Consider the following 115343-nt stretch of genomic DNA (forward strand, 5'->3'; position numbering starts at 1 on the left):
CGGGCACGGCGATCATGCCCATGAGCCTCATGAATCGCCTTCCACGATGACGATACCGCTGATCATTTTGGCTGTACTTGCTGTGGTTGCGGGGTTTGTGAATACGCCGTTCAACGAATGGCTGGGCCATTGGTTAACGGGTCAAGAACATGACGAGAAGGCCAATTGGATCGTTATTATTTTATCCACACTCGCCGGGTTGCTTGGTATTGGTCTAGGGTACCTAATCTACCTGAAACGCACGATTCCGCGGGATGTCGTATCCGGTAAGTTGCCTTGGTTGTACACACTGTTCAACCGTAAATATTTCGTGGATGAAATCTATGACAGTCTTATCGTCAAGCCACTGCGAGGTTTAGGATGGATTCTTGAACTGATTGATGTGTACATCATTGATGGTATCGTGCGTTTGGTCGCCTTTACTGTCGTCAGTCTTGGGCGTTTGGGCTCCCGTCTTCAGAATGGCCAGATGCAGACCTACGGCGTCATCATGATTCTAGGGATGCTGATCTTGGCGCTCGCCATCGCAGGAAGGAGGTTCATCCATGCCGGCTAATCTACCTATACTCAGTCTAATCGCTTTCTCACCTTTGCTCGGTGTGCTGGTCCTGCTCTTCATTCGAAGTGATCGCGGCCGTTTAATTAAAACGATCGGTATTGTCACGACATTGATTCCGCTTATTTTGGCGGCATGGTTGTATTCTGATTACAATTTTCAAGGTGATCCGATTCAATACAAAGAACAACTCGACTGGATCAAAGTTCCGCTGAACCATGAGGGGATTCAACAAATCACATCGTATTTCTTTGAATTCAAATACAGCGTTGCCGTTGATGGAATATCATTGCCGCTTGTATTTTTAACCGCTCTTGTGTCGTCCATGGCTGCTTTAGCCTCGGTGTACATCAAGAAACGGTGGAAAACTTACTTTATTTTATTCCTGCTGCTGGAAACCGGTATGTTTGGCGTCTTTATGGCTCAGGACCTGTTCTTGTTCTTCCTGTTCTTCGAAATCACGCTGGTGCCGATGTTCTTCCTGATCGGAATATGGGGCTATATGAAGAGAGAGCAGGCGGCAAACCGCTTTCTTCTCTACAACGGGCTTGGTTCAGCGATTATGCTGATCGCGTTCCTAATCCTTGTCAGCACGGCAGGCTTCAACCAAGATCCGTCGCAGACAGAGGCTATCATTTACTACAGCGGAGATATTCATACCATTGCGCATAATTTGCTGCAAGATCCCGCCGCTTATGTGAATCAAGAGGGAGCGCCGTTCTTCCTAAGCCCAGCCATGAAATGGACCGTGTTCATTATGCTGCTGGTCGCCTTCGGCATCAAACTGCCGATCTTCCCGTTCCATACGTGGATGCTAAAAGTACATACAGAGGCTCCGCCTGCTGTTGTTATGATTCACTCCGGTATTTTGCTCAAAATGGGGGCTTACGGCCTTATCCGCTTCGGCATTCTGTTCTTTCCGGCGGAGGCGAAGCAGTGGGCCTGGATGCTGGCCCTCCTAGGCGTAATCAATATCGTGTACGGCGCCATTCTCGCGATGGTGCAAAAAGACTTCAAACTCGTATTGGCTTACTCAAGTATCAGCCATATGGGCATCGTCCTGCTCGGACTCGCCGCATTTAACGTGTCGGGCCTCCAGGGAGCCGTGTTCCAACTGATCTCACACGGTCTGATCTCGGCCCTGATGTTCCTGCTCGTCGGCAGCATCTACGAGCGGACGAACACGACCGAGCTCGATCGCTTAGGCGGTCTCGCCTCGTCGGTTCCCTTCATCAGCGGGATTCTGCTGATTGCGGGGATGGCCTCGCTCGGATTGCCGGGCTTATCCGGCTTCATCAGTGAGTTCCTCGCGTTCCTCGGACTCTTCGAGACACACCGGGTGTACGCGATTATCGGTACACTGGGGATCATTCTCGCAGCGGTGTACGTGCTGCGCGGGGTGTTGAACATCACGTTTGGCCCTAAGCAGCCAAACCTGGTCCTGCAAGGGATACGCGACGCACGATTAATCGAGGCGGTGCCGATGATTACCTTGGTGGCGTTCATCCTCTTGCTCGGGGTGTACCCAAGCGTGCTGAGCCAGCCGCTTCAGCAAACGATAGGCAGCTTGGATCAATTGATCCAAAGCGTAGCCGGGAAGATAGGAGGTTAGTCCGGTGGAACAGCTTCGACTCCAAGTCGCCGATTTAGCGCATCTGCTCCCTGAACTTTCGCTGGTTGCCACCGCGATCATCCTATCTCTCTTGGATTTGATCCTGCCAAGCAGGTTAAGTCGTTCCGTTATTGGATGGTTGACTTTGGTCGGCCTTGTGATTTCCGGCGTGTTTGTCTTGCTTCAGTTGAATCCGGATGAGGCGATTCAACTGCTCAATCAAAGCTATAGAGTGGATGATTTCTCTAATCTGCTGAAATTGTTCACCCTGCTAGGAACAGGTCTCGTCGTTCTGATGAGTCTAAGTTATGTGAAGGAAGATACAATCCCGCATGTAGGTGAGTACTACTACTTCTATCTGCCTGCAGCGCTCGGCGCAATGATTATGTCATCCTCGGGTGATTTAATTACGCTGTACGTAGGGCTGGAACTGCTTAGTATTACCTCGTACTTGCTTGTGGCGATGAAAAAGAAAGATAGCAAGTCCAATGAAGGAGCCTTTAAATACTTAGTGATGGGCGGTGTATCCTCTGCCATCATCTTGTATGGCATGTCCTTCCTTTATGGGATGGTCGGATCGAGCAATCTTGCACAGATTGGCGCTGCGCTCCCATCGCTCATTGGTTCCTACGAGCCACTGCTCTACGTTTCATTTTTTATGCTGCTTGCCGGATTCGGTTTCAAAATAGCCGCCGCCCCTTTCCACAGCTGGGCGCCGGATGTCTACGAAGGCGCTCCGACGCCTGTGACGGCTTTCTTGGCTGTCGTGTCCAAAGGTGCTGGTTTCGCCATCCTTTTCCGAGTATTCTACGTCTTGTTTGGGTTTAGTTCTTTCGAGGAATCGAAATTCCAATCCGATGTGTTCCTGGCTATTTCCGTTATGGCTGCGATCGCCATGGTGGTCGGTAATTTCATCGCCCTGAAGCAAACCAACATGAAAAGGCTCTTGGCTTACTCGGGAATTGCCAATGCAGGATACTTGCTTGTTCCAATTGCGACGTACTTCTCTGGTGTCCACTACGCGAATTTCTCTGAATTCATTTTCTATCTGATCGCGTACTTGTTCATGAACATCGGTGCTTTCGCGGTACTGATGATTATTGAGCAAGCAGAGGGGCATACCGAGGCCAAGGGTTTCGGAGGCCTGTATTACCGTGCTCCTTTTACGGCTGCTGCCATGGTGCTGATTGTGTTGTCCTTAACAGGAATCCCGATATCCGGAGGATTCTTCGGTAAGTTGTACATCATATTCGGTACGATGCAAACCCATCAATACTGGCTCGGTTCCCTAATGATCGCGACGAGCGTCGTATCTTTCTACTACTACTTTGGTGTCGTTCGCCAAATGTTTATGCGCAGCGATTATGAGTCGGCTGAGGTCAAGGTACCTATTGCTTTGGGCATAACAGTCTGGTTATGTGCTATTATCAGCGTTGCGCTAGGTTTGGTGCCGCATCTTGTGCTCAAATGGATTGAATCTATCTTCATGCTTACGAAGGATTTTATCTTGATGTAAATATGATATAGTTTGAAAAGCCTTTCCCTACATAAGTGGGGAAAGGCTTTTTTTATTTAATTATGTAAGTGATTTTTGGGATTTTAAAATTTAATTAAAAGTTAGCGGTGGTGACATTGAATATATTAGTTGTAATAATTAACCAAAAATTTATCAAATTGTAACATTGTTTAAATATTAGGCTATAATTAAATGGTATAATATGTAAGAAATTATAAAATATATGGAGGTTGTTTAATGAAAAAGTATTATACTGCTTTATTTTCGTTTGCATTATTTGCGAGTCTAGTTCTACCAGCAAATGCAGAATCGTCACAAGGGTTATTAACGGAGTTGCAACTAAATCCGGAAATAACAATTGAAGTGCTTGACAAGAATGAAGCCCATGTAAATAGCGCGGATGTATTAATCTTTTCACTAACGGAGGATAATAACAAAGTGGTCTTTAATGGTAAAACCGATAAAGACGGGAAATATATACTTAAATCAACATTATCGGATGAAGAAAAAGCAAAGCAAAAAAGTCCGATTGCAGTAGCAGCTTATGAAGTTTATGCTCTTTCTCCAGAAGGCGAAATGTCACACCAAGTTTTTTCTGTTCCGCATCTTAAAAATAGTAGTCAATTAACAAGGGATGATCGAATAGCATTAGAAAGAGATAGAGTTAAAACAATATCAACTAAATTTAAAGGACAAAAACCACAGCTTAAAAAAAATGGAGTTGAAGTATCAACACTAGCTGTTGGTGATTGCGTTCCTTTTGGCGGAGGGAATGGATATACAGTTTGTACAACTTATCAAAATGATGCTCAACAACCAACCAAAATAATATCTGTAAATTTGGGTAGTAATGAATCTGCATCAGTAAGTATGGCATCCTCTGCTTCTGTGAAGATAGATTCTGGATTCAAGCAGGGGTCAGGTTCATGGACTGTTAGTGGTAATACAACATTATCAACTGACACAGGCACTGCAATTGATTACACTGTAAACGGACAGTGTATTTATAACAATGGAACTTACTGTGATGCTGGTGTGGATTTGTATGCTAACTACATGTACAGATCTATAAAAAGAGATATAAAATATTTCGGATCTTATCAATGGTCGGATTACTCATCTACAGCGTTGTATTTAATTGGGCCTTCATCTACATATAATTGGTATACTTCATCTTTGAATGGAATTTCACCTTCCTCAGTTACTGGAGGCTCCTACGGGGCGTACTTTTCAATTTATAATGACGGTAGTGTAAGTGCGACGGCAACAAAATCATACTCAGCAGAAAGGACTCTTGGAGGTGCATTTTCAGTACCAACGCCGGGGGGGACTTTTACAGGTGGGGTGACAACTAGTTATAAAAATTCACATTCAATTAAGTGGTCTGTACCTAATGTGATTCCTGGTTTAAAATATTACCATTATGATAATAACTTTACAGGTACAAACTGGTATGTAACACATTAAGCATTAGAATTTAAAACCCTAGTCAGGATTATCTGCACGAGGGTTTTTTAATATTTCACTTAAAAGTGCATAAAGGAGTTGAATTTAGTGGCTATTAAAAAAACGATAATTATTCTGTCATTCATTATATGTATTGCAATATCAGGATGTACAAAAAAAACGGTAGAAACTCCGATTAAATATCATCATTTTCAATCAAAAATTTTTAGTTCAGTCAATCAGAAGGGGAAGAATGCAGAAGGAATAAAAATGATGTATACCGTCTCTTTAACTGAATTCCATCCCACAGGAGAAGAATTTGAGAGGTTCAACGCCAATAATTCCAACCCAGGTACGAATGGATTCATTGTTATTGATAACAAAACAAAGATCTTTAAAGTTGAAGCCGATACTAAAACAGAAATTGACCCTCAAACACTAAAAAAAGGCGATATTATTGACTTTTGGGTTTATATTTATAATTATGATAGTGGTGTCATGTTGGTTGCTGATGAGATTAGTTTAATAAACTAAAAGTTTGCCATTACCCATATTTTAACTTTATTTTTGACAAAATCCACAAGTAACAATCCTTACACCTCATGGTATAATTTATGGGTGAGGATTGTTTTTTTGTTTCTTTAATCATGACTTCTTCTTAAATATTGGACTATAAGAGCCACTCTGTGGTGTTCATCTCAAATTTTTTCAAAAGTTCTGAACTTTTTGCGAAGAAAAACCGTTATATGTATCGAGAAGACGGGTAATGTGGTATAGATAGAGAAGGCATAAGACCATTACGAGATAAAGGAACTGTGATTTCATGAAATTCATTCGACACTTAGGGTTCATCGTCCTGATGATACTTGTTGTGGAACTTACAGTGATGGTTACAAAAACAGAAGCAGCTTATCCCGTTTCGACGGATCCCATGAGGGTGAAACAGACCTATCTGGATATGATCCACATCAATGAAGCGTGGGCTGCGGCTGGAGATTCGCGTGCATCCATTGTAGTTGCTGTGGTTGACACCGGCGTTGATCTTACACATCCTGACTTGGTAGGTAATTTGGTAGAAGGCGTGAATTTGCTTCAGCCCTCAAAAAAGCCAATTGATGATAATGGACATGGAACGAACGTAGCTGGCATCATTGCGGCTTCGATTAATAACGATAAAGGCATTGCAGGCATAGCTCCAATCGCTAAAATCATGCCGATTAAAGCATTAGAGTCAGATGGAACTGGCGGCGAAGCGAAGCTTGGCGAAGGCATCAAATATGCTGTGGACCATGGAGCGAAGATCGTCGTGCTCTCCCTGGGACTGAATAAGTACTCCGATTACATGGCAGGCGTAGTAAAGTATGCAGAAGATCACAATGTCCTGCTTGTGGCAGCTGTTGGCAATGAAAGCATGAGTGTGAAATACCCTGCGGCGTATCCAACGGTTCTAGCTGTAGGAGGCGTGACGGCTGATAAGCAGGCAGACCCTCGTTCAAATTTCGGACCTGAGCTGGATTTGGTTGCACCCTGGGATGTGTATACCACAGCTCTAGGCGGCGGCTATCAGTATCAAGACGGCAGCTCGATGTCCGCACCACAGGTTGCTGGGGCAGCGGCACTAGTGTGGAGCAAATTTCCAACGATGAGCGCGTATGAAGTGAGATCCCAACTGGAGCAGACGGCGGATGATCTGGGGGAAACCGGGTGGGATGCCAAAACAGGATATGGACTGTTGCGTGTGGATATGGCGCTGACTAAGCCTTATAAAGAGGATCGATTCGAGCCAAATGATCGACAGAGTCAAGCAGCTAAGCTGCCTATACATACCTCTGTGAAAGCAGCGCTATCCTCCGCGCTGGATGAGGATTGGTACGCGATTGATGCGGCCTATGACGGATATATTGAGCTATGGTTGCAGAACAACGATAGTGCGGGTATTCGTGTACGTTTTGATTCCGGGGAAACCTTTATTTCCAATAGTTCTTCAGATGGGACTCAGCCTTTTAAAGTGAAAGTGACAAAAGGGCGCACATATGTGCAGCTTCAAACCGTAGATCGCGAACGGAAAACAGGGATTAGTTACAGTTTGCAAACGGATTTTATCATCTACACGGATCCTTTTGAAGATAATGATAAGCAGTACAAAGCATTTGCGCTTCCTGAACGCAGCCAAACGATTCGTGGAACCTTTCACCAGAAAGGGGATGTCGATTGGTTTGTCTTACCTCTGGAGCATTCGGGCTCAATAAGATTGAAGCTCTCCGTCGATACGGGTCGTATAGATCCGATGATTCTCTTCCAGAAGGAAGGAGAAAAGTCGATCACAATAGATCAAGGTGGAGATGGCGGAATTGAAATCAGTTCACTCATAGATGTATTTCGGGGGCAATACTATATTCGAGTCAGTAATACGAAGGATTATACGGAGCCGATCACAGGTGAATATACGCTGGAAATTGAATATACACCGAAGTTAATTGATCCAAATGAACCTAATGATAAGTCGTATCAGGCGACTTTTGCAGCGATGAATTCGGTGTACGAAGGTTTATTTAATAACAATGATGATGTGGATTGGTTCGAATTCCGAATGGGCCAAAACGGTCTGGCGCAAATACGGTTGACCAACATCCCTACTTCGAGGACGATGTACGCAACGCTTTATGACAGTACATTGAAGGAACAAGGTTTTTATAGAAATGAGTACGGTTCTGATCAACTTTTTGTTGAGAAAACGTTGAATGCAGGCACCTATTATATTAAGCTGCAAGCCAATCAATGGTTCATGAGTCAAATGTACAGGTTGAAAATTAGCAGTTACACGCTGGTAAGCGGATTTGCCGATATTGAAGGGCATTGGGCTCAAGATGCGATAAGCAAGCTTACGGAGCAAGGCGTGATCAGCGGTTATGGGAATTATCGTTTTGCTCCGAATCAGTCGATTACCCGAGCAGAAGCAGCGACGGTTTTGACTCGAGCTTTGAAGCTGACGAAGCGTAAAGAGCTGAAGTTCTCCGATATGCCCTCTTCACACTGGGCCTATGATTATGTCGCCAAAGCGCTGCAAGCAGATATTGTTGCCGGTTACCCTGACGGAAGCTTTGGACCTGATCGTACGCTTACGCGAATGGAAATGACACAAATGCTTGCCCGCAGCATGAATATGACAGGGAAGAAGCGGGGGAACTCACCTTTTAACGATGTAGATGAGTCTTATTGGGGTTTGGGTATTTTGAAACAAATGTGGGCTGACGGCTGGATCACCGGCTATTCTGATGGCTCTTTCCATCCTGATGAGCAAGCCACACGCGCTGAATTCGTCTCTATGCTGGTGAAAGTAATGAATCGGTAGAACCGAGAAGGGGTGACCTATGGGAGAAGCGGATAAATGGAATGAAGCCGCGAAGTATGCTTCGGTAATGAACATGGTCGATATCGTGGTTTATATCTTGTGTATCGGCCTCGCGTGGTGGGCGCTGCAAGCATTTCGCTTTGATGTGCTGCTTAAGAATCCTAAGGGCGCGCAAGCCATTATGCTACAAATTCTACTTTCTATTGGGCTCGGTCACTTAGTCGCCAGTTTTTTCATCCAATATTTAGGGTTCTCCATGGGCTTCGGAAAGATGTTTTAATTCTCTTTTTCGAATAATGATTTAAATTGTTGTCAACAATGGATAGTAGAACGGATCGAAAATGGAGATCCTATTCGAACTCTATGTAGGTGTTTCAGAATACCAAAAGAACACAGTTGTAACTATGTGGCTTGTGATGATAAACTTAGGAAATGTGCAAAACCTTGTAATTAAAATAAGTGCGCGGAGGGACCATGATGAGCAAAATTATCGTCCGCGGTGGCCGAAAGTTAGCTGGCAATGTGAAAATCAACGGAGCGAAAAATGCGGTACTGCCGATTATTGCAGCTTCCATTCTGGGGTCGGAAGGTGAAAGCGTCATCCACGATGCGCCTCCCCTTGACGATGTACTAGTCATTAATAAAGTATTGCAAAGCTTAGGTATTGAAGTCGCCTATGACCGACAGGTTATTCGTGTTCGTGCGGAACGTATTGACACATGCGAAGCATCCTATGATCTAGTCCGTAAAATGAGAGCCTCTTTCCTTGTTATGGGGCCATTGTTAGCAAGACGGGGGCAAGCAAGAATTTCACTCCCAGGCGGTTGTGCGATTGGCACGCGGCCAATTGATCAGCATCTCAAAGGCTTTGAAGCGATGGGTGCCGATATTGAATTGGGCCAAGGGTATATTGAAGCCAGAGTGAAGGGGCGCCTGAAGGGTGCTAAAATTTATTTGGATGTTGCCAGCGTTGGCGCAACCGAAAACATTATGATGGCGGCTACGCTTGCGGAAGGCACAACCATCATTGAGAATGCAGCCAAAGAGCCGGAAATTGTCGATTTGGCGAACTACCTGAATGCGATGGGTGCAATTATCCGCGGCGCAGGAACGGGCGTTATTCGCATAGAAGGCGTAGAAAAACTTTGTGGGGCCGTACATACGGTTATACCGGATCGCGTAGAAGCGGGCACATATATGATTGCTGCTGCTATTACCGGCAGTGAACTGTACATGGAAAATGCTATCGGGGATCACCTGCGTCCTGTCATTTCTAAAATGCAGGAGATGGGCGTTGTCATCGAAGAAGACGAAAACGGTATTCGCGTTCGTGCCACGGGACCGCTGCGTGCGGTTGACGTGAAGACACTGCCGTATCCGGGCTTCCCTACCGATATGCAGTCGCAAATGATGGCGCTGCTGATGGTAGCGGATGGCACAAGTCTTGTGACCGAGACGGTGTTCGAGAATCGGTTCATGCACGTGGAAGAATTCGCGAACATGAATGCTCATATTAAAGTCGATGGCCGCACGGCTATCGTCAGCGGGAATGCGAAGCTGCGCGGTGCAAAAGTATGTGCGACCGACTTGCGTGCCGGCGCAGCGCTGATTTTGGCAGCGTTGGCAGCGGAAGGTGAGACCGAGATTACAGGCGTTCACCATATTGATCGCGGATATGTCGATATTACCGACGTATTGCGCGGGCTTGGCGCCGATATTTATCGGTCGGTGCCGCAACAAGTGGAGCAAGAAGCGGCGGAGCTGGGTTTTTTCAATATCCAGCCAACGTTAGCGTAGGATAGTAAGAACCGTCGGAGGGAGCTCCGGCGGTTTTTTTATGGCCATAGGCATCTGTAATGGGAACTGGAGTCCGCTATTTTTCTGAAAAAGCGGCATTTTATGTGGAAGCGGTCAGACCCCCTAATTCCGGAGAATTGTTAGCGAAAGTAACGTTGCTCTTAGAAATCCTTTGTTTCTTTCTTCTTTCCGTTCGTTTTCTTCTTTTAGACGGCTCGAATGTAGTCGGCTAACTGATCCGGGTGGGCACTTGCCCACTGCATGAATGCAGCTGGGGATCGTTTACCAAGGTTTTGGTGCATGCGTCGATTGTTATAGAAATTAACGTACGTTTCAACGGCGTCGTATGCTTCCTGGAATGTACCAAAAACCTCTTTCGTGAGTAAATCTCGCTCCAGTGTTGCGTGAAAAGATTCAATGTAGGCATTCATATTTGGCGTCTTTGGCGGTATACGCTCGTGCGTAATCTTCTCGTCCTCGCAGAGCTCGCCGAATGCTTTGCTAACGAATTGCGGACCGTTGTCCGTGCGTATGATGGGCATTTCCTCAACATCTGTTAAACGTAAACGTAGGGCAGTTCTTACTGCTTGACAGACCTGCTTTGCGTCGCAGCTAGAGCCTAGATGGTAACCTACGATACTGCGGTCAAACACATCAATGATGCCCGCCATGTAAAAGAACTGGTCATAACCTGCCACATAGCCGTACTTAATGTCGAGCTGCCAGAGTTGGTTTGAACGTTTGATCGTGTGGTTACGAGCCAGTTTCCGTGGATAATGAATCTTCTTTCGCCGCTGCGGATGAAGGATGCCAAGCTTCTTGCATAGGCGGTACGTTTTCTTCTTGTTGATGACCAGATTGTGTTGGATACGCAAGCATTCATTCAGCATCAAGTAGCCATAGCTATGCTCTTCACCGGAAACGAGTTCCATCAGCCATTCTTCGATCTGCTCATCACTGACGGCTTCACCTGAGCGCGTAAAAGAGTAATTTGTCACGGGTCTACCACGAAGTACTGCGATTGTTTTCTTCGTCGTGGTTCGTTGCTCGGACTTTCTCCTGTCGTAGTACGTCGAAGAAGCGACTCCAGTAAGTTCTAGTATTGTAACTACCGCGTTTCCCTGCCCAATAAACGTTTGTGCAACGTGGAGTCGATCACTGAGGCAGGGCTCGTCTTTTTTACGAGCTCACGCAGAACTTCATTCTCAAGTTCCTTTTCCCCCAATGCCTTTAAAGCTCGATTGTATTTTTCTTCAAGCTCAGCCAATCGTTTGGAGTCGTTAATGCGTTCGTCGATCGTAGGTAGGGCGTCTGCACCAAATTCATCTTGAAACTCTTTTACCCAGTTTCGAATGGTCTTCGGTGAGACCTCATACTTCCTTGCAAGAACACCAACTTTAATCCCGGCTAAAGCTTCATGCGCCACTTTGTTACGAACATCTTTGAATGCATTGTTTCGTTGTCTCATTCCGTTCAGCCCCCTTTATTTAATAGTACCTCATTTCCCTAGGTACTCTCCAATACAATTAGGGGGCTAAACAGGAAGAGGAACTACGATCCGCTATTTTGTCGATTTCATTAGAAAAACGCGCCATTGTGGACAATTAAGACCCTGTAGTTCCGCTCACTGCAGCAATAGCTCAATTTTCACGAATATAGAGGACTCTAGTTCCTCTAATTGAACCTTTGCTGGATTCAAAGTAGATAAATAAGATTTCCTAGGGGGATTTGTGCCAGATGATATTCGGCCAAATTCCCCTTTTTGCCTACAAATAGCTGGGTTATTTGTCCTCTATGCCTTAATGCGAGCCTCCAATACTTTATACAAATATTGTAAAAGTTTACTATTGCTTTAATCTCGTAAGATAGTATTATTAATTATGTATCTAATTCCATATTTTTACACTAATAGAAAGAAGGGTAAGTTTAGCTAGGCTATTTGGAATCTATGATTCCGACTGAGGGCCAATCAGGTAACCAATTTATCAAGTGAAGGAGAGAATATTAATGTTGATGAGAAGAAAAGGATTTATTTCAATGCTTACTTTCATGTTACTCGCCATGATGATCGTGCCTGCATCGGCGCAGGGAAATCCAACGATTCCACCTCAATTGAAGACGGTCCTTGCAACAGGATGGGGTCATTCGTTATTTTTGAAAACAGATGCTACTTTATGGGCTTGGGGCGATGGGAATTTAGGACAATTAGGTAACGGTTTAGGTACGAGCAGCTCATCTGCCGTTCAAAGTTCACTTCTTCAAGACATTGTCGATGTTGCGGCAGGAGATGAAAACCACAGTTTGGCATTACGCAACGACGGAATCGTATTCGCGTGGGGAACTAATTCTGTTGGCCAACTGGGAGATGGCACGACTGTCATAAACCGCAACAGCCCGGTTCAAGTGCATAATTTAACAGATGTAACTGATGTAGAAGCTGGTTTCTACCATAGTTTAGCGTTAAAGTCCGATGGAACGGTATGGGCATGGGGGAGTAATGTTTTCGGTGAGTTGGGGGATGGAACAACGACAAATCGGCCAACTCCCGTACAGGTTTCTGGATTGACCAATATCGTAGCCATCTCATCGAAAAACTATCATAGCCTTGCCATAAAGTCGGATGGAACCGTGTGGGCTTGGGGTTATAATACGGATGGTCAACTGGGAGACGGAACAACGACGACTCGGCTAACTCCGGTACAGGTGTCCGGTCTCAGTAATGTATCCTACGTGTCAGCCGGTTCCACCCACAGTCTTGCTATAAAGTCGGATGGAACAGTATGGGCATGGGGCCAATAATTCAACTGGCCAATTCGGAGATGGTACGACTACGAGTCAAACGATTCCGGTTCAAATTTCAGGTTTGAGCCATGTAAAAGTAGTAGAAGCGGATTGGTACCATAGCGTGGCGATTAAAAATGACGGGACGCTATGGGCTTGGGGTTATAACTCAACTGGTCAACTGGGAGATGGTACGGTTGGTTCGACCTATCTAAGCCCAGTTCAGGTAGCGGGTCTAAGCGGGGTGACGGCTGTGTCTACGAGTGCAACTTTCACGGTGGCACAAAAGTCAGACGGAACGGTATGGGCATGGGGCCATAACTATTTTTACCAACTTGGAGACGGCACAAGAACTGACCATTATACGCCGGCTCAAGTTACAGGTCTGTAAATCTCAAATTGCAACATGTTCTAATCTATCAGCGCCTCTCATAAGCTAAGTCATACCAAAATACCTGCTAGTAAACGCGCTTATGGAGGCTGCTGAGACGATGTTGAAGAAAAAACGTGTTCCTGGCCGCGGGGCCATCCTATGGATGGCTGTTTGTTTGTCTTCTATGCTCTGCGTCATCCTTCTTGTTCCTGGATTGCTAGTCAAGAAGATTCCGGGGGGCGAAGAACCGCCCCCTGTACAGCTAGCGATTGATGGCTCTCATCAGGAGACGGTGACCGCTCAAGGGTTGATGATCCCTGTCTATTTGACCAAAAAAGATGAAATCGAAACGGTGCCCCTGGAGCAGTATGTGAAGGGTGTGCTCGCTGCAGAAATGCCAGTAGAGTTCGAGCTGGAAGCGCTCAAAGCGCAAGCAATGGCAGCTAGAACATACGTCATACGCAGGGTGCTAGAGAAGGATTATAGTAATGTGCCAGTAAATGATGCGCTTGTAACAGACACGACGGCACATCAAGCCTATCTGACCGATCAAGAGTTAAGAGAGAAGTGGACCAAAGGGACTTATGAAACGAATATGGCCAAAATCGATAGAGCTGTGAATGAAACGAAAGATTTGATTTTGACTTACGAGCACAAGCCTATCAATGCTACTTTTTTCTCAACGAGCAATGGGTATACGGAAAACTCAGAAGATTACTGGCCGTTTATGAGTCCCTATTTACGCAGCGTGCCCAGCCCATGGGATGTGAAGCTGTCTTCTCGCTACCAAGAAACCGTAGATATTACGTACAAGAGTATGCTGCAGAAACTGGGCGTCACGAGTATAGCCACCACCGGCACCGGAACAAAGAGTATGAAAGTGCTAGAATGGTCCATGGGACATCGAATCAAGAAGATGACGATCGGAGGGAAAACTTTCTCTGGTCGAGAAGTAAGAGAGAAGCTAGGATTAGCATCCTCCCAATTCGCATGGAAATGGTCCGGTTCCAAAATTACGTTTACGACTTACGGATACGGTCATGGTGTTGGCTTAAGCCAATATGGCGCTAATGGAATGGCCAAGGAAGGCAAGACTGCAGCGCAGATTGTAACCTACTATTACACAGGCATCTCTATTGAAAAAGCGACCCCTTTTATCCAGAAATCTTAGTTTATAACGTTTCTATAAAAATATCTTTCTTCAAGTATAAAACCTTTAAATGTGTCAAGAATGGTTGATGAGGTGATTAACCATGAGTGATCAAAACAAAGGTTTTCAAAAAGAAGAAGCTCCTAAAACTGTTCAAGGGGCACAAGGAAGTCCATCCGCATGGAAGAGGTTGCTTGCTAAGAAATGGGTATTCCCAGCAACGTATGTAGCAGCAGCGGCAATTATCTTAACCTTAATGTGGGTGTACCAGGACACAGGTACGAAAACAGTCAGCCAAGACGATCTGGGCATTAAGGTAAGCAGCGACGATCAAGCACCTGACAATTCCAAAGATGGAGCGGTTGCCGTCAACGCACCAGCAGAAGCTATGCAATGGCCTGTGAAAGACAGAGCGGCTCTAGATGTATCCATTCCGTTCTATGACACCAATGCAACCAATGAAGTTAAACAGGCGGCAATGATTCAGTATAACGATCAATTGACGCCGCATACTGCAATCGATTTGAAAGCCAAAGATGGCGCAGCATTTGATGTATTGGCCGCTATGAGCGGTAAGGTTACGGCAGTTGAGCAAAATCCGGTTGTCGGCAATCTTGTCGAAATTACACACAGCAATGGCTTGATCAGCGTGTACCAAAGCTTAGCTGAGGTCAAAGTAACCAAAGGCGCTGAAGTGAAAAAAGGCGACGTCATCGCCAAAGCGGGACGTAATGATTTCGAGAAGGAAGACGGCGTGCACCTGCACTTTGAAGTGCGTCAAGTTAGCGATAATGCCGCTCTGAATCCGGAAACGATTCTAAACGCTAAACAGTAATCGGTTATAATGAAAAGGCAAGCAGGTGGCTTCGTCACCAACCAGCCTACATAGAATGAGGGCAGCGGGTATATCCTGCTGCTTTTTTGCTTTGAAACCTAGGGGGATTCACTCCACGGCTTGCCCTCCATCAGGCGCACAACAGACTTGTCCTTGCCAAAAAAGACCGCATAAGCCCTTATTTCCTGATTTTTTTGAAAATAAATATGGGAAATGGGCTTGTCAGGCTTGGTTACGTAGAATATCTAGTCATGCCCCTCATATACTTTACCAAACTATCTCGAGTAGGGAGGCGAGGGGAGTGCACGATTACATCAAAGAGCGAACCATTAAGATTGGTACCTGTATCGTCGAGACCAAGAATACGGTTCGCACCATTGCGAAGGAATTCGGTGTTTCCAAGAGCACGGTGCATAAGGATTTGACGGAAAGACTGCCGGAAATCAACCCGGACCTGGCCAACCAGGTGAAGCACATTTTGGAGTATCATAAGTCCATTAGACATCTAAGGGGAGGAGAAGCGACGAAAATCAAGTATCGAAAGACACGAAACCCGAAGCACTCCGAGAACTTAGTCACGGTCAAATCCTAAAAATACCTTCATCCCGACGGTTTCCTGGAACTGGACATGTCGAAATTTCACGGAAAAAGAGGAATTAATGCATTTACAGCGAATTTAGCTTATAATTAGAACTATCTATAAGAGCGCCGATTCTTCACGGGATGGACGGTAGATTTAGGGAGGATTAACTTGAAATGTTAAGCAAGGATATTGGAATAGATCTCGGCACGGCAAATGTGCTCATTCATGTGAAAGGACGCGGCGTTGTGCTCGATGAGCCATCTGTAGTAGCGATTGAAAGCGATACGAAACGCGTGCTTGCTGTTGGAGAAGAAGCTTTCCGCATGGTGGGTAGAACTCCAGGCAATATTATCGCGATTCGTCCATTGAAAGATGGGGTTATTGCGGACTTCGATATTACGGAAATGATGTTAAAGCATTTTATTGCAAAAGTAGGGGGCAAGAACTGGTATTCGCATCCGCGCATCTTGATCTGCGCCCCTACCAACATCACCTCGGTTGAGCAGAAGGCGATCCGCGAAGCGGCTGAGCGCAGCGGTGCCCGAGAGGTATTCATGGAAGAAGAACCGAAAGCAGCGGCAATTGGCGCCGGTATGGACATTTTCCAACCTAGCGGCAACATGGTTGTAGATATTGGCGGAGGGACGACGGATGTGGCCGTGTTATCCATGGGCGACATCGTCACCTCCTCCTCCATCAAAATCGCTGGCGACAAGTTCGATATTGCCATCACGAAGTATATCAAAAATAAGTACAAGCTGCTGATTGGTGAGCGGACGAGCGAAGATATTAAGTTGAAAATCGGAACGGTATATCCACACGGCAGAGATCAAGAGATGGATATTCGCGGTAGAGATATGGTATCCGGATTGCCACTTACGATTACGATTCACTCCAGTGAGGTCCAGGAAGCCCTATGGGATCCGGTTTCATCGATCGTAACGGCTGCGAAAAGCGTTTTGGAGCGTACGCCACCTGAACTTTCCGCAGACATTATTGACCGTGGCGTTATCCTGACAGGCGGCGGAGCTTTGCTGCACGGCCTGGATCAGTTGTTAGCAGACGAGCTGAAGGTTCCGGTATTAATTGCGGAAGATCCAATGTCTTGCGTAGTTAAAGGAACTGGGATCATGCTCGATAATCTAGATAAAGTTTCCAAGCGTAAATTTAACTAGACAAGTTTATCCAAGAGGTGAAGAGATGCTAAGAGGACTGTATACCGCGGCGGCAGGAATGATCTCCGAGCAGCGCAGACACGATACCATTACGAACAATATTGCTAATATTAATTCCCCGGGTTTTAAACAAGGCAATGCCTTGTCGCGTTCGTTCCCGGAGATGCTTATTTCTACAATTCGCGGTGGACAAGGCGCCTCTACGGCACCGCTTGGGAAAATGAGTCTTGGTGTGTTTTCAGAGGAGAATATCTCCGTCCACGCACAAGGCGATCTGCAGGAAACGCAAAATCCATTTGATTTTGCCCTCGTGTCGAACATCCAAGTGCCTGGCATGGCTTTTGACGCTTCGGGGAAATACGTGAATGCGGACGGGGAGCGCACGTTCCAGCCACAGGCACTATTCACCGTGATGAATGCGAATGGAGAACTTCGGTATTCCTTGAATGGTAAGTTCACTGTCGATCCGACAGGACAGCTTGTGAACGCCAATGGCAATCAGGTGTTGGGCCGCGATGGACAACCTTTACTGCTTGTTGATGGAGCGGGTCAGCCCATTCGGTCCTTTAAGGTAACTGACAAAGGGGAGTTCCTTGACGGGAACGGCCAACCACTGTTGAATCAAGCTGGACAACCTGTAGGATTAATGCTTTCGCGTGCAGAGGATCCCAATCTGCTGTTGCGCGAAGGAAACGGTTTGCTGCGGATCAATCCAGGCGACGAAGCAACGGTCACACAGGTTGCCGTTGGGGATCAAGTCGAAGTTCGTCAAGGTTTTATCGAGCGCTCCAACGTGGATTCTGCGCAGTCGATGGTCGATATGATGTCGGCACTCCGCGCCTATGAAGCCAATCAGAAAGTCATTCAATCTTATGATAAAAGTATGGACAAGGCAGCGAACGAAGTCGGACGCGTCTAATCTAGCTTGCGAAGGAGCCACACATGAACAATTCCATGATTAACTCATCGGTATCCATGCACAGCTTACAGCAGAAGCTGGATATCTTGTCCAATAACATAGCGAACCTCAATACGACCGGTTTTAAGAAAAAGGATGCCTCCTTTGAGGATGTTCTGACCAATGTGAAGTCGCAGCCGGAGGGATTCCGTCAGCAGGGCAGATTCTCTCCTCTTGGTTTTAACCAAGGATGGGGATCCAAGTTGGTGCAAATTCAAACGAACCTGGCCCAAGGACCTATTCAGTCTACAGGTGGTATTACGGATTTTGCGATTCAGGGAGACGGGTTGTTTGAAGTGTCCGTCAGCAAGGTGGATGAGAACGGAAACCAAGTGTTTCAACCTGCATGGACGCGTAATGGGTCTTTCAATTTGACACCTGATGCTAATGGCGATACGGTTCTTACCACTAAAGAGGGCCATTTTGTTACAGGAACAGACGGTAACCCCATTCGTATACCTGCTGGCTTCAGACCTGTTGTTCAACCAAACGGAATTATCAATGGATACAGTGAGCAGGACCCGACTGCTGAGCCGCTTAATCTGGGTCAGATCAAGCTGGTTCGCGTTGTGCGCCCACAGCTGCTCCAAGATGTTGGAGATAACCTGTACGCACTTCCTACGGGAATTACGGAGGCCGAGAAGGCGAACATTTTGCAAAATGTGGATCCGGGGCTGGATACAACCAATAATCGGGTTACGTTAATGCAGGGGTTTTTGGAGCAATCCAATGTGACGCTTTCCGACGAAATGACGGATCTTGTGATGGTGCAAAGAGCGCTTCAACTCAATTCCCGGGCGATTACATCTGCCGATCAGATGATGAATATCGCGAATAATTTGCGCGCCTGATCGTAGAAAGGGAGGGATAGGGCTCGATGTCTGACAAGCCTAACAAGCCTACTCCAAAGAAGAAAAAGGCACCTAGGCCGAAATGGCTAAACATCATATGGCTTATTTTCAAAATCATACGTATTCCCGTTCTTTGCGTGCTAGCCGTTTATATCGGGCTATGGGTCGGATACTCCAAGCTGGGCCATCAGCCATCAGCGGAAATCTTCCATATGAGCACTTGGCGGCATTTATACGATTTGGTATTTGCGAATTAATTCAAACTCCCTTATTGGGAGTTTTATTTTTGTGTTGGCAAATGTATAATGAATGAAGGCTAATCGTCAGAGACCAGATAAAAGGCGCAGGAGGGGTACTTTGAATATTCCGAACATGCTCACCATCAGCAGGTTTGTTCTTATCCCTGTGTACCTCATCATTTTTTTCAGCGGCCATATCCAGATAGCCTTTCTGATCTTGCTGGCAGCAGGGCTTACAGATATCTTAGACGGTTATATTGCCAGAACTCGAGGTTTGGTGACGCCTGTTGGTGTTATGCTGGACCCCCTTGCGGATAAGTGCATGATGATTGCGGTCATTCTCTCTCTACTCCTTACAGGGATGATACCATGGCAGGCGGCGGCAGCAATTTTTATTCGTGATCTGGGCATGATCATGGGCTCTGCTTTCGTCCACTTCAGGGGAAAATTAACCGTTCCCGCCAATGTGATGGGGAAATTAACGACAGTACTTTACTATCTCGCCATTCTCTTCATTGTATTTCATTTAGATTTCGCCATTACCTATTTGTGGTTCGTGATCGGGATCTCCTTCTTAACTTCCTTCATTTATATTTTTCAATTCTTGCTTTTAAACCGGAGGGCCAAAGCGAAATAGACCATAACGTAAAAAGAGCCTATGTGAGGGCTGTGCACACACCTCTTTACATAAGCTCCCCCTATATGAACCTTCACTTCTGCAGTTAATGAAGGGACACCAGTATTGTAAGTGATTACCTTGTATTTTATACAAGAAATTGAAAGGAGCATTTCCCGTTATGCTAGATATTAACCAGATTCAAGAAATTATTCCACATCGCCCCCCTTTTCTGCTTGTTGACCGCATTTTGGAAGTAGAGCAAGGCGTGAAAGCGGTAGGGATTAAGAATGTTACCATCAATGAACCTTTCTTTGCAGGTCATTTCCCAGGGTATCCGGTTATGCCGGGTGTGCTGATTATTGAAGCTTTGGCACAAGTAGGCGCTGTAGCTGTCCTTTCCATGCCTGAGTATAAAGGTAAAATTGGTTTATTCGCTGGTGCAGATGGTATTCGCTGGCGTCAACAAGTGGTGCCAGGTGATACACTGACATTAGAAATGACGATTACACGAGTTAAAGGAACTATTGTTAAAGGCCAAGCTGTGGCGAAAGTAGGCGAGAAAGTGGTAGTCGAAGGTGAACTTATGTTCGCCCTTGCTAATAAATAACCCCATAGATAAAAAGGAGATGAACCTGACTACTATGACGCGCGTACAAACAGAGTATCAATTATGGCTGAACGATCCAGCAGTGGATGCAGAAACGAAAAAGGAACTGCTTGCAATTCGGGAAGACGAGAAAGAAATTGAGGATCGCTTTTACAAAGATCTTGAATTCGGTACAGGTGGGCTTCGTGGCGTCATTGGCGCCGGAACGAACCGCATCAATGTCTACACCGTTGGTCGTGCAAGCCAAGGTCTTGCACAATATGTGAATAGCACAGGCGTACAAAGCCCTTCTATTGTACTGGCTTACGATTCACGTCATATGTCGCCGGAGTTCGCTCTAGAGGCTGCCCTGGTTTTTGCAGGAAACGGCGTTAAGGCCTATCTATTCAAAACATTACATGCTACACCACAGCTGTCTTTTGCCGTGAGATACTTAGGTGCGACAGCAGGCGTTGTCGTGACAGCAAGCCATAATCCACCTGAATATAATGGATATAAAGTATATGGCGCAGACGGTGGACAACTCGTTCCTCAGTTTGCGGAGCAAGTGATCGCCGAAGTTCAGAGCATTGACTCTTTTGATAAAGTGAAGAAGCTTAGTCAAGAGGAAGCAGAAGCACAAGGACTTCTTACGTGGCTTGGCGAGGATGTCGATCAAGCATACATAAAGGCAGTAACTGCGATTAGCCAGAATCCGGATGTGATCAAGGAAATTAGCGATGATTTCCGTGTCATCTTCACACCGCTGCATGGTGCGGGGAATGTGCCAGTCAGAGCTGTATTACAAACCCTTGGTTTTGGACAAGTTCGTGTTGTTGCTGAGCAAAAGCTGCCGGATGCACAGTTCTCAACGGTGAAGTCTCCGAATCCGGAAGAACGTGAAGCTTTTACACTCGCTATCGCCCAAGCTAAAGAATGGGATGCGGATATCATCATCGGGACCGACCCGGATGCAGACCGTATGGGCGCAGTAGTAAAGGATCAGAACGGGGAGTATTTTGTTCTTACAGGCAACCAGTCGGGAGCCATTATTGTTAATTACTTATTATCGAGCTTGAAAGAGCGTGGAACACTTCCTGCCAACGGCGTAGTTGTCAAAACGATCGTAACGAGCGAGATGGGCGCAGTCATAGCGGATCATTATGGAATTCCAACGTTAAATACGTTAACCGGTTTTAAATATATCGGGGAAAAAATGACCCAGTTCGAGCAAACGGGCGAGCATACTTTCCTTTTTGGTTACGAAGAGAGCTATGGTTATTTGGCTGGCGACTACGCGCGTGATAAAGATGCTGTTATCGCAGCTATGCTTATCGCAGAAGCGGCAGCTTATTATAAGAAACAAGGCAAGACATTATATGAAGTCCTGCAAGAGCTGTACGAATCCTTTGGTTACTTTTTGGAAAAACTGGAATCAAGGACGCTCAAAGGGAAAGACGGCGTAGAACAAATTGGACGTATGGTAGAAGCGTGGAGAACGAACCCTCCAACAGAGATTGCCGGTACGCCAGTTACCGCTATGGAAGATTACGCCAAAGGTGTAAATGGACTTCCGCTTGAGAACGTGCTGAAATTCAAACTGGAGGACGGTTCCTGGTTCTGTTTGCGTCCGTCGGGTACTGAACCCAAAATTAAATTCTATTTTGCGGTAAAAGGATCTTCAGGCGCAGAAGCGGCAGAACAGTTAGATCGCATCATTCAAAATGTACTTAGCCGTGTAGACGGATAATGAAATAGGATCAATTGAACCTCTTCAGAACCTAAGTCAGGGGTAGGTCGTCTAATGAATAGATGGAATAAATCCGTATTCATTGGGCCTATTTCCTCGAGTTTAGGAGCTGAAGGGGTTTTCGAATGTATATGGGACTAGAAAGTAAATGCTCTAAGGAGTGGACAATTGGTGAATTGGTATAAAACTTGGAATAACCCGCTCAAAAATGTATTATGGTGGCTTGTCATTATCGGCATGTTAGGCTCGCTTCCGCTAGCTTACACGCGTCACCTGACGGAAACTTCGACGAAGAACGTCGAGTTCGTTTTTGACTATCGTGACTTATTGGATATTTCGGATTTGCAAACAAACCCGCAGAGCTTCATCGCGCAGCAGCTGAAAAATATGAAGGCCGCTGGCATTGGATCAATGGCCGTGTATGAAAGCACGCTAGGCGAGTTCAAAGAAAGCCGTCACATTGAGATGTATAACTCGAGGGATGCCGCCGCGCTTACGCAAACTTTTGGTGATCCTAATGAGAACTTCACTTATGTGTTGTTCAAGGACAGTGCGACCCAGCAAAAGCTGGAGCCATTAATTCAGAAAACATTTGCTGACCTAAACGTTGGCATTAAACCATGGAGCTTCAAAAACCGTAACGGGCTCATCATTCAAATGAGCATGGACGATGCTTCAATTAAGGGAATGGATCCTGACCCGATTACGCTGCAAATGCTGAAGGATCAAGGTTTCCACATTGTAGTACGCCTATCTAATCGCCGACCTTTCGTCACGAATGAGATGGATAAGTTCCTGAAGCAGCTGCATGATATGGGCGTGAAAAGAATCATTGTCGATGGCAATGAAGTTCCAGGTTATACGGAAGAAGATACAGAAGTTAGCCTTAATAAAATGGCGGATCTGTTGAACAAGAATGGCATCGGTTTAGCCGCAATCGAATTACTGAAAGAGCCTCAGAAGGGTTTCAATACGTTAGCGAAAGAGACGAACTATAATGTCGTCCGGCTGCATTCGTTCACGGAGAAAGATGGAGAGAAACTCATGGAGCCGCTGAAAAAGGCGGAGCTGGAAGACCGCATTCAAGGCGTTGCGGATCGCTTCGTGCTTGCGGTGAAAGATCGCAACATCCGGATGGTTTTCTTAAATGCCAAACCGCTTAAGAGTTTGGATAAAGGCAAATTAGTAGACCCTCTATCCGCCTTGTACGAGAGCTTGCAGGGCAAGGACGGGGCGATTCCGCGCATTGAGAAAGCCGGCTTTACGCTTGGTTCAGCGCAGACATTCGAAATGCATACAACAGGATGGCAAAAAATCGCCAGCGTCTTTATGTTGATTGGCGGTTTAAGCATCATCGTGCTCATGATTTCTTTCTTCATTCCAGAAGCTACACTTGTGCTTTTTGTGCTTGGACTGCTCGGTTTGGTTGGTTTGCATACCTTATCGGCTAATTTATATGCACAAGGGCTTGCCTTGGGAGCAGCGATTTCCGCTCCAAGCATTGCGATTATGCTGGCGATTCGAACGGTTCGATCGGGAGCTGCAGCGAAGTGGAAATCAGGTCTTGCGTTTGCAATATGGACGCTCATCAAGACATCGGCGATCTCACTTCTTGGTGTCGTCTACGAGGTTGCGCTTCTGAATCACATTACGTATTCGCTTGTTCTGCAGCAATTCCGTGGTGTAGGTGCGCTGCATCTACTGCCAATAGCAATCGCAGGCGTGTACTTGCTGTTCTTTAGTGAGAGCAATACCTATAGCGATAAAATCATGCATGTTCGTCGTATCCTTACATCTTTCATTAGCGTATTGTGGATCGTTGTTGCGGGAATTGCCCTGGCTGCTGTTTTCTATTACTTGTCTCGCACGGGTAATGAAGGACAAGCTTCAACGGTGGAAAAACTATTCCGTTCGTTCTTGGAGAACACACTTGGTGTACGCCCGCGTACGAAAGAGTTCTTAGTGGCTCATCCTTTATTCATTCTCGGTGCATACTTATCTATACGCTATAGACATGCTGTCTACTTGATTTTCATAGGTGTAATTGGGCAGCTTTCCATTGTTGATACCTTTGCTCACTTGCATACACCGCTTCATATTTCTCTCATCCGTATATCCTACGGTATCGGTTTTGGCGCGATTATTGGCCTCGTTCTTATCGCAGCTTGGGAAATCATCACAAGGAGTTGGAAACGATGGGTGCCAAGGTTGTCAAAATAGCGCTATCGGGCTACTACGGTTTCGATAATAGCGGGGATGAGGCTGTGCTTCAATCGATTTTGTTCGCTTTGGAGGAGCAAGGCCGAGAGCAGGGCATTCGTATTGAGCCGATTGTACTTTCCGCGAATCCGGAAAAGACGTCAGCGATGTACGGTGTCCAATCCTACCACCGTATGAGACCAGGCCCACTTCTCAGCGCCCTGCGGGAAGCAGATGGTTTGATCAGCGGGGGTGGGAGCTTATTGCAGGATGCTACAAGCTCCAAGACGATTCCGTATTACTTAGCCGTTTTGAAAATCGCACAGTGGCTTGGGAAGCCTACGTTTATATACTCTCAAGGCATCGGCCCGGTGAACCGCCGGATGTTCGATGGTTGGATCCGCGGCGTTTTCAAACGCTGCGCCTACATCTCCGTCCGCGATACGGAGTCCGCGGAGCTGCTTGGGACGATGCGTCTCCCGCGGGAGCGCATCGCCGTCGTGCCCGACCCGGTCATGGGCCTGCCGCTTCGCGGCGAGGCTGGTGCTAGCGGGTCGGCAGAGGACGCGCGGACGGTGGGCGTGTCCGTCCGCTTCTGGAACGAGGACCGCTCAGAGCTAGAAGCTCTCTCGCGGTCCCTGGCAAAGCTGCTCGCCGCCGATTCTAGCGTGCGGCTGCGGTTCTTGCCCTTCCACCTCCCTTCGGACGAGGTGGCCTCGCAGTTCGTGATCGACCGGTTGGGCGATCACGGGTCGCGGGTGGATATGGTGCCGGGCATCGTCCATCCGCAGGATATGCTCGCGCAGGTCGCGGCTTGCGACCTGCTGATCGGGATGAGGCTGCATTCCTTGATTTATGCAGCCTCGCAGTATGTGCCTATGGTGGGCATCTCGTACGATCCGAAGATCGACCAGTTTCTCCATAGGCTTGGCATGAAAGCTGCCGCATCGACGTCTCGTTTCGATGCGGATGCATTGGCCCAGGAGGCTGCGGCTCTCCTGGATGGCCGAGAAGCTTGGGCGGCGTCCAAGCGCGCCGCCATTGAGGAGCTTAAGGCGCAGGCCCAGTTCCCTGCGAAAAGCATCGTTTCCTTTTTTAATAAATAAAAAAATCAACCAAAACGTGAAAGCCAACGTCACATAAAGGAAGAGATATCTATGAGCTCAACATCGACAACGACAGCTGGAGTTGTTTCTGCCCAAGCTATACCGAAAGTAAGCATATACGGGGTTCCTGTCTCCAAGATGAGCATGAACCAAACAGTTGCCTACCTATCCAAGGCGATTGAACAAAGACAGCCTCATCAAATCATAACCGCCAATCCGATTATGGTGATGTCGGCCCTGGATGACCCCGCCTATATGAGCATGATGCAGCGCGCCGAACTTATCGTTCCTGATGGAACAGGAGTAGTCTGGGCAGCCAATTATGTTGGAGAGCCTGTTGCAGAGCGGGTCCCAGGTTACGATTTGTTAAATGAGCTGATGAAGGCCGGAGAGTCGAAGGGTTGGAAAGTCTATCTGCTCGGTGCTTCTAATGAAGTGATTCAAGCGGCAGCGGACAAAATACGCAAGAATTATCCTGGAATCAAGCTCGTTGGTGTGCGTGACGGTTACTTCAAAGACGAGCAGGATGCCGAAGTGATTCAATCCATTGTAGATGCCGCACCGGATCTTCTATTTGTAGGGAGAGCGGCAGCGAATCAGGAGCCTTGGATCGGCAAATACAAAGGGCAGATCGGCGTTCCGGTTATGATGGGAGTCGGGGGAAGTTTTGATGTTCTTTCGGGCAAGCTAAAAAGAGCACCGGTTGTATTCCAAAAACTACGTCTTGAATGGTTTTACCGCCTGTTACAGGAGCCGTGGCGCTATAAAAGAATGTTATTACTCCCTAAATTCGCGATGAAAGTGATGCGTGACAAAGAGAAAGTCACAAAACCATGAAAATTTTTATGAAAATTGGCTGAAAACGGTCATTTCAGACAAATTTAGCAGTAGTATTTGTGGACAAATGGGAGTATAATTCTCTTCGGCGGATCACCTGCCACCCAAGACAAGAGGAGCTGTGAAGAAGACATGTATGGATTATACGCGATTGGGTTCATCGCCGCCTGCATTATTGCAGTGCTGCTGACACCCCTGGTCAAAAAGTTTGCCTTCTGGGTTGGAGCTGTAGATGCCCCCAACCATCGAAAAGTTCATACGCGAATTATGCCGCGTCTCGGAGGCCTAGCTATCTTCCTTGCCTTCGTCGGAGCTTATTTCGTCGTCTCTCCAGCGCTTGATGCCGTTAACTCCAATGCAGCGTTCGGTTTGCTGCTCGGCGGGTTAGTTATCGTCATCACAGGGGCTTTGGATGACCGTTTTCAACTATCCCCCAAATGGAAGCTTCTTGGGCAGCTCATTGCTGCGTGTATCGTCGTTTCCTTTGGCCTCAAAATCGATCTCGTTAACATTCCGTTCGGAGAGACGAACCTGCCTATCGGTTGGTTGAGTATCCCGATTACGATATTATGGATTGTCGGCGTATCCAATGCCATTAACCTGATTGACGGTCTTGATGGCCTGTCTGCGGGCGTATCTGGTATTGCTACTACTACGATTCTTGTTTTAGCGCTTATGATGAACAATGTAACTGTTATTCTATTGGCTGTGATCTTACTAGGAAGTATCGTCGGATTCATGTTCTATAACTTCCATCCGGCCAAAATTTTTATGGGCGACTCGGGCGCTTTGTTCCTAGGCTTCGCGCTTGCGACACTGTCGATCCTAGGCTTTAAACAAGCAGCCGTTGTCTCGCTTCTAATCCCGATTATGATCCTAGGCGTACCGTTATCGGATACCTTCTTCGCGATTATGCGCCGTTACGTGAATAAACTGCCGATTTCGGCACCGGACAAAAGCCATCTTCATCACTGCTTGTTGCAGCTTGGCTTCAGCCATCGTACAAGCGTACTGATCATTTACGGTATTGCTTCCGTATTCGGCGGCAGCGCGGTTATCTGCTCCGTCTTCATTTCCCAGGATTCCACTTGGGGATTAATCATGATCATTGTTGCTCTATTCCTAGTGATGCTCGTCGGAGCAGAAGCAATCGGCATCATTAGTAAAAGCCGCAAGCCGGTTCTTAATTTCCTGCAAAGACTTGTAGGCAAGACTGTGCAGAGCGACCGGATGGGCAAATAATCAGCACTTATACCTGTTTCACTCAAATCCAACCTCCGGGTTGGATTTTTTTTCTATTTTGTGAACTTCCTTCTTTCTCTAAACAATTGAGAGGTTTTGACCGATAAGAAAGGTACAAGAACTTTTGGTGTTATGCCGCGTCAAATCATGGAGAATGATAGAAGGATTTGGGAGGGATTGTCGAAAGTAAGTTTGTCTAACCGACGGTTAGCAGCATTGCTATGTCGAATGAATGGAATTTAGAGGACATAAGGAGGAACTAGCTTTGAAGACCAAGCAAAGAAATAAGTGGATTAGCATTAGCCTCATGGTTGCTATGTTGTTGGCCTTGCTTCCGCCACTCGGGGCTTCGGCCGCGCCTGTAATTAATATTACGAATTACTACGTACATACTGACCCTAATGATACTACCGTTGTACAGGATCCTGAGAATTTCTATGATGCATTGATTCCAAGGATTACGGCGAACCCAATTACGCTAAGTGCAGACATTGGGGGTATTTCGGATGATCAGATTACGAATGTTTTCTATGAAATCAAAAATATGACCACAGGTATTACGACACCAAACAAAACAAATCGTGCCATCAAAAACCCAAATAACAGCAACCAAATTACCTTTGAGAATATTCAATTAACGGAAGGTTTAAATAAAATTGTTGTTAAATACGGAAGCACTTCAACCGTTGATTCTAAGCCAGCTTGGGTTTACTTCACACCGGTGTCTAACATCACAAATTTGAAAATCAATGATGTTGATTTCGCAGATGGTGGTATGTACCCAGCAACAGGTCCATATACGAATCTTACAATTACAGGTAATTCTAATAATGCTTATCAAGTAGATGCTACGGTATCGGGAACTACATATGAAGCTACTAACTTTTCTGGCGGTATTTTTACATTCTTAACAAATACGGGAAGAGCTTCGGATCTCACCTTAACGCCGGGGGATAATCTAATCACTTTCGTTGCGAAGAACCCGACAAACTATTACACAACATCAAGAAACTTTATTTATAACAATGGTTTAGGTTTTGCTTATAATGGTAAAGTCCGTTTTAAAGAGGCAGCAACAGGGAACTCAGACCAAGCGTTGGTCAATATCCCTAATCTGGTGAGTTCAACGGATAATAACATTGTTTTTACAGCAGATTTAAAGAACAGCAAAGGGAATATCACAGCAGGTAGTCCTGACTATTTGTATGCGGATATTAGCGTTGCCGGAAGTGGGACAACACTTCGATATACATTTGCAACAGGTTTGACATCGACTCCTAATGGCGGTTTCTTGAACGTTAACCCTAATGTTCCTAGTGGAACAGCTCCAAGTTTGGTTAATCCTTCGACCGTGACAGGTGGAACTGCTTATGACGTCCATCATATTGAAGCAAACCTACCACTCAGCGGCACAGCGACTTCTCAGGAAATCGACGTCAGATTCGTTACTAGTCTGGGTGGAGAATACACAACTAGATATAATTTTAATTTCATTAACCCAACCTTGCCTTACATTGATTACACTGCGCAGTATTTTGCTCCACCTATTGGAGTTGGAGCAGGTTATGAAGTTAAGCTTACTGAGCAAGGAACGAATCAAATCAATGAATTTCCTGCCAAACTTAAATTCCATGTGAATGGGAATGCCGATAAAGTGAAAGTAACGATCCCTGGATTTGCAGGCAATGGTGATGTGAACGTTACTGCAGGCGTAGCGGAGATTGATCTTCATGATATACCGGATGGTGCTACCAAGCTAACATTGGTTCCATGGAATGCGACAACGGGTTATAACCAAGCTGGCACCAAAGTGTATCAGTTGAATATTTCAAGTGCCCCTTATGTCATTGTGAACAGTCTTTATAATGGGAAAGTAGTTAGTAATCCGGCTCAAATCACTTGTGCGAGCGGAGCGGCACCTTGTATTACGGGTAAAATTGTCAATCTGCCTGCATCAAGCTATGGCGATATTGAACTAACTGTAAATGATACAAATATCAATATTCCAGCTGGAGCAATTAACACGACTGATGGAACATTCAATATCCCTGCTACTGCATTGAATCCCCTTTTTGATGCAGATGGTAAGAAAACGATTAAATTCTCACTGTACTTAAAACCTGCAGGTGTAAAAGTGCTTGTTACACAAACGATTTATGAGATCTTCGTTTTAAGCGATTTCGCACCGCTAGTTGAAGAACTAGCCCTTGATCCAGCTATCACGCCTTTTACACCTAGTTCAGTGCCTGGAGCTTTCCTGACTACGTCTGATAAGCTGCAGCTCTCTGGTACAGTGTTAAACGCAAAATTAAATTCAGCAGATGCTACTTCAACAGCTATTTTATATGTAAGAAGTGTTCCTAATGGTTCCACTCTTACTGTTGGTACTACGCCACTACTAGCACAAATCTCTCAAGTGACCAATCCACTGGACGGTAATCAAATTACGACCAAATTCAAATTATCGAGTCCTTTAAGTTTGGATGCGTATGGAGATTATGTATTGGAATTGGTGGCTAAGAATAAGACTGGCCGTACGACAAGCAAAATGATCACTATTACAAAACAGCCTGTTGACTATCTACTTCTTCAACCAACGAATTTCGTTAAAAATGCAGATAAGATTGATCAGGCCAATGTAAATACAAATTTCCAAACTGTTGTGATTCAAGCTGATGGTGCAGACTCCATTGTTTATAATAAAACAGAAGCCAAACTTACTGCGCCAGGTATTTTCCGTTTGGATGTGCCGAACTTGAAAGCAGGCAAAAATACAGTTAGCTTTGAAGTTATTCGAGGCAGTGCTAAATCAAAAGGTACCTTTATTCTTAATAATCTGAATACACCAATTGAGGGTGCGCAGTATCGTACTAATATTGCAGCTAAAATGAGCCTGTTCGATGGGGATCTTACATTAACTTTCCCGAAAGACACGAAGTTGATGAGAAATGACCGTACACAAACGGAACAATTCATCACATCTGATCGTAAATTAGTGTTTGGGATTGCCAATCAAGATGACGGGCGTGTAGATAAAGCTTCTGAGACTCAAGCCGGCATGCGCTTCCTTCAAGAGCCGACAGGACGATTCAGAGCTGCTAGTAAACTGTTCTGGGTCGATGGCGGTTCGATTGATAGTAGTGCAGCAAGTACAAATGCAACACTTAAAGACGCTTTGCAAGGCAGTGGTAACCTACCATCTCCATCGCTACCTGGACCTGGGGAGACAGCGTTTTACTCCCGTTACATTAAAAATCTAGTCATACCTACGGAACGTGGAACGCTAACGTTGAAATACGATGAAGAGATTCGTAATGACTCTTGGAAGTACCTCACTGTGTACCAATTCGGTACGTTCTTGGATCCAAGCGGAACTGGGAACCAATATGTAGGATGGAAGAATATTGGCGGCGTTGTAGATGCCAAATCCCATACGATCAAAGTGCCGGTTGATAATTTCGGTTATTTCCAGGTTATGTACATGGATAACAGCTTTAATGATGTAACGAATCATGATTGGGCCCGCGATTACCTGGATATTCTTTATTCCAAAGGGATTATGAATAACAAGACACCGGGACAGTTCTTGCCGAATGACGCGATTACTCGCGGTGAGTTTGTAACGATGTTGGTTAACATTTTTAATATCCCATTAGTAAATGAAGATACAACCTATCATACTAACGATCCGACCAACCCTAACTTCCAAGGTACATTCGCGGATGTGCGCAGAGGCCTTGGATTGCCGAATAGCAGCAGTTTGTATGACTTCATGCATATTGAAGCCGGAGCACGGGCGGGAATCGTCAGAGGTAACTCTAACGGCTTGTTCCTTCCGACCAATTCGATTAGCCGTCAAGATGCCGCTGTTATGATCGAAAGAGCAGCAAACATGAAAACCAGCGCGGATTCAGTCAAATCACTTGCTAATCTTAAAAAGCAATTCACAGATGCAGGTGACATGGATACCTATGCACTAGCTTCTATAGAAGCAGTTATTAAAGCAGGACTAATGGATGGCATTGAGAACGCGCCTGTTCAAGGACAGAAGAAGCCAACCTACAGCTTTGATCCAAAGGGCAACATGACCAGAGCGCAAGCTGCGGCGATTGCTAACCGCGTTCTTAAGCAACAGAAGAAAATTCCTTAAATCTTGAATTGAAGTGAACAAAGACTGCTCCGATATAATCGGATGCAGTCTTTTGCTTTTCTAATGGTCGAAAAATCGTTTCAGCTTATCTTAAGCTAACTTTTAGGTTAAATTCAGCTTCTCTACTTATTTAGTTCACAATTAACATGTAAATTGTAAATGTGAGTGATACATGCACAAACCGATAATTATTTATCTAGTAAATCGAGCCTACTGGAAAATACTTATCAATGAAATTTAGTATATACTCACGTATACTAAGTCGTGTAGCCGAGATGATAGCCGCGGAGCTACATAGAACGGCTGAAAAAATGATTCAAACTGTCGTCCCGTTGGTTATAAGTTTTTATAACAAAAAACTTTAAAATATTAGGAGGAAACAAACCCTTATGAAGAAAACTCTATCCGTAGTCCTTACATCTGCTATGGCTCTTTCCATGTTTTCATCTCTAGCATTCGCAGCAAAATCATCTGAAGATTTCACAGATCTGAAAGATTTGGATGCTGCTACGAAAGCGAAATTTGATGCGATGATCTCCGCTGGTATCTTTGACGGTGTATCCGAAACAACATTTGGTCTGAAAGACGAAATGAACCGTGCACAATTTGCAAAAGTTGCTGCATTGATCATGGGTCTTGACGTAAATAAAGATTTGCAAACTTCCAGCTTCACTGATGTTAGTGTTGACGATGCAGCTAACGGTTATGCACTTCCTTACATCGAAGCTTTGAAAACTGCTGGCGTAACTGATGGTTATGCAGAAGGTCAATACAACCCAGCTGGTAAAGTAACAAAAGAACAACTGGCTACTTTCTTGGTTCGTGTTCTTGGTCAAGACGATGCAGCTAAAGGCAAAACAGGTACTGATACAACAGTATCCGGTTGGGCACAAGGATATGTAGCTCTAGCACTTGAATTGAAACTTCTTTCTAACGGTGAAGATGGTACATTCGGTGGCCAAGCTAACGCAACTCGTGACCTTCTCTTGACAGGTGCTTATGAAGCGAAACAACAATACGTACCGGCTGGTAAAGTTTCCGTAACAGGAGCAAAAGCAACGGGCGCGCAACAAGTAACTGTAACTTTCAATAAACCGGTTGATACAGACAAAGCTACTGTAAGCTTGAAAAAAGGAACTAGCGATGTTGTTACAACTACAAAATTCTCTGATGACAAGAAATCCGCGGTTCTAACATTGACTGATGTGAAAGTAAGCAATGGCGAATACACAGTAACTGTTTCCGGTTTGGATGCAGCTACAGTTGATAAAACAACAGCAACTTTCACAGGTGAAGATGAAGTTCTTACAAAAATCGACTTCGTAAATGCTGGCGACACGATCGCATATGCAGATAAAACAATCGTAAAAGTTAAAGCTTCTAACCAATATGGCGAGAATGCAACAACAAACGCTGGTTCTTACAACGTATACACATCTGCTGCAACATTCACTAAAATTACGAAAGATACAGATGGTACTTTGTTGATCACTTTGGATACAGCTAACGAAAGCACAACTCAAGGTGTATCTGTAATCCCAGTAACTATTGTTAACAACGACAGCCACATCACAGCTACGAAAAACTTCAAATTGGGTACACAACCAATCTTGACAAAACTTGAGCTTGGTGATGCTCGCTACTCTGTAGGTACAGCACTAAACGGTAAAGGCGAAAACGTAGAATTTGACCTTAACCTGTTTGACCAATACGGCGGTACAATTTCTTATGACTCTTTGATCAATGCAAAAGTATACAGCAACGGCAATACAAGTACTTCTAAATTGTTCGGTGACACAACTGTGATCTGGAACGATTACATCCCAGCTGAAGATGTGAAAACAGAAGTTGAAGATAACGGCAACGATATTCCACAAGTTAAAATCTCGTTAGTGAATGATGTTGATAAAGCTGGTGACTATAACTTCACCGTGTTCAACCAAGCGGCTACAGCAAGCGGTAAAATATCCATTCAATCTTCGAAACTTGCTAACAAAGTTGAAATTGGCGAACTTAATGATGTGATCGCGGCTGGTGACACAGAAGTTTATGTACCAATCGTTGCATATGATGCAGCTGGTAACCAATTGAGCATGGATGACCTGACTAGCGACCAAAACATTGAGCGTATCAAAGTGAACGTTTCTGGTGTTGAAGGTCAATCAACAGCAAGCATCATGGATTCCGGTGAGCACAAAGGTTCGATTAAACTGAACCAAATTAGCAACAACACTAAAGGTGCAGTATCCATTACAGCGATCATCGCAACAGCGAATGCAAGCAGCACTTCCACAAAAACATTTACAGTTGCTGACGCTCGTGTACCTGATCACTTTAAAGTAGTAACAGACCCTGCGAAATCCGTTGTTAAAGGCGGAACATCTGATATTGAGCTAGCGGTTATTGACCAATACGGACAAGTACTTGACGATGCACATTTCACAGATAGCCAAGGCAACAATGCTCCTGAGTTCGTTGACGGCTCGAACAACAAGTATCAAGTAAAAGTCGATGTGACTGCTACAGGTACTGAAGCTGGTACAATCGGCCTGAGAAAAGGTGACGACAACAATAATGCAATCACTTCTGCAATCTTCGGTAAAGGTGAAGCAAATGGTGACTTCGAAGCATTCAATGACGAGTACACATTGTTCACAACAGAAGGTGCTACTGAAGGTGCAAAAGCAGACTACACAGCAACAATCACGAAAAATGGTACTGAGATTTCCAAATTAACAAGAACGATCACAGTTGCTAGCGCAACAGACGACCTGACTTACTCCGTGAACGCTGTTCCAACATTGTTCAACTTTACTGATAGCGGCGTAGTTGTTGGATCGACTTATGGTACTGGTGGTACAGCGATCTCTGCTGATGATCTGAAAGACGTAACGAAATCTCAAGTATTTGCACAAGAAGTTAAACTTACAGCTAAAAACGCTTCTGGCGATACTGTAAAACTTCCTACTGGTACAATTACAGGTATCACAACATCGAACAACGCAGCTGCAAAAGTAGCGCTTGTTGGTGGTAAAGCATATGTTCTTGGTAACAAAACAGGTACGGCTACATTGAACGTATCTTACAAAACGATTAAAGGCGAAATTAAAACAGCTACTGTTGCAGTAACAACTAAAAATGATACACTTGCGGTTGATAAAGTTGAAGCTGATAGCAAAATGACAATTGGTACAACTGGTGGCAATGCATTCATCAATCCAGATCTAATTGTGACAGATAACTACGGTGTTGAGTATGAGCAAGAAGATGCTCAAAAAGCTAACGGCGTTATGGGCGTAACATTCTCAGCTAATGGCTACTCTTCAAACGTAACTTCAGTATCTATCGATGCAAATGGTAACATTCAAGTAACAAAAACAAATGGCGATGCAGGATCCTTTGATCTAACAATCACATCTCCAAGTGGTAAATCCGATGTTGTTGCAGTAACTGTAACTGGTGCAGCTAACAACTAAGATGAACTAAAGTTTTAAAAGAAGGCCAATTGGCCTTCTTTTTTTATTTATATGCTTTGCATAAATCACCATGGGAAATACTTATCAATGCTTTTATCACTGATCGATAGTATACTAAGTTTGTAGCCAAGTTGATATACGAAATGATATACGAAATGATATACGAAAGATTAATTACGATTCACTCAAAACATTAATCCTAAGTTTTTATAACAAAAAAACTTCAAATATTAGGAGGAAACAAACCTTTATGAAAAAAACACTTTCCGTAGTTCTTACTTCCGCTATGGCTCTTTCCATGTTCTCGTCCTTGGCATTCGCAGCGAAATCCTCTGCTGACTTCACAGATTTGAAGGATCTGGATGCCGCTACTAAAGCAAAATTCGACGCGATGATCTCTGCAGGTATTTTCGATGGCGTATCTGAAACAACCTTTGGTTTAAAAGATGAAATGAACCGCGCACAATTTGCAAAAGTTGCCGCATTAATTATGGGTCTTGATGTAAATCAAGATTTGAAAACATCGAGTTTCACTGACGTTAGTGTTGACGATTCAGCCAACGGTTATGCACTTCCTTATATCGAGGCTTTGAAAACAGCTGGTGTAACTGATGGTTATGCAGAAGGTCAATACAATCCAGCAGGTAAAGTAACAAAAGAACAATTGGCTACTTTCCTGGTACGCGTTCTTGGACAAGATGAAGTTGCTAAAGGCAAAACAGGCACGGACAAAACAGTTTCCGATTGGGCACAAGGTTATGTTGCTTTAGCACTTGAATTGAAACTTCTAACTAATGGCGAAGATGGTACATTTGGCGGCCAAGCTAATGCAACTCGGGATCTTTTACTAACTGGCGCTTATGAAGCAAAACAACAATATGTACCGGCTGGTAAAGTTTCTGTTACTGGTGCGAAAGCAACTGGCGTTCAAAAAGTAGAAGTTACCTTTAACAAGCCTGTTGATGTAGAAAAAACTAAGTTGTCCTTGAAAAAAGGTAACGCTGATGTTGTAACAACTACCGCTTTCGCGGCGGATAAAAAATCTGCGGTATTGACACTAACAGACGTTAAAATCAGCAATGGTGAATACACAGTAAATATGAGCGGTCTCGATGAAGCTGCTGTTGATAAAACGACAGCTACTTTTAAAGGCGAAGACGAAGTAATGAAAAACATCGAATTCGTATCCGCGAATGACACGATCGCTTATGCAGATAAAGTAATTGTTAAAGCTAAAGCTGTAAATCAATATGGCGAAGCTGCTTCTACAAATACAGGTTCTTACGATGTGTACACATCAGCTGCAACATTTACGAAAATAACAAAAGACAATGACGGCACACTATTGATCACATTGGATACTAACACAAATGACACGACGCAAGGTGTAACTGTGATTCCAGTAACAATTGTGAATAATGACAGCCATATCACTGTAACAAAAAACTTCAAGCTTGGTACGCAACCAATCTTGACGAAACTTGAGCTAGGCCAACCGCGTTATTCCGTGGGTACTGCTCTAAATGCGAAAGGCGAAAATGTTGAGTTTGATTTGAACTTATATGACCAATATGGTTCCGTTATGTCCTATGAAACACTATCCAGTGAAGACAAGCTTAAAGATACTAGCTTAATCTGGAATGATTATCTTGCGAGCGAAGATGTTAGCTATGTAATTGAAGATAACGGCAACGACATTCCACAAGTGAAAATCTCCTTGCTCAAAGATATTGATAAATCCGGAGATTTCGGCTTCACGGTATTTAACCAAGCGGCAACTGCAACAGGTAAAGTGAGCATTCAATCCGCAAAAGTAGCGACTAAAATAGAAATTGGCGACATGAATGATGTGATTGCTTCCGGAGACACGGATGTATATGTTCCGTTAATGGCTTATGATGCAAATGGCAAACAACTGAGTGCAGACGATTTGGCAAGCGATGCGAACGCTGAGCGTATTAGAGTTTCAATCTCTGGGGCAACGGGTAGCAGCACAATTGCAACTTCGGGTGAGCACAAGGGTATGATTAAATTAGATAAAATTGATGCAGGTTCTAATGGAGCAGTATCTGTAACGGCAGTTATTGCAACTGCGAATGCAAGCAGCACAGCAACTAAAACGTACACTGTTCACGATGCGCGTATTGCGGACCATTTGAAAGAAGTAACAGTGCCAGCTAAAAATGCTGTAGCAGGAGCAACTTCTGATTTTGAGTTCAGCGTGATTGACCAATATGGTCAAGTGTTGGATGATTCCAACTATGTAAACAGCAATGGTTCTGTGGTTCCAACGGCAGATGGGAATACGAAATACAGCGTAGTTGCTACAGCAGTAACTTATGATGTAAATGGTAGTGTTATTGACAATGCTACTGCGCATGTTCTTACTCCAAATGGAGACGTATTGACGAAAAATACGTACGAAAAAGGTACTAACGACTACAAAGCTTTCAATGATGAATTCACTTTTGAAACAACGAGCGCAGCAAAAGAGGGGACTTACGTTAAGTTCACTGCTCAAATTCTCAAAGGCGATCAAGAGGTTTCCAAAGTAGAAAGAACACTTACCGTTGTTGGTAAAAACGCAGATTTAACTTATAGTGTTGGAACAGTAGCACCATTGTTCAATGCTATGGACAGTGACGTAGTGAATGACAGTGAATTGGCAATTGCAACAAGCAAATTGTCCCGCGAAGTAAAAATTACAGCGAAAAACGCAGCAGGTGAAATGGTTGAGCTTCCGGCTGTGGCTACACAAATTACAACTTCAAACCCTAGCGTTGCACAAGTTGCGATGGGTACTGGAGAGGATGCCGGTAAAGCTTTTGTAATGGGGAATAAAGAAGGCACTGCAACATTGAGTGTGACTTATCAAACGGTTGACGGTAATGTTAAACAAGCAAGTGTACCTGTAACGGTAAAAAGCGATATGGTTGCTGTAGACAAGTTGGAAGCTGGGGAATCGGAAGCAACGATTTCTACAGGTGCTAATGCTTATGCGGTAGCAGATCTGACTGTTACGGATAACTATGGTGTTGAGTACGACAAAGATGAAGCACCGGCATACAACTATTTGATGGGTCTGGCATTCTCCGCGGATCAAGTTAAAGGAAAAGTGGAGATTAGTGCTGACGGAACAATCAAAGCTGATAGTGGCACAACATTTGATTTGATCATCACATCGCCAAATGGCAAGTCGACTGTAACGTCGGTAATTGTGAAGTAATTATTTTGGAGGAGAAGAAGGCCTTTCGGGGTCTTCTTTTTTTGCATTTTTCTAGTGCGAATACAGACTAGTCTAGTTTTCTACTTGGAAAATACTTGTCAATGAATTAATTACGAGATAATAGTATACTAATTCATGTAGACGAGGTGATAGAAAAAAAGCTATACGAAATTGATAGCAAGTTACTTCAATGTCGTCCCGTTGTCCCGTTGGTTATAAGTTTTTATAACAAAAAAACTTTAAAATATTAGGAGGAAACAAACCCTTATGAAGAAAACTCTATCCGTAGTCCTTACATCCGCTATGGCTCTTTCCATGTTTTCGTCTCTTGCATTCGCAGCGAAATCATCTGCTGATTTTACAGATTTGAAAGACCTGGATGCTGCTACAAAAGCGAAATTTGATGCTATGATCTCCGCTGGTATCTTCGACGGCGTATCCGAAACAACATTTGGTCTAAAAGACGAAATGAACCGTGCACAATTTGCAAAAGTTGCTGCGTTGATCATGGGTCTTGACGTCAACAAAGATTTGAAAACTTCCAGCTTCACTGACGTTAGTATTGACGATGCAGCTAACGGTTATGCACTTCCTTACATCGAAGCTTTGAAAACAGCTGGCGTGACTGATGGTTATGCAGAAGGTCAATACAACCCAGCTGGTAAAGTGACGAAAGAACAATTGGCTACTTTCTTGGTTCGTGTTCTTGGTCAAGATGAAGCAGCTAAAGGCAAAACTGGTACAGATGCAACAGTATCCGGTTGGGCACAAGGTTATGTAGCATTAGCGCTTGAATTGAAACTTCTTTCTAATGGTGAAGATGGTACATTCGGCGGTATGGCTAACGCAACTCGCGATCTACTTTTGACAGGTGCTTATGAAGCAAAACAACAATATGTACCAGCTGGTAAAGTTTCCGTAACAGGAGCAAAAGCAACAGGTGCGCAACAAGTAACAGTTACATTCAACAAACCAGTTGACGTTGAAAAAGCGAAACTGACGTTGAAAAAAGGATCAAGCGAAGTTGTTACAACAGCGAAATTTGCTGATGACAAGAAATCCGCGGTTCTAACATTGTCTGATGTAAAAGTAAGCAATGGCGAATACACAGTAACTGTTTCCGGTTTGGATGAAGCTTCAGTTGACAAAACATCCGCAACTTTCACAGGTGAAGATGAAGTTCTTACAAAAATCGATTTCGTAAATGCTGGCGACACGATTGCTTATGCAGATAAAACGATCGTAAAAGTTAAAGCTTCTAACCAATATGGTGAAAATGCAACAACAAACGCTGGTTCTTACAACGTGTACACATCTGCTGCAACATTCACTAAAATCACAAAAGATACAGATGGTACTTTGTTGATCACTTTGGATACAGCTAACGAAAACACAACACAAGGTGTATCTGTAGTTCCAGTAACTGTTGTTAACAATGACAGCCACATCACAGCTACGAAAAACTTCAAATTGGGTACACAACCAATCTTGACAAAACTTGAGCTAGGTGATGCTCGTTACTCCGTAGGTACAGCACTAAATGGTAAAGGCGAAAACGTGAAATTCGACCTTAACCTGTTTGACCAATACGGCGGTACAATTTCTTATGACTCTTTGATGAATGCGACAGTATACAGCAAAGACAATACAAGCACGACTAAATTGTTCGGTGACACAACTGTGATCTGGAACGATTACATCCCAGCTGGAGATGTGAAAACAGAGATTGAAGATAACGGTAACGATATCCCGCAAGTTAAGATCTCCTTGAACAAAGATCTTGATAAAGCTGGCGATTACGGCTTCACTGTTTTTAACCAAGCGGCTACAGCAAGCGGTAAAATTTCCGTTCAATCTTCCAAACTTGCAAACAAAGTTGAAATTGGCGAAATGAACAATGTGATCGCGGCTGGCGACAAAGAAGTTTATGTACCGATCGTAGCTTATGATGCAGCTGGTAACCAATTAAGCATGGATGACCTGACTAGCGACGAAAACATCAAACGTATCCAAGTAAACGTTTCTGGTGTTGAAGGTCAAACAACTGCAAGCATCCTTGATTCTGGTGAGCACAAAGGCTCCATTAAATTGAACCAAATCAATAACAACACAAAAGGTGCGGTATCCATTACAGCAATCATCGCAACAGCGAATGCAAGCAGCACTTCTACAAAAACATTTACAGTTTCTGACGCTCGTGTACCTGATCACTTCAAAGTAGTTACAGATCCTGCGAAATCTATCGTTAAAGGCGGAACATCTGCAGTTGAGCTAGCGGTTATTGACCAATATGGACAAGTGCTTGACGATGCGAACTTCACAGATAGCCAAGGCAACAATGCTCCAACTTATGTTGATGGATCAAACAACAAGTATCAAGTAAAAGTTGCAGTAACTGCTACAGGTACTGATGCTGGAACGATGGGCTTAAGAAAAGGTGATGCTACGCAGCCTGCAATTGCGTCTGCCATCTTCGGTAAAGGTGAAACTGCTGGTGACTTTGAAGCATTCAATGATGAATTCACAATCTTCACAACAGAGAATGCTAAAGAAGGTGCAAAAGCTGACTACACAGCAACAATCACGAAAAACGGTACTGAAATCTCCAAATTAACTAGAACAATCACAGTTGCTAGCGAAACTGACGACCTGACTTACTCCGTCAACGCTGTTCCAACATTGTTCAACTTTACTGATAGCGGCGTAGTTGTTAAATCGACTTATGGTACTGATGGTAAAGAGATCTCTGCTGATGACTTGAAAGATGTAACGAAATCTCAAGTATTTGCACGTGAAGTTAAACTTACAGCTAAAAACGCTTCTGGCGATACTGTAAAACTTCCAACTGGTACAATCACAGGCATTACAACATCGAACAATGCGGTTGCAAAAGTAGCGCTTGTTGGTGGTAAAGCGTATGTTCTTGGTAACAAAACAGGCACAGCTACATTGAACGTTTCTTACAAAACGATTAAAGGTGAAATTAAAACAGCTACTGTTGCTGTAACATCTAAAAATGATGCACTTGCAGTCGATAAAGTTGAAGCAGACAGCACAATGACAGTTGCTACAACTGGCGGCAATGCATTCCTTAACCCAGATCTAATTGTTACAGATAACTATGGTGTTGAGTATGAGCAAGAAGATGCACAAAAAGCTAACGGCGTACTGGGCGTAACATTCTCAGCTAGCAGCTACTCAGCTAACGTTACTGGCGTATCGATCGATGCTAATGGTAACATTCAAGTAACGAAAACATCTGATGCTGATGGATCTTTTGATCTTACAATTACATCTCCAAGTGGTAAATCCGATGTTGTTGCAGTAACTGTAACTGGTGCAGCTAATAACAAATAAGATTAACGGTTTAAAAAAGAAGGCCAATTGGCCTTCTTTTTTTGTTTATATAGATGTACTATGCACAAATCCATTCGTATTTATGTTGGGATGGATCTGTTGTTCTTTCAAAAAATAAAAAAAGTTTTTTTGAATAATCGCAACTTTTTCGAAACCTGTGCGTTTAATACTTTGAAAGCAAGCAAATAATAAAGAGTTAACCAGATTATAGCTAGCCATACAGATATCACAAAATAACTCTTTACGACGCTATTCGACCAATGTATAATGTAAATTGGTGTGGGTGTCTTTCTTTCTACTTTACGTTTACTAGTTTCCAATGCAGCTACTAGAGCTGCACGCGAACTTAGTTATATAATGCTCTAACTCTGGAAAGGGGGTGAACCAAACTATGAGTAAATCGAGCTCAAATAATACTAGCTTTAACCTAAAAAATAAAACCAAAGATATTCAAGGAGGAGAAAAAAAGGTTATGAAGAAAAGTTTATCCGTAGTTCTTTCTACAGCAATGGCATTATCCATGTTTTCGTCCCTAGCTTTCGCAGCTAAATCCTCTGCTGATTTCACAGATCTTAAAGATCTTGACGCAGCTACAAAAGCAAAATTTGATGCAATGATCAGCGCAGGTATTTTTGATGGAGTGAGCGACACTACATTTGGTCTTAAAGACGAAATGAACCGTGCTCAATTCGCAAAAGTTGCAGCTTTGATCACTGGTATCGAAGTAAACAAAGACCTTAAAACTTCCAGCTTCTCCGATGTTAAAGCTGACGACGCTGCTAACGGCTACGCTCTTCCTTACATCGAAGCTTTGAAAACTGCTGGTATTACTGACGGCTATGCTGAAGGTCAATACAACCCAGCTGGTAAAGTAACAAAAGAGCAATTGGCTACTTTCTTGGTTCGCGTACTGAACAAAGATGCTGATGCTAAAGGCAAAACTGGTACTGACACAACTGTTTCCGACTGGGCACAAGGCTATGTAGCACTTGCTCTTGAGTTGAAACTTCTTCCTGCTGGCGACGGCGGTAAATTCGGTGGCCAATCCAATGCAACTCGTGACCTACTTCTAACTGGTGCATACGAAGCGAAAGCTCAATACGTATCTCCTGGTAAAGTATCCGTTACAGGTGCAAAAGCTACTGGTGCTCAACAGGTAACAGTAACTTTCAACAAACCAGTTGACACTGACAAAGCTAAATTGGCTTTGAAAAAAGGTACAGCTGATGTAGCTACAACTGTTAAATTTGCTGATGACAAGAAATCCGCAGTTTTGACATTGACTGACGTTAAAGTTAGCAAAGGTGAGTACACAGTAACAGTTTCCGGTTTGGATGAAGCTACTGTTGACAAAACTACTGCAACTTTCACTGGTGAAGACGAAGTTCTTACAAAAATCGACTTCGTAAACGCTGGCGACACAATTGCTTACGCTGACAAAACTATCGTTAAAGTAAAAGCTTCCAACCAATACGGTGAGAACGCTACTACAAACGCTGGTTCTTACAACGTTTACACATCTGCTGCAACATTCACAAAAATCACAAAAGACAATGATGGTACTTTGTTGATTACGTTGAATACAGCTAACAGCAACACAACTCAAGGTGTATCTGTAATTCCAGTAACTGTTGTTAACAACGACAGCCACATTACAGCTACTAAAAACTTCAAGCTTGGTACACAACCAATCCTGACTAAACTTGAGCTTGGTGCAGCTCGTTACTCCGTAGGTGAGTCCTTGAACGGTAAAGGCGAAAACGTTAAGTTTGATCTTAACCTGTTCGACCAATACGGCGGTACAATCTCCTACGATTCTTTGATCAATGCAAAAGTTTACGGAACAAGCAATAAATTGTTTGGAGATACTACTGTAATCTGGAATGATTACATTGCAAATACTGATGTTAAAACAGAAGTAGAAGATAACGGAAATGATATCGCACAAGTTAAAATCTCATTAGTCAATGATGTAGATAAAGCTGGGGATTACAACTTCACAGTGTTCAACCAAGCTGCTACAGCAACTGGTAAGATTTCTGTTAAATCCTCCAAAATTGCTAATAAGGTTGAAATTGGCGATCTTAACGACGTAATTGCTGCAGGCGACAAAGAAGTATACATTCCGGTTATTGCTTATGATGCTGCTGGAAACCAACTTAGCCTTGATGATTTGACAAGTACTCAAAACATTGATCGTATCAAAATCAACGTTTCTGGTGTTCAAAATCAATCTACTGCTACAATTTTAGATTCTGGTGAGCACAGAGGTTCGATTAAATTGGACCAAATTAGCGATGCGTCTAAAGGAGCAGTATCTATTACTGCAATTATCGCAACAGCTAATGCAAGCAGCACTTCAACTAAAACTTACACAATTGCTGACGCTCGCGTACCTGATCACTTCAAAGTAGTAACTGATCCTGCGAAAGCAGCACTTAAAGGTGCTACAGTAGCGATTGAGCTTGCAGTTATTGACCAATATGGTAAAACACTTGATGATGCTCACTACACAGATAGCCAAGGTAACAATTCTACAAGTGGCGGTAACGACTACAAAGTGACTGTAACTGCAAACACTTATAATGTTGATACAACTACTGGAAAATTCGTACAATTTACTGATACGAATAAGCTTGGTTTGAAATTGGGTGATAAGTTCATTCCTGGTGGTACTGCAACTTATGGTTTAGGTGCTGGTGTTGCTGGCGACTATGAAACATTCAATGACGAGTTCACATTGTTCACTGGTGCAAAAACTGATACTAGTGAAGGTGCTCAAGAAGGTTCCAAAATCGAGTATACTGCAGTGATCACTAAAAACGGTACTGAGATCTCCAAAGTGACTAAAACTTTGACAGTTGCTAAAGCGACTGATGATCTTACTTACTCTGTGAACGCTGTTCCTACATTGTTCAACCTGAGCGATAGTGGTACTGTTGTAACAACAATTTATGGAGCAGGCGACCAAAAAATCACGGATGCTACTCTTAAAGATGTAACAGCAAGCCAAGTATTCGCACGCGAAGTGAAAGTTTCTGCTAAGAATGCTGCTGGTGATACTGTTAAAGTTCCAGCTGGCACTATTACTAGCATTACTTCATCTAACAATGCTGCTGCTAAAGTATTCTTAGCATCGAATGGTAAAGCATACGTTCTTGGTAACAAAGTAGGTACTTCAACATTGAACGTTTCCTACAAAACGATTAAAGGCGAAACTAAAACAGCAACTGTAGCAGTAACTACTAAAAATGATGCTTTGACAGTTGATAAAGTGGCTGCTGACAGCAAAATGACAATCGATAAAACTGGTGGAAATGCATTCTTTAATCCAGATCTGATTGTTACAGATAGCTATGGTAAAGAATATGAGCAAAATGATGCTAAATTGGCTAACGGTACACTGGGTATTACATTCTCAGCAAGCCACTACTCCAAAGGCATTACAAGTGTAACAATTACTTCTTACGGCGATATCGTTGTAGATGGATATGGTACATTTGATTTGACAATTCAATCTCCAAGCGGTAAATCCGATGTAGTTGCAGTAACAGTAGCTCCTAAAGTAAATTAAACCCATCGGTATAAAAAAGAAGGCCTAACGGCCTTCTTTTTTATTTTTGTTTATATGTAGTATGTACATATCTAATGGTATTTATAATGTTCTTTTGACTGTTTTCAATGCTGTTGAACACGCTCATTTGAAGACTAGAGCTAATCTGCGCGTCATTCTTACGAGTCATCCAGATTTTCAGTAATTCTTTCGTTTGACCAACTGATTCGAGCACTTTTGATTGGCTGGCGAGTATTTCATTAATGCCAGTATCTGCGTCATATTGCTTATAAACGGCAGTAGCAAATTCTAACGATTTATTATACTCGTCTGTTATCTCCAAGTAATCACGATCAAGTAGATCTTTAAGATTAGGTACTTGATCTAAATCCTTGTATTGCTGGAGTTTACTCGCAAACATATAAATTTGCATGTCCGTATCGCTTAGCCATTTATAAGCATTCATTATAGATGTTTCTTTAACATTATTTTGAGTCTGCTCATTCTTCAAAGATACATTTACGCTATATGTTGAATCATCCCAAGCAACATCGGCACCAAACTGCCTTAACATATAAATCGGCACCATCGTTCTTCCTTTATAATTGATAGCTGGGACATCCTCTACTTTAAGTTCGCTTCCATTCGTTTTTACGCTTACGATGGGATTACCCTCAAAGTCCCCCCGGATCGAGGAAGCGTTGACGGTGCTTGTGATAAAGAATAAAATCATAGTGACAGTTAGTAATTTTTTCATAGAATCACTCCGTTTGCTAAATTATTTAACCGTAAATAATTCGACAAAAGAAGTAAGATATCCTTTAATTTTACAGATTATTAAGACAGGAGAGTTAATAGCGAATGAATATGAAAAAGATGCTCTTGGCAACAAGCGGTGCAATTCTATTATTATCTACATCCCTTTCAGTTTCTCAAGCTGAAGCTCCAACCCCAGGCTCGTCCACCGATCCGGTGATCACAAAGAGCTATTTTGATCAGAACACATTAAGCGAAGCCAAGGTGAAAGAGATTGTAGCCTCAGCGATCGCTGCTAGTGCTGGCGGAAGCCAGCCTGGCAGTGGGAGCAACGGAGGCACGGGCACTACCCCGACGCCAGCGGCTATGAAGGTTGTCCAATTGGCAAATGGACAAACACTTTATGCCGGTGCTGGCGCCGAATTTATCGTGCGAAGCGGCAGAGTTCTCACCGTGAGCAACGATGATAATGGCATCCCGGATGTGACGGGAGGCAAAGATCTTCCAGCGGGGACTGAACCCGCGCTGAATCATCTTTTGGTTTTTCCAACAGAGGGTCGCGGTATAAAACCTTCTCCGAAAAATACAGCAGACATTTTTGTCATGGTGCGCGGCAGCTATTTGTTGTTAAATGCAGATGGAAGCACGGTTGCGAAATAGATTTTTCTCCACAATTTTACCCTTAATGACAACTTCTTATGAGGTTTGAGATCGGGAATCTAGACATAATAAAGGTGTCCCCACTTGGGTCAACTGTTTACGGAGCTTGATTTTTAATAATAAAAACTCTAAGGAGGCGTTTATTATGGCTAGAAGTAACAACAAGTTGGTTCCTCAATCAAAAAAGGCCCTGGATGCACTCAAATATGAGATTGCTGCTGAGCTAGGATTGCCTGTGGGTAAGCAAATGTCGTTAAATGCTGATACGGAATTTGCAACGGAGCTAGGCTCTATTCCCTCTTCCTCGGTGAAAGAGGATTATTGGGGACACATCTCTTCAAGAGATACTGGGGCTGTTGGGGGTACAATAACAAAAAGGTTGATCCAACGCGCTGAAGAAGCTTTGTTTTCTCTTTAAAGTTAGAAATTATTCATAATTTATTCACGAGTACATTCATTGACACTAGACGACAAATAAAGTAAGATAACTTATTGAAGGTCAATGTTTAATTTAACCTTTTCCAATCGGGAAAGGTTCATTTTTTTGTTGTCTTTATTCATGAATAGCTTGTTTTAAATTTTAGCAGTGCGGAATTCAAAGTTCTTGTCAGCGCAGAGCGCAAAAGAGGGATTCCGTTTGGCGTGAAAAGCTGCCGCTAAAGCCGGGCCCACTTTTTTTCATATAGAGGCATCGAGTAGAAGCTTTTCAAACATACTAAATGATATTAGGAGGATGAATGATATGGCGCAAGTACGTGGACGTCGTTTATTTACATCCGAATCCGTAACAGAAGGTCATCCGGATAAAATTTGTGACCAAATTTCTGACTCGGTATTGGATGCATTTCTTGCTAATGATCCGAATGCTCGTGTAGCATGTGAGGTATCTGTAGCAACTGGTTTGGTTTTGGTAATTGGTGAGATTACTTCTAGCTCTGAATATGTTGATATTCAAGCAATTGCAAGACAAACAATTAAAGAAATCGGTTATACTCGTGCAAAATACGGATTTGATTCCCAAACATGCGCGGTTCTCGTTTCTTTAAATGAACAATCTCCTGACATTGCACAAGGTGTCGACAGAGCACTTGAAGCAAGAGAAGGTTCTATGTCCGATGAAGAAATTGAAGCAATCGGTGCCGGTGATCAAGGTTTGATGTTCGGATTCGCAGTTAATGAAACGCCTGAACTTATGCCGCTTCCGATTTCGATCTCTCACCAATTGGCTCGTCGTTTGACAGAAGTTCGCAAAGATGGAACTCTTCCATACCTGCGTCCGGATGGTAAAACTCAAGTAACTGTTGAGTACATTGATGATAAACCAGTTCGTGTTGATGCAATCGTTGTATCCACACAGCATGGTGAAGAAGTTACTTTAGAGCAAATCCAAAAAGATATTAAAGAGCATGTTATCGCTCCAATCGTACCAGCACACTTGTTGGACGAAAATACAAACTATTTCATCAACCCAACGGGCCGTTTCGTAATTGGCGGACCTCAAGGGGATGCTGGTTTGACTGGTCGTAAAATCATCGTTGATACGTATGGCGGTTACGCACGTCACGGCGGCGGTGCATTCTCTGGTAAGGATCCAACAAAAGTTGACCGTTCCGGTGCATATGCAGCACGTTATGTTGCGAAAAACATCGTAGCTGCTGGACTTGCTGAAAAATGTGAAGTTCAATTAGCTTACGCAATCGGTGTAGCACGTCCGGTATCCATTGCTGTGGATACATTCGGTACGGCAAAAGTAAGCGAAGAGAAGTTAGTTGAGTTGATTCATAACAACTTTGACCTTCGTCCAGCTGGTATCATTAAAGAGCTTGACCTGCGTCGTCCAATTTACCGTCAAACGGCTGCATACGGTCACTTTGGCCGTAATGATCTGGATGTTCCTTGGGAGCGTACAGACAAAGCTGATCTTTTGAAAGCTCAAGCATTAGTTTAATATAGTTAGATAAGCCATCCTATTATGGATGGCTTTTTACTTTTCAGTAAAACAGAACATATGTTTGACTAACAATATAAAAAATGGTAATATATACATATACTAAATGACTTTTCATCACGAGAACTTCGTATGCTATACTGTAATTACGATTATAAGCATCTATTATGGATGGATCGGGGAGTGATGGAAATGGATAATGAGTTGAAAGAAGCTCTATCAGCGCTGCTGAAGGCCGAATTTTTGCCGATGTATGATAAGATAGATTTAATGGATAGACGTATGGATGGAATTGAAAACCGTCTGGCTGGTATTGATAAACGCCTAGATGGTATTGATACCCGCCTTGATGGTATCGACAACCACCTGACGGGGATTGACTCTCGCTTAGACCGGATTGAAATAGAACAAACTCAAGTTAAACAAGCTGTTTTAGAAACTAATGCAACTGTTAAACGGATTGAACTCATACAAGAACAGCAGCATTCCATTATTGAACTTTTATCAGCTCGATCTATTGAGCATGAAGCTAAAATAAAACGTATACTGTAAATTTTACAGGTTTTGTATCTCAGGCAGAGAGCAGGCCCCATAAGGGATGACTCTCTTTTTTGTGTTTCTTTGGTGTATAAATACAACTGCAGCCCTATCGTAACTTTTTCCATAGTTTAAGAGTCTATATAAGTATCGTGAAAATGATAGATAATAGACTTAGACTGAAAGAGGAGTGTGGAAAAGCAACATGACGGTACAGAAGCAAGTATGGATTGGTGCGCTGGCTTGCGCATTGGTGTGGCAATTGGCAGCTGGGACTACGGTAAGTGCGGCAGGTTCAACGTTGACGCTTAGTTCACAGGAAACAATTACATCAGGCGCAATCATGAAAAATTATGTGTGGACAACTACTAGAAGCAATAAGGATGTTTCGGTAAACGCCAATGTGATCGAGGTCGACTTGACGAATCCGAACGTAAAGATAGACGCAATGGCAGGGACGAATACGCAGTTTACGAAGAACCAAAGCGTTTTGGGCATGGTGAAGGATAGCGGTGCAGTAGCAGGTGTGAATGGAGATTTCTTTAATACACAGGCTGAAGGTGTCCCGGAGGGTGCTCAAATCACAAATGGAACAGTGATGGCGACGCCAGCAAAAATATCGGGATTATATTCTTTTGCAATTACGAAGAACAATCAGCCGATTATTGATATCCTTGACTTTGAGGGCAAGGTAACAGCGAAAGATGGAACGTCTTTTGAACTTGGCGGTGTGAATAAAACGTATTATTGGGATGATAACAATGTCGCGATGATTGCTGATGGACTTTTCCTATATACAAGTGCTTGGGCGATGACACAAAGAGCGGTAGATGGTACGCATGTTCCAACTGAGGCGCTTATTCAAAATGATATCGTCAAGGAGATTGCGGTAGATACGAATATTAAAATGATCGCTCCCGCGGACGGCTACATACTTAGAGGTTCAGGCTTAGCTAGGGAGTTTATCGTAAATCACCTCAAAGTCGGAGATAAAATCACTACCAAATATGATATGGTTCCGCATGATGCTTCCAAAACATATGATTGGAAAAACTTCAAAATGCTTATCGGGGGAAGCACGCTCTTAGTTGACGATGCGAAGCCGAGTTATTTCACGCGAAATATTAATGATTTCAGCGGTTACAGTCCGCGATCACGAACAGCATTAGGTTATTCCAAAGATATGAAAACGGCGTACATTATTACCTCCGATCGCAGTGCAGGTAGCGCGGGTATGACACTGCCAGAGCTTCAGCAGTTTATGATTAGTGCTGGAGTTTGGAAAGGCTTAGTGCTTGATGGTGGTGGTTCCACACAGATGGTCTCCAGACCTCTAGGTGATTTTGACCCGAAATTGGTGAATAAAACGGAGAATGGCAACCAACGTTCCGTTGCAAATGGTTTAGGTGTATATTCAACGGCGCCTAAAGGTGAGTTGAAAGGCCTTATTTTAAAAGGTCAAAATATTTTATTCATGAATGAATCCAGCACTTATCAATTCAAAGCATACGACGATTATTTTAACCCGATTTCAGTGGATGGCATCGTTCCACAATGGAGTAGTTCGACAGCAAATGGTGGCTTTAAGGATAATGTATTTACGCCTACATTACCAGGTAAAACGCAGATTACTGCGAAGTCAGGGAAAGGTTCTGCATCCATGGATGTTGAGGTTATCGGCCGGGACCAAATTACTTCCATGAAATTCAATTCAGGTGCTTTTTCATTGACCGAGGGTGGGGATTTTAAGCTGCCTATTATGGTTACAACCAAAAGCGGTGCAACAAGAGAACTGCCCGCGGCATCAGCAACATGGGAACTTAGCGGAGTAAAAGGGAGCTTGAAAGATGGTATTTTACATGTAGACAGTGCTTCAGGTTCACAAGCCGCTCAGGTTATCGCAAGGTATGATGGGTATAGTACCATGGTTACTCTTCCAGTGGGACAAGAAAAGGTATGGTACGACCTTGATAATTCTGCGGTTATAACTACTGGTGATAAATATCCTGCTGAGGTTGTTTCTTCTGTAAATATTGAACAAACGAATGGAAATAAAAATTTAGCGATTACTTACGATTTTACAAAAGGTACAGGTACGAAAGCCGCATATGCCCGATTTGATGGTACGAACGGTGTGCAAATTGCAGGTGAACCTGAGTTCATTACAGCTAAGGTCCTCGGAGATGGAAGTTTTAACTGGGTGCGTGCTGAAATTGTTGATGCTGATGGAAAATTGAACTATGTCAGCTTCACAGAAAATACGAACTGGACGGGCTGGCGCAAGCTAACAGCTGATGTCTCCGATCTTAAATTCCCCATTAAGCTTAAGAGCGTTTATGTAGCTAATCCGGCGAATGGACAGGATGAAAGAGCTTCGAAAGGGAAAATTAGTATAGATGATATCTCGTTTATTTATAAAGGGCAGCTGCCGGCTTTACCAAAGAATTCAGTAAAACTTACAGTGAACAAAAAGCAAGTAACAGTAAACTCAAAAGCAATGACGTTAGAGCAAGCTCCAACGATTGTGAATGATAATACACTTATCCCCATTCGATTTGTTACAGAAGCTCTCGGCGGTAATGTGAAATGGGATGACAAAGAACGGAAGGTTACCGTTATTCGCGGGGATAAGCTAATCGATTTGTGGATTGATAATGCAGATCTACTGGCAAATGGGGATCGTGTCACAGCGGAAGTAGCGCCAAAAATTATGAATAATGTAACTATGGTTCCACTTCGTGTAATTTCTGAGAAATTAGGGTTTAAAGTAGGCTGGGATCCCCAAAATTATGGGATAACTATTGAATAAATAGTGCTAGAAGTTCACTTCAAATTGTAAGAACTATGTTACAATATGGGGTAGACTAATTTCTAATATTGTTATTAAAAAGGAGCATGTTTCATTTGCAACCAGACGCTATAGATCGTGTCATAAAAAACGCAATTAACGTCATGGAGAGCAGCAAGTATCAGATGTTCGAGATCGCTGAAGCTTCTCGCTTGGAGAAAGAATCGCTTACTCGTGAACTTGAAGAAATTAAGCATGAAACAAGCATCACGATTGATTTAGTCGACAAGTTAGAGAAGGATTACAAGCGCTCCCGCATTCGACTCACGGAAGTCAGTCGTGACTTTAATAAGTACCGTGAGGAAGATATTAAGGTTGCTTATGAAGCGGCTATTGCCTTTCAATTACAACTCACTATTGCTAGAGAAAAAGAAAATAATCTGAAGACCAGACGCAATGACCTGCAAGTGCGAACTAAGAATGTGGACAAGCAGGTGGAACGGGCTGAAACGATCGTTTCTCAGATGAATGTAGTTTTAGAATACTTATCCGGAGATCTCAATCAGGTCACTCGCATATTAGAATCGGCTAAAAACAGGCAACTGCTTGGTTTAAAGATTATTCTGGCGCAAGAGGAAGAGCGAAAGCGTATTGCGCGTGAAATTCATGATGGTATGGCTCAGACCTTGGCAAATGTTGTGTTGCGAACAGAAATTGCTCAGCGCATGCTTATTAAAGAAGATATCCCCGCGGTTAAGGAAGAACTAGTGGATTTGAAGGGACAAGTCAGAGGGGGACTTGAAGAAGTTCGCAAGATCATCTTCAACCTCCGCCCGATGGCACTCGATGATCTAGGTATCGTACCGACTCTGCGTAAATATGTTCAAGATTGCGAAGAGAAATATCGTATTCGTACGCAATTCAATCTCGTAGGCAAGCAGACTCGCATTCCATCAGGACTTGAAATTGCGATTTTCCGACTGGTGCAAGAAGCTCTATCTAATGTAATAAAACATGCGAAAGCAACTTTCTTATCTGTTGAGCTAACACTGGAACCTGATCAAGTACAAATCTACGTCGTAGATAATGGGGTCGGCTTCGATGTGCCGCAAACAGAGCAGAAAATAGCTAAGGGAAATAATTTTGGTTTGTTAGGCATGCGTGAGCGTGTTGAGCTTCTGGAAGGCACAATGATCATTGATTCCGCCAAAGATTCCGGAACCAAAATTACAATGCTAATCCCTATTGGCGGCGGTGCAGAGAACAAGGAGGAAAATCAAAATGGACAACACGGCGAGTCATAAACGCAATGTGCGAATTGTTATTGCGGACGATCACCAGCTGTTTCGCGAAGGTGTTAAACGGATTATCAATATGGAAGATGATATGGAAGTCATTGGAGAGTGTGGCGATGGGATCCAGGTTATCGAGCTGTGTAATCAAATCACGCCAGATATTGTTCTCATGGACATCAACATGCCACTTGAGAATGGTGTAGTCGCGACTGAGCGCTTAAAGCTTATTTTCCCTGATATTAAGGTTATCATTCTTTCGCTACATGATGATGAGAGCTATGTATTTGAGACCCTTCGCAAGGGAGCTTCGGGTTATTTGCTTAAGGATATGGAAGCGGAGTCGCTTATAAATGCGATTCGTTCTGTGGTGGCTGGTCACGCGTACATTCACCCCAAAGTTACAGGTAAGCTAATCAACCAACTAAGACGCATGACGTATTTAGATGACGTCGGTGTGGTTGGATCAGGACAGGGCGCTAAGGATTCTGCGCTTAAGTACATACATAATACCAATAGTCCACTTACCAAACGGGAAGCGGAAGTTCTTCGTTTAATGGCAGAAGGCAAAAGCAATAAACTGATCGGAGAGTTCCTCTACATCAGCGAAAAAACGGTGAAGAACCATGTCAGCTCAATTCTTCAAAAGATGGAAGTTGATGACCGTACACAAGCGGTTATCATCGCGATTAAGAATGGTTGGGTAACCCTGTAAGACTTCCGTTGTTGGAACCCCTCTACTTTTTGTGGCATACACTGCAATTAAGGGAGGGATCCGCTATGTGGATTGGGTTACTTTGGATCTTGGGTTGCTACGGAATCAGCATCGCAGTGCTTCATCTATTGTTCGGAGCCCGCAAGGGTAGAAAGAAAAAGCCTGCAAAAGTTCTGCTTGTCACCAAAAATAACCAAAATCAAATTGAATGGTATATTCGCTCTTTATTTTTTTTCTCTGGATTAAAAGGCTACGAAGTTACGGCAACAATCTACGATGAAGGGTCTTCTGACGACACAAGGCAAATTATTGAGCGACTATCCCATACCCATTTGCTTGATTTGAGATATCAAATGGATTTTGATGCAGTTGATCAATTTAGGAGCCAGCATGAAGGGGAATCTGTTATTGTTGTTCATCTTAGCAACAGGGAAGATCTTGTGAAAATACCTGTGGGATAGTAGTAATCGCTTACTTGCAGGTGGTACTTAAAAAGAGAGTAAGGTGAGCAATGAAGGTTCAACTTTACGCCGTTTGTATAAATAAAGAGTGGAATTGGCATTTATCCATTCACCCTATGACAGACATCCAATATTGGTTCGAGCAATACGCAGCCGACGCCGGCCTCGTACTGTTCGAACCTTTTATTTCGTTCGGGCAAGGTGTGCGCCTGCTTGACAAACTAAAATCTGCAAATTTAAAACAATTGGTTCAGAACGATGAGAGTATGCTGAGGCAGTTTCGCCAGGCGGCCAAAGATTGCGGTTTGCTAAATTGCGACAAAATTGCAATGAAGAAAATAACATTTAGAGAGCAAGGATTGTTCCCTAGAATGATTTTAGATTATGGAATTTATACAAAGGTTGTATTAGCTTGCAGCGGTAGGACAATGCTTGAAGAGGAATTTGAGCAGCTTTTAAAAGCAACAAATCTAGAACTAGGGGCAGGGGAAGCGTGGATGAGTTATCTTCAGCTAGCTCATCTTAACAGAGATATAAAATTAGAGAATGGGCTGCATATAAAGGAGTATCGGGAATGGCGTCGAGGTTACCAAAAAAGGACGATTTACTCCTGTAAACGGTGCGGAAGTGGTAAGGAGAGCTTGTATTGGTCAGCCTGCCATTTCTGTGGACAAGACTGTCCTTACTGTGAGGCTTGCTTGACGATGGGGCGGGTAAGGTTCTGCTCGTTGCTTATATCGGGAGAAACAGCTGAGAATGGAAAGTTAGTGGTGAAAGACGCGAGTCAGTCATTTGATAATCTCGAAAGCTACATCAAGCCATGGGGACTTAGTGAAGCTCAGACTAGAGCGTCTCTGGAGGGGCTGCAATTTATTACGGAAGAGAAGGGAAAGGATAAACGCGGACTGCTGACTAAAGAGCCTCGAAAGTTTTTAATCTGGGCCGTTACCGGTGCAGGAAAGACGGAAATGATATTCCCTTTCGTTTATATAACAGTGGCCAATGGAGGGCGAGTGTTGATTGCAACTCCACGAAAAGACGTTGTATTAGAGCTTCAACCAAGAATATCGCGAGCTTTCTCAGACTATAGTGTCGTTACGCTTTATGGTGGTAGCGAGCAGCGATGGGAGCAAGGGCAAATTACAATTGCCACGACACATCAACTCATGCGTTTTGATGAGGCATTTGATCTTGTCATCATTGATGAAATTGATGCATTCCCGTACCATAACAATCCAATGCTTGCTTATGCTGCAGCTAAAGTTTGCAAACGAAGTGGTGTGAATATATTGCTATCGGCTACACCGCCGAAAAGCGTCAGGCAAGCGGCTGAACGAGGCGACTTACAACATGTGCGGGTACCGGTGCGTTTTCATAAAAATCCCCTGCCAGTACCGGAGCTCATAGCCACCCCAGCCCTAAATAAATCTATAAGTACTCGAGCTCTGCCTAATTCGTTATTTACTAAGCTGGTAGCTTCAGTGGAGCGAGGTGCACAGTTGTTTGTTTTTGTTCCAAACATTCGCCTGGTGGAGCCTACGGTGGAACTATTAAGGGTAAAGTTACAAGGGGGTAATATGTTGTGCATTGAGGGGACCTCGTCAAAGGACTCTGACCGAACTGAGAGGGTTCAACGTTTTCGTAACAGGGACATACGAGTCTTGGTGACAACGACGATTTTGGAACGGGGAGTCACTGTGCCTAAATCGGATGTTTTTATCCTAGATGCTGATTCAAAATTATTTGATGAAGCAGCGCTTGTTCAGATGGCCGGGCGTGCTGGTAGATCAAAGGACGACCCAGCTGGAAAGGTTTATTTTGCAGCCAAAGAAATCACACGATCACAAAAGGAGGCTATTCGACAAATCGAGAAAATGAATCGCATAGCGCGTAAACGGGGTTATTTTGAAAGGGGGAAGTGAATGAGTGATTGGAAAAATTGGCTAGGTGCAATGAGAGGGAATTTATTTTCACTGCTCAGTCCAGTAAAGGAAGAGTGCTTGCTGTGTAAACAAGTTAGTTCTGATCGCGTTAAGCAGCTGGGACTTTGTCGTTCGTGTTATATGAGGATACCGTGGATTCGAGCGGCACTTTGTGCTATATGCGGGCGAGGCGAGGTGTGTTATGACTGTCAACGAAGGGGACACGCTTATTTTTCAAAAAGCCGTAGTGCTGTGAGATACGATGAAATGATGAAAGAATTATTAGCTCGTTATAAATATCGAGGAGATGAGCGACTAAAGGCTGTAATTGGTCAAATGCTTGTTCATGCGTATCACTTATTGCAAGAGGAAATGAGAGAATTCGACACGGATCCGGGCTCAGCTAAGAGACTGATTACATTCGTACCTGTTAGTGAACGTAGATTGCTAGAGCGCGGTTTTAACCAAGCCGAACAAATGGCTATTGAATTAGGGCGAAAAGTCGGGCTCCCTGTCCTCCCACTGCTTAGTCGTTCGAAACATACAGATAAACAAAGCTTTAAGAACAGGAGTGAGCGTCTGGATGATCTAGTACATGTTTTTGAGATCAACGAGTTGCTGCTTAAACAGCTGTTGGGTTGCCAGGCAGCATCGTACGTGATATACATCGTAGATGATGTATACACCACAGGGAGTACTATGAATCAGTGTGCAAGGGTTTTAGGCGAATCCCTTCCGGCGAAAGTGTTCGGTATTACATGGGCGCGATAGGGCTACAGCCAGGCTTTCGAAAAATAGAGATATGCAAACGCTGTCGGATTGCGGTAAACTGGAATTAAATATTTAGGTTAAGGGAACAATAGAAGGGGGACATATAATGGGCATGAACGTTGCTAATTGTCCACGCTGTGGGAAGATTTTTGTTAAGGGTTTTGCTGAGGTATGCCCGAATTGCTTGAAAGATTTGGAGCAGCAGTATGATAAATGTCTGAAGTATTTGCGTGCAAACAAAGGCACTACTATAAATGATTTAAGCGAAGCGACGGACGTATCTATTAAGCAAATTACGAAGTTTATTCGTGAGGGCCGGATTTCAATCGTAAGTGCCCCGAATATGGCTTATCCTTGCGAGGTGTGTGGGACCATGATTCGTGAGAATACGATTTGTGAATCTTGTCGTAGCAAGTTAGTGAAGGATGTTAAGAATAACGCTGAGGATGAGCGGAGAAAAGCAGAGCAGGCAGACAGGGAAAGCAAGATGAGCTTTAAGATTCAAGAGCGACTACGTGACCGCCATTAATTTAGAATTAGGACTGTAGAGATATAAAGTTTCATATTGGGGATGCCGATAATAGTTCTAAAGATTATCGGCATTTTGTTTTTCTAGGTCAGAGATATGGGAGTGTTAAAGTATGAAAATTAATGATAATCAACGTGTCGGAGCCATTAATCCTTATAAAAAAGCTGGAGATGCGGCATTTACTCAAGCTGCCAGCAAGAAAGGTAAGCTGAAGGATCAAGTTGAGATTTCAGCTGAAGCGAAAGAGCTTTTAGGGGCTTCGGAAACAGCTCGAACGGAAGAACAAAAAATTCGTATTGAACAACTTAAATCATCTGTGGCAGCAGGAACTTACCACGTGGATGCAGGCAAAATTGCAGAGAAAATCCTTCCTTATTTGAAATAAGGAAACACATCATAGATAGAAACAGGTGACGATCATGTCAATACAGACATTGTTGGAAACGATGGAGAAGCTTCAGGAAGCACACGAGGCGCTGCTTGAACTCGCCAAGGCGAAGACGCCGATTCTTGTTAGCAATGATATCGATCAACTGAATATGATTGTTAATCGTGAAAATAAATGGGTGAGAGCGATTGCAGAAGCGAATCAGCATCGGATTCAAATCATCGGCTCTTACTTAATTTCGAGAGGATATAATCCTAACCCCAAGATTACGGTCGGAGATTTAATCAAAGTTATTTTTAAGGCTGAAGAGAAACAGGCGCTGATGGAAGCACAACAGAAGCTGCTTGCTACAATAGAAGTATTGAAGCAAAACAATATCATTAATCAACAGCTAATCGAGCAATCTTTATCATTCGTCAATTATTCGCTTGACTTAGTTATTGGTCCGCCTGAAGATGATCTGGTTTACAGGAATCCGAACCAAGTAAAGAGTGCAAACCGATTAGGCATGTTCGATAGAAGAGGCTAATTATTAAACAAACCAGAATAATCCCAAAGAGGGCATAGGAGAGGGAAAACCATGAGATCGACTTTTGGTGGAATTGAAATATCCAAGCGGGGGATCCTTACACAACAAGCCGCATTGACAACGGCGGGACATAACGTAGCCAATGCTAACACGCCTGGCTTTTCGCGCCAGGTGGTCAAAATGGTTGCGGCAGAACCTATTGAGGCACTAAGTTTGCAACGCTCAACTATCCCAGGTCAAATGGGACAAGGTGTTATGTTTACTGAGGTGGAGCGGATCCGCGAAGCTTTTCTAGACAAGCAATATACTAATGAGAACAAAAGCTTAGGTGAATGGACGGTTCGTCAAGATACATTAGAAAAGTTGGAAGCAATCATTAATGAGCCTTCGGACACCGGTCTTCGTCAGGTTCTCGATAATTTCTGGAATTCATGGCAGGAGCTTAGCAAGCAACCAGATAATCTTGAAACAAGGGCCGTCGTCAAGGAAAGTGCTCTGGCTGTAACAGATGCTTTCAACCATGCAGCAAAGCAACTGAAAGATCTAGGCTCCGACTTGAAAGATAATATGACTGTAAAAGTGACGCAAGTGGACACGACGTTGAAACAAATCGCCGGACTCAATAATGAGATTTTTCGTGTTGAAGGCCTCGGTAATAATGCTAACGATCTTCGCGATCAAAGGGATCTGCTTATTGATGAGTTATCCAAAGTAATCAATGTTAGCGTACAAGAGGAGTCAGGCGGTTACCATGTCAAAATGGGGAATCAGGATCTTGTGGTTGCTAACGAAGCAACAGAGTTTACAAGTGACTTGGCCACTGGGGCATATCCAGCTGACTTAAACAGCGGCGAGTTGTATGGCTTGATGTTATCCGATCAACGTTATGTAACGGAGTATAAAAATCAATTAAACTCAATGGTTTCGACCATCGTAACTGCCGTTAATGATATACATAAACAAGGATATACGCTACAGGATCCTCCAACCAAAGGCGGGGACTTCTTTGTACCCATTACAGACTTTAATACTGCTGCAGAAACAGTGCAAGTAAGTTCAAATATTACAGATAATGTGGAGCGAATTGCAGCTTCAGGTAAGACATATACAGATGCTAACGGCGTGGAACGAGTAGTAAAAGGTAACAATGAGCTAGCCTTGAAACTCGCTAATGTTAAGAATACGAAGTACAACTTCGATGGCTCGGGTGTCACCAAAATCATCCTTAATGGTGGTACATTCGACGAATTCCTTCGCGCAGTAGTGTCAGAAATTGGAGTTCAAACCCAAGAGGCACAGCGCCAGGTATCCAACCAGAAAATACTTGTGGATCAAGTAGATGCTAGACGCCAATCAGTCAGCGGTGTTTCTTTGGATGAAGAGATGGCGGATATGATTAAATATCAACATGCTTATAACGCAGCTGCTCGTTCTCTAACAACTTTCGATGAAATGCTAGATAAAGTAATTAACTCAATGGGAACTGTAGGCAGATAAAAAGCTAGATACAATGGATATGGGGTGAAATTACAATGGCATTACGCGTTACGCAAGGCATGCTTAATACACAGTTGCTACGTAATTTAAATACGAATTTATCTCGGATGGATAAGTTGCAGGATCAGCTTTCAACAGGCCGCAAAATCAATAAACCATCAGATGATCCGGTTGGAATTAGTTTCTCAATGCGCTATCGCAGTGAGCTTGATACCAATGATCAGTATCAGAGAAATGTAGATGCTACGGTGTCTTTCCTGGATTATACAGATACTATGTTGGATCAGACTGGTAGTGTTTTACAAAGAGCTCGCGAGCTAGCTGTATCAGCCGCTAATGGGACCAACTCAGAGGACTCGTTGAGTGCTATGAAAACAGAAATTGATCAATTGTATGGTCAGTTAACCAATATTGGAAATAGCCAATTCAACGGGAAATTTGTCTTTAATGGACAAATCACTGACAAGGCTCCCTTCCCTGATCCGGATAATGCAGCCAATGCTGTAACCGATAATGGTGAAATTAAATTTGAAATTGGTGCAGGCGTTCAGATTGCAATGAATAAAACGGCCGAGCAAATATTTGGAGCTTCGGGCATGCAAGATAATGCTTTCCAAATTTTAAAGGATTTATCTGCTTCACTTGCTGCTGGTAACACGTCAGGTATTCAGAAATCTATCGAACTTATGGACACGAGATTGAGCGGAGTGTTGGGTGCTAGAGCAGATATTGGAGCTAAAACCAACCGAGTTCAGCTTGCTGAAAACAGGCTCGATGATATCGGCATTAACCTACAAAGTCTACAATCCAAAACCGAAGATGCAGATATGTCGCTTGTTATTACAAACTTGAAAATGGAAGAAAACGTGTACCAAGCTTCATTGTCTGCAGGGTCTAAGGTTATCGTACCTACATTAGTTGATTTTCTTCGCTAATAATCTCGATTAGGAGGCTGTTGTGATGCCTAGTATTCCTCAAATACAAATAAGCCAGCAGCCTGCTCTCATCGGGATCGACGCAGATCTTGGGCAGCAGGACATCCGCCAACCTAGGGCAACTTATGAGATGCAAGTGGATCGGCCTAAACAAGATATCCGTCAGCCTAGAGGCGAACTCGAAATCGATCAGAGCCGTGCTTGGGATGCACTAGGACAAGGTCCAATTCTTACAGCTTTAAGTAGAATTTATTCGCAAAGCCATGAAATTGCCATGCAAGGAATTGCACGTAGAGTTGAAGATGGGAATCGTATGGCTGCAATTCACTTAGGTGGGAATGCCATAGCTGAAATAGCGAAAGAATTAAGTATTAGCCGTTCGCAGTTCGACTATTACGGCGAAGCAAGCTATGATAATGTTGATATTACTTACACTGCGCATAAAGCGGAAATTAACGTTACAGATGGAAAAGTTAACGTAAATGCACAAGTTAATAAACCTGAGATTGACTATACTCGCGGGAAGCTTGATATTTACATGAGACAATACCCCAAGGTAGAGATTACACCTCCACAAATTGATTTCAAAACTTAATGCGTTATAATCAGGCTATAGATGATTTCTATGGCTTTTTTTATTTTAAAATGGATCGAAGGAGCTTGAGACATGCATATTTCGACGTTGTTTTTTGGCGAGTTAGACGTACAACAATCTGAAGTCTTCACATTTACACAAGGTGTTCCAGGCTTTGAGAGTTTAACACAATTTATTTTGGTTCAACCTGAAGGTAGCGCTCCGTTTTCATATATTCAATCTATTCAGAATGGTGATCTCTCCTTCCTTGTGGTTGATCCTTTTCTGTTTTTTAAAGAGTATGATATTCTTCTGCCGGATAACTTACAGGAGGAATTGAAGATTGACAAGCCTGAAGACGTGTTAGTATGGTCAGTCGTAACGGTAAATAGTGACTTCACTAAATGCACTATGAATCTTTTGGCACCGATTATTTGGAATGTGAAAGAAAAATTAGCGAAACAAATTATTCTACATGACTCTGAGTATAACGTTAAACATGAGATTGTGTTGAGTGAAGCAGCGCAAGTGGAGGGGTGAGGAGCATGTTAGTCTTGGCAAGGAAAAAAGGCGAGTCCATCATGATCGGCGATCAGATTGAGATTGTAATTCTCGGTAGTGAAGGAGACACGATTCGTGTCGGAATAAAGGCCCCTAAACAAGTGGAAGTGTTTCGAAAAGAAATTTATCAGCATATTCAGGAATCGAATAAAGAAGCTACGGCTAGTTCAATTAGTCCTATGAACTTAAGTAAATTGATTAATAAATCGAAGTGAATGAAGTGTCGACCACGAGTCGACATTTTTTTTATTTTAGCTATTAACTTTCGGAAACGCCACGACGATATATATAACAATGGGATAACAAGCTGGGCGGCCGACCCGCTTGCAAACCTACAAATAAATCCACATGGACGTGGATCAAACGAACCTTCAGGAGGAAGAAAATAATGAGAATTAATCACAATATCGCAGCAGCGAACACTCACCGTCAATTGACTGGTAACACAGCAGCAGCAAGCAAATCCCTTGAGAAATTGTCTTCCGGTCTTCGCATCAACCGTGCTGGCGACGATGCAGCAGGTCTAGCAATCTCCGAGAAAATGAGAGCTCAAATCCGCGGTTTGGATATGGCTGCTAAAAATGCTCAAGACGGTATCTCCTTGATTCAAACAGCTGAGGGTGCATTGAACGAAACTCACTCCATCCTTCAACGTATGCGCGAATTGGCTGACCAATCCGCAAACGGAACGAACACAGCTGACGACCGTGCAGCTCTTCAAGAAGAGGTTAAACAGCTTAAAGACGAAATCGACCGTATTGGTAACACAACTGAGTTCAATACTCAAAAGTTGCTTAACGGTGCATTGAAATCAGTTGGTGGAGCTAACGTTTCTCAAGATACTACTACAAGTTCAGTGACTGCTAAGTTGACTGAGGGTAAACTTCAAGGTTCTGTAGCAATGGGAACTCAAATTGACGCTACAGGTGGAACGAATTATGTGAAAGAAACATTGAAAATTGATGGAAGCGACATTGAAGTCAATTGGCAAAATCTAACGACAGATGAGAAAGCAATTCTCACTGGAGTAAGCTCTTCAGACACAACTTCCCAAACTAAAGCAAAAGATTTAATTATCAATAAAATTAATGAGGCAATTGATGCATCAGGTAAGAATACTGCCCATATTACAGGGTATGTTGACGCTACTGGACAACTAGTGCTACAAAGTGGGACAAAAGGCGTAGATTCAAAAGTAGGTATTGCTACAGGGTCTGGTACTGGGGTTGTTACAGCGTTTAGTAATAACGCAGCAGGTAGCAATGGTGTTGTCGGAACAAGTGTATACAATGGTCAAAGCATTACTGCTGGAGATAAATTTGAAATGAAATTGAACGGAATTACGCTTCAAATTTCACTTGCAGCTGCTACTGGCGGTACAACATCAATGGCAACTCTTGCAATTAACTTAGAGGCTGCGATTAAAGTTGCAGTAAGTAACTACAACAATACAGTTTCTCACAAAACAAAAGGACAAGAAGGCTTTATTGAGGATATCAAAGTTAATGCAACAAAAGATGGTCGCCTCAATGTTGTGGGTCAAAATGGTCCAGTAACTTTTAACGACACCGATGGTAACACTACAGTTTCTGATTTAGGATTATCTCAAGCTCAAACTGAAGCAGCAGGTAACGGTGGAGTTTCCTTCCAAATTGGCGCTAACCGTGGCCAAACTATCAGTTTTGGTATCGGAGATATGCGTACAGCAGCTTTAGGTCTATCTAATGTTGATATTTCAACAGCAGCTACAGCTTCCTCAGCTCTTACATCATTAGATAGCGCAATTAAAAATGTATCTTCACAACGTTCTAAAATGGGGGCAGTACAAAACCGTTTAGAGCACACAATTAATAACTTGCAAACAGCTTCCGAGAACTTGACTTCAGCTGAGTCACGTATTCGCGATGTTGACATGGCGAAAGAAATGATGGACTTCACGAAAAACAACATTCTCTCGCAAGCAGCGCAAGCAATGTTAGCTCAAGCTAATCAACAACCGCAAGGCGTTCTTCAATTGTTGAGATAATTTGGCACATCGAAAGGCTCTGGGGTACCAGAGCCTTTTTCATTACATTAAAGGCTAACTATTATTTGAAAAGGGGATATATGATGGAATTGAAGCAAATACTTATTGAAACAATCGAAAAGATGAGAATGATTCGAGAAGACTTACTAAACTCTAATGAAAATAATAGTATTATTATTCTGTACATTGATTTATTCTCTAAAATTGCAATAGCTGCCCAAAGTTTACAAAATGAAAAGCTAGATTTGGATGAATTTAATGAAAAGTTGAGCCAACTCGTTTCTTCACTTGAGAATCAGGACTTCGACCTGTTTGGAGATCTAATTGAATATGAAGTAAGGCCATTATTAGAATATTGGTATAGCGTTATCTAAATAATATTGTTGCGGGTGATAAGATGAAAAAGCATTCATTTAAACTAAGTATATGCATGATGGTTAAAAACGAGGAAACTAATCTAAGAAGATGTTTGAATAGCCTAGAGTCCTTGTTAAAAAGATCGGATATTGAGCTTATTATTGTCGATACGGGTTCTTCGGATCACACTCCTGAAATAGCTTCTGAATATACTTCTAATATTTTTCATCATTTATGGAATAATAACTTCTCAGATATGCGTAATATTACTATTTCCTACGCTAAGGGAGAATGGATCCTCATTTTAGATGCAGATGAGGAATTATTAGATCAACAGCAGTTGATCGGTCTTTTAAAAGATAATCGATTGAGCAATTTTAATACTGTTCAGTTTACGATGCATGACTATGTTAAATCGACAGATAGTACTAATTATTTAAAGTATAGTTCTTATAGGATGTTTAAAAATGATGGAACCTTCAAGTATGAAGGTGCGGTACATAATCAACCTAGCATGAAAGGGCCAATTCTGCTCGCGCCGGTCATTTTAAATCATTATGGTTATCAGTTTGATAACAAAGAATTACTTGAACGGAAATTTCAAAGAACTGCTTCTATATTGCTAAACGAGTTAGAAAAAGAACCAAACAACATTTACTATCGATATCAATTAGCGAATAGCTATTATATACATGGGGACTCTGAGAAAGCTTTAGAGGAAATTCGCATTGCCTATACTAATTTGAAAGCATTACCATTAGAAAAACGTGCTAAACACCCGTATGTCTATGCTGAGTATGGTCGAGAAAGTTATGCTAACCGTGAATATCAAGAGTGTATTGAGATCTGTTTGGAAGGGATTTCGTTACTACCTGAATATATTGATTTGCATTATTACATTAGTCTAGCGTATCAAACACTTCGAAAGCCTAATGAGGCAATAAAACATGCACTTAGACATTTGGAGTTAGTAAACTCATTTGATAATCTAGAAATAACTAAAGATGCTAGTGTCATAATGATGGGTGCCGATTTATACTCAGTGAATGCAAGTCATACTGTTTTGGCAAATCAGTATTATGAAACTGCGAAATATGATCAAGCTTTGGAATATGCATTGAAAATGGTAGACTCAAAGGAAAAGACTCAGTTTTTATTAAGTATTTATTTTAAATTAGAGTGTTATAAAGAGATAGAGATCTATTACAAAACTTTGGAAGATGAGCAAAAAAAAGAATTTATTGAGCAACTAGAATATCAAAGAGAAAATATGTCGATCTCTCAAAGAGAGGCAGTTAATAAAGTTTTTGCTTCAGGGGACGATGATTATGCTATTTTGAATAAGATTAGAAACTCCACTGGAGAAATTGGAGTAATTCTTTCTAAAGAGTTCATAAAATCAACAGATTTTAGAGATAAAAACGTGTATTATGCAGATGCTTTCAGAAATTTTAGTAGAGATCACAAAGAGATAGTTGCTACTTTTAAGAAAATGCAAAGTTCTAAAATCAAAGTATTTATTAAATATTTAATAGATCATTATACTGTTGTTGAGGAATCGCTTCATAGTTATCTAAGAGATAATGCAATAAGAAAATCAGATTATGAAGGAAACAGAGTTTATGCATGCATTGCTAACGTTTTGTTATTAAATGCAATAGAAGGTGCAAGAGAAGAAAAATATAGAATTGAACGAGTATATTTAGATCTATTTCAACAATATTATGAGTACAGCGTTAACCGAATTTCCCAAGTTTACCAAATGGATCGCATTAAATTAATATATTCAACTTTAGAACAAGAAGAGGACAGATTTATTCTGCTTTTGAACTTTGCTAAAGAGGCCATAAACAAAGGGAATTACAAATCGGGCATAAAGTACTTTAAAGAAGCTGTTGAAGGATACCCCTATCTGACAATGGTTTTAGACACTTTCAGAGAAGAGTTGTTTTCTTCAATAGATGTTGGGATGGATGAAGTTAAATGAAAAAGCAAAATGGGGTAATTACTGAAATCGCCAATTTAAAAATTAGAATCAGAAATTTAATAGAGGAAGGTAGTATTACTGAAGGTATTTTGGCGCTTGAGGAATATGAGCAGGTTATGCCTGAGGATATTGATATCTACTCTATGAAGGCAGTTATTATGATTTTAAATAATGATTGGGAAAACGCTGAAATTGAATTACTAAAAGGCCTAAAGGTGGATTCAAATAATTTTGATATATTATTTAATTTAGGGTATTTAAGTGAATTTAAAGGTCAACTGCCTACTTCCCAAAATTATTACCTTAAGGCGGGCTCTTTATCAAATAATTTGGATCAAAGCAATGAAGTATCCGAAGCCTTAACTAGGCTAACAGAGAAATATACAGATTCAGTAGATTTGAAGAAATTGGTATTCTTTGTGAAGGCAGGCATGGATAGTTTTTTAGATTCGGTAATAAAAGAGCTTTCTAGCAATTTTATAACCAAAAAAGTAGTAGTTTCACATAATAAACAGATCGAAGAGAACCTCAAGTGGTGTGATATAGCTTGGTTCGAATGGTGTGACGAATTAATTTCATATGGAAGTAATCACTCTCTAGCTAAAAATAAAAAAATAATTTGTAGACTTCATAGCTATGAAGCTTTTACTGATTATATTAACCATATAAGATGGGAAAGTGTTGACAAGGTAATATTTGTTGCAGAACATATTAGAAGATATGTTCTGCAGCAGCAAAAATCTTTAGAACTAGAGCAAACAATAGTAATTCCCAATGGAGTAGATGTAACGTCTCATGGTTTTAAAGATAGAGAGAGAGGCTTTAAAATTGCTTACGTGGGGTATATAAATTACAAAAAAGGTCCTATGATGTTACTACATTCTTTTAAAGCTATACACGATATGGACATTAGGTATAAATTGTATATTGCTGGACAATTCCAAGATCCTCGTTATGCCTTATATTTTAATCAGATGATTGAAGAACTGGGGCTAAAGGGCAGTATAATTTATGAGGGTTGGCAGGGAAACATCGAGAAGTGGCTTGAAGATAAAAACTATATACTTTCTACTAGTTTATTAGAGTCACAATCTATGTCATTAATGGAAGCTATGGTTAAGGGGATAAAACCTCTTATACACAATTTTGTAGGAGCTAGAGAAATTTATCCATCTTCTTATATATGGAATACAATGGATGAAGTAACTAAAATGGTTAAAAGTAATTCTTACAATTCTACAGAATATAGAAAATACATTGTTGAAAATTATAGCTTAAAGCACAGAATTTCACAAATTAATTGTTTGCTGCTTCAAATTCTTCTGTGACAATATTATTGACTTAAGCAAGAGTTTGGAGGGGAAGACGGAATGCAAATACCATTGATTGATTTAACTAAGCAATATATGAATTTAAAAGATTCTATTGATAAAGTAATGATCAGAGTCGCTGAATCATCACAATACATTTCAGGACCAGAGGTTAAATCATTTGAATTGGAGTTAGCCGATTACTTGGGTTGTAAACACGCAATTTCTTGTGGGAATGGAACAGATGCTCTTGCGATTTCACTAAAAGCCCTAGGTATTGGAGCGGGTGATGAGGTGATAACATCACCATTCACCTTCTTCGCTACTGCTGAAGCAATTTCAATTGTAGGGGCTACTCCTGTTTTTGTAGATGTAGATCCGGGCACTTACAACTTGAATCCAAGCCTTATTGAAAAGAAGATTAACAAGAAAACTAAGGCGATAATGCCTGTTCATATATTTGGTCAGCCTGCCGATATGGAGCCGATTGTAGATTTAGCAGAAAAATATGGTTTATATATTGTCGAGGATGCATGTCAGGCCATTGGAGCTGAATACCACGGAGTAAAAGCTGGGACAATTGGAGATATTGGATGCTTTTCCTTTTTTCCTACTAAAAATTTAGGAGCTTTTGGTGATGGAGGTCTTATAGTAACTAATAATGATGAAATAGCGAGTATAGTAAGAGGGCTTAAGGCTCACGGAAGCGGACATGCCGGATTGCTAGCATATAAAAGTTTAAATCAAGGACTAGTGGATTCTGATGTATTAAATGGCCTGAATGATCAATCTGCAAAATATTATAATTATTTAGTTGGCTATAATTCTAGGTTAGATGAAATTCAAGCAGCAATACTTCGTATCAAGTTAAAGTATCTTGATAGATGGAATGACGCAAGAAGAGGACTAGCTTCTAATTATAACAAAAAACTTAAAGAAACATCATTGGTGTTACCAGAGGTTCTACGTAATTTGAAAGAGGTTGTACATTTGTATGTTCTTCAGACGGAGAATCGAAAAGATTTGGTTGAATTTTTAAACAATAAGGGTATATCAACTGGTGTCTATTATCCAGTTCCACTTCATCTTCAAAAGGTTTATGAACACTTGAATTACTCAATTGGAGACTTTCCGGTATCGGAATATTTATCTAATCGCACCCTTGCTCTACCATTATATCCTGAGATGTCCGAAGTAGAACAAAATTATATAATAGAGTGTATTCAAAAATTTGAAAGTGAGTAATAAGATGACACGTAATTTTTTTATACATGAATCCAGTTACGTAGATGACCCATGTGAAATTGGTGCCGGAACAAAAGTATGGCATTTCAGCCATATAATGTCCAATTCAAAAATAGGTATAAATTGCAATATCGGTCAAAATGTTCTTATTTCACCTCATGTTATTTTGGGTAATAATGTTAAGATACAGAATAACGTATCCGTTTATACGGGTGTTATATGTGAAGATGACGTATTTTTAGGGCCTTCTTGTGTTTTTACGAATGTTACAAATCCGAGAAGCCATATCAATCGTCAGTCGGAGTATAAGCAGACATTAGTGTGCAAGGGTGCCACAATAGGTGCTAATGCTACCATTGTATGCGGACATAATATTGGAAGGTATGCTTTGATTGGGGCAGGTGCAGTTGTAACAAAGGATATTCCTGATTATGCTCTTGTGGTAGGTAATCCATGTAGGATAGTAGGCTGGGTATGTCAATGTGGGGAAAAACTCCATTTCGATACACACCAAACAGTTTGTTCAGAATGTAAAACCCAATACATCAAGAATGATCGTGAAGTAAGGGAAGTGGTTATATGAGCGACGCATTGCTAAGTAAAATTCAGAATAAATCAGCAGTTATTGGTGTAGTTGGTCTTGGTTACGTGGGTCTTCCACTTGCATTAGAAAAAGCAAAAGCGGGTTATCGTGTAATTGGATTTGATATTCAAGCAGAAAAAGTCGAAAAGGTTAACAAAGGCATCAATTACATTGGTGATATTATTGATAGCGAGTTCAATGATATTGTTTCCCAAGGTATGCTGACTGCAACGGCTGACTTTTCATTCGTAAAAGATGTAGACTGCATAGCTATTTGTGTTCCTACGCCACTTGATAAATACTATCAACCTGACATTTCATATGTAGTAAATTCCACGAGAGATATCGCTAAGTATCTAGATAAAGAAATGTTGATTATTCTCGAAAGTACAACCTATCCAGGTACAACAGAAGAAGTTTTGAAGCCGATCTTAGAAGAAGGCGGGCTTCAATGTGGTAAAGACTTCTTTTTAGCATTCTCACCTGAGCGTGTGGATCCCGGCAACAAGCTCTATGGAACCAAGAATACACCAAAAGTTGTAGGTGGTGTAGGTGAAACTAGTACTAAGCTCGCCGCGGCCTTATATCGCAGTGTTCTGGAAGGGGAGATTCATGAAGTTTCTAGTCCTGCTGTGGCAGAGATGGAGAAAATTCTTGAGAATACCTTCCGAAATATTAATATTGCACTTGCCAATGAGATGGCGATTCTTTGTAATAAAATGGGTATTAATGTTTGGGAAGTTATTGATGCAGCGAAGTCCAAACCATATGGATATATGGCTTTTTATCCTGGCCCTGGTTTAGGTGGTCACTGTATTCCAGTAGACCCTTTTTATTTAACTTGGAAGGCTCGGGAGTATGACTATCATACGCGTCTAATTGAAACTGCTGGCGAAATAAACATTTATATGCCTCAATTTGTAACGGAAAGAAGTATGAAGATCTTAAATCGTTTTAGGAAGACGATGAATGGAGCTAAAATTTTATTGCTTGGAGTTGCTTATAAGCAAGATATAGATGATTTACGTGAATCTCCTGCCTTAAAAGTTATAGAGCATCTTGAGCAAGAAGGGGCAGAAATAAGTTATTATGACCCTTACATCCCTCAGTTCAAGCATCATGGGAATGAATATCAATCCATTAAACTTAATCAGGAAAATCTTCGAAATGCAGATTTGGTAATTCTTACGACCATGCATACTCAATTCGATTACGAAAATATTGCAAGAGATGCTATTTATATATTTGATACTAAAAACGCTTTTAAATTGATTAAAAATCGTGACAATATCGAAGTTTTATAATAAGGATTGGAGCGATTAAACATGGCGGATAGAAAAATTAAAATTGCCTTAGTTGGATGTGGGCGGATATCAGTAAACCACTTTGAAGCTATTCAAAACAACCCTAGTCTAGAGCTTGTAGCGGTTTGTGATGTAAATGTAGACAGAGCGCGGGAAGCAGGAGATAAATGGGATGTTTCTTTCTACGATTCTTACGAGGAAATGTTAAAGCGAACAGATATTGAACTGATCACTATATGTACTCCAAGCGGATTGCATCCCCACCAAACTGTAATGGCTGCAGAGAATAAAATCCATGTAATTACTGAAAAGCCGATGGCCATATCTTTAAAAGATGCAAACAAAATGATTCAAGCCTGCGATGATAATGGTGTTAAATTGTTTGTCGTTAAACAAAATCGTTTGAATAGCACTCTTCAGCTTGTCAAAAGAGCTGTTGATAAGAATAGATTCGGGAAAATATATATGGTTTCTGTCAATGTTTTCTGGCAAAGACCGCAAAGCTATTATGATGCGGCATCATGGCGTGGAACCTGGGAACTTGACGGTGGAGCATTTATGAATCAAGCAAGCCATTATGTGGACATGATGGAATGGTTAATTGGGGATGTAGAGAAGGTATACGCGATAACGGACACCATGGCTCGTGATATAGAAGCTGAGGACACTGGGAGTGCCGTACTTCGTTTTAAAAATGGAGCTATAGGTAACATGAATGTGACTATGCTGACATATCCTAGGAATCTTGCTGGGAATTTGACGATTCTTGGGGAAAAGGGTACTGTTGTCGTTGGCGGAACTTCCGTTAATAGCATTGACAAATGGGACTTTGAAGACTCTGATAATGATGATGAGCTGGCAGCTAACGTTAGCTACTCACCTCCATCTGTCTATGGATTCGGACATATTGGTTACTATCAGAATGTAGTAGATGTTCTCTTTAACGGTGCCGAGCAAGGGACGGACGGAAATGAAGGGAAGAAATCATTAGAGGTAATACTGGCTATTTATCAATCGGCCAGAGAACAAAAGGAAATTAAGTTGCCACTGATAGAAAATTAGTAATTATTTAAAGAAGATCTATAACAACTAAACGACCTCTATCCGATATAAAAGATATATCTATATCTTCGGATGGAGGTTTTGCTATGAGCATAAATAACCCAGTCGGCGGGTTCGGAAACAACGGAGGAGAAATAAAACAAGCCCCTGAGCCAATAAAGGTACATAAAGTAGATGAGATCGGGACCAATGATGCAGCAGCATTCATTGCATCTAATATTACAAGCACGACAGAACTTAAAACTGCTGAATTACAAGGCGAAAATGTCACAATTAGTGATGCACAACTAGTAAAAGCTATTGAACATGCAATTAAAGCAATACAAGGGAGAACAACGTCTCTTGAGTTTTCAATACACCAAAAAACGAAGCTAATCTCAGTTAAAGTCTTGGACAAAGATACGGGGGAGACGATACGCGAAATTCCGCCAGAAAAGAGTCTGGATTTCGTGGCTAAGCTCTGGCAGATGGCAGGAATACTTGTGGATGAGAAGAGATAGATAAAATTTATTGAGAGGAGAGAAACGACATGGTATTAAGATTAAGTGGTTTTTCTAATTCCGGTATAGATATTGATGATACAGTTAAAAAGCTAGTTGCTGCTGCTCGGATTCCGCAGGACAAGTTGAAACAGCAAAAACAGTTACTGGAGTGGCAACGCGATGATTACCGAGCGCTAAATACAAAAATTTTAAATTTCCGCAGTGCAGCGTCGGATATGACACGTCAGGCAGCATTTCAAAGCAAGAAGTCTACATCTGCTGATGAGAGCGTAGTGTCCGTAACTTCAACGGCTACTGCTCCTGAAGGAATTTACTCCTTAAAAGTAATCAAGCTTGCTACATCAGCATCGGTCACTTCTGAAAAAACAGGACAATCATCTGAAACTGCACTACTTAAATCTATTGATGCGACATTTACAAATGCTACAACACTCTCAATTGGCGGCGAAAAAGGGTCAGCGACGATTAATGTTAAACCTACAGACACTATTGCTGGCCTAGTGGCCGCTGTTAACGCTAAAACGAGCACGACAGGTGTAACGATGAGTTACGATGCAACATTGGATAAGTTCTTCTTTGCTTCCTCATCCACGGGAAGTAAAGCAGGAATTGATCTTAAAATGGGCAGCGAGGAGAATGGACATAATCTTTTGACCTCGGTATTAAAGTTAAGTGTGGATGACGATAACAACAATACTACTCCGAGCATCCCGCTTTCAACAGATCAAGCCAATAAAGGTCAAATCTTGACGGGTACTCAAGCATTTGCGAGTGGTATCACAACACTGATTGATAAAGATCTGACAACGACTCAGAAGTTTCATATGGAAGCTAACGGGAAGACGTTAGACATGGATATTACAAAAACGACAACAGTTGGCCAGCTTATTGATCAAATCAATAGCTCTGATATTGGTAAGTCAGGTGTGTCAGCTTACTTGGATGCAAACAATAAGATTGCTTTCAATAATCCGGATCAGACAAAAGCAATCACATTTGGTGATGCAACGTCAGACACATATGATCTTCTTGATAAATTGGGTGTTAAGGCACCAGTAACAACTGGAAATCAGGATTATGCTTCATTCAGTAAAACTGGACAAAAAGCGCAGGTTGAATTCAACGGAGCTTCTGCTGAGTATGACACAAATACATTCTCTATTAGTGGTATGAACATTACAATCAAAAAGGAACAGGCTACAGCCGTTAATATTACAAATACACGCGATGTTGATAGTGTCTTTAATTCGATTAAATCGTTCGTGGATAAATATAATGATCTGATTGATACTGTGAATACTAAAACCACGGAGAAACGTAATAGAGATTATGCTCCGCTTACGGATGAACAACGTGAAGCAATGAAAGATGACCAAATTGCGACATGGGAAGCAAAAGCTAAAAGTGGTTTGTTGCGTAGTGACTCGATGTTGACAAGTGCTATGAGTGGATTTAGATCAGCTTTCTCTAGTTCTGTAGAAGGTCTCCCAGTAGGTAATGCTAAAACGCTATCTCAAATTGGTATTTCTACAGCTAATCTTAGCGGCAGTAGTATCTCGGGGAGTTATCTAGAGAATGGTAAAATTTATATCGATGAGGATAAGCTTAAGAAAGCTATTGCAGAAACGCCAGATGAAGTTATGGCTTTATTCACAGCCAATGATGGTCTTAAAGACTCAGATAAAGGCGATGGTTTGGCAAGGCGTTTGTCCGACAAAGCAGATGCTCTTTTCAAAAATATTACTGCTAAAGCTGGAGTTACAAACAGTGTAGACACTAGTTATCTAATGGGGAAATCGCTTAAAGACATGGATAAAAGAATTGATGACTTTAATGATAAACTAGATGCTCTCGAAACCCGTTACTATAACCAATTCACCGCAATGGAAAAGTATATGAACCAAATGCAGGCCCAAAGTGCACAGCTAACCCAACAGATGGGCTAATAAGGGTTCTACTTTTAAACTAGGGGGAAATAACAATGATTCAAGCCCAACGTAATAAATACTTGGAGAATACGGTTCAAACGGCAAGTCCGGCGCAGCTACTGATTATGCTATGTGATGGGGCAATCCGTTTTTGTCGTGCAGGTATAGAGGCTTTGAAAACAACCAACTATCAAGACGCTAACACCAACCTAGTCAAGGTACAGGACATTATTAGCGAGTTCTCCATTACAATTGATAGGGACGCTCCGATTGCCGATGATTTATTGAGACTTTATGAATACTTTAATTATCGTTTAATCGAGGCAAATATGAAGAAGTCAGTTGAGCCTGCAGAAGAGGTGCTTGGTTATTTAGTTCAACTGAAGGAAACCTGGTTGCAGGCAGCCAAGCAAGTTAGTGTAGGCTCTGCAACACCTGCTGGAGCACTGCATGGATAAGTTGGTCGTTGAGTTGGAACAACTGACGCAACAGGGACTCGCGGAGCTTGTAACGATGGATGCGGAACATATCTCTGAGTTTATGGAGAAGCGGGCAAACATCATGCAAGCACTTCTTAGAGCGACAGAAACAGTTACAGCGAGGGATAAAGAGGCTTTTCAGTCACGTATTCAAGCTGTAATTAGTCTGGATCCCATTTTCTTGAAGAAGTTGCAGCAGTTTAAGGATGAAGCTAGTTTGCAGTTAGCCAAGCTGGAAACAGGTAAAACTCAACGCAACGCGTATGATAACCATTATGACGGTGAAAGTTTCTTTTTTGACCGTAAGAAATAAAGATAAACAACCTTCAACGTATCGGTTGAAGGTTGTTTATTTTGAATTTAAACATAATAATTCTTTAGTGGGGTGTTGTTTGTATGATTAAAGTAGGTTACAGTGAGTCGATTAGAACATTTTCATTTAAGAATGGAACTAAGGAAGACTTCCCTTTATTTACAATTGGAAAAAATAGTTATATTAATAGTATGACTCTTCAGCACTCGGAGGGAAATGAAACAATTAACATTCACATTGGAAACTACTGCTCAATTGCATATGATATTCAGTTATTAGTAGATAGAAATCATGATTATTTATCTGTTTCAACATCCCCGCTACTAGAGGTTAATAGGAAACTTAAGAAAAAGGGTCAAATTATTATTGGTCACGACGTGTGGATTGGCAATGAAGTTACTATATTATCAGGGGTACATATTGCGCACGGTGCTGTTATCGGAACAGGAACTATTGTATCTAAAGATGTACCACCATACGCGATTGTAACAGGAAATCCGATGAAGATATTAAAATATAGATTTGATACGGAGATTATAGAGCATCTTTTGCAAATTCAGTGGTGGAATTGGAGCAAACAGAAAATTGAGGAGAATAAAGATTGGTTCGGAAAAGATATACATGAATTTGTTTCTCATTTCAAAGATAGACAAGAAAGAAATGTGCCTGAAATTGAAATGACTACTAAGAATACAAGAATTTTGTTTATACCTGACTTTGAGGATCCGTACCCAATATGGGAAAAGGTACTTATTCAGTATCTTACAACGTTTTCTACAAATGATGATGTAACCTTGGTTTTGAGGATTGAGCAAGAAAATAATTTTCAGGAAAACGTAGAAAAGGTAATTAAAGTGATTTCAGGTTTCGATGTGGAGCAGCCAGATATTCTTGTCGTCAATGATGTTCTTAATGATAAAAAAAGCCTTTTTAAGAATTTGAATTATTTTATAACAACTAGAAATTCGAGCATGATGGAGCTTGTGGATATTGCGGTATTAAATAATGTTTCAGTACTTTCTGGTGTAGATATTCCGATATTTCATAAATCTATGTGCACAAGCACACCGTAACGTAACCAACGTATCCATATCTATTATAAGCACACCTGTGGATAATGTGCACAAACCTGTGCATAACTCTGTGAATAAAGTGGATAAACCCGCGCCACGACAATATTCTACAAATTTTGCAGTTATCCACGGTTTGTATATACCCGAATTTTCAAAAAATTTACTTGATTGGCAAGTTTCAAATTGACAGGTCAAGCAGACGGGTGTTATAGTCAAAAAGTAAGGGCTTACATTATTCATTTGCTTATGATTATTACATTTTTTAAAACGAAGGGAATGTGTACGTTATGCAAGGTAAAGTGAAATGGTTCAACGCAGAGAAAGGCTATGGTTTCATCGAGCGTGAAGATGGTGGAGATGTATTCGTGCATTTCTCAGCTATTCAATCCGAAGGATTCAAAACGCTGGACGAAGGTCAAGCAGTAGAGTTTGACATTGTAGAAGGCGCACGCGGTCCGCAAGCAGCTAACGTTAGCAGACTATAATCATCCGGCACGATCGGTGCCGCTAGTATACACCTACGAACATGCACACCTTGGGAGTCATCCCGGGGTGTTTTTTTGCGTAGATTAGAATGTATAAGTTTTATACTTTGGCTTCGCATCTACCTTGACAAATGTGCTCGTCCTAAAGGACGACGAGGTCGGCTATCCTTGGTATACATATTATGGTCGGAATTTAAAGGAATTATGAAGATGGGGTGGAATGTAGTATACTGTAAGTAGGAAGGGAGATGTTTAACTATGATGATTAGCATTCGCGGAGAACACCTTGAAGTAACTGAGGCCCTCAGGGACTATGTCGAGAAAAAATTAAACAGACTAGATAGGTATTTTGAAGCTCCCCTTACATCCGATGTACAAGTAAAGCTAAGTGTGGTCAAAGATTTACAAACCATCGAGGTCGCCATTCCTTTAACTGGCGTGCTGCTTAGAGCAGAGGAACGCAACTCTGATATGTATGCTTCGATTGATTTGGTTGTGGACAAGTTAGAGCGCCAAATTCGCAAGCATAAAACTAGAACCAACCGCAAAATACGCGAAGAAGGCGGCAAGCGTGATTTGTTTAAAATGGAAACATCACCTGTCACTTTCGTGGAAGAGGAAGAAGACTTTGAATTGGTCCGCAACAAACGCTTCGATTTGAAGCCGATGGATGTGGAGGAAGCGATTTTGCAAATGAATTTGGTGGGTCACAGTTTCTTTGTTTTCTCTAATATGGACACAGATTCTGTAAACGTAGTTTATAAACGTAATGATGGCAAGTACGGATTGATTGAACCGGCTATTTACAAATAAAATAAATACTTACAAAGAGCTTGATTCGATTCGGTCGAATTGGGCTCTTTTCTATTGATACAGCATTGTAGATACGTTTATTTTGCATGCATGCATTTTCGATAACGATTCAATACTATAGAAATAAGCTAAAACGTGAAACTTTTGAAGGCCATAGGCAGTTTATATGAATGTAGGCCGAGGGTTTGTTGCGGCAGGGCAGTCAAAGGTGGTACAATTTAAGGATACGAATGCAATAGAAAGGGGTTCACCGATGCTAGGACTAGTGAAGAAGATTTTTGGTGATTCCAATGAACGGGAAGTTAAACGGATGTTGAAAGCCGTTGATTATATCAACGAGCTTGAAGCAGGCATTGAGCCATTATCTGATGCAGAGTTAAGAGGCAAGACTGTGGAGTTCCGTAATCGCTTGGAAAAGGGCGAGGAATTGGATGACTTGCTTCCTGAAGCTTTTGCCGTAGTCAGAGAGGCAGCCAAACGTGTATTGGGTAAACGTCATTACGACGTTCAACTTATTGGGGGTATGGTGCTGCACGAAGGCCGTATCGCCGAGATGAGAACAGGGGAAGGGAAAACGTTAGTTGGAACGCTTCCTGTTTATTTGAATGCCTTGCTGGGTAAAGGCGTGCACGTGGTAACGGTCAATGACTATTTGGCACAACGTGATAGCGGCGAAATGGGCCAGATTTATGAATTCCTTGGTCTGACGGTCGGGGTCAATCTGCATGAACTTTCCCATGAGGAAAAGCAAGCAGCTTATGCCTGCGATATTACGTATGGAACGAACAATGAATACGGGTTCGACTACCTGAGAGATAACATGGTGCTTTACAAAGAGCAGATGGTACAGCGTCCGCTTTATTACGCGGTTATCGATGAAGTTGACTCCATTCTGGTCGATGAAGCTAGAACGCCTCTTATTATTTCGGGACAAGCTGCCAAATCAACGGATTTGTATTATTCGGCGGACCGTTTTGTGTCCAATTTGAAAATAGAAGAGGATTACACGATCGATATTAAAGTGCGTTCCGTAGCTCTTACGGAAGAAGGGGTTGCGAAAGCAGAGCGCGCATTCGGCATTGAGAACTTATTTGATCATCAGAATGTGAACATTAACCACCATGTGACTCAAGCCCTTAAAGCGCGTTTCATCATGAGACGTGACGTGGACTACGTCGTACAAGACGACGAGGTTATGATTGTTGATGAATTTACTGGCCGTATTATGACAGGCCGTCGTTATAGTGATGGGCTGCACCAAGCCATTGAGGCCAAAGAGCAGCTGCAAGTTCAGAATGAGAGCATGACGCTGGCGACGATTACGTTCCAGAACTATTTCCGGATGTACCGCAAGCTTGCGGGTATGACCGGTACGGCGAAGACGGAAGAAGAAGAGCTCAAGAAAATTTATGGGCTTGAAGTTATCATTGTTCCAACGAACCGTCCGATGATTCGTAAAGATATGCCGGATGTCGTGTACAAGTCGGAAAATGGTAAGTTCAGAGCGGTTGTTGAGCAAATTGTGGAGAAACACAAGCTGAATCAACCGGTTCTTGTTGGTACGGTTTCGATTGAGAACTCTGAAAGACTTTCTGAGATGCTCAAAAAGAAAGGCGTACAGCACAAAGTCCTCAACGCCAAATACCATGCGGAAGAAGCTGAAATCGTATCACGTGCAGGTCAACCGGGATCAGTGACGATTGCTACGAATATGGCGGGCCGCGGTACGGACATTATGCTTGGTCAAGGCGTACATGATATCGGTGGACTGCATATTATAGGTACGGAACGTCATGAAAGCAGACGAATCGATAACCAGCTGCGCGGTCGTGCAGGCCGTCAAGGTGACCCTGGTTCTTCGCAGTTCTACCTCTCTCTAGAGGATGAATTGATGAAACGTTTTGGCGCTGAAAATATTATGGCCATGATGGACCGTCTGGGAATGGAAGAAGACCAGCCGATCGAGAGCAAGTTGATCTCGCGTGCCGTTGAATCCGCACAAAAACGCGTGGAAGGAAACAACTTTGACGTTCGTAAAGTAGTCCTTCAGTATGACGATGTGATGAACCAACAACGTGAAATTATTTATAAACAGCGCCGCGAACTGCTGGAATCTGAAAATATCCGCGAAGTTATCGAGGGTATGATTAACGCAGTGATCGAGCGCGTCGTGAAAGCTCACTGTCCGGAGGAGCAAATTCCGGAGGAGTGGGAGCTTACAGAGGTCGCGAATTTCGTGAACAACAACTTCCTACAGGAAGATGCGCATATTAGCGATCAAACGATTTGGGGCAAAGAGCAAGAAGAGATCATTGATCTGATCAAAGAACTTGTAAGCAAACGTTATGACGAGCGTGAAGAAGAGATCGGACCTGAATTCATGCGTGAATTCGAGAAGGTTGTTGCGCTTCGTGCAGTAGACAGCAAATGGATGGATCATATTGATGCGATGGATCAACTGCGTCAAGGTATCCACTTACGTGCATACGGCGGTACTGATCCACTTCGTGAGTATCAGTTCGAAGGTTTCGAGATGTTCCAAGAGATGATTGATAACATTCGTGAAGAAGTTGCGATGTATATCATGAAAGCTCATGTTCAAAGCAACCTGGAGCGTCAAGCCGTAGCCGAAGGGCAAGCGGTGGATACGAAGAACGAAGCTGGCGGCAAGAAGCCGGTCGTACGCGATGAGGAGCAGCGCATCGGACGTAATGATCCATGTCCATGCGGCAGCGGCAAGAAGTTCAAACAGTGCCACGGACAAGGCAGCTAAGCGAAGCTGACGCGATCCGGTTAGCAAAGGCACAAGAGAATAAAGAGGTGTAAGACATGCTGGAACCAGAAGTGAAACAGGATTTAAGAGAAACAGCAAAGCGACTAACCGAATTACGGGGGTCTCTTTGACTTAGATCATAAGCTGGAAGCGATCGGCGATTTTGAGGAAAAAATGGGGGCACCGGACTTCTGGGACGATAACGAACGCGCCCAGAAGACCATCTCCGAGCTCAACGCGATCAAAAGCGTTGTGGATCAGTTTCAAGGCTTCACGAACGAGTTTGACGACCTGCAGGTCATGGTCGAGCTCGAGGAAGAGGAAAGCGATGCTGGCCTGGTGGCTGACATTGAGAAAGGCATCGCGGCCTTAAAGACCAAGCTCGAAAGTTTCGAGCTTGGCCTGTTACTGAATCAGCCGTATGACAGGCTGAATGCGATTTTAGAGCTGCATCCGGGGGCCGGCGGCACGGAGTCGCAGGACTGGGCGGAGATGCTGCTGCGCATGTACCGCCGCTGGGCGGAGAAGCAGGGCTATAAAGTCGAGGTGCTCGACTATTTGCCCGGCGACGAAGCCGGCGTGAAGAGTGTCACGCTTCAGATCACGGGCTTCAACGCCTACGGCTACTTGAAGGCGGAGAAGGGCGTGCACCGGCTCGTGCGGATTTCGCCGTTTGATGCCTCAGGCAGACGCCACACGTCTTTCGTGTCGTGCGACATCATGCCGGAGATCGAGGACGATACGGAGGTTGAGATCCGCACGGAGGATCTCAAAATCGATACGTATCGGGCGAGCGGCGCCGGCGGTCAGCATATCAACACCACGGATTCGGCTGTGCGGATTACGCACATTCCGACTGGGGTCGTGGTGAGCTGTCAGCAGGAGCGTTCGCAGATCAAGAACCGCGAGAAAGCAATGAAAATGCTGCGTTCCAAGCTGTATGAGAAGAAAATCGAAGCGCAAATGAAGCATTTGGCTGAAATTCGCGGCGAACAGTCCGAAATTGGCTGGGGAAGCCAAATTCGTTCTTATGTTTTTCATCCGTACAGCATGGTGAAAGATCACAGGACATCGGCTGAGACCGGGAACGTCGGCGCTGTCATGGACGGGGATCTGGATATGTTCATTGACGCCTACCTGCGTCATCAGATTCGCAAGCCGGACAACGCGGAATAGTTGATGTTTTGCCCTTGGTGGCAGAGTGAAACGAATAACAGAAGCAATTGACGATCATCCTACACCTAACAGGTGTAGGATTTTTTGTGAGAGGAGGCCTATCGTGGCCAGAAGAGAACCACTGATACGGATAGGAAGTCCTGCACATACCGTATTTGAATATTCCTTGCTAGTTATAGGCTCGTTGGTCATGGCAGCAAGCTTTAACTGCTTTTTGAACCCGAACCAAATTGCGACCGGCGGGGTTTCGGGCATTTCGACCATCATTCAGCACCTTTCAGGTTTGAATCCCGCTATTACCCAATGGGCGCTGAACATTCCGATTTTCCTTTTAGCTTTATGGTTGCTGGGAGGGCACTTCGGTGTGAAGGCGGCGGTTGGTTCGGTCATATTTCCGCTATGCGTCCTGGTGACCAGCCATATAGGCGTGCCGACGCACAATCCTTTGCTCGCTGCCGTTTATGGTGGAATTGGTGTTGGGCTAGGACTAGGGATTGTTTTCCGCGGACGTGGATCGACAGGCGGGCTTGGGTTGGCCGCGCAAATTTTACATAAGTACACTGGATTAAGTTTAGGCTTCTCTGTTGCGGTATTTGACGGCCTGGTGATCATCTCGTCAGCGCTGGTGTTCACGCCGGAGAATGCGCTGTACGGAATGATCGGCTTATTCGTGACGACCAAAACGATTGATATCGTGCAGGTCGGCTTCAACTACGCAAAAGTAGCTTTCATTATTTCTGACCATTCGGATGCGATTCGCAAAGCTATTTTGTTTGATTTGGATCGCGGGTTGACCGAGCTTAACGGGTCCGGCGGTTTTACCGGGGAATCCCGGAATGTGATGATGGTCGTCGTGAAGCAGAACGAGGTCAGTCGGTTGAAAACGCTGGTCCAGTCGGTGGACCCTCAGGCGTTTGTCATTTTGAGCGAAACGAATGAGGTGCTGGGTGAGGGCTTTAAGCGGCATGCTTAGAAGCTTGGCGGCTGCCAAATGGGAGGAAGACGTGCTTAGGCACGTCTTTTTTGCATGAATGGACTACGGCGCATGGATATCGATAAGGCAACTTGGTTGTATTTTGTGCAACATGGCAACGACTTCTGGATAAAGCCGGGTCCTATCTTGTATAAAGTGCAATCATTTCGGTTAAAAAGCACTGTAATCAGCCACTTTTAGCTAAAATGGTTGCACAAAGTACAATGAGGGGGAAGACTAGGCCTCAAATGTAGCGATAATGATGTATAAAGTACAACATAGAATAATCCCTAATCACTGATGCAATGACCGAGAATATCCTTACACAGCTTCAACATTCTCCCTAAAAGAGTCACAGACCGCCATAAAAAAATGTTGCTTGTCCATCAATTTATTTGGGATAATATAACTGTTCGTGATTGAACAAAACGTCTATGCATATTATGAATTTTTTTCATTCAAACGAGTACGTGAATCGCATCGCCAGATTTTTGTTGAAAAAGCGGGGAAACCCTTGATTCATATCGGATCCAAACGGATGAAAACGGAGAAAACTGGTGAAAAAAATTCATTGAATTATTATGTATATGACTGTATAATCATACATATATTTTCGGAGTAACGGGGGAATTCATATGAGTCATATCGTTAGAGCGGCTATTATTGGGGCTACAGGGTACGGTGGCGCGGAGGTTATTCGTCTTTTACAGGCGCATCCTCTTGTGAAAATCACTTCGGTCATCTCGACCTCGAATGCGGGAGCTCCGCTTGCTGATCATTTTCCACATTTGCAGGAAGTGGTTGTAGATATTTTGGATCAACTCGATGTTGATCTTATTGCTAGTAAATCCGATGTCGTGTTCCTGGCAACACCAGCGGGCGTAAGCGCAGAGCTTTCACCGAAACTTTTGGCTGCCGGCCTGAAGGTTATTGATATTTCCGGGGATTTGAGATTGAAATCAAGCAGCGATTATGAAAAATGGTACAAAAAGAAGCCGGCTTCCGAGGACATGTTGGCGAAGTCGATCTATGCATTGTCTGAAGTATTCGGGGACGAAGTCAAAGGCAGCGATCTGATCGCCAATCCTGGCTGTTATCCGACAGCAACGCTTCTGGGGTTAATCCCTGCAGTAAAAGCGGGTTGGATTGATCCGTCTACGATCATCATTGATGCCAAATCAGGCGTATCCGGCGCAGGGCGCGGCGTTAATCTGGGCGTGCACTACGCGGAAGTCAATGAGAATTTGAATGTGTATAAAGTGAATAAACACCAGCATATTCCGGAAATTGAGCAAGCGCTCAGCCGTGTAGCGGGTAAGCCGGTGGTGACGACATTTACGACACACCTTGTGCCAATGACGCGTGGAATTATGTCCACGATGTACGCAACCGTCAATGGTGAGCATACGGCTGCTGATTTTATTGAACTCTATCGTCAATTCTATGAGGGCCGGAAGTTTGTGCGGATTCGTCAAGAAGGCAAGTTCCCTTCCACGAAGGAAGTATACGGTTCTAATTATTGTGATATTGGTTTTTCCGTGGATGAGCGGACGGGTCGCGTGACGATTGTTTCTGTTATTGATAATGTCGTGAAAGGCGCTGCCGGGCAGGCCATTCAAAACTTGAACTTGATGTACGGTTGGGAAGAAACGACCGGATTGCTTTTCGCACCAGTATATCCATAAGAAGCGGAACATGTGAGGAGACGAGGATGTTGGATACAGTTAGTTTCACGGTGGTGCCTGAGGGCACAGTAACGACACCGAAAGGCTTTCGTGCAGGCGGCCTGCACTGTGGATTAAAGAAGACGGAGCGCTTTGACCTAGGCGCAATTGTATGTGATGTGCCGGCGGCAGCGGCAGGCGTGTACACGCTGAACGCGTTTCAAGCGGCACCGCTGCGCGTGACGCAAGAAAGCATTGCCCAAGGCGGCAAGCTGCAGGCCATGATCGTGAACAGCGGCAACGCCAACGCGTGCACCGGCCAGCAAGGCGAAGACGACGCATATGCGATGCGTGCAGCCAGCGCGAAGGCGCTAGGCGTAGATGAGCATCAAGTCGGCGTGACGAGCACGGGCGTAATCGGCGAGCTTCTGCCGATGGGCAAAGTGCTGGCAGGCATCGAGCAGCTGCCGCAGCGCATTAAGCTAGACGGAGGCGAAGACTTCTGCCAGGCGATCCTGACAACGGATCTTGTGCAGAAGATGACGTGTGTCCGTCTTGTTGTTGGCGGCAAAGAGGTTCACATTGCCGGTGCAGCCAAAGGTTCGGGGATGATTCACCCGAACATGGCGACGATGCTCGGTTTCATGACAACCGACGCACCGATCGAAAGCGAATACCTGCAGCAGCTGCTTAGCAGGATCACAGATAACACCTTCAACATGATTACTGTTGACGGCGATACATCCACCAACGACATGGTCGTGGTGATGGCTAGCGGTTTGGCTGGCGGCGAGACACTGACTCCGGAGCATCCGGATTGGGAAGCATTCGCAGCAGGTTTCCAATATGTTGGCGAGTATTTGGCCAAAGCGATTGCACGCGACGGCGAGGGCGCAACGAAGCTGATTGAGACGACGGTTATCGGCGCGGAAAGCGACGAAGCAGCTCGCAAGATCGTGAAGTCGATCATCGGATCGAGCCTCGTGAAGTCCGCTGTGTACGGCGCTGACGCGAACTGGGGCCGAATTATTGCGGCTGTAGGCTACTCGGGACAACCGGTGAATGTGAACACAGTCGATATTCGCTTGGGCGATATCGCAGTGCTGGAACAATCGCGTCCGGTGAAGTTTGATGAGGAAGCGGCGCTGGCATATTTGAAAACAGATACCATTCAAATTCATGTGAATTTACATATGGGCACTGGCAAGGCAACGGGCTGGGGCTGCGATTTGACATATGATTACGTGCGCATTAACGCGGCTTACCGCACATAAGAAGGGGACCGAACGCAGTGAAGAACAATTGCTTTGTGATGAAATGCGGAGGCAGCACGCTTGCGGCGCTGCCTGCCAGCTTTTTTGAAGATATGCGTCAACTTCAGGAGGAAGGCATCGTAACGGTTATCGTTCACGGCGGCGGCCCTGCCATTTCGGAAACGCTTGGGAAGCTGGGCATCGAGTCCGGTTTCGTGAACGGCTTGCGAGTGACGAACGAAGCGGTGCTCGATGTTGTAGAGATGGTTCTTTCCGGCCAGATCAACAAAGAGATCGTACGCCGTATTCAATTGACAGGCGCAGCAGCGCTAGGTTTGTCCGGTGTGGATGGACATTTAATTGAAGCTAAGCCGGTGGCGAACAGCCACGAGGTCGGTTTAGTCGGCGATGTGACGAAGGTGAACGCGGAGCTGATCCAAGGCATCGTGAACATGGGCTACATTCCGGTTATTGCGCCGGTTGGGCTTGGTGAAGATGGCGGACAGCGTTACAATATTAATGCGGATACGGCAGCTGGCGCGGTGGCCTCCCACCTTGGCGTGGAACAAATGGTTGTCGTGACCGACGTACCTGGCATCATGAAGACCGTAGACGGTGAGAAACAGGTGCTGCCGGTTGTGAGTGTTGCTGAGATCGAAGAAATGATTGCAAGTGGTGACATTTACGGCGGTATGATTCCGAAAGTTCGCGCAGCGATTGCTTGCATTCAAGGCAAGGTGCAGGAAGTTGTGATTGTGAATGGAGCGGAGCCGAATGTGCTTAGCAAAGTGCTGAAGGGCACGGGAATCGGTACAAGAATTGTACGATAACACTATAAGGAGGGAATGTACATGAGTGAAACGGGTAAAAGCTCGCTCTTTCCAACGTACGCCAGATATCCAATTACGCTGGTGAAAGGGGAGGGCAGCCGACTATGGGACGATACAGGCAAGGAGTACATCGATTTGATGAGCGGAATTGCGGTAGCGAACCTCGGGCACGCGCCTAAAGAAGTGAAGGAACAGCTTGTTCAACAGCTTGATCAGCTATGGCATGTCAGCAATCTTTTCCATATTCCGAACCAGGAAAAATTAGCTTCTTTACTTACCGATAACAGTTGTGCGGATGCTGTATTTTTCTGTTCCACAGGAGCAGAAGCGAATGAGGCTGCAATCAAGCTGGCGCGTCGCTACAACCAAAAGGTGCTGAACAACGGTCGGTACGAGATTATTACGTTCAACATGTCGTTCCACGGACGGACATTGGCGACATTGACCGCTACAGGTCAAGACAAAGTGAAAGAAGGCTTTCATCCGCTTCCTGAAGGCTTCGTGTATGCGCCTTATAACGATATCGAGGCTGTGCGTAGTCTTGTGAATGACAAAACATGCGCGATCATGCTGGAGATGGTACAAGGGGAAGGCGGCGTATTGCCGGCTGATCCGGAATTCGTGAAACAATTGGCAGAGCTGTGCAAACAGGAAGGCCTGCTTTTGATAGCGGATGAAATCCAAACGGGCGTAGGGCGTACGGGCAAGCTTTTTGCCTACGAACACTATGGTGTTGAACCTGACATTTTCACATTGGCCAAAGGACTGGGCGGCGGATTCCCGATTGGGGCTATGCTGGGGAAAGCTTTCCTTGCTGAAGGTTTTAGCGCTGGCAGTCATGGTTCGACATTTGGCGGAACGCCGATTGCGACGGCTGCAGGCTTTGCGGCTGTGGATACGATTCTTGCCCAAAAGCTGCCGGAACGCGCAGCAGAGTTAGGGGAGTACACGATCAAGAAGCTGGAAAGCAAGCTTGCCGGCAATCCGCTAATCGCGAAAATTCGCGGTATCGGGCTTTTGATCGGGATTGAGTGCACGCAACCTTCAGGTGAAATTATTAGTGAAATTCATAAAAAAGGCGTGCTCGTTATTCCAGCTGGGCCTAACGTTATTCGTTTAGTGCCGGCCTTAAATATACCGCAAGAAGATTTGGATCAAGGGCTGGATGTGCTGTGCGCGGTCCTTGCAGAGAAGGCATCTACGATCAGCAGCATCTAGGGAAGTAACAGGAGAGAGGTTGAATGAAATGAATATTACCTTACAAGAAGAAATGGCTGCCCAATTGAAGGGCAAAGATTTCCTTGCTTTGGCTGACTATACACCGGAAGAAATCGAATACTTAATTCACTACGGGATCGAGCTTAAGCGTAAGCAAAAGGCTAGAGAGCCTCATGCTGTGCTTGCCGGCAAGACACTCGGGATGATCTTCGAGAAATCCTCAACGCGTACGCGTGTTTCCTTTGAAGTGGGGATGTACCAACTGGGAGGTCAGGCTTTATTTTTGAGCAAAAACGACCTGCAGCTTGGACGCGGTGAAACGGTTTGGGATACGGCACAAACGCTGTCCCGTTACCTTGATGGCATTATGATTCGTACGTATGAACACCGTAAGGTGATCGATCTTGCACGCGGAGCGACGGTTCCCGTTATTAACGGCCTGACGGATTATGCGCATCCTTGCCAAGTGATGGCCGATTATCAGACTGTTCTGGAGAAAAAGGGTCGTCTCAAAGGCATTAAAGTAGCTTACATCGGGGACGGCAACAACATGGTGCATTCCTTAATGGTAGGTGCGAGCAAATTGGGGATGGACTTCGCGATTGCTTCTCCTGAGGGCTATGATCCTGACCAGGAAGTCATTCAGAATTCCAAGGAAAATGCTGCGCATTACGGCGGCAGCGTACTTCTGACACGCGATCCTCGCGAAGCGATTGAAAATGCGGACATCGTCTACACGGATGTATGGGCGAGCATGGGCTTCGAGGCTGAGCAGCAGGAGCGGGAGATTGCTTTTAAAAACTACCAAATCAACGAAGATCTAGTGAAGTACGCCAAATCGGATTACTTGTTCATGCACTGCCTGCCTGCACACCGCGGGGAAGAAGTGAGCGAGGGCGTCATCGACGGCGCGCATTCCATTATTTTCGACCAAGCAGAGAATCGTCTTCATGCGCAAAAGGCTATTATGGCCGCGACCATGATATAATAAATAGATAGAGGAAACGGAGAGATTAGTAGACATGGCTAAGGAAAAAATCGTGCTCGCCTATTCCGGCGGGTTGGATACTTCGGTAATTTTGAAATGGCTTAAAGAGACTTACGACGCTGAAATCATTGCGTTTACGGCAGATATCGGGCAAAAGGACGAGCTCGATGGTCTAGAGGAAAAAGCGCTCGCAACCGGCGCCTCCAAAATCTACATCGACGATCTGCGCGACGAGTTCGCGAAGGACTTCATCAACCCGATGTTCCAAGCGGCTGCGCTTTATGAAGGCCAATACCTGCTCGGCACGAGTATTGCGCGTCCTTTGATCGCGAAGCGCATGGTAGAAATCGCACGCGCAGAAGGCGCAACAGCGATTGCACACGGTGCAACCGGCAAAGGAAACGACCAAGTGCGTTTCGAACTGACAGCTGCAGCGCTTGCTCCTGAGATTTCGGTGATCGCGCCTTGGCGTTTGGAAGAATTCCGCGAGCAGTTCCCGGGCCGCGCTGAAATGATTGCGTATGCCGAGAAACACGGCATTCCGGTAACGGCATCCGCTGCGAAGCCGTATTCGACAGACCGCAACTTGCTGCACATCTCTTTCGAGAGTGGCATGCTGGAGGATCCTTGGTTTGATCCATCCGCTACATCCAACAAAGATATGTTCGTGCTGAGTGTTGACCCTGAGGATGCGCCGGATCAAGCGGAATACATTGAGCTTGAGTTCGAAAAAGGCGACTGCGTAGCAGTTAACGGTGCGAAATTGACGCCGCTTCAAGTGATGGAAACATTGAATGAAATCGGCGGCAAGCATGGTATCGGCCGTGTAGATATGGTAGAAAACCGCTTCGTCGGCATGAAAAGCCGCGGCGTGTACGAAACTCCAGGCGGTACGATCCTGTTCACGGCTCACCGCAAAATGGAATCCTTGACCATGGACCGCGATGTTATGCACCTTCGTGACTCCCTGATCTCCAAATATGCCAGCCTTGTATACAACGGCTTCTGGTTCGCTCCTGAGCGTTTGGCGATTCAAGCGCTTGTTACAGAAAGCCAAAAGAACGTATCCGGTACAGTTCGTTTGAAATTGTACAAAGGCAACGTTATCGGAGCTGGCGTGAAAAGTCCGGTATCCTTGTACAATCCGGATATTGCGACGATGGAAGCTGATCCGACGAAAGCTTACGATCAAGGCGATGCGACTGGCTTCATTCACTTGAACGCCCTTCGTTTGAAAGTATCTTCGGGTGTTGAGCAAAACGCTAAGAAGTAAGTTAACATAGGCTATGAAACCGGGCTTTCCCTCGTGGAAAGCCTTTGGGCTGTAAAATAGAGAGGAGTGGATGCACGTGTCAAAACTATGGGGTGGACGATTTACGAAGCAAACCGACCAATTGGTTGAAGAATATACAGCATCAATTATGTTTGATAAGGAGCTTGCCGAGGAAGATATTCAAGGCAGTTTGGCGCACGTGACGATGCTTGGCAAATGTGGCATTCTTCCTGCGGATGATGTCGAGAAAATCAAGGATGGCCTCTACGCGGTTCAAGGCATGATTCGCCGCGGCGAGCTGGAGTACACGATTCAGAATGAAGATATTCACATGAATATCGAAAAAACGCTGATCGATCTGATCGGTCCTGTTGGCGGCAAGCTGCATACGGGCCGCAGCCGTAACGATCAGGTGGCGACGGACATGCATCTGTACCTGCGTAAACGGGTAGTCGAGTTCGTTGGCCACCTTATCAAGCTGCAGGAAGCTCTTCTTGATCAAGCGAAGAAAAACATCGATACGATTATCCCGGGATATACGCATCTTCAGCGTGCGCAGCCGATTCTGTTCGCCCACCACATGATGGCTTATGTCAGCATGTTCCAGCGTGACCTTGAGCGCTTGCAGGACAGCTACAAGCGCGTAGACATCCTGCCGCTGGGCGCTGGCGCGTTAGCTGGCACGACGTTCCCGATCGACCGCCATTTCGTGGCGGAGCAGCTCGGGTTCGGACGCGTATACGAGAACTCCCTGGATGCGGTCAGCGACCGAGATTTCATCCTGGAGTTCCTCTCTAACGCGTCCATGATCATGATGCACCTTTCTCGCTTCAGCGAGGAAATGGTGCTCTGGTCTTCCACCGAGTTCGCGTTCGTTGAACTCGATGATGCTTTCTGCACCGGCAGCTCGATCATGCCGCAGAAGAAAAACCCGGACGTGGCGGAGCTCGTCCGCGGTAAAACAGGCCGCGTCTACGGCAACTTGTTCGGTCTGATGACCGTGCTGAAGTCGCTGCCGCTGGCGTATAACAAGGACATGCAGGAAGATAAGGAAGGCATGTTCGATACGGTTCGTACGCTGCAAGGCGCGCTTCAACTGTTCGCTCCAATGGTCGCTACCATGAAAGTGAACACGGATCGCATGAGACAAGCCGTGAACCAGGACTTCTCGAACGCTACGGACATCGCCGATTACCTTGTTAACAAGGGACTGCCATTCCGTCAAGCTCACGAAGTTATCGGGAAAACGGTGCTGTATTGCATCCAGAACAAAAAATACTTACTCGATATGAGCATCGAGGAGTTCAAAACGTTCTCAACGCTGTTTGAGTCCGATATTTATGCCGTGCTGCAGCCGGAACAAGTCGTGAATGCACGTAATGTATACGGCGGAACGGCAAGCAATCAAGTGTCGGAAGCTATTGCCCGCGCCGAGCAAGTGTTGGCGCAATCCAATGAGTGGTTGCAAACCTATTTGGAGAAGAGCAAATAAGTTTAATTATAAAAAGCCTTCAACGTCATCCGAATGGATGAAATTGAAGGCTTTTTGCTGTTTATCTACCCGTAACCGAGATATACCCGGTGTCGACGCGAACTTTCACTTTTTTGCTGCCATCCCCGAGGGTACCTTTGGCAGAGTGATGGTCTTCTCGATCTACAGTAAGACCAGGCACTTCCAGATTGGCGCTGCCCGTATCGGCGCTTAGATCGAAGCTCACATTTTTAGGCGTTGGCTCAAGTGTAAGCCGAACACTGCCTGTGTCGGATTCGAGGGTGACCGAATCGCCTATATCGCTTAATTTTACCGTGATACCACCTGTATCTGTCTTGATCTTGACCTCGCCTTGTCCTTCTTGGATGTGAATATTCCCCGTATCTGCTTGGAGATTCAATTGTTTGCCTTCATAGCGATCAAGTGAAATGTTGCCTGTATCCGTGTTGGCTGTTAACTTCTCAGATTTGAGATCATTGAAGTTGATATTACCTGTATCGGAAGTCACGGTGATGGCTTTGTACATTTTATCCGGTAGGGAGACTTCAGTTTTGAGCCCAAAGCCGCGGCCGGCAATCAAATTTTTGAGTTCGGTGATGTCAAAACCAAAATTGATGCGATCTTTTTCTTTCGTGCAAACATCAACCCTCCATACATTGCTTCCTTCTGTGGCTGCGTCAATCGTGCATTCATTCGCGTTAGCTTCCCGCACCGTACCGACTAGGCGTACTTTAATTTCATCGCTGTTTGATGGGACGAAAGTGATGTTCGAGTCATCGTTTTGAAGGATGAGGGTGTCGATATTTGCTGCTGCGATCTTCTTCTCGATATTAATGTTGGAGACGCCTGCATTCAAATCTAAGGTTTTGAACGAAACAGCCGCACCGATGAGTCCAACGGCCAGGCAGGTAAAGCCGGTTATTAAGAAAAATTTATATCTGCTTTTCACGGCTTAAGCCCCCTTAATTAATTTGGCATTGAACTGGATGTACGCCCGGGTGATTTTGAAAAATAGTTGGAGCAGCCAGGTACTGAGCGTAGTGAGAATAACGCCTAACCCGAAGCATGCCAACATGGTAAATCCAATGAATTGCAGATCACTTCCGACGTGCTCCATAAAGCTGCCAAGCATACCGGCGATCGGAGCGACAATTAGTGCAAAGCCCGAAGCGAATAACGCAATTAACGCTGCCAAGATACCGAACCATGGACCAACAACGAACAGGAGGTTGAAAAAACCGAGCGCAATGCTGACGATAATCGCCTTCAGCCCTGTTTCCTGCTTAGCTGGATAGGGGTAAGGAGGTTGCTGCGCGTAATAAGGATTCTCATAAGGCGGCGGCGTATAGGACGGAGGTGTATAACCCCCGGCTTCTGGTGCCTGCTTTGGTGCCGCTGGCTCAGGTTTCGTATATATTTTCTCAAGCGGTGGAGCTTTTGGTGCTTGAGGAGCTTGAGTTGCTTTAGGCGTTTGAGTTGCTTTAGGTGTTATAGGTGCTTGAGGAATTGACTCCTGTTTTGCACTTTTTGCAGACTCCGGATGGCTAACCGTTGAGGCATCTTTCTGTGCATCCCAGTTAGGAATCCGCGGATAACCTAGCGATTGTGCCACCTCATCCTCGTGCTTGCCGTTCTCAATCGCTTTTTGGAACAATTCCTCGTAGACAGACAATATATTTTGGCGCTCCTTCTCTGGAAGTCCGCGCAGTCGATAGTTGAGTTCTTTGAAATAATCAATCTTGCTCATCGTTCATCCTCCTTATCTCATATTCCGTACTCTTATCATAATAAAAAAAAGTCATAGTGACCTAGTAACTACAGTCACATGACCTTTAGATGTTAGACCCTTTTTATGGCTCAAAATAGTCACAAAGATTACCGGAAGGAAGGTCCTTTGACGCCGTCTTCCAAAATAGGTTGTGGCTCCGGTGCGCCCCCTAATTCAGGTTTAATATCCCCACGGTTGGAGGCGACCAAGGTCGGCACCGGTGAGTACTGATCCTTCGAGATGAGTTCTTTGCTGACGAAAACGCCGTTTTCCCTTTTAATCCGATAGGTTTCAACTTTGTAACCTGCTTTACCTGTACTGATGGGTCGAGTGGCTCCTGGGGCTAGCGTTGTATTATGTAAGTATTTAACCGGAGGTTGAATCGTCTCTGTGACGTTTGATTCTATGTCATATGTGATCGAAGGAGACATGTGTCCGAACAGCTTGACGGTGACGTCCCGATCCGTTGTGACGGTCCGAATCAATAGATAGGCATCGGTATTGTTGCGAAATTTGAAATTGATGTAGCCGTTGGCAAAAGTCGCATCTTGTCCAAGCGTGACGTAGCTGACAGGCAAGGAGTGGTTACGGCGCTCAACAATAGCGAGCCCACTGCGCAATACAGCATTGTACAGTGTTGTCGATACTTGGCATATGCCTCCGCCGATACCGGGAACCAGCTTGCCGTTAAGGATAACCGGCGCTTCCTTGTAGCCGAACGTGGTTTCAGTCTGTGCAATGATTTTGCTATAGTCAAACGTTTCTCCTGGTGCCATGAGTAAGTCCTGAATGGACGCGGCGGTAGACCGAATGTTATGAATCCGTCCTTCACCGGAAGCGGGAAACGTGGTCGTAAACTCGGATATTTTGCGGTCAATGCCCTGCTGCTTCAATGTTTCTACGGTTACGGTGGGACTCTGCTCGTACAAGGGCAGCGTCAATCGAACGGGTGCGGCGTTGTGAATATACGAAATGGAGGGAGCGACTTCTTGCAGGTGTTCCCCCAAATGTACGGTGTCAATGCGTAGTACTCTGTGTTCCGGTTCATAATTTAGCGAGTCCTGAGCGGTCACGATCCGCTTCGCCGGTGCAGGCTGCTGGCTATAAAGGTCTTTCCATGCCTCTTTCAACGCTGCGTTTAGCTGATCTTCGTTCACGGTGACCTCAATCGGGATATCGGCATGACGAAGCTCCCAGCGGGCTTTTATCCGTTGCAAGGGTGAAGCTTCGAACAATTGGGCGATAGATTGCGTAAGCGCATCATCATGGTATTCGACGCCTAGTTGTCCAAGGGTCAATTGCCGATTGGCGATGTCCGGATAGGAGGTTTGCAATTGGACAGGAAAAGCGTTTAACAGCTCAAGCCTCTCCTCGTATTGCTGTTGGAACGTATCATAAGGCATGCCGCCGACGCGCCAGCCGGCAACCGTAAATTTTGGAGGCAGTGTGCTCTGAGAACCATACAAATATAGACCGATACTTATAGAGCTTAGCAGTCCTATGGTGATCGTCGCATAGAAGGTGGCTTTTCTAATGAGGGGTGGCATGTGCAGCGGCTCCTTTACATACGAATGAGTGAAAGGCCTGTACTACCATATGTATCTTCATTCCGATCAATTTATTACTAAAACCTTGTGACCCTTAATTGTGTACAAATCATGATATAGTGACAGTAAACAACAGGAATTTTGAACGATTTTAGAAGGAATTTCCGACTACGTGTCGAACTCCTTAAAGCTGTCTGTACAGCAGAGAGACTTTAGGCTTCGCTTAAGGACCCCAATATTAGGATGTGATATTGTGATCGAAATGCAGGACGTATGGAAAACGTACTCCAACGGTACTCATGCATTGAGAGGGATTAATGTAAAAGTAGACCGCAACGAGTTTGTCTATGTTGTCGGACCTTCCGGGGCTGGTAAATCGACATTTATGAAATTGATGTATAGAGAAGAAAGACCGACCAAGGGCCAAATTTTCGTGAATGGATTTAATTTAGAAAAGCTGAAACAGCGTAAAATACCTTTTTTGCGTCGAAATATCGGAGTTATTTTCCAAGATTATCGATTGCTGCCGAAACTGTCTATTTTCGACAATGTAGCCTTTGCTATGGAAGTGATTGAGGCACCGAAGAAACAAATCAAGAAACGTACGATGGAAGTGCTTGAACTGGTGAGGCTGAAGGACAAAGCAAATTCGCTTCCCTCACAACTATCCGGCGGTGAGCAGCAGCGTGTCGCCATTGCCCGGGCAATAATCAACAATCCATCCGTCATTATCGCCGATGAACCGACAGGAAATCTCGACCCTGAGACATCGTGGGGGATTATGAAACTTATGGAGGAAATTAACTTCCGTGGTACGACAATCGTCATGGCTACGCATAACAAGGAAATCGTAAATACGATGCGTAAAAGAGTCATTGCAATCGAGAATGGCCTTATTGCTCGTGACCAGTTACGGGGGGAATACGGCTATGAAGATTAGTACATTCTCCCGGCACTTGCGGGAAGGTACGCGGAATGTTGTCAGGAACGGATGGATGACGTTTGCGTCGATCAGTTCAATCGCAATCTCGTTGTTCATTTTAGGAATATTCGTACTAATAACATTGAATGTCAATGATATTGCCAGTCAAATTGAGGATCAAGTTGAGATTAACGTGTACCTGGAGGTTAACACCCCTCAGGATCAAATCACAGAGCTCCAGACCCAAATTCAAGGTTTACAAGGAGTCAAAACGATCAAGTTCGTTTCGAAAGAAGAAGGACTTGTCTATTTGCGTCAAAAGTTAGGGGAAAGCGGCAAAGCTTTACTGGATGGTTTTGAGGGAGAAAACAATCCGCTGAATGATGCATTCACGGTTGAAGTGGATGATCCTCGAAATGTAGCCGTGGTTGCAGATCAGATCAGCGCACTTAACGCAGATAAGGATCCAAAGCCTATTTATAAAGTGAATTATGGCAAAGGGACTGTTGAAGCTTTATTCAAAGTAACGCAAATTGTTCGTTGGGTCGGCTTTGGGATTGTGATTTTGCTCTCCTTTACGGCGGTGTTCTTGATTGCCAACACGATTAAAATTACGATTTTAGCCCGTCGCAAAGAAATTTCAATTATGAAAATGGTTGGAGCGACGAATTCATTTATTCGTTGGCCGTTTTTTATAGAAGGAGCTTTACTTGGATTTGTGGGTTCACTCATTCCTGCTGCAATCATTCTCGGTGGATATTGGAAGCTGCTGAACTTAAGTTCTTTGAACTTAAATTTATTGATGATTGAGCTGACACCTTTCGGAAAAATTGCTCCTACGATGATTGCTTTATTGCTAGGTATTGGCATCGTCATTGGCGTCTGGGGGTCCCTAATCTCCGTCCGCAAATTCCTCCGCGTCTAAGGGGGCTAAAAAAGCCCACTTTGATAACGATGTTTAATCTTGAAGTATTTTCGGCGTCGAATCTTGAATGAAACTTGGGCAGTGCGGTACTCATGTAGCTTGCTACACTCCGTTCCACCTGCCCTCACTTTCATCCAACCTTCTCGGTTCTGAAAGCGGGCTTTTTTAGCTTTTATTTCTATTAAAACATTTTCATAGATTCAAAGATTAAAAGATTAGAGAATAAGAGATTTGAGATGAAGTCCAAAAAAAGCATCATGTTTTTGATGATGAGGAGGCTACGTGCTTGAAGAAGAAGATTCTACCCTTGGTGATGTCATTTGGGATTGCCGCTTCGCTAGCGGTGCCATATGCAGGTTATGCCGCATCCACAACGGATAAGATCGATCAGCAGTTGACTCAACTTAAGAAACAGAAGGCAGAAGCGCAGCAGAAGGCGAAAGACGCCGAGAATCAGATAGATAAAGTGCATTCGGAGAAAGACCAAGCCACCAAGGATATGAATACGCTTGTCCAACAAGTTAATGAGGCTAGTAAAAAGCTCACGCTGTTGAATGAGCAAATCGATCAAGTTACCGATACGTTAGAAGAAAACGGGAAACAGCTGGATGAGGCGATAGCACGCGTAGAAAGTCGCGATCAAATGCTGAAATCCCGCGTGCGTTTGATGTATATGAACGGTTTTGTTTCTTACATGGATGTGGTTCTGAGTGCCACTAGCTTTTCTGATTTCTTGAACCGGATTGAGGCTTTGAAATCTATTGTAAATCAAGATAAAGTCGTGCTAGAGGCAAATAAGAAAGATAAAGAGATTGTTGCTAAGAAGAAAGAAGAGACCGAGCAGCAGCTCGAAAAGGTCAAAAAGCTCTACGCAGATGCGGATGCATTAAGAGATGATCTGCAGGCGAAGGAGAAAGCGAAAGAAGTCAAAATTGCTTCGCTTACGAAGCAGGAGAAGACGCTTGAAGATATTTCGGAAGAGAGCGACAAATTAATTACGCAATTAGCGAAGCAAGAGGCGGATCTTCAAGCAAAGAAACGTGCTGCGACCAAAGCGAAGTCTCCTTTCACTTACGCTGGAGGCAAGTTAGGTTACCCTCTGGCAGCGCAAGCGCCGCTTACGTCGGATTTTGTTAACCGGATTAATCCCGTTACAGGTAAAGCCGAGAATCATAAGGGCATCGATCTAGGCGCTCCCAAAGGGACAAGCATTCTTGCTGCGGAGAACGGCTCCGTTATTTATGCTTCGTGGATGAACGGTTACGGGAACTGCGTTATCGTCGATCACGGCAATGGATTATGGACACTGTACGGCCATATTATGAACGATGGCATCTATGTCAAAGTCGGCGATACAGTCAAACGTGGGCAGAAGCTTGCCGGAGTTGGCTCGACAGGGCAATCGACAGGAAACCATCTGCATTTCGAGGTTAGGCTGAACGAAACTCCGACCGATCCTAAACCGTTCTTGCGATAGGACAACTTGGTTATAAAACGGGAAGAGCTTGTCATATACTACAAACAAGCGAACCCGAATGGGTTTTAGGAAAAAGGTGGTGAATCACGCTTTGCAATTCAAAGGGCGCACGGTCATTGTTTTTGTATTGTTAGCTATGTTCGCAAGTAGTATTGTGACATTGACGGTAGTCGATCCATCCTTCACATGGGGGCGGAGTGAGCAGCCAGCGGGCAGTGCAGCCGACTCTACAGGATCTTCGGCAGGACTGTCTAGCAAGGATTTGAGTAAAATCTCTACAACCTTTCAACTGATCGAAAGCAAATATTTGAAACAGCCGGACCATGATAAGCTCGTTAACGGCGCGATCAACGGCATGCTGGAATCTCTGGAAGATCCGTTCACGGTCTATATGGATCAGAAGGAAGCGAAGCAGTTCGATGAAAGTATTACGTCCTCTTTTCAAGGGATAGGGGCTGAGGTGTCAATTGAGGAAGGCAAGTTCGTCATCGTTTCCCCAATTAAGGGCTCTCCAGCGGAGAAAGCAGGCATTCAAGCCAAAGATGTCATCCTCTCGGTGAACGGAGAAAAGCTGGATGGTCTGACCCTTAACCAAGCGGTTATGAAGATTCGTGGTCCGAAAGGAACGCAAGCGAAGCTTGATCTTCTTCGTCAAGGAGCGGGTGATCCGGTTCAAGTGATTGTCGTCCGCGATAATATTGATGTGGAAACCGTCTACGGAGAAATGATGCAGGATCAAATAGGGAAAATTGAGATTCGCCAATTCTCTTCTAATACGGCTGTACGCTTTGCTGAAGAGCTGAAAAACCTTGAAGCCAAAGGGATGAAGGGGCTCGTTATCGATGTTCGTAATGACCCGGGCGGTCTTTTGAACGTCGTTGTCGACATCGTGAATCCTTTTGTGAAAAGCGGCAAACCGATTGTTCAAGTGGAGAATCGGGATGGCAAGCGGGAGCCGACGCCTTCGACAGGGACAGGCAAGAATTATCCGGTTACGGTATTGATCAATAAGGGCAGCGCCAGTGCTTCGGAGATTTTGGCAGGTGCTTTCCAAGAAGCGGTCGGAAGTAAAATTGTCGGTGAAACTTCTTACGGTAAAGGGACGGTTCAAGTCACTTTTGAGAAGGAAATGGGCGATGGCAGCAACATCAAGATGACCGTCTACAAATGGTTGACGCCGAACGGTAATTGGATTCACAAAACAGGTATTCAACCGGATATCGCGGTGGAACAACCGGCTTATTTCAAAGCGGCGCCGCTTTCCAAGAAAACTGCGCTTAAACAAGATATGACGAGCGATGATGTGAAAAATTTGCAGCTGATGCTCGCAGGTCTTGGTTTTAATCCGGAACGTTCCGACGGTTATTTCAATGAGAAAACAACGACAGCCGTGAAAGCTTTCCAACGGACGAACAGCTTGCCGATGACCGGTGAAGTCGATACGGAAACCGCGAACAAAATCGAGAAGCTGCTATTGGAGCAAATTCGTGAGCCTAAGAATGATTTGCAGTTGAAGGCCGCAATTGCACAAATTCAAAAGCAACTCGGGAAATAATTGTTAGTGAGATATTGGAAATTCGCAGCGCAAGGCAGGAAAATGAGCCCTCGCAGTCGAAATAGAGTAGGAAGGGTGCTTCGGCAGCCTTCCTATTTTCTTTATATCGAGGAGACCGGAATCGTTATGGATGTTCTGATTCAACTCTTGGAGAGGCTGCTTCACGCGGTAGGGCAGCTGTTTGCGAATCCCTTCTACTATATAGGTGTTTTATTTATCGTGCTGCATTATCGAAAGCAAATTCAAATGGAACGTAAGTTATTTCATACACGCCTGCATTCTCTACTCAATGAGACGTGGCGAACGGTCTTTTGGGGATGGATTGGGGGGCTGTGTGCCTCTGTGCTTTTGCTGTTCGTAGGCGTAAACATTCAATTTGATGTGGTTATTTTATTGTGGGTTATCACGGTTATCCTAGTCTTACTCAGAGTGAGATTCCTTTGTTTGGCCTACGCAGTTGGCATCCTGGGAGTTGCCCAAGTGATCTTGTCATGGATTCCGGATATGGCTAGTCTGAAAGAGACATTGCCGATGTTGGATATCGTCAGGCATGCGGATATTCCTTCCTTGTTGGCCATTGTAGCAGTGCTTCATCTGCTGGAGGGGATGCTTACTCATTTCCAGGGAGCTCGTATGGCGACACCGTTATTTCTGGAGGGTAAACGCGGGCAAATCATCGGAGGGCAGCAGCTGCAAGGCTTCTGGCCTGTGCCGTTATTTTTACTCGTACCTTTGACGGGTGGTAGCGACATAAGCTTACCTTGGACAACTTTGTTCGGTGCGAATCTCGCCTCAGGATGGACGTTACTTGCCTTCCCGGCGATGATCGGATTCACGGAATTAACGATCTCGAAGCTGCCTCGTAAGCAAGCACGTTCAAGTGCTAATTTGCTCTACTTATACGGCATAATTTTGCTGGCTGCCGCGGTTGCTGCGCATTTTTGGTCGGCGATTGTACTGTTAGGGGCTTTGCTAAGCATTGTGCTACATGAGGGATTGATTCGCTATAACCAATGGATGGAAGAGAAACAAATTCCTTTCTATGTCCATTCAACACGAGGACTTATGGTGCTCTCCGTTGTTCCCAACAGCCCTGCGCAGGAAATAGGGATCCAAACGGGTGAAATCATTCATAAAGTAAATGGCTACAAAATTAAGACAAAGTCTGATTTGCATTTAGCTATGGGGCTGAACTCGGCTTTCTGTAAGCTGGAAATCTTGAATGAGGAAGGCGAGGTTCGCTTTCTGCAGCGGGCAATCTTTAACGGCGATCATCACCAACTAGGCATTATTTTAGCTCCGGACCAAGAGGCTTTGTACTTCACAGAGCATAGACCTGTGCATCTATTTTCTTATTTGCGAGGGAAATTAACTGGTTTGCTGAAGAATGATTCGACGAAATCGATGTAAAAAATGAAGACCCTATCTCACTAAAATTAGGAGGTAGGGTCTTTTGTTTATTTCGGTACACTGGTTGGAGCCAGTCCATCACGCAGGACAATGATTTCAACGCGGCGGTTTTTGCTGCGGTTCTCATCGCTGTCGTTTGGAACCTTTGGCATTGTATCCGCGTAGGCTGTCGCAATGAATTTGTTATCATCCAGCTTGGCCGTATCACTGAAATAGCGCAGCACCGATAGGGATCGGGCGAACGAGAGTCCCCAGTTATCTTTGTATGGAGAGCCAGTTGCGAGCGGCAAATCATCGGTATGGCCTTCAATGCTTACCTTACTGTTTAGCGTCGGGAAGAGAGAGGCGAGCTTTTGCAGAATAGGAGCCGAGCCACCTTTGAGATCTGCTTTTCCTAAATCAAATAAAAACAAATCATTCAGCGTAATCGCTACACCGCGCTCTGTATCGCTTGCGGACACTTGCGCCTCCAGATTCTGATCTTTAATGTAGGCTTGTACTTGTTTTAAAAGATCTTGAAGTTCTTTCTCACGCTTTTCTTTCTCGTTCTCATCAGGTTTTGCTTTATCTTTTTCTTCCTTCTGATCGTTTATATTTTGCTTGGTATAATCTTTGTCCTTGCTGTCGGAGTCGCCTTGCTTTGGAGTCATTTGGCCGCTAATGCCGCTTCCTTTGTCCAAAACAGAGTCGGCTTTCTGGAACTGCAGGTTTAATACTTGCGCCAGAACGGCATACTTTTGAACATCGACCTTACTCATCGCATACATAATGATGAAGAAAACGAGCAGAAGGGTGATTAAGTCAGCATAAGTAATGAGCCATCTTTCATGATTGACGTGCTCTTCTTGCTTCTTACTTCTCCTCGCCATAATCGGCTTCCTCCTCTACCGCTGGTGCTTTTTTGGACGATTTCTCGTGGAGGAAGGAGGTCAGTTTTTTCTTAATCAATTGCGGGTTTTCGCCGGCTTGCAGAGCAAGAATGCCTTCAAGCATCAGTTCCATTTCGGCAACCATTTCCTTACCGCGTACTTTAATTTTGGTCGCAAGCGGCAGATAAATTAAGTTGGCGCTCATAACCCCATATAGAGTAGCTGTGAAGGCAACAGCGATGGCTGGGCCAAGACTCGAAGGATCTTCGAGATTGCCTAGAACGTGAATGAGTCCCATAACGGTTCCGATAATCCCCATCGTTGGCGCATAGCCGCCTCCAGCTTCGAATATTTTGGCCATATTATCAACCTGGTGCTCAATGGCATCCATTTCGAGCTCGAGAATTTGTCTGGTCAATTCGGGATCTGTTCCATCTACGACCATAAGCAAACCGTCTTTCAGGAAAGGATTGGTATGCTCCTGAGCGCGCTGTTCGAGAGCAAGTACACCTTCTCTTCGTGCAATGGAAGCCATGTCTACTAGTTCTTCAATTGTAGCTGCTGGATCTCTCTTTACTTCTCTGAAAGCAATGCCTAGCGCCTTAGGGATCTTGGCGAGAATAGAAAGAGGAAAGCTGACAGCTACCGCTCCAAAAGTTCCGCCGAAAACAATTAACATGGCGCTCGGGATAATTAATGAACTAATGTGGCCGCCATCCCACATGTAACCGCCAATCAAACCTACAAGACCTAAGACTAATCCTAAAACTGTTGTCAAATCCATGACTGTACCACTCCTATTTAGCATAAAAAGAATTGGGGGCCCTACAAGTGGCCTGATGAAAGTGTGTTGGTGTCTCGTGATGAAGGATTCAGGCCGTAACAGATATTGCCGTTTGCATCAAAGATTTAAAAAGAGTATAATGGAAAAACCAGAACAAACATTCTTATGATGGGTGTCAAATGTTACCATCATATATGTACGACAGGTTCCATAAACTTCTTTATCGGAAATTACAAAAAGAAAATGAATAGGATAAAAGTTCGATTTATTACCAATAAGTGTAGGTGATTATTGATGAGTGAACTTGTTAAGAGCTCTAAGAAATTTGAGCTTGTTTCTGATTTTGCTCCACAAGGGGATCAGCCCCAAGCAATTGAAGAAATCGTTCAAAGTATTCAAGCCGGCAACAGACATCAGACGCTCTTAGGAGCTACGGGAACAGGGAAAACGTTCACTGCTGCGCAAGTTATTGCGAAGTTGAACCGCCCTACCTTGATTATTGCGCACAACAAAACATTGGCCGCACAGCTGTGCAGCGAATTTAAAGAGTTTTTTCCCCACAACGCCGTCTCCTATTTCGTAAGTTACTATGATTACTACCAGCCAGAAGCCTACATTGCCTCCTCCGACACCTACATCGAGAAAGATTCCAGTATCAATGAAGAGATTGACAAGCTTCGCCACTCAGCGACGAGCTCCTTATTTGAGCGCCGAGACGTTATTATCGTTGCGAGTGTGTCGTGCATTTACGGCTTGGGTTCTCCGATAGAATATGGTAATTTACTGCTCTCTTTACGTGTAGGGATGGAGAAATCACGCAATGAGATATTACACAAGCTTGTGGACATACAATATCAGCGGAATGATTTGAACTTTGTCCGGGGGACGTTTCGTGTCCGCGGGGATGTTGTTGAGATTTTCCCAGCTTCGCATGGTGAACAAGCGGTAAGGGTGGAATTGTTTGGTGACGAAATCGAGCGAATCACGGAGATTAATGTTCTGACGGGCGAGATTGTCGGCGAGCGCGATCATATCGCGATTTTCCCAGCGTCTCACTTTGTGACGCACGAAGATACCATGAAGCGCGCGCTTGTGAACATTGAGCGGGAGTTGGAAGAGCGTCTTGTCGAGCTGAAAGAGCAGGGCAAACTGCTTGAAGCGCAGCGACTAGAACAACGGACGCGCTATGATATGGAAATGATGCAGGAGATGGGCTTCTGCTCAGGTATTGAGAATTACTCAGGACCGCTGACATTCCGTGAGCGCGGAGCAACGCCGTATACGCTCATTGATTATTTCCCAGATGACATGTTATTCATGGTCGATGAGTCCCATGTGTCGCTGCCGCAAATTCGCGCTATGTATAACGGAGATAGAGCTAGAAAAGAAGTGCTGGTTGACCACGGCTTCCGCTTGCCCTCTGCGTTGGATAACCGTCCATTGCGATTTGAGGAGTTCGAGGAGAAAGTTAATCAGATTTTATATATATCAGCAACACCAGGGCCATACGAAATAGAGCATTGCCCTCATATGACGCAGCAGATTATTCGTCCTACGGGCTTATTGGATCCTATTATTGAAGTGAGACCGACCAAAGGGCAAATCGATGATTTGATTGCCGAAATTCATGATCGGATTCGGAAAGACGAGCGGGTGCTCGTTACGACGTTGACGAAGAAGATGTCTGAGGATTTGACGGATTACTTCAAAGAAATCGGCATTAAAGTCCGTTATTTGCACTCGGATATCAAGACGTTTGAGCGGATGCAAATCTTACGTGATTTACGCTTGGGTACTTTCCATGTGCTAATTGGGATTAACTTGCTCAGGGAAGGGCTTGATTTGCCAGAGGTATCTCTTGTCGCCATTCTGGATGCGGACAAAGAGGGATTCCTGCGGTCAGAACGCTCGATGATTCAAACCATTGGACGCGCAGCGCGTAATGCCGATGGCCGGGTTATCATGTATGGAGATAAGATTACGGACTCCATGGAGAAAGCCATTCGTGAGACGAGTCGCCGCCGCAGCATTCAGGAAGCTCATAATGAGAAGATGGGCATCACACCACAAACGATTGCCAAGAAAATCCGTGATGTCATTGAAGCTACGAAGGTAGCTGAACAGAAGGCGGATTACTTGACCGATGTGAAGGGCGCGAAGATGTCGAAGAAAGACCGCGCTTCTTTGATCGAACGTTTGGAAGGCGAAATGAAAGAAGCTGCGAAGAATTTACAGTTCGAACGGGCGGCACAGCTGCGTGACGCTATTATGGAAATGAAAGCTGAAGCCTAAATGGGCTTCAGTTTCACATAGGAGAGGAAGGTTACCCGTGTCTAGAGATCAAATCGTCATTAAAGGAGCCAGAGCTCATAATCTAAAAAATATCGATGTCACGATTCCGCGCGATAAGTTCGTAGTTCTAACAGGCTTAAGCGGCTCGGGCAAATCGTCGTTAGCCTTTGATACGATTTATGCCGAAGGTCAGCGCAGATACGTTGAGTCATTATCTGCATATGCCAGACAATTTCTAGGCAATATGGATAAGCCGGACGTAGATTCCATCGATGGACTATCACCGGCTATTTCTATTGATCAGAAGACAACAAGTCGAAATCCGCGCTCCACAGTAGGGACCGTAACGGAGATTTATGACTACTTGCGGTTGCTATTCGCGCGTATCGGACGTCCGCATTGTCCAACACATGGCATTGAAATTACATCGCAAACCGTGGAGCAAATGGTAGACCGAATTATGGAGTATCCGGAGCGCACCAAACTTCAGATTCTGGCTCCCCTTGTTTCAGGACGCAAAGGCGAACATACGAAACTTTTTACCGACGTACAGAAACAAGGTTTTGTAAGGGTACGGGTGAACGGAGAGACGATCGATCTTTCTGAGAAGATTGAGCTCGACAAGAACAAGAAGCATACCATTGATGTTGTTGTTGACCGTATTGTGATCAAAGAGGATGTGCAAACACGTCTTGCCGACTCTTTGGAAACAGCGCTTAAACTCGCGAATGGTCGAGTTATTGTTGATATTATCGACAAAGAAGAGTTGATGTTCAGTCAGAATCTGGCATGTCCGGAATGTGGTTTTAGCGTGGAGGAATTGGCACCAAGGATGTTCTCCTTTAACTCGCCTTTCGGTGCTTGCCCGGAATGTGACGGACTCGGCAGCCAGATGATTGTCGATCCTGATTTGTTAGTGCCTGATATGAAGCTGACGATTGAAGAAGGTGCTTTTGAAGCTTGGGCCGGCAGCACGTCCAACTATTATCCGCAATTTCTTGCGGCAGTTTGTGACCACTATTCGATCCCTCGCAATGTCCCTGTATCCGAGTTGTCGAGTGAGCAAATGAAGGTCATTCTCTATGGGACAGGCGGAGAGAAGATCCGCTTCCGCTACGAGAATGATATGGGAGCGACCAAGGAAGCTCTTGTTCCATTTGAAGGCATTATCCGCAACTTGGAACGCAGATTCAAAGATACCTTCTCTGAGGGCATCAGAGAGCACATCCAGACTTATATGAGCACGAAGCCATGTCCGAAGTGTAAGGGGCAACGTCTGAAACCAGAGACACTTGCAGTGACGATCAATGGCAAGAACATTGCTCACGCGACTTCCCTTTCTATTGGAGATGCGGAGGAATGGTTCAAAACGTTAGATCTGAACGAGAAAGAGCTTACTATCGCGAACCTGATTCTCAAAGAAATCAGAGCGCGGCTTGGATTCCTAGTGAATGTTGGTCTTGATTACTTAACGATGCATCGTGCAGCGGGTACGTTATCAGGCGGAGAAGCACAGCGGATTCGACTTGCGACGCAGATTGGCTCCAGCTTAATGGGCGTTCTTTATATTTTGGATGAGCCTAGCATTGGGCTGCATCAGCGGGATAATACACGTCTAATTCAGACGCTTGAACATATGCGGAACCTGGGTAACACGCTAATCGTCGTTGAGCATGATGAAGATACGATGATGGCAGCGGATTACATTATCGATATCGGACCTGGTGCCGGTATTCACGGGGGGCAAGTCATTGCCCAAGGTACGCCTACAGAGCTTATGGCGGACGAGAACTCGCTTACCGGTCAATACCTTAGCGGCAAGAAGTTCATTCCGATTCCTGCGGCGCGCCGTAAACCGAATGGCAAGTGGATCGAAGTCAAAGGAGCCAAAGAGAACAATTTGCGCAATGTTTCGGCTAAAGTACCATTAGGCGTGTTCACTTGCGTAACAGGCGTATCTGGCTCCGGCAAAAGTACGTTGATTAACGAAATCCTATTCAAAACGCTGGCACGCGATTTGAATGGAGCGAAAGTTCGTCCTGGTGAACACAAAGAAATTATCGGGCTTGAGCACGTGGACAAGGTTATTGATATTGACCAATCGCCGATTGGCCGCACACCTCGTTCGAATCCCGCGACCTATACAGGTGTATTTGATGACATCCGTGATGTGTACGCGAATACGAATGAAGCAAAGGTACGTGGCTACAAAAAAGGACGCTTCAGCTTTAACGTGAAGGGCGGCCGTTGTGAGGCTTGCCGAGGAGATGGCATTATCAAGATCGAGATGCATTTCTTGCCAGATGTTTACGTGCCTTGTGAAGTGTGTAAAGGCAAACGATACAACCGTGAGACCATGGAAGTGAAATATAAAGGCAAAAGCATTTCGGAAGTGCTTGAGATGACGATCGAGGACGGCTGCGAGTTCTTCAAGAACTTGCCGCGGATTCATCGTAAGCTGACTACACTTCTAGATGTAGGGCTGGGCTACATGACACTCGGCCAACCGGCAACGACGTTGTCCGGGGGCGAAGCCCAGCGCGTGAAGCTCGCGGCGGAGCTGTACCGCCGCAGTACAGGCAAGACGATCTATATCTTGGATGAGCCTACGACAGGGCTCCACATCCACGATATCGATCGTCTGCTGAAGGTGCTTCACCGCCTCGTAGAGAGCGGTGAAACCGTGCTTGTCATCGAGCATAACCTCGATGTAATCAAGACGGCTGACCACCTCATCGATCTAGGCCCTGAAGGCGGCAGCCGAGGTGGTCAGATCGTGGCTTCCGGTACGCCGGAAGATGTTGTGAAGGTGGCCGGTTCCTATACCGGCCAGTACTTGAAACCGATCCTCGAGAGAGATCGGGAACGCTCGGAGAACTATGCGAAGCGGTTGGAAGTGTTGGAAGAATCGGTCGGTTAAGCGGCCGAATCGCAGCAAGGCCTCACGGATGAATGCCGTGGGGCCTTTTTTGCGTGCGAGGATGGAAGGGAAACGACTCGCGATGAATATCATCGTCAGATTATTAATCTTCGACAAACGAGGGTGATCCGATCTTATTCGTCAGAATATTCATAATTCCGACTTATTTAACATGGCTTTTGTTAAGACTTAATTGGATTCGACAATTTAACCCTCTATCAAAAAATAAGTGAATAGTCCTATAATTAAGATAGTAGATGCAACACGATATTTCTAGCTGACTATTCAGGATCGAGAGATATAAGCTATACAAATCTATTACTTCATGGAGGATTGCTATGAAACCGACGTTAGAAATACAGGAGATTGTTTCTGCATTAGGAATAGATCCATTTCGCTTTTTAGACTGGCAGGAAAAAGAAATAGGGCTGAAGGATCAGCCGACAACACCTATCGAGGAACATAAAGAAACACTCTCAGCCTATGGATTAATGGCGTAGGAAGTAGTTCTATACATAAAATAGTCAGCTAAGCCCGAGTGTCTCTCAGAGACGTTCGGGTTCTTTAATTTTGAGTAATAAAGGGGGAAAAAGAAGGGCATTGTAATCTTAAAGGTGTAATATTTTCCGCAGAAGGTGGTTAATCTAACCAAAAGGTGACAAACTTGTTACACATGCGCCTAATCACTTGCATCTAGTGTCCAATCAAGCTAACATAGAATTAAAATAGCAGGACGTGTGCCTTGCACCGAGTTATTAGAAGGAGGGTTTCACCATGTTATTCGCGGAAGAAGCAGCAGCAACAACAAGCACGTATACAAGCTTTGATATCTATGTTTTGATTTTCACAGTGATTATTGCCATTGCAGTTATCAGACAATTGATGTCCCCCAAAAAAAACTATTTTGCCCTAGGATTCGCGGTAGTTTCCTTGCTCGTATTCGGCCTCATGGATTATGTCATGATCACAGGCTGGTAATTCAGAGCTAACCCATGCTTTACAAGATAAAAGCCCACAGGACCAAGATCGTAAGATCATCGGCGCCTGCGGGCTTTTTTGATGGTTAGGAAGGGGGGAAGCGGCTAGCCGCTTATACCCACCACATTTCTCCAAGCGGTTCTTTGATAAGAACTTGTTGAAGGTTTTGAACAGCTTTGGAGAAGCCTTCTTCAACGGACATCAATCCGTCTTCGTGCTCAATGCTCACGACGTAGTCGTAGCCAACAAGACGCAATGCGCTGATGATGTCAGCCCATACTTTCATGTCATGACCGTAGCCAACGGAGCGGAACTGCCAAGCACGATCAAGCATGTTTGCATAGGACTGCATGTCCGTAACGCCATAACGGTTGACATTGTTAACATCCATGGATGTGTCTTTCGCGTGGAAATGGTGGATAGCTCCTGCGCGGCCAAGAATTTGTACGGCTTGTACAGGGTCAATTCCTTGCCACCACATGTGACTCGGATCTAGGTTGGCACCAATCACGTCACCTGCTGCTTCACGCAGACGTAGAAGGGTAGCCGGTGTATGTACGGAGAAGCCGCCGTGCAGTTCCAAACCGATTTTGATATTGCGGTCAGAGGCATATTTCCCTGTTTCCGTCCAGTAAGGAATGACTTTATTTCCCCACTGCCAGTCAAGAATCTCTTGGAAATCGTTCGGCCATGGAGCTACCGGCCAGTTCGGATATTTGGCATCCTCGTGGTCGCCAGGACAGCCTGAGAACGTGTTTACTACAGGAACTTCAAGGCGCTCAGCAAGATCAATCGTTTGTATAATAGCATCATGGAATTCTTTCGCAATTTGTTTTTGCGGGTGAAGCGGGTTTCCGTGAACGCTCAAAGCACTAATCGTCAGACCGCGGGATTCTACCGCATGTTTAAAAGCTTTTAACTTCCCAGCATCAGCAAGCAGCTCAACCGGGTTGCAGTGCGCATTACCAGGGTAGCCCCCAGTCCCAATTTCGACAGCTTCTAAGCCCTTAGAAGCAACATAATCAAGAGCTTCCTCTAAAGGTTTTCCACCAAACAGAACCATAAAAACGCCTAACTTCATTAGGTACACCTCCATAAATGGTAAACAACCACACAAATTATAACACTATCATCCCGTAAAATGAAGCAAGCCTTTATAGATCCGCAGGACCGTCTCATAATTCGAGCTATAAATAATAACGGAGAACGTCACTAAGACTTGTGTTACGAAACAGCGGAAATAAAAATAGGTTTTAGAAACTTTCTTTTTATTTACCGTTGTAATTTTGAAAATATTCTCGATCGCTAGAATGATCCCGTGATAGAGACCATAGAAGAAGTAAAGCCAGGTAAAACCATGCCACAGGCCCATTAAGACCATAATTAAAATGGACAAGCCGGAGGCAACCCAGCGGGAAGGCACAGTACGCGAGAAGAACATAAAGATATGATCTCGGAAAAAATCGCCCAGCGTCGCGTGCCAGTTGCGCCAGAATTGGGTCATGGAAGGCGAGAGCAGCGGTCGCTTGAAGTTTTCAGGCATCGTATAGCCCATCAACCGCCCAAATCCGATGGCCATATCCGAATAGCCGGAGAAATCAAAGTAAATGAGCGCATAGAACCATACGAGCAGAAATAATGACTGATGCGTGTGCAAGTCCTGCTTCAGCACTTGATCGAAGACGCTAGTCATCCAAGTGACGATGACGATCTTTTTGAACAAACCCAGAATAATGCGTTTGACACTGTCTTCGAAGAGGGTGGCGTCTACCGTGTACGGCTTTTTGCTATCGGCCATAAAATCTCGGAATTTCAAGATCGGCCCTGAAGTAAACGTTGGGACAAACAGCAGGTAATTTGCATAATCAATGGCAGGAACTTGGCCGTCTTTTCCAAAGAAATAAGCAAAATAATAAGCATCTATCACTTTCAAGACATTATAGATGAGTCCAAGGTAGATGACGGCGTCGAACAGCGGGTTGTGGAAAATGCCCATGATGAAAAGCCGGACACCTAGAAAAACGCCGATAATATTAGCGGCAAGCGCAAAGATAAAAGTAGCTTTACGCCAAACAGTCGTGCGGCATAAGTACACAAATCCAGCGTAGTTGATCACAGTAAAAGCAGCGTAGAAAATGAGTAGCTTTTGACTGTACAGCAGTAAAAAGCAAAGACTGAAAATAATCATCAGAATACGTTTGTTGTCGGCCCACTTGCGGGTGAGCATCAGAACGGCAACCATGCCTATCATAGCGATAATCGCGTTCATTTGCATATAAAACATAGCTTTAGAACTCCTCGCTTGGAAAGCCCGATTAGAATTTCTCGTAGATAAATAGGCCCTTACCGGTAAAATAAATGAAAACCAGATACAGCATCACGAGATAGATGAGGACTTCGGCTATTTTCCTAAGGACTTTAACCATGTGTCCACCTCCTTCGTAAATAGCGGAGCGCCTTCTTCGCGGTTTAAGTGTACGAGATCATGAAAATACTTGGGATCGTATGTATGCATCAAATCCAACACGGGTACACCGGCGGTTTTCAATTGGCCGTTTACCGCTTCTTTCAAGGAAGCCACGTAAGGCGGATCGGCATATCCTTTGTTCCAAGGCATCCAGATTACTCGCAAAGGAAGCTGCTGTTCCTTAGCATAGCGAATGACCCACTGCAGGGCGTCTAGATTGTCTTGGAAATCTTTCAATGTCATAGCGCCAAAACGTTTGTCATATTCGGTCCATTTCGACTGAAGGAAGGCATCGTCCTTACGGCCAGGATACAGTTCTTTATCTATCCAGCGCGGCTCGTAGGCTAAGCTTCCTTTACTTAAATTACGGACGAATTCTTCGCCGGAATCACGGAAGTAGTCACGGTACGTGTACACATAGGGCTGATACCATGGTTTGAACCATTGGTAGGTCGGATCGGTTTCGAGGGGATCGAGCATCGTATGAACATCAATGCCAATCACTAGTTCATCACGAACCTGGTACAAGTGATCCTCGAGGATACCTTTAAGATCGGTGATCTTCCCATAGGAAAGCCCCATCTCTACCAAATGGGCATCAGATTTTTCTTCGATGTAAGCCCCTGTTACAGCTGAATTACCGAAGAAAACCGGACCCGATTGGGACCAGCTATGGTGGTAGAGCGTTTTGGTAAAGTCGTTTTTGTAGAATCGGCGTGAGCTAACCATCGGGTTCCACCAGGAGATGAGAAGGTCCGAAACGACGATCGCTAGCAGCAGGCCGAGCACGAAACTATTCTTTTTAAGAAATGTGGCTGCTTTCAACGGAATCACTCATTATCTTGGATTAGGATGGGGCCCACAGCTGACTTCCAATGATCAAAGGTCGGCGTGTGGGCCCAAATAAAAATTTGAATAGAAGAATAGGACGACTAAGTGATGAAAAGGGACTAACGGTTCCTTACAGAGCCTTTTCCTGCCAAGCGTGGTACTGCTCGCGGAAAGTAGCCGGCCACTGCTGCTCATCTAATCCGTATTGCGCCAAGAACGCAAACGCCCAGCGCTCAATACCGAAGCCTACGCAGCCTGTAACCGCGTTGCGCTTGCCCATTTTAATGTTAAAAGCATTTCCGAAGGTGTTACTGTGGAAATTGACAGAAGAGCAGGCAATCGACTTCTTCACATGCGGAATTGTCAGACGCAGCTCGTATTTCATTTCCTGATTTCGTTGGAAGGAAGCCTTCACTTGGAAATCATTCGTAAAGAAAGGATCATTGGCAATTTCCAACATGGAATCTACCTGCCATTCCACCGCTAATTCTTTAAGATATTCAATCGATTTCAAGCGATTTTCTTTGACGAAGTCCGGTTTGCCGACGAAAATAATTTCGCGCATGGAGAAGTCGAGCAACCGGCCGAAGTCGCTATGGTTTTTGGACTCAAAGCGGTGGCACTTGGCAATTGCCGTTACCACGATACCTTCACCCTCAAGCGTCTCATTCTCTAACCCCTCGTAGCAATGGTAGCAAGTGGAAGGATTCATCATGAAATTAGGCTTCACCATGTTAGGATCAAGCTCTAACGGCTCATCTTGCTTCCAACCGCCGGCATCGCGAATGGATTGCGAGAACGATTCAATCACGTCCAAATCCTCGCGTAAATGCGTAACGAAGTGAATATGCTCCGGGAATGACGTGAAATGGTTTGTTTTGTTCAAAGTGTGGCTATGAATAACCGCAGGGTATTGCTCTTCCTGCATGCCTTCAAAGCGCTTAGCGATTTTCGTAACAAACGAGTAATCCAGGAAGCGCATCAAGCTGGAGAAAGGCTCACGGAAAATAAATAGTCCGGGTTCCAGAATTTTAATGGCTTTGCGCTCTACTAATTCAGCGATAATATCGCCTTCATAAGGAGTGTCTACTTTATTTTCGAATAAAATATTTTCTTTGAATCCGAAATCGCCATGGGAGAAACGTTCGATCAGGCGCCCGACTCGCTCCGTAATTCCCTCGTTGCCATTCGGCGAGTTGTGCGTGATGATGATGTGGCCATCAACAAGCGCGATATCCTGAATATGCTCATCCGCAAAGGCGGAAGCGTACTTGACTTGTCCGTGCTGGCTTTCGGCTAAGCCTTCTAGAGAAATTTTACATGTCAACATGAGTGGGTTACCTCGCAGTCTTCTTGGAAATAAAATCGGCAATTTCGCTTACCGTGTTCATGGAGTACAGCATGAGATCTTGATTCGTCACTTGGATGCCATATGTCTTCTCAATGTGGGCGATCAGTGCCGTAGCACCGATGGAATCGATAAACCCATAATCGAACAAATGAACATCAACGCCAAAATCGTCATCGTCCTCGGCAATTTCATAACGCTCGCGAATATGCTGCTCAAGCTGCGTAAGTAAGTCTTCATTAGACATGATGGAAAGCCTCCTGGTTAATTGAAATTTAAGGTTATTTTTTAAAAAGTAGAAAGTAGTTCAGCGCAAGTGCATGGTCACTTTGCTTTGCTTGTGAACGAAAGCGTAGTTACATCTCCGTATCGGGTAATCGTGTAGAGATGGTTTGCTGCGTCATACTCGATTTTGGCATCGCCTGTGAATTCAAGCTCTGTAGGGCTGAATAATTTCACTTGCTGCAAGCCAGAAGCCTTGAGTTCTAAATTGCGGGTATTTCCTTGCTCTGTCAGGGAAAAAGGGACGTTAGCACGCACAATATGCAGCCGTTCTTTGGCCGGCGCAATGCCGATGGCGGATGGCCCAGCCAATCCTACATAGAAACGGTTATCAATCGTCGTATAGGTATCTGAATCACTTTGCAGGGAGTACAAGGCTAGTTTCTCGCCTTTTTCTATGACTACTCCTAGCGTTCCTGTATACTCTTCAGCCAAGCTAGGCACTGCCTTCGCGTTGGGTGTGAGAGTCGCATGGAAGTGCGGGCTGCCACCCGCTAAACGATCCTTGAGCCTGTCCCATAAATAGAAGGCCCATGACTGGCTAATCCGAACCTCGCTTTTCATAGCGGTTAAGAAGGATTTGGCCATTTGTTTCTCGGTCATGAAATTATAATCATGCTTCGTGCGAAGCTTGTCAAAATAGTCAGCGAACTGCGTCAAATCAGCGATTTTGGCCGGTTCGGGAAAATGGTACTCGATGTGCTCGAAATAATCAATCGGCATGTCCAGCTTGACCATCGATTCGAATACATCCGTCGTGGCATAGTCGCCTGTGCGCAGCACCGGTGTCGGTGTATGTATCAGCATGGTACGGTCCGTGCTGCCTTGTTTGTCTTGCAGTAGGAACGGCAGCGACCATATCGACTCAGGCCGGGAAATAACGGGCGATTCTGAAGGCAGGAAGCCGAAATTATACCACATTCCGTCCTGTTCCTCGCTTCGCAGTGTTTGCTGATGATCTTCGTTATTTATTCGCCATGTGTGCTGATTCGTGCCGGGATGCAGCCAAGGAATGCCTAACTTGGCGAAGGCTTGTTTATGAAGGGCAAGCTCCGCTTGCTCCTGTTCAGCGCTTTTGAAATTGTGCACAAAAGTGTGCGGATCTAAGTCTAGATGGTTATCACGTGCATATTGGATGAATTCCTTCAGCTCGGCTTGATATGGGAACTGCGGATCATCAATTGCCACAGGGGATCCGAATTCGATGCCTCCGACGATGAGATCGTCTTTGCCGTCGTGGTTAAGATCCAGCCATAGCGGAACCGAGTTATGTCCGGCAACCAATGCCCGATTGCCGACCTGGTTTAAGGTTGTGCCTTCCAGAGGACCCGTATTCGTCCAAGCGCCAGAGGCGCTTTGGAGATATACTTGCAGGTCCCCGTCGCTGCTGCCGACCACGAGATCGAGTCGGCCATCGCCGTTCATGTCGCGTGCGGCAGGCGCAGCGTACGCGGCGTTGTTGGGCAGCGTGAGAATCTCGCTGCCTGCCTCTAAAGTGAGGGCCGCTGCGCTGCGGCCCTTGTAGAGCAATACTCGTCCATCGGCTCCGCCTAGGACGAGGTCGAGCTTGCCGTCGCCGTCGATATCGGCGACGTACGGCGCTGCAGCCCCTCCGGGCAGCTGCAGCGGTTTCCCGCCCGCGCGCACTGCCGCGGGCTTCGCGAACCTGCCG

At 44.2% G+C, this 115343-nt stretch carries 95 protein-coding genes (2 of these 95 running past the window's edge); 81 read left to right on the forward strand and 14 right to left on the reverse strand.

Going from position 1 to position 115343, the window contains the following annotated elements:
- The 8 genes from nuoL to murA form a co-directional block, all read left to right on the forward strand.
- Positions 1-556: the 3' end of an NADH-quinone oxidoreductase subunit L gene (gene nuoL, locus ACKTT9_RS00340; RefSeq protein ID WP_407870096.1), read on the forward strand. Its footprint begins 1346 nt before the window's first position; 556 of the gene's 1902 nt are visible here — the last part of the coding sequence; its start codon lies beyond the left edge, outside the window; the stop codon is at positions 554-556.
- A complete protein-coding gene (locus ACKTT9_RS00345; protein WP_407870097.1) occupies positions 546-2168 on the forward strand; it encodes a NuoM family protein in 1623 nt (540 codons plus the stop codon). Before nuoL ends, ACKTT9_RS00345 begins: the two co-directional genes overlap by 11 nt.
- Positions 2169-2172: 4 nt before the next feature.
- Positions 2173-3684 carry an NADH-quinone oxidoreductase subunit N gene (locus tag ACKTT9_RS00350; RefSeq protein ID WP_407870098.1) on the forward strand — a complete coding sequence of 504 codons (1512 nt, stop codon included), beginning with the start codon at positions 2173-2175 and terminating at the stop codon, positions 3682-3684.
- A 237-nt stretch (positions 3685-3921) separates the two neighbouring features.
- Positions 3922-5151, forward strand: coding sequence for a hypothetical protein (locus tag ACKTT9_RS00355; RefSeq protein WP_407870099.1), 1230 nt, complete (start codon positions 3922-3924; stop codon positions 5149-5151).
- An 87-nt stretch (positions 5152-5238) separates the two neighbouring features.
- Complete coding sequence (locus ACKTT9_RS00360; RefSeq protein WP_407870100.1) at positions 5239-5664, forward strand: hypothetical protein; 426 nt, start codon at positions 5239-5241, stop codon at positions 5662-5664.
- A 289-nt stretch (positions 5665-5953) separates the two neighbouring features.
- Positions 5954-8482 (forward strand): S8 family peptidase, encoded by a 2529-nt coding sequence (locus tag ACKTT9_RS00365; RefSeq protein WP_407870101.1) that lies wholly within the window; start codon positions 5954-5956, stop codon positions 8480-8482.
- A gap of 19 nt (positions 8483-8501) precedes the next feature.
- Positions 8502-8762, forward strand: a complete 261-nt coding sequence (locus ACKTT9_RS00370; protein ID WP_246069053.1) for a DUF1146 family protein — start codon at positions 8502-8504, stop codon at positions 8760-8762.
- 197 nt (positions 8763-8959) lie between these two features.
- Positions 8960-10279 (forward strand): UDP-N-acetylglucosamine 1-carboxyvinyltransferase, encoded by a 1320-nt coding sequence (murA, locus tag ACKTT9_RS00375; RefSeq protein WP_127453399.1) that lies wholly within the window; start codon positions 8960-8962, stop codon positions 10277-10279.
- 206 nt (positions 10280-10485) lie between these two features.
- Here murA and ACKTT9_RS00380 read toward each other — a convergent pair whose 3' ends face one another.
- On the reverse strand, positions 10486-11409 hold the full coding sequence (locus ACKTT9_RS00380; RefSeq protein WP_407872934.1) for an IS3 family transposase: 924 nt from the start codon (positions 11407-11409) through the stop codon (positions 10486-10488).
- Complete coding sequence (locus tag ACKTT9_RS00385; protein WP_407868515.1) at positions 11388-11747, reverse strand: transposase; 360 nt, start codon at positions 11745-11747, stop codon at positions 11388-11390. Before ACKTT9_RS00385 ends, ACKTT9_RS00380 begins: the two co-directional genes overlap by 22 nt.
- Before the next feature lie 539 nt (positions 11748-12286).
- Here ACKTT9_RS00385 and ACKTT9_RS00390 point away from each other — a divergent pair.
- From ACKTT9_RS00390 to ACKTT9_RS00490, 21 genes are all read left to right on the forward strand, one after another.
- Positions 12287-13078 carry an RCC1 domain-containing protein gene (locus tag ACKTT9_RS00390; protein WP_407870102.1) on the forward strand — a complete coding sequence of 264 codons (792 nt, stop codon included), beginning with the start codon at positions 12287-12289 and terminating at the stop codon, positions 13076-13078.
- Positions 13050-13451, forward strand: coding sequence for an RCC1 domain-containing protein (locus tag ACKTT9_RS00395; protein ID WP_407870103.1), 402 nt, complete (start codon positions 13050-13052; stop codon positions 13449-13451). The genes ACKTT9_RS00390 and ACKTT9_RS00395 overlap by 29 nt, the downstream gene beginning before the upstream one ends.
- 100 nt (positions 13452-13551) lie before the next feature.
- Complete coding sequence (gene spoIID, locus ACKTT9_RS00400; protein WP_407870104.1) at positions 13552-14604, forward strand: stage II sporulation protein D; 1053 nt, start codon at positions 13552-13554, stop codon at positions 14602-14604.
- Positions 14605-14686: 82 nt separating this feature from the next.
- On the forward strand, positions 14687-15418 hold the full coding sequence (locus ACKTT9_RS00405) for a M23 family metallopeptidase (protein ID WP_157318555.1): 732 nt from the start codon (positions 14687-14689) through the stop codon (positions 15416-15418).
- A 301-nt stretch (positions 15419-15719) separates the two neighbouring features.
- Positions 15720-16010 carry a sporulation transcriptional regulator SpoIIID gene (gene spoIIID, locus ACKTT9_RS00410; RefSeq protein ID WP_029195640.1) on the forward strand — a complete coding sequence of 97 codons (291 nt, stop codon included), beginning with the start codon at positions 15720-15722 and terminating at the stop codon, positions 16008-16010.
- A 164-nt stretch (positions 16011-16174) separates the two neighbouring features.
- Positions 16175-17176 carry a rod shape-determining protein gene (locus ACKTT9_RS00415; RefSeq protein WP_079417018.1) on the forward strand — a complete coding sequence of 334 codons (1002 nt, stop codon included), beginning with the start codon at positions 16175-16177 and terminating at the stop codon, positions 17174-17176.
- Between the two features lie 25 nt (positions 17177-17201).
- Positions 17202-18095 carry a flagellar hook-basal body protein gene (locus tag ACKTT9_RS00420; protein WP_407870105.1) on the forward strand — a complete coding sequence of 298 codons (894 nt, stop codon included), beginning with the start codon at positions 17202-17204 and terminating at the stop codon, positions 18093-18095.
- 23 nt (positions 18096-18118) lie between these two features.
- Positions 18119-18985 (forward strand): flagellar hook-basal body protein, encoded by an 867-nt coding sequence (locus ACKTT9_RS00425; RefSeq protein ID WP_407870106.1) that lies wholly within the window; start codon positions 18119-18121, stop codon positions 18983-18985.
- A gap of 26 nt (positions 18986-19011) precedes the next feature.
- The gene (locus tag ACKTT9_RS00430) at positions 19012-19242 is read left to right on the forward strand and encodes a DNA-directed RNA polymerase subunit beta (RefSeq protein ID WP_127453387.1); all 231 of its coding nucleotides are present in this window, start codon (positions 19012-19014) and stop codon (positions 19240-19242) included.
- A gap of 100 nt (positions 19243-19342) precedes the next feature.
- Positions 19343-19861 carry a CDP-alcohol phosphatidyltransferase family protein gene (locus ACKTT9_RS00435; RefSeq protein ID WP_174806771.1) on the forward strand — a complete coding sequence of 173 codons (519 nt, stop codon included), beginning with the start codon at positions 19343-19345 and terminating at the stop codon, positions 19859-19861.
- Between the two features lie 160 nt (positions 19862-20021).
- Complete coding sequence (gene fabZ / locus ACKTT9_RS00440; RefSeq protein WP_127453383.1) at positions 20022-20450, forward strand: 3-hydroxyacyl-ACP dehydratase FabZ; 429 nt, start codon at positions 20022-20024, stop codon at positions 20448-20450.
- Positions 20451-20484: 34 nt separating this feature from the next.
- Positions 20485-22179 (forward strand): phospho-sugar mutase, encoded by a 1695-nt coding sequence (locus ACKTT9_RS00445; protein ID WP_407870107.1) that lies wholly within the window; start codon positions 20485-20487, stop codon positions 22177-22179.
- 171 nt (positions 22180-22350) lie between these two features.
- Positions 22351-24399, forward strand: coding sequence for a DUF5693 family protein (locus ACKTT9_RS00450; protein WP_407870108.1), 2049 nt, complete (start codon positions 22351-22353; stop codon positions 24397-24399).
- Complete coding sequence (gene csaB, locus ACKTT9_RS00455; RefSeq protein WP_407870109.1) at positions 24375-25484, forward strand: polysaccharide pyruvyl transferase CsaB; 1110 nt, start codon at positions 24375-24377, stop codon at positions 25482-25484. Before ACKTT9_RS00450 ends, csaB begins: the two co-directional genes overlap by 25 nt.
- A 51-nt stretch (positions 25485-25535) precedes the next feature.
- The gene (locus ACKTT9_RS00460) at positions 25536-26321 is read left to right on the forward strand and encodes a WecB/TagA/CpsF family glycosyltransferase (RefSeq protein ID WP_407870110.1); all 786 of its coding nucleotides are present in this window, start codon (positions 25536-25538) and stop codon (positions 26319-26321) included.
- 132 nt (positions 26322-26453) lie between these two features.
- Positions 26454-27563 carry a glycosyltransferase family 4 protein gene (locus ACKTT9_RS00465; protein ID WP_157318548.1) on the forward strand — a complete coding sequence of 370 codons (1110 nt, stop codon included), beginning with the start codon at positions 26454-26456 and terminating at the stop codon, positions 27561-27563.
- 265 nt (positions 27564-27828) lie between these two features.
- A complete protein-coding gene (locus ACKTT9_RS00470) occupies positions 27829-31713 on the forward strand; it encodes an S-layer homology domain-containing protein (RefSeq protein WP_407870111.1) in 3885 nt (1294 codons plus the stop codon).
- Between the two features lie 389 nt (positions 31714-32102).
- The gene (locus ACKTT9_RS00475) at positions 32103-35189 is read left to right on the forward strand and encodes an S-layer homology domain-containing protein (protein WP_407870112.1); all 3087 of its coding nucleotides are present in this window, start codon (positions 32103-32105) and stop codon (positions 35187-35189) included.
- A 250-nt stretch (positions 35190-35439) separates the two neighbouring features.
- Positions 35440-38415 (forward strand): S-layer homology domain-containing protein, encoded by a 2976-nt coding sequence (locus tag ACKTT9_RS00480; RefSeq protein WP_407870113.1) that lies wholly within the window; start codon positions 35440-35442, stop codon positions 38413-38415.
- A gap of 267 nt (positions 38416-38682) precedes the next feature.
- The gene (locus tag ACKTT9_RS00485; RefSeq protein WP_407870114.1) at positions 38683-41772 is read left to right on the forward strand and encodes an S-layer homology domain-containing protein; all 3090 of its coding nucleotides are present in this window, start codon (positions 38683-38685) and stop codon (positions 41770-41772) included.
- 391 nt (positions 41773-42163) lie between these two features.
- Positions 42164-45346 carry an S-layer homology domain-containing protein gene (locus tag ACKTT9_RS00490; RefSeq protein ID WP_407870115.1) on the forward strand — a complete coding sequence of 1061 codons (3183 nt, stop codon included), beginning with the start codon at positions 42164-42166 and terminating at the stop codon, positions 45344-45346.
- A gap of 40 nt (positions 45347-45386) precedes the next feature.
- Here ACKTT9_RS00490 and ACKTT9_RS00495 read toward each other — a convergent pair whose 3' ends face one another.
- Entirely contained in the window at positions 45387-46082 is a 696-nt protein-coding gene (locus tag ACKTT9_RS00495) for a stalk domain-containing protein (RefSeq protein WP_407870116.1), read from the reverse strand.
- 104 nt (positions 46083-46186) lie between these two features.
- On the opposite strand from ACKTT9_RS00495, the gene ACKTT9_RS00500 reads away from it, so the two are divergent.
- The 43 genes from ACKTT9_RS00500 to argH all read left to right on the forward strand — a co-directional run bounded on the left by ACKTT9_RS00500 (position 46187) and on the right by argH (position 91296).
- Positions 46187-46741, forward strand: a complete 555-nt coding sequence (locus tag ACKTT9_RS00500) for a hypothetical protein (protein ID WP_407870117.1) — start codon at positions 46187-46189, stop codon at positions 46739-46741.
- A gap of 145 nt (positions 46742-46886) precedes the next feature.
- Positions 46887-47159, forward strand: a complete 273-nt coding sequence (locus ACKTT9_RS00505) for an alpha/beta-type small acid-soluble spore protein (RefSeq protein ID WP_315955566.1) — start codon at positions 46887-46889, stop codon at positions 47157-47159.
- 324 nt (positions 47160-47483) lie between these two features.
- Positions 47484-48689, forward strand: a complete 1206-nt coding sequence (metK, locus tag ACKTT9_RS00510) for a methionine adenosyltransferase (RefSeq protein WP_407870118.1) — start codon at positions 47484-47486, stop codon at positions 48687-48689.
- 192 nt (positions 48690-48881) lie between these two features.
- A complete protein-coding gene (locus tag ACKTT9_RS00515; RefSeq protein ID WP_407870119.1) occupies positions 48882-49241 on the forward strand; it encodes a hypothetical protein in 360 nt (119 codons plus the stop codon).
- 190 nt (positions 49242-49431) lie between these two features.
- Complete coding sequence (locus ACKTT9_RS00520; RefSeq protein ID WP_407870120.1) at positions 49432-52035, forward strand: stalk domain-containing protein; 2604 nt, start codon at positions 49432-49434, stop codon at positions 52033-52035.
- An 86-nt stretch (positions 52036-52121) separates the two neighbouring features.
- Entirely contained in the window at positions 52122-53318 is a 1197-nt protein-coding gene (locus ACKTT9_RS00525) for a sensor histidine kinase (protein WP_127453355.1), read from the forward strand.
- Entirely contained in the window at positions 53296-54021 is a 726-nt protein-coding gene (locus ACKTT9_RS00530; protein WP_127453353.1) for a response regulator transcription factor, read from the forward strand. The genes ACKTT9_RS00525 and ACKTT9_RS00530 overlap by 23 nt, the downstream gene beginning before the upstream one ends.
- A gap of 65 nt (positions 54022-54086) precedes the next feature.
- Positions 54087-54482 carry a hypothetical protein gene (locus tag ACKTT9_RS00535; RefSeq protein WP_407870121.1) on the forward strand — a complete coding sequence of 132 codons (396 nt, stop codon included), beginning with the start codon at positions 54087-54089 and terminating at the stop codon, positions 54480-54482.
- Between the two features lie 50 nt (positions 54483-54532).
- Positions 54533-56404, forward strand: a complete 1872-nt coding sequence (locus tag ACKTT9_RS00540) for a DEAD/DEAH box helicase (RefSeq protein WP_407870122.1) — start codon at positions 54533-54535, stop codon at positions 56402-56404.
- Between the two features lie 267 nt (positions 56405-56671).
- A complete protein-coding gene (locus ACKTT9_RS00545) occupies positions 56672-57175 on the forward strand; it encodes a ComF family protein (RefSeq protein WP_407870123.1) in 504 nt (167 codons plus the stop codon).
- Between the two features lie 106 nt (positions 57176-57281).
- Positions 57282-57704, forward strand: a complete 423-nt coding sequence (locus ACKTT9_RS00550; RefSeq protein ID WP_407870124.1) for a TIGR03826 family flagellar region protein — start codon at positions 57282-57284, stop codon at positions 57702-57704.
- Between the two features lie 112 nt (positions 57705-57816).
- A complete protein-coding gene (flgM, locus tag ACKTT9_RS00555; RefSeq protein ID WP_407870125.1) occupies positions 57817-58089 on the forward strand; it encodes a flagellar biosynthesis anti-sigma factor FlgM in 273 nt (90 codons plus the stop codon).
- 34 nt (positions 58090-58123) lie between these two features.
- Positions 58124-58621, forward strand: coding sequence for a flagellar protein FlgN (locus ACKTT9_RS00560; protein WP_407870126.1), 498 nt, complete (start codon positions 58124-58126; stop codon positions 58619-58621).
- Positions 58622-58672: 51 nt separating this feature from the next.
- The gene (gene flgK, locus ACKTT9_RS00565; protein WP_407870127.1) at positions 58673-60118 is read left to right on the forward strand and encodes a flagellar hook-associated protein FlgK; all 1446 of its coding nucleotides are present in this window, start codon (positions 58673-58675) and stop codon (positions 60116-60118) included.
- Between the two features lie 35 nt (positions 60119-60153).
- Positions 60154-61053, forward strand: a complete 900-nt coding sequence (gene flgL / locus ACKTT9_RS00570; protein ID WP_407870128.1) for a flagellar hook-associated protein FlgL — start codon at positions 60154-60156, stop codon at positions 61051-61053.
- Between the two features lie 25 nt (positions 61054-61078).
- A complete protein-coding gene (locus ACKTT9_RS00575) occupies positions 61079-61648 on the forward strand; it encodes a DUF6470 family protein (RefSeq protein ID WP_407870129.1) in 570 nt (189 codons plus the stop codon).
- 72 nt (positions 61649-61720) lie between these two features.
- Entirely contained in the window at positions 61721-62167 is a 447-nt protein-coding gene (gene fliW, locus ACKTT9_RS00580; RefSeq protein ID WP_407870130.1) for a flagellar assembly protein FliW, read from the forward strand.
- Between the two features lie 5 nt (positions 62168-62172).
- Positions 62173-62403, forward strand: a complete 231-nt coding sequence (csrA, locus tag ACKTT9_RS00585) for a carbon storage regulator CsrA (RefSeq protein ID WP_407870131.1) — start codon at positions 62173-62175, stop codon at positions 62401-62403.
- 173 nt (positions 62404-62576) lie between these two features.
- Positions 62577-64214 (forward strand): flagellin, encoded by a 1638-nt coding sequence (locus ACKTT9_RS00590; RefSeq protein WP_407870132.1) that lies wholly within the window; start codon positions 62577-62579, stop codon positions 64212-64214.
- A gap of 80 nt (positions 64215-64294) precedes the next feature.
- On the forward strand, positions 64295-64588 hold the full coding sequence (locus ACKTT9_RS00595) for a hypothetical protein (RefSeq protein ID WP_407870133.1): 294 nt from the start codon (positions 64295-64297) through the stop codon (positions 64586-64588).
- A gap of 23 nt (positions 64589-64611) precedes the next feature.
- Entirely contained in the window at positions 64612-66558 is a 1947-nt protein-coding gene (locus ACKTT9_RS00600) for a glycosyltransferase (protein ID WP_407870134.1), read from the forward strand.
- Complete coding sequence (locus tag ACKTT9_RS00605; RefSeq protein ID WP_407870135.1) at positions 66555-67886, forward strand: glycosyltransferase; 1332 nt, start codon at positions 66555-66557, stop codon at positions 67884-67886. The genes ACKTT9_RS00600 and ACKTT9_RS00605 overlap by 4 nt, the downstream gene beginning before the upstream one ends.
- Positions 67887-67928: 42 nt before the next feature.
- Positions 67929-69113 carry a DegT/DnrJ/EryC1/StrS family aminotransferase gene (locus tag ACKTT9_RS00610; protein ID WP_407870136.1) on the forward strand — a complete coding sequence of 395 codons (1185 nt, stop codon included), beginning with the start codon at positions 67929-67931 and terminating at the stop codon, positions 69111-69113.
- Between the two features lie 4 nt (positions 69114-69117).
- A complete protein-coding gene (locus ACKTT9_RS00615) occupies positions 69118-69696 on the forward strand; it encodes an acyltransferase (protein ID WP_407870137.1) in 579 nt (192 codons plus the stop codon).
- Positions 69693-71000: a nucleotide sugar dehydrogenase gene (locus ACKTT9_RS00620; RefSeq protein ID WP_407870138.1), complete on the forward strand. Its 1308-nt coding sequence runs from the start codon at positions 69693-69695 to the stop codon at positions 70998-71000. Before ACKTT9_RS00615 ends, ACKTT9_RS00620 begins: the two co-directional genes overlap by 4 nt.
- A gap of 21 nt (positions 71001-71021) precedes the next feature.
- Positions 71022-72062: a Gfo/Idh/MocA family protein gene (locus tag ACKTT9_RS00625; RefSeq protein ID WP_407870139.1), complete on the forward strand. Its 1041-nt coding sequence runs from the start codon at positions 71022-71024 to the stop codon at positions 72060-72062.
- 86 nt (positions 72063-72148) lie between these two features.
- A complete protein-coding gene (locus ACKTT9_RS00630) occupies positions 72149-72562 on the forward strand; it encodes a flagellar protein FlaG (RefSeq protein ID WP_407870140.1) in 414 nt (137 codons plus the stop codon).
- Positions 72563-72591: 29 nt separating this feature from the next.
- Positions 72592-74511, forward strand: a complete 1920-nt coding sequence (gene fliD, locus ACKTT9_RS00635; RefSeq protein WP_407870141.1) for a flagellar filament capping protein FliD — start codon at positions 72592-72594, stop codon at positions 74509-74511.
- Positions 74512-74546: 35 nt separating this feature from the next.
- Entirely contained in the window at positions 74547-74951 is a 405-nt protein-coding gene (gene fliS, locus ACKTT9_RS00640) for a flagellar export chaperone FliS (protein ID WP_407870142.1), read from the forward strand.
- Positions 74944-75285, forward strand: coding sequence for a hypothetical protein (locus ACKTT9_RS00645; protein ID WP_407870143.1), 342 nt, complete (start codon positions 74944-74946; stop codon positions 75283-75285). The genes fliS and ACKTT9_RS00645 overlap by 8 nt, the downstream gene beginning before the upstream one ends.
- 83 nt (positions 75286-75368) lie before the next feature.
- Entirely contained in the window at positions 75369-76358 is a 990-nt protein-coding gene (locus tag ACKTT9_RS00650) for a hypothetical protein (protein ID WP_407870144.1), read from the forward strand.
- Between the two features lie 287 nt (positions 76359-76645).
- Positions 76646-76843, forward strand: coding sequence for a cold shock domain-containing protein (locus tag ACKTT9_RS00655; RefSeq protein WP_028556842.1), 198 nt, complete (start codon positions 76646-76648; stop codon positions 76841-76843).
- A gap of 258 nt (positions 76844-77101) precedes the next feature.
- Complete coding sequence (hpf, locus tag ACKTT9_RS00660; RefSeq protein WP_127453305.1) at positions 77102-77656, forward strand: ribosome hibernation-promoting factor, HPF/YfiA family; 555 nt, start codon at positions 77102-77104, stop codon at positions 77654-77656.
- A 253-nt stretch (positions 77657-77909) separates the two neighbouring features.
- Positions 77910-80429, forward strand: a complete 2520-nt coding sequence (gene secA, locus ACKTT9_RS00665) for a preprotein translocase subunit SecA (RefSeq protein ID WP_407870145.1) — start codon at positions 77910-77912, stop codon at positions 80427-80429.
- A 56-nt stretch (positions 80430-80485) separates the two neighbouring features.
- A protein-coding gene (gene prfB, locus ACKTT9_RS00670) for a peptide chain release factor 2 (protein ID WP_157318510.1) occupies positions 80486-81605 on the forward strand; the annotation gives its coding sequence in 2 pieces (ribosomal slippage) (positions 80486-80557 and positions 80559-81605; 1119 coding nt in all).
- Positions 81606-81705: 100 nt separating this feature from the next.
- A complete protein-coding gene (locus ACKTT9_RS00675; protein ID WP_397370699.1) occupies positions 81706-82578 on the forward strand; it encodes a YitT family protein in 873 nt (290 codons plus the stop codon).
- Between the two features lie 635 nt (positions 82579-83213).
- Entirely contained in the window at positions 83214-84263 is a 1050-nt protein-coding gene (argC, locus tag ACKTT9_RS00680; protein ID WP_157318509.1) for an N-acetyl-gamma-glutamyl-phosphate reductase, read from the forward strand.
- A 26-nt stretch (positions 84264-84289) separates the two neighbouring features.
- On the forward strand, positions 84290-85516 hold the full coding sequence (gene argJ / locus ACKTT9_RS00685) for a bifunctional glutamate N-acetyltransferase/amino-acid acetyltransferase ArgJ (protein WP_407870146.1): 1227 nt from the start codon (positions 84290-84292) through the stop codon (positions 85514-85516).
- A 38-nt stretch (positions 85517-85554) separates the two neighbouring features.
- Positions 85555-86325, forward strand: coding sequence for an acetylglutamate kinase (argB, locus tag ACKTT9_RS00690; RefSeq protein ID WP_127453494.1), 771 nt, complete (start codon positions 85555-85557; stop codon positions 86323-86325).
- A 21-nt stretch (positions 86326-86346) separates the two neighbouring features.
- Positions 86347-87543 (forward strand): acetylornithine transaminase, encoded by a 1197-nt coding sequence (locus ACKTT9_RS00695; RefSeq protein WP_407870147.1) that lies wholly within the window; start codon positions 86347-86349, stop codon positions 87541-87543.
- A gap of 28 nt (positions 87544-87571) precedes the next feature.
- Positions 87572-88531 carry an ornithine carbamoyltransferase gene (gene argF, locus ACKTT9_RS00700; RefSeq protein WP_127453295.1) on the forward strand — a complete coding sequence of 320 codons (960 nt, stop codon included), beginning with the start codon at positions 87572-87574 and terminating at the stop codon, positions 88529-88531.
- Positions 88532-88565: 34 nt separating this feature from the next.
- The gene (locus ACKTT9_RS00705) at positions 88566-89804 is read left to right on the forward strand and encodes an argininosuccinate synthase (RefSeq protein ID WP_407870148.1); all 1239 of its coding nucleotides are present in this window, start codon (positions 88566-88568) and stop codon (positions 89802-89804) included.
- A gap of 76 nt (positions 89805-89880) precedes the next feature.
- The gene (argH, locus tag ACKTT9_RS00710; RefSeq protein WP_407870149.1) at positions 89881-91296 is read left to right on the forward strand and encodes an argininosuccinate lyase; all 1416 of its coding nucleotides are present in this window, start codon (positions 89881-89883) and stop codon (positions 91294-91296) included.
- Between the two features lie 61 nt (positions 91297-91357).
- Here the strand turns inward: argH and ACKTT9_RS00715 are convergent, their stop codons facing one another.
- The 3 genes from ACKTT9_RS00715 to ACKTT9_RS00725 form a co-directional block, all read right to left on the reverse strand.
- A complete protein-coding gene (locus ACKTT9_RS00715; protein ID WP_407870150.1) occupies positions 91358-92245 on the reverse strand; it encodes a DUF4097 family beta strand repeat-containing protein in 888 nt (295 codons plus the stop codon).
- A 3-nt stretch (positions 92246-92248) separates the two neighbouring features.
- Positions 92249-93043 (reverse strand): HAAS signaling domain-containing protein, encoded by a 795-nt coding sequence (locus tag ACKTT9_RS00720; RefSeq protein WP_407870151.1) that lies wholly within the window; start codon positions 93041-93043, stop codon positions 92249-92251.
- Positions 93044-93171: 128 nt separating this feature from the next.
- Positions 93172-94611, reverse strand: coding sequence for a VanW family protein (locus tag ACKTT9_RS00725; RefSeq protein ID WP_407870152.1), 1440 nt, complete (start codon positions 94609-94611; stop codon positions 93172-93174).
- Positions 94612-94864: 253 nt separating this feature from the next.
- Between ACKTT9_RS00725 and ftsE the strand changes: the two genes are divergently transcribed.
- From ftsE to ACKTT9_RS00750, 5 genes are all read left to right on the forward strand, one after another.
- Positions 94865-95551 (forward strand): cell division ATP-binding protein FtsE, encoded by a 687-nt coding sequence (gene ftsE, locus ACKTT9_RS00730; RefSeq protein ID WP_127453284.1) that lies wholly within the window; start codon positions 94865-94867, stop codon positions 95549-95551.
- A complete protein-coding gene (ftsX, locus tag ACKTT9_RS00735; RefSeq protein ID WP_407870153.1) occupies positions 95541-96458 on the forward strand; it encodes a permease-like cell division protein FtsX in 918 nt (305 codons plus the stop codon). Before ftsE ends, ftsX begins: the two co-directional genes overlap by 11 nt.
- 286 nt (positions 96459-96744) lie before the next feature.
- A complete protein-coding gene (locus ACKTT9_RS00740; RefSeq protein ID WP_407870154.1) occupies positions 96745-97935 on the forward strand; it encodes a murein hydrolase activator EnvC family protein in 1191 nt (396 codons plus the stop codon).
- Between the two features lie 91 nt (positions 97936-98026).
- The gene (locus ACKTT9_RS00745) at positions 98027-99490 is read left to right on the forward strand and encodes a S41 family peptidase (RefSeq protein WP_127453279.1); all 1464 of its coding nucleotides are present in this window, start codon (positions 98027-98029) and stop codon (positions 99488-99490) included.
- Between the two features lie 126 nt (positions 99491-99616).
- Complete coding sequence (locus tag ACKTT9_RS00750; protein WP_407870155.1) at positions 99617-100900, forward strand: PDZ domain-containing protein; 1284 nt, start codon at positions 99617-99619, stop codon at positions 100898-100900.
- A 47-nt stretch (positions 100901-100947) separates the two neighbouring features.
- Here the strand turns inward: ACKTT9_RS00750 and ACKTT9_RS00755 are convergent, their stop codons facing one another.
- Positions 100948-101769 (reverse strand): flagellar motor protein MotB, encoded by an 822-nt coding sequence (locus ACKTT9_RS00755; protein WP_157318501.1) that lies wholly within the window; start codon positions 101767-101769, stop codon positions 100948-100950.
- On the reverse strand, positions 101753-102553 hold the full coding sequence (locus ACKTT9_RS00760) for a flagellar motor protein (protein ID WP_407870156.1): 801 nt from the start codon (positions 102551-102553) through the stop codon (positions 101753-101755). Before ACKTT9_RS00760 ends, ACKTT9_RS00755 begins: the two co-directional genes overlap by 17 nt.
- A gap of 294 nt (positions 102554-102847) precedes the next feature.
- On the opposite strand from ACKTT9_RS00760, the gene uvrB reads away from it, so the two are divergent.
- The 4 genes from uvrB (at position 102848) to ACKTT9_RS00780 (ending at position 108743) form a co-directional block, all read left to right on the forward strand.
- Positions 102848-104845, forward strand: coding sequence for an excinuclease ABC subunit UvrB (gene uvrB, locus ACKTT9_RS00765; RefSeq protein ID WP_407870157.1), 1998 nt, complete (start codon positions 102848-102850; stop codon positions 104843-104845).
- A 37-nt stretch (positions 104846-104882) separates the two neighbouring features.
- Positions 104883-107765 carry an excinuclease ABC subunit UvrA gene (gene uvrA, locus ACKTT9_RS00770; protein ID WP_407870158.1) on the forward strand — a complete coding sequence of 961 codons (2883 nt, stop codon included), beginning with the start codon at positions 104883-104885 and terminating at the stop codon, positions 107763-107765.
- 338 nt (positions 107766-108103) lie between these two features.
- The gene (locus tag ACKTT9_RS00775) at positions 108104-108265 is read left to right on the forward strand and encodes a hypothetical protein (RefSeq protein ID WP_315955610.1); all 162 of its coding nucleotides are present in this window, start codon (positions 108104-108106) and stop codon (positions 108263-108265) included.
- Between the two features lie 274 nt (positions 108266-108539).
- Complete coding sequence (locus ACKTT9_RS00780; protein WP_157318498.1) at positions 108540-108743, forward strand: DUF2759 family protein; 204 nt, start codon at positions 108540-108542, stop codon at positions 108741-108743.
- Positions 108744-108855: 112 nt separating this feature from the next.
- Here the strand turns inward: ACKTT9_RS00780 and ACKTT9_RS00785 are convergent, their stop codons facing one another.
- The 6 genes from ACKTT9_RS00785 to ACKTT9_RS00810 form a co-directional block, all read right to left on the reverse strand.
- A complete protein-coding gene (locus ACKTT9_RS00785) occupies positions 108856-109824 on the reverse strand; it encodes a sugar phosphate isomerase/epimerase family protein (protein ID WP_407870159.1) in 969 nt (322 codons plus the stop codon).
- Positions 109825-109872: 48 nt separating this feature from the next.
- The gene (locus ACKTT9_RS00790) at positions 109873-111027 is read right to left on the reverse strand and encodes an MBOAT family O-acyltransferase (protein ID WP_407870160.1); all 1155 of its coding nucleotides are present in this window, start codon (positions 111025-111027) and stop codon (positions 109873-109875) included.
- 117 nt (positions 111028-111144) lie between these two features.
- A complete protein-coding gene (locus tag ACKTT9_RS00795; RefSeq protein WP_407870161.1) occupies positions 111145-112035 on the reverse strand; it encodes a hypothetical protein in 891 nt (296 codons plus the stop codon).
- 136 nt (positions 112036-112171) lie between these two features.
- Positions 112172-113371 (reverse strand): hypothetical protein, encoded by a 1200-nt coding sequence (locus ACKTT9_RS00800; protein ID WP_407870162.1) that lies wholly within the window; start codon positions 113369-113371, stop codon positions 112172-112174.
- A 7-nt stretch (positions 113372-113378) separates the two neighbouring features.
- Positions 113379-113636 carry an acyl carrier protein gene (locus ACKTT9_RS00805; protein WP_127453260.1) on the reverse strand — a complete coding sequence of 86 codons (258 nt, stop codon included), beginning with the start codon at positions 113634-113636 and terminating at the stop codon, positions 113379-113381.
- 77 nt (positions 113637-113713) lie between these two features.
- Positions 113714-115343, reverse strand: partial view of an FG-GAP repeat domain-containing protein gene (locus ACKTT9_RS00810; protein WP_407870163.1) — the 3' portion only. 1523 nt of this gene lie beyond the right edge of the window; 1630 of the gene's 3153 nt are visible here — the last part of the coding sequence; its start codon lies off the right edge, out of view — the gene reads right to left on this strand; it ends in the stop codon at positions 113714-113716.

Origin of the sequence: Paenibacillus sp. P36 (assembly GCF_045866505.1) — a bacterium.
Taxonomy (GTDB): domain Bacteria; phylum Bacillota; class Bacilli; order Paenibacillales; family NBRC-103111; genus Paenibacillus_E; species Paenibacillus_E chondroitinus.

Excerpts from the sequence above, each read along its gene's own strand:
- ACKTT9_RS00345 (WP_407870097.1), top strand. The coding sequence starts at position 546 with ATGCCGGCTAATCTACCTATACTCAGTCTAATCGCTTTCTCACCTTTG.
- ACKTT9_RS00355 (WP_407870099.1), top strand. The coding sequence starts at position 3,922 with ATGAAAAAGTATTATACTGCTTTATTTTCGTTTGCATTATTTGCGAGT.
- ACKTT9_RS00365 (WP_407870101.1), top strand. The coding sequence starts at position 5,954 with ATGAAATTCATTCGACACTTAGGGTTCATCGTCCTGATGATACTTGTT.
- ACKTT9_RS00370 (WP_246069053.1), top strand. The coding sequence starts at position 8,502 with ATGGGAGAAGCGGATAAATGGAATGAAGCCGCGAAGTATGCTTCGGTA.
- murA (WP_127453399.1), top strand. The coding sequence starts at position 8,960 with ATGAGCAAAATTATCGTCCGCGGTGGCCGAAAGTTAGCTGGCAATGTG.
- ACKTT9_RS00385 (WP_407868515.1), bottom strand. The coding sequence starts at position 11,747 with ATGAGACAACGAAACAATGCATTCAAAGATGTTCGTAACAAAGTGGCG.
- ACKTT9_RS00390 (WP_407870102.1), top strand. The coding sequence starts at position 12,287 with ATGTTGATGAGAAGAAAAGGATTTATTTCAATGCTTACTTTCATGTTA.
- ACKTT9_RS00395 (WP_407870103.1), top strand. The coding sequence starts at position 13,050 with ATGGAACAGTATGGGCATGGGGCCAATAATTCAACTGGCCAATTCGGA.
- spoIID (WP_407870104.1), top strand. The coding sequence starts at position 13,552 with ATGTTGAAGAAAAAACGTGTTCCTGGCCGCGGGGCCATCCTATGGATG.
- ACKTT9_RS00405 (WP_157318555.1), top strand. The coding sequence starts at position 14,687 with ATGAGTGATCAAAACAAAGGTTTTCAAAAAGAAGAAGCTCCTAAAACT.
- ACKTT9_RS00415 (WP_079417018.1), top strand. The coding sequence starts at position 16,175 with ATGTTAAGCAAGGATATTGGAATAGATCTCGGCACGGCAAATGTGCTC.
- ACKTT9_RS00420 (WP_407870105.1), top strand. The coding sequence starts at position 17,202 with ATGCTAAGAGGACTGTATACCGCGGCGGCAGGAATGATCTCCGAGCAG.
- ACKTT9_RS00425 (WP_407870106.1), top strand. The coding sequence starts at position 18,119 with ATGAACAATTCCATGATTAACTCATCGGTATCCATGCACAGCTTACAG.
- ACKTT9_RS00430 (WP_127453387.1), top strand. The coding sequence starts at position 19,012 with ATGTCTGACAAGCCTAACAAGCCTACTCCAAAGAAGAAAAAGGCACCT.
- fabZ (WP_127453383.1), top strand. The coding sequence starts at position 20,022 with ATGCTAGATATTAACCAGATTCAAGAAATTATTCCACATCGCCCCCCT.
- ACKTT9_RS00445 (WP_407870107.1), top strand. The coding sequence starts at position 20,485 with ATGACGCGCGTACAAACAGAGTATCAATTATGGCTGAACGATCCAGCA.
- csaB (WP_407870109.1), top strand. The coding sequence starts at position 24,375 with ATGGGTGCCAAGGTTGTCAAAATAGCGCTATCGGGCTACTACGGTTTC.
- ACKTT9_RS00460 (WP_407870110.1), top strand. The coding sequence starts at position 25,536 with ATGAGCTCAACATCGACAACGACAGCTGGAGTTGTTTCTGCCCAAGCT.
- ACKTT9_RS00465 (WP_157318548.1), top strand. The coding sequence starts at position 26,454 with ATGTATGGATTATACGCGATTGGGTTCATCGCCGCCTGCATTATTGCA.
- ACKTT9_RS00475 (WP_407870112.1), top strand. The coding sequence starts at position 32,103 with ATGAAGAAAACTCTATCCGTAGTCCTTACATCTGCTATGGCTCTTTCC.
- ACKTT9_RS00480 (WP_407870113.1), top strand. The coding sequence starts at position 35,440 with ATGAAAAAAACACTTTCCGTAGTTCTTACTTCCGCTATGGCTCTTTCC.
- ACKTT9_RS00485 (WP_407870114.1), top strand. The coding sequence starts at position 38,683 with ATGAAGAAAACTCTATCCGTAGTCCTTACATCCGCTATGGCTCTTTCC.
- ACKTT9_RS00490 (WP_407870115.1), top strand. The coding sequence starts at position 42,164 with ATGAGTAAATCGAGCTCAAATAATACTAGCTTTAACCTAAAAAATAAA.
- ACKTT9_RS00495 (WP_407870116.1), bottom strand. The coding sequence starts at position 46,082 with ATGAAAAAATTACTAACTGTCACTATGATTTTATTCTTTATCACAAGC.
- ACKTT9_RS00500 (WP_407870117.1), top strand. The coding sequence starts at position 46,187 with ATGAATATGAAAAAGATGCTCTTGGCAACAAGCGGTGCAATTCTATTA.
- ACKTT9_RS00505 (WP_315955566.1), top strand. The coding sequence starts at position 46,887 with ATGGCTAGAAGTAACAACAAGTTGGTTCCTCAATCAAAAAAGGCCCTG.
- metK (WP_407870118.1), top strand. The coding sequence starts at position 47,484 with ATGGCGCAAGTACGTGGACGTCGTTTATTTACATCCGAATCCGTAACA.
- ACKTT9_RS00515 (WP_407870119.1), top strand. The coding sequence starts at position 48,882 with ATGGATAATGAGTTGAAAGAAGCTCTATCAGCGCTGCTGAAGGCCGAA.
- ACKTT9_RS00520 (WP_407870120.1), top strand. The coding sequence starts at position 49,432 with ATGACGGTACAGAAGCAAGTATGGATTGGTGCGCTGGCTTGCGCATTG.
- ACKTT9_RS00525 (WP_127453355.1), top strand. The coding sequence starts at position 52,122 with ATGTTTCATTTGCAACCAGACGCTATAGATCGTGTCATAAAAAACGCA.
- ACKTT9_RS00530 (WP_127453353.1), top strand. The coding sequence starts at position 53,296 with ATGGACAACACGGCGAGTCATAAACGCAATGTGCGAATTGTTATTGCG.
- ACKTT9_RS00535 (WP_407870121.1), top strand. The coding sequence starts at position 54,087 with ATGTGGATTGGGTTACTTTGGATCTTGGGTTGCTACGGAATCAGCATC.
- ACKTT9_RS00540 (WP_407870122.1), top strand. The coding sequence starts at position 54,533 with ATGAAGGTTCAACTTTACGCCGTTTGTATAAATAAAGAGTGGAATTGG.
- ACKTT9_RS00545 (WP_407870123.1), top strand. The coding sequence starts at position 56,672 with ATGATGAAAGAATTATTAGCTCGTTATAAATATCGAGGAGATGAGCGA.
- ACKTT9_RS00550 (WP_407870124.1), top strand. The coding sequence starts at position 57,282 with ATGGGCATGAACGTTGCTAATTGTCCACGCTGTGGGAAGATTTTTGTT.
- flgM (WP_407870125.1), top strand. The coding sequence starts at position 57,817 with ATGAAAATTAATGATAATCAACGTGTCGGAGCCATTAATCCTTATAAA.
- ACKTT9_RS00560 (WP_407870126.1), top strand. The coding sequence starts at position 58,124 with ATGTCAATACAGACATTGTTGGAAACGATGGAGAAGCTTCAGGAAGCA.
- flgK (WP_407870127.1), top strand. The coding sequence starts at position 58,673 with ATGAGATCGACTTTTGGTGGAATTGAAATATCCAAGCGGGGGATCCTT.
- flgL (WP_407870128.1), top strand. The coding sequence starts at position 60,154 with ATGGCATTACGCGTTACGCAAGGCATGCTTAATACACAGTTGCTACGT.
- ACKTT9_RS00575 (WP_407870129.1), top strand. The coding sequence starts at position 61,079 with ATGCCTAGTATTCCTCAAATACAAATAAGCCAGCAGCCTGCTCTCATC.
- fliW (WP_407870130.1), top strand. The coding sequence starts at position 61,721 with ATGCATATTTCGACGTTGTTTTTTGGCGAGTTAGACGTACAACAATCT.
- csrA (WP_407870131.1), top strand. The coding sequence starts at position 62,173 with ATGTTAGTCTTGGCAAGGAAAAAAGGCGAGTCCATCATGATCGGCGAT.
- ACKTT9_RS00590 (WP_407870132.1), top strand. The coding sequence starts at position 62,577 with ATGAGAATTAATCACAATATCGCAGCAGCGAACACTCACCGTCAATTG.
- ACKTT9_RS00595 (WP_407870133.1), top strand. The coding sequence starts at position 64,295 with ATGATGGAATTGAAGCAAATACTTATTGAAACAATCGAAAAGATGAGA.
- ACKTT9_RS00600 (WP_407870134.1), top strand. The coding sequence starts at position 64,612 with ATGAAAAAGCATTCATTTAAACTAAGTATATGCATGATGGTTAAAAAC.
- ACKTT9_RS00605 (WP_407870135.1), top strand. The coding sequence starts at position 66,555 with ATGAAAAAGCAAAATGGGGTAATTACTGAAATCGCCAATTTAAAAATT.
- ACKTT9_RS00610 (WP_407870136.1), top strand. The coding sequence starts at position 67,929 with ATGCAAATACCATTGATTGATTTAACTAAGCAATATATGAATTTAAAA.
- ACKTT9_RS00615 (WP_407870137.1), top strand. The coding sequence starts at position 69,118 with ATGACACGTAATTTTTTTATACATGAATCCAGTTACGTAGATGACCCA.
- ACKTT9_RS00620 (WP_407870138.1), top strand. The coding sequence starts at position 69,693 with ATGAGCGACGCATTGCTAAGTAAAATTCAGAATAAATCAGCAGTTATT.
- ACKTT9_RS00625 (WP_407870139.1), top strand. The coding sequence starts at position 71,022 with ATGGCGGATAGAAAAATTAAAATTGCCTTAGTTGGATGTGGGCGGATA.
- ACKTT9_RS00630 (WP_407870140.1), top strand. The coding sequence starts at position 72,149 with ATGAGCATAAATAACCCAGTCGGCGGGTTCGGAAACAACGGAGGAGAA.
- fliD (WP_407870141.1), top strand. The coding sequence starts at position 72,592 with ATGGTATTAAGATTAAGTGGTTTTTCTAATTCCGGTATAGATATTGAT.
- fliS (WP_407870142.1), top strand. The coding sequence starts at position 74,547 with ATGATTCAAGCCCAACGTAATAAATACTTGGAGAATACGGTTCAAACG.
- ACKTT9_RS00645 (WP_407870143.1), top strand. The coding sequence starts at position 74,944 with ATGGATAAGTTGGTCGTTGAGTTGGAACAACTGACGCAACAGGGACTC.
- ACKTT9_RS00650 (WP_407870144.1), top strand. The coding sequence starts at position 75,369 with ATGATTAAAGTAGGTTACAGTGAGTCGATTAGAACATTTTCATTTAAG.
- ACKTT9_RS00655 (WP_028556842.1), top strand. The coding sequence starts at position 76,646 with ATGCAAGGTAAAGTGAAATGGTTCAACGCAGAGAAAGGCTATGGTTTC.
- hpf (WP_127453305.1), top strand. The coding sequence starts at position 77,102 with ATGATGATTAGCATTCGCGGAGAACACCTTGAAGTAACTGAGGCCCTC.
- secA (WP_407870145.1), top strand. The coding sequence starts at position 77,910 with ATGCTAGGACTAGTGAAGAAGATTTTTGGTGATTCCAATGAACGGGAA.
- argC (WP_157318509.1), top strand. The coding sequence starts at position 83,214 with ATGAGTCATATCGTTAGAGCGGCTATTATTGGGGCTACAGGGTACGGT.
- argJ (WP_407870146.1), top strand. The coding sequence starts at position 84,290 with ATGTTGGATACAGTTAGTTTCACGGTGGTGCCTGAGGGCACAGTAACG.
- argB (WP_127453494.1), top strand. The coding sequence starts at position 85,555 with ATGAAATGCGGAGGCAGCACGCTTGCGGCGCTGCCTGCCAGCTTTTTT.
- ACKTT9_RS00695 (WP_407870147.1), top strand. The coding sequence starts at position 86,347 with ATGAGTGAAACGGGTAAAAGCTCGCTCTTTCCAACGTACGCCAGATAT.
- argF (WP_127453295.1), top strand. The coding sequence starts at position 87,572 with ATGAATATTACCTTACAAGAAGAAATGGCTGCCCAATTGAAGGGCAAA.
- ACKTT9_RS00705 (WP_407870148.1), top strand. The coding sequence starts at position 88,566 with ATGGCTAAGGAAAAAATCGTGCTCGCCTATTCCGGCGGGTTGGATACT.
- ACKTT9_RS00720 (WP_407870151.1), bottom strand. The coding sequence starts at position 93,043 with ATGAGCAAGATTGATTATTTCAAAGAACTCAACTATCGACTGCGCGGA.
- ACKTT9_RS00725 (WP_407870152.1), bottom strand. The coding sequence starts at position 94,611 with ATGCCACCCCTCATTAGAAAAGCCACCTTCTATGCGACGATCACCATA.
- ftsX (WP_407870153.1), top strand. The coding sequence starts at position 95,541 with ATGAAGATTAGTACATTCTCCCGGCACTTGCGGGAAGGTACGCGGAAT.
- ACKTT9_RS00750 (WP_407870155.1), top strand. The coding sequence starts at position 99,617 with ATGGATGTTCTGATTCAACTCTTGGAGAGGCTGCTTCACGCGGTAGGG.
- ACKTT9_RS00755 (WP_157318501.1), bottom strand. The coding sequence starts at position 101,769 with ATGGCGAGGAGAAGTAAGAAGCAAGAAGAGCACGTCAATCATGAAAGA.
- ACKTT9_RS00760 (WP_407870156.1), bottom strand. The coding sequence starts at position 102,553 with ATGGATTTGACAACAGTTTTAGGATTAGTCTTAGGTCTTGTAGGTTTG.
- uvrB (WP_407870157.1), top strand. The coding sequence starts at position 102,848 with ATGAGTGAACTTGTTAAGAGCTCTAAGAAATTTGAGCTTGTTTCTGAT.
- ACKTT9_RS00775 (WP_315955610.1), top strand. The coding sequence starts at position 108,104 with ATGAAACCGACGTTAGAAATACAGGAGATTGTTTCTGCATTAGGAATA.
- ACKTT9_RS00780 (WP_157318498.1), top strand. The coding sequence starts at position 108,540 with ATGTTATTCGCGGAAGAAGCAGCAGCAACAACAAGCACGTATACAAGC.
- ACKTT9_RS00785 (WP_407870159.1), bottom strand. The coding sequence starts at position 109,824 with ATGAAGTTAGGCGTTTTTATGGTTCTGTTTGGTGGAAAACCTTTAGAG.
- ACKTT9_RS00790 (WP_407870160.1), bottom strand. The coding sequence starts at position 111,027 with ATGTTTTATATGCAAATGAACGCGATTATCGCTATGATAGGCATGGTT.
- ACKTT9_RS00800 (WP_407870162.1), bottom strand. The coding sequence starts at position 113,371 with ATGTTGACATGTAAAATTTCTCTAGAAGGCTTAGCCGAAAGCCAGCAC.
- ACKTT9_RS00805 (WP_127453260.1), bottom strand. The coding sequence starts at position 113,636 with ATGTCTAATGAAGACTTACTTACGCAGCTTGAGCAGCATATTCGCGAG.